The 115343-nt window shown below is 45.3% G+C and carries 110 protein-coding genes and 1 pseudogene (2 of these 111 only partly in view); 61 read left to right on the top strand and 50 right to left on the bottom strand.

From position 1 onward, the window contains the following. The 6 genes in view from H3V12_RS06555 to H3V12_RS06530 are tightly spaced (at most 34 nt apart) and all read right to left on the bottom strand, a layout consistent with a single transcriptional unit that may run on beyond the window. On the bottom strand, positions 1-801 hold the 5' portion of the coding sequence (locus H3V12_RS06555) for a helix-turn-helix domain-containing protein (protein WP_198213649.1). 177 nt of this gene lie to the left of the window's left edge; only the first 801 of its 978 coding nucleotides appear in the window; the start codon lies at positions 799-801; the stop codon falls past the left edge of the window. A 34-nt stretch (positions 802-835) separates the two neighbouring features. Then, positions 836-2032, bottom strand: a complete 1197-nt coding sequence (locus H3V12_RS06550) for an aminotransferase class V-fold PLP-dependent enzyme (RefSeq protein ID WP_198213647.1) — start codon at positions 2030-2032, stop codon at positions 836-838. 2 nt (positions 2033-2034) lie between these two features. Next, the gene (locus H3V12_RS06545) at positions 2035-2430 is read right to left on the bottom strand and encodes an EamA family transporter (protein WP_075870359.1); all 396 of its coding nucleotides are present in this window, start codon (positions 2428-2430) and stop codon (positions 2035-2037) included. Then, positions 2430-2798 (bottom strand): EamA family transporter, encoded by a 369-nt coding sequence (locus H3V12_RS06540; protein ID WP_198213645.1) that lies wholly within the window; start codon positions 2796-2798, stop codon positions 2430-2432. Before H3V12_RS06540 ends, H3V12_RS06545 begins: the two co-directional genes overlap by 1 nt. Positions 2799-2800: 2 nt before the next feature. After that, positions 2801-3667 (bottom strand): alpha/beta fold hydrolase, encoded by an 867-nt coding sequence (locus H3V12_RS06535; RefSeq protein WP_198213643.1) that lies wholly within the window; start codon positions 3665-3667, stop codon positions 2801-2803. After that, the gene (locus H3V12_RS06530; protein WP_198213641.1) at positions 3664-4392 is read right to left on the bottom strand and encodes an MtnX-like HAD-IB family phosphatase; all 729 of its coding nucleotides are present in this window, start codon (positions 4390-4392) and stop codon (positions 3664-3666) included. The genes H3V12_RS06535 and H3V12_RS06530 overlap by 4 nt, the downstream gene beginning before the upstream one ends. A gap of 134 nt (positions 4393-4526) precedes the next feature. On the opposite strand from H3V12_RS06530, the gene H3V12_RS06525 reads away from it, so the two are divergent. Next, a complete protein-coding gene (locus H3V12_RS06525; protein ID WP_198213639.1) occupies positions 4527-5255 on the top strand; it encodes a response regulator in 729 nt (242 codons plus the stop codon). A 189-nt stretch (positions 5256-5444) separates the two neighbouring features. Next, entirely contained in the window at positions 5445-6794 is a 1350-nt protein-coding gene (locus H3V12_RS06520; protein WP_198213637.1) for an ATP-binding protein, read from the top strand. A gap of 45 nt (positions 6795-6839) precedes the next feature. On the opposite strand, the gene H3V12_RS06515 is transcribed toward H3V12_RS06520, so the two are convergent. The 4 genes from H3V12_RS06515 to H3V12_RS06500 form a co-directional block, all read right to left on the bottom strand. Next, on the bottom strand, positions 6840-7715 hold the full coding sequence (locus H3V12_RS06515) for an arginase family protein (protein ID WP_198213635.1): 876 nt from the start codon (positions 7713-7715) through the stop codon (positions 6840-6842). Beyond that, positions 7715-8812, bottom strand: a complete 1098-nt coding sequence (locus H3V12_RS06510) for a GNAT family N-acetyltransferase (RefSeq protein WP_198213633.1) — start codon at positions 8810-8812, stop codon at positions 7715-7717. The genes H3V12_RS06515 and H3V12_RS06510 overlap by 1 nt, the downstream gene beginning before the upstream one ends. A gap of 222 nt (positions 8813-9034) precedes the next feature. Beyond that, positions 9035-10447, bottom strand: coding sequence for an aminotransferase class III-fold pyridoxal phosphate-dependent enzyme (locus H3V12_RS06505; protein WP_198213631.1), 1413 nt, complete (start codon positions 10445-10447; stop codon positions 9035-9037). Between the two features lie 287 nt (positions 10448-10734). Continuing rightward, on the bottom strand, positions 10735-12033 hold the full coding sequence (locus H3V12_RS06500; RefSeq protein WP_198213629.1) for an MFS transporter: 1299 nt from the start codon (positions 12031-12033) through the stop codon (positions 10735-10737). Positions 12034-12630: 597 nt separating this feature from the next. Here H3V12_RS06500 and H3V12_RS06495 point away from each other — a divergent pair. Then, positions 12631-13332: a glutamine amidotransferase gene (locus H3V12_RS06495; protein WP_198213627.1), complete on the top strand. Its 702-nt coding sequence runs from the start codon at positions 12631-12633 to the stop codon at positions 13330-13332. Between the two features lie 430 nt (positions 13333-13762). Here H3V12_RS06495 and H3V12_RS06490 read toward each other — a convergent pair whose 3' ends face one another. The 7 genes from H3V12_RS06490 to H3V12_RS06460 form a co-directional block, all read right to left on the bottom strand. Then, a complete protein-coding gene (locus H3V12_RS06490; protein ID WP_198213625.1) occupies positions 13763-15418 on the bottom strand; it encodes an electron transfer flavoprotein-ubiquinone oxidoreductase in 1656 nt (551 codons plus the stop codon). A gap of 1 nt (position 15419) precedes the next feature. Continuing rightward, positions 15420-16349, bottom strand: coding sequence for an electron transfer flavoprotein subunit alpha/FixB family protein (locus H3V12_RS06485; protein ID WP_198213623.1), 930 nt, complete (start codon positions 16347-16349; stop codon positions 15420-15422). A 22-nt stretch (positions 16350-16371) separates the two neighbouring features. Next, on the bottom strand, positions 16372-17121 hold the full coding sequence (locus H3V12_RS06480; RefSeq protein WP_075870347.1) for an electron transfer flavoprotein subunit beta/FixA family protein: 750 nt from the start codon (positions 17119-17121) through the stop codon (positions 16372-16374). A gap of 139 nt (positions 17122-17260) precedes the next feature. Then, on the bottom strand, positions 17261-18409 hold the full coding sequence (locus tag H3V12_RS06475; RefSeq protein WP_198213621.1) for an acyl-CoA dehydrogenase family protein: 1149 nt from the start codon (positions 18407-18409) through the stop codon (positions 17261-17263). Positions 18410-18416: 7 nt separating this feature from the next. Continuing rightward, positions 18417-19598, bottom strand: coding sequence for an acyl-CoA dehydrogenase family protein (locus H3V12_RS06470; protein WP_198213619.1), 1182 nt, complete (start codon positions 19596-19598; stop codon positions 18417-18419). A 9-nt stretch (positions 19599-19607) separates the two neighbouring features. Further along, a complete protein-coding gene (locus H3V12_RS06465; RefSeq protein WP_198213617.1) occupies positions 19608-20786 on the bottom strand; it encodes an acetyl-CoA C-acyltransferase in 1179 nt (392 codons plus the stop codon). Between the two features lie 130 nt (positions 20787-20916). After that, a complete protein-coding gene (locus tag H3V12_RS06460) occupies positions 20917-22974 on the bottom strand; it encodes a 3-hydroxyacyl-CoA dehydrogenase NAD-binding domain-containing protein (RefSeq protein WP_198213615.1) in 2058 nt (685 codons plus the stop codon). A 649-nt stretch (positions 22975-23623) separates the two neighbouring features. On the opposite strand from H3V12_RS06460, the gene H3V12_RS06455 reads away from it, so the two are divergent. From H3V12_RS06455 to H3V12_RS06415, 9 genes are all read left to right on the top strand, one after another. Next, positions 23624-24793, top strand: coding sequence for an ABC transporter substrate-binding protein (locus tag H3V12_RS06455; RefSeq protein ID WP_198213613.1), 1170 nt, complete (start codon positions 23624-23626; stop codon positions 24791-24793). A gap of 69 nt (positions 24794-24862) precedes the next feature. Then, on the top strand, positions 24863-25738 hold the full coding sequence (locus H3V12_RS06450; protein ID WP_198213611.1) for a branched-chain amino acid ABC transporter permease: 876 nt from the start codon (positions 24863-24865) through the stop codon (positions 25736-25738). 4 nt (positions 25739-25742) lie between these two features. Beyond that, positions 25743-26705 carry a branched-chain amino acid ABC transporter permease gene (locus tag H3V12_RS06445; protein ID WP_198213609.1) on the top strand — a complete coding sequence of 321 codons (963 nt, stop codon included), beginning with the start codon at positions 25743-25745 and terminating at the stop codon, positions 26703-26705. Further along, entirely contained in the window at positions 26698-27417 is a 720-nt protein-coding gene (locus H3V12_RS06440) for an ABC transporter ATP-binding protein (RefSeq protein ID WP_198213607.1), read from the top strand. The genes H3V12_RS06445 and H3V12_RS06440 overlap by 8 nt, the downstream gene beginning before the upstream one ends. Beyond that, positions 27404-28105: an ABC transporter ATP-binding protein gene (locus H3V12_RS06435; RefSeq protein WP_198213605.1), complete on the top strand. Its 702-nt coding sequence runs from the start codon at positions 27404-27406 to the stop codon at positions 28103-28105. The genes H3V12_RS06440 and H3V12_RS06435 overlap by 14 nt, the downstream gene beginning before the upstream one ends. Positions 28106-28108: 3 nt before the next feature. After that, the gene (locus H3V12_RS06430; protein WP_198213603.1) at positions 28109-29074 is read left to right on the top strand and encodes a nitronate monooxygenase family protein; all 966 of its coding nucleotides are present in this window, start codon (positions 28109-28111) and stop codon (positions 29072-29074) included. Further along, complete coding sequence (locus H3V12_RS06425) at positions 29064-29816, top strand: enoyl-CoA hydratase-related protein (protein ID WP_198213601.1); 753 nt, start codon at positions 29064-29066, stop codon at positions 29814-29816. Before H3V12_RS06430 ends, H3V12_RS06425 begins: the two co-directional genes overlap by 11 nt. A gap of 11 nt (positions 29817-29827) precedes the next feature. Next, positions 29828-30691, top strand: a complete 864-nt coding sequence (locus H3V12_RS06420) for an IclR family transcriptional regulator (RefSeq protein ID WP_198213599.1) — start codon at positions 29828-29830, stop codon at positions 30689-30691. Further along, a complete protein-coding gene (locus H3V12_RS06415; RefSeq protein ID WP_246787493.1) occupies positions 30669-31940 on the top strand; it encodes a CoA transferase in 1272 nt (423 codons plus the stop codon). Before H3V12_RS06420 ends, H3V12_RS06415 begins: the two co-directional genes overlap by 23 nt. Before the next feature lie 355 nt (positions 31941-32295). Here H3V12_RS06415 and H3V12_RS06410 read toward each other — a convergent pair whose 3' ends face one another. The 5 genes from H3V12_RS06410 to H3V12_RS06390 all read right to left on the bottom strand — a co-directional run bounded on the left by H3V12_RS06410 (position 32296) and on the right by H3V12_RS06390 (position 37466). Next, complete coding sequence (locus tag H3V12_RS06410; RefSeq protein ID WP_198213597.1) at positions 32296-33276, bottom strand: aldo/keto reductase; 981 nt, start codon at positions 33274-33276, stop codon at positions 32296-32298. A gap of 579 nt (positions 33277-33855) precedes the next feature. Further along, positions 33856-34686 (bottom strand): MaoC family dehydratase N-terminal domain-containing protein, encoded by an 831-nt coding sequence (locus tag H3V12_RS06405; RefSeq protein WP_198213595.1) that lies wholly within the window; start codon positions 34684-34686, stop codon positions 33856-33858. A gap of 89 nt (positions 34687-34775) precedes the next feature. Next, positions 34776-35822, bottom strand: a complete 1047-nt coding sequence (locus tag H3V12_RS06400; RefSeq protein WP_198213593.1) for an ABC transporter substrate-binding protein — start codon at positions 35820-35822, stop codon at positions 34776-34778. A 28-nt stretch (positions 35823-35850) separates the two neighbouring features. Further along, positions 35851-36642 carry an ABC transporter permease gene (locus tag H3V12_RS06395; protein WP_198213591.1) on the bottom strand — a complete coding sequence of 264 codons (792 nt, stop codon included), beginning with the start codon at positions 36640-36642 and terminating at the stop codon, positions 35851-35853. After that, positions 36639-37466: an ABC transporter ATP-binding protein gene (locus H3V12_RS06390; RefSeq protein ID WP_198213589.1), complete on the bottom strand. Its 828-nt coding sequence runs from the start codon at positions 37464-37466 to the stop codon at positions 36639-36641. Before H3V12_RS06390 ends, H3V12_RS06395 begins: the two co-directional genes overlap by 4 nt. Positions 37467-37822: 356 nt before the next feature. Here H3V12_RS06390 and H3V12_RS06385 point away from each other — a divergent pair, with 356 nt between their 5' ends. From H3V12_RS06385 to H3V12_RS06375, 3 genes are all read left to right on the top strand, one after another. Further along, positions 37823-38911, top strand: a complete 1089-nt coding sequence (locus H3V12_RS06385; protein ID WP_198213587.1) for a hypothetical protein — start codon at positions 37823-37825, stop codon at positions 38909-38911. A 204-nt stretch (positions 38912-39115) separates the two neighbouring features. Then, positions 39116-40036 (top strand): sulfite exporter TauE/SafE family protein, encoded by a 921-nt coding sequence (locus H3V12_RS06380; protein ID WP_198213585.1) that lies wholly within the window; start codon positions 39116-39118, stop codon positions 40034-40036. A gap of 1 nt (position 40037) precedes the next feature. Then, the gene (locus H3V12_RS06375; protein WP_198213583.1) at positions 40038-40835 is read left to right on the top strand and encodes a TIGR02186 family protein; all 798 of its coding nucleotides are present in this window, start codon (positions 40038-40040) and stop codon (positions 40833-40835) included. A gap of 142 nt (positions 40836-40977) precedes the next feature. Here the strand turns inward: H3V12_RS06375 and pdeM are convergent, their stop codons facing one another. Beyond that, on the bottom strand, positions 40978-41670 hold the full coding sequence (pdeM, locus tag H3V12_RS06370; protein ID WP_198213895.1) for a ligase-associated DNA damage response endonuclease PdeM: 693 nt from the start codon (positions 41668-41670) through the stop codon (positions 40978-40980). Positions 41671-41689: 19 nt separating this feature from the next. Then, positions 41690-44194, bottom strand: a complete 2505-nt coding sequence (locus H3V12_RS06365) for a ligase-associated DNA damage response DEXH box helicase (protein WP_198213581.1) — start codon at positions 44192-44194, stop codon at positions 41690-41692. Between the two features lie 55 nt (positions 44195-44249). Here H3V12_RS06365 and H3V12_RS06360 point away from each other — a divergent pair, with 55 nt between their 5' ends. Continuing rightward, complete coding sequence (locus tag H3V12_RS06360; RefSeq protein WP_198213579.1) at positions 44250-45035, top strand: glycosyltransferase family 25 protein; 786 nt, start codon at positions 44250-44252, stop codon at positions 45033-45035. A 225-nt stretch (positions 45036-45260) separates the two neighbouring features. Here the strand turns inward: H3V12_RS06360 and H3V12_RS06355 are convergent, their stop codons facing one another. From H3V12_RS06355 to H3V12_RS11265, 3 genes are all read right to left on the bottom strand, one after another. Next, positions 45261-45716 carry a CAP domain-containing protein gene (locus H3V12_RS06355; RefSeq protein ID WP_198213577.1) on the bottom strand — a complete coding sequence of 152 codons (456 nt, stop codon included), beginning with the start codon at positions 45714-45716 and terminating at the stop codon, positions 45261-45263. A gap of 306 nt (positions 45717-46022) precedes the next feature. Beyond that, positions 46023-46289 carry a DUF6460 domain-containing protein gene (locus H3V12_RS06350; protein WP_075870328.1) on the bottom strand — a complete coding sequence of 89 codons (267 nt, stop codon included), beginning with the start codon at positions 46287-46289 and terminating at the stop codon, positions 46023-46025. A gap of 398 nt (positions 46290-46687) precedes the next feature. After that, entirely contained in the window at positions 46688-46810 is a 123-nt protein-coding gene (locus H3V12_RS11265; RefSeq protein WP_255520379.1) for a hypothetical protein, read from the bottom strand. 148 nt (positions 46811-46958) lie between these two features. On the opposite strand from H3V12_RS11265, the gene xseA reads away from it, so the two are divergent. Together xseA and H3V12_RS06340 are read left to right on the top strand one after the other, a co-directional pair. Further along, positions 46959-48530, top strand: a complete 1572-nt coding sequence (xseA, locus tag H3V12_RS06345; RefSeq protein WP_198213575.1) for an exodeoxyribonuclease VII large subunit — start codon at positions 46959-46961, stop codon at positions 48528-48530. Between the two features lie 20 nt (positions 48531-48550). Continuing rightward, positions 48551-49123 carry a DNA-3-methyladenine glycosylase I gene (locus H3V12_RS06340; RefSeq protein WP_198213893.1) on the top strand — a complete coding sequence of 191 codons (573 nt, stop codon included), beginning with the start codon at positions 48551-48553 and terminating at the stop codon, positions 49121-49123. A gap of 53 nt (positions 49124-49176) precedes the next feature. Here the strand turns inward: H3V12_RS06340 and H3V12_RS06335 are convergent, their stop codons facing one another. Continuing rightward, positions 49177-49920 carry a hypothetical protein gene (locus tag H3V12_RS06335; protein ID WP_198213573.1) on the bottom strand — a complete coding sequence of 248 codons (744 nt, stop codon included), beginning with the start codon at positions 49918-49920 and terminating at the stop codon, positions 49177-49179. Between the two features lie 371 nt (positions 49921-50291). On the opposite strand from H3V12_RS06335, the gene hisS reads away from it, so the two are divergent. The 3 genes from hisS to hisG are packed head-to-tail and all read left to right on the top strand — an operon-like array spanning position 50292 to position 53638. Next, entirely contained in the window at positions 50292-51782 is a 1491-nt protein-coding gene (gene hisS, locus H3V12_RS06330) for a histidine--tRNA ligase (protein WP_198213571.1), read from the top strand. 20 nt (positions 51783-51802) lie between these two features. Further along, positions 51803-52921, top strand: coding sequence for an ATP phosphoribosyltransferase regulatory subunit (locus H3V12_RS06325; RefSeq protein WP_198213568.1), 1119 nt, complete (start codon positions 51803-51805; stop codon positions 52919-52921). A 21-nt stretch (positions 52922-52942) separates the two neighbouring features. Then, on the top strand, positions 52943-53638 hold the full coding sequence (gene hisG, locus H3V12_RS06320) for an ATP phosphoribosyltransferase (protein ID WP_198213566.1): 696 nt from the start codon (positions 52943-52945) through the stop codon (positions 53636-53638). Between the two features lie 81 nt (positions 53639-53719). Here the strand turns inward: hisG and H3V12_RS06315 are convergent, their stop codons facing one another. The 3 genes from H3V12_RS06315 to H3V12_RS06305 are packed head-to-tail and all read right to left on the bottom strand — an operon-like array spanning position 53720 to position 54673. Next, a complete protein-coding gene (locus H3V12_RS06315) occupies positions 53720-53881 on the bottom strand; it encodes a hypothetical protein (RefSeq protein ID WP_198213564.1) in 162 nt (53 codons plus the stop codon). A gap of 5 nt (positions 53882-53886) precedes the next feature. Then, complete coding sequence (locus H3V12_RS06310) at positions 53887-54084, bottom strand: hypothetical protein (protein WP_075870322.1); 198 nt, start codon at positions 54082-54084, stop codon at positions 53887-53889. Positions 54085-54142: 58 nt separating this feature from the next. Next, positions 54143-54673 (bottom strand): peroxiredoxin, encoded by a 531-nt coding sequence (locus H3V12_RS06305; RefSeq protein WP_198213562.1) that lies wholly within the window; start codon positions 54671-54673, stop codon positions 54143-54145. Between the two features lie 194 nt (positions 54674-54867). On the opposite strand from H3V12_RS06305, the gene H3V12_RS06300 reads away from it, so the two are divergent. Continuing rightward, a complete protein-coding gene (locus H3V12_RS06300) occupies positions 54868-56499 on the top strand; it encodes an alpha-D-glucose phosphate-specific phosphoglucomutase (protein ID WP_198213560.1) in 1632 nt (543 codons plus the stop codon). Positions 56500-56706: 207 nt separating this feature from the next. Here the strand turns inward: H3V12_RS06300 and fumC are convergent, their stop codons facing one another. The 9 genes from fumC to H3V12_RS06255 all read right to left on the bottom strand — a co-directional run bounded on the left by fumC (position 56707) and on the right by H3V12_RS06255 (position 69057). Then, entirely contained in the window at positions 56707-58095 is a 1389-nt protein-coding gene (fumC, locus tag H3V12_RS06295) for a class II fumarate hydratase (RefSeq protein WP_198213558.1), read from the bottom strand. Between the two features lie 464 nt (positions 58096-58559). Beyond that, positions 58560-60194: a chaperonin GroEL gene (gene groL, locus H3V12_RS06290; protein ID WP_075870319.1), complete on the bottom strand. Its 1635-nt coding sequence runs from the start codon at positions 60192-60194 to the stop codon at positions 58560-58562. A 60-nt stretch (positions 60195-60254) separates the two neighbouring features. Continuing rightward, the gene (gene groES, locus H3V12_RS06285) at positions 60255-60551 is read right to left on the bottom strand and encodes a co-chaperone GroES (RefSeq protein WP_075870318.1); all 297 of its coding nucleotides are present in this window, start codon (positions 60549-60551) and stop codon (positions 60255-60257) included. Between the two features lie 563 nt (positions 60552-61114). Beyond that, positions 61115-61690 (bottom strand): NifU family protein, encoded by a 576-nt coding sequence (locus H3V12_RS06280; RefSeq protein WP_198213556.1) that lies wholly within the window; start codon positions 61688-61690, stop codon positions 61115-61117. Positions 61691-61861: 171 nt separating this feature from the next. Further along, the gene (locus H3V12_RS06275) at positions 61862-62353 is read right to left on the bottom strand and encodes a universal stress protein (protein ID WP_075870316.1); all 492 of its coding nucleotides are present in this window, start codon (positions 62351-62353) and stop codon (positions 61862-61864) included. A 6-nt stretch (positions 62354-62359) separates the two neighbouring features. After that, the gene (locus H3V12_RS06270) at positions 62360-63436 is read right to left on the bottom strand and encodes an HWE histidine kinase domain-containing protein (RefSeq protein WP_343211548.1); all 1077 of its coding nucleotides are present in this window, start codon (positions 63434-63436) and stop codon (positions 62360-62362) included. A 136-nt stretch (positions 63437-63572) separates the two neighbouring features. Continuing rightward, entirely contained in the window at positions 63573-64640 is a 1068-nt protein-coding gene (gene trpS, locus H3V12_RS06265; protein ID WP_075870315.1) for a tryptophan--tRNA ligase, read from the bottom strand. Between the two features lie 74 nt (positions 64641-64714). After that, positions 64715-66277 carry a murein biosynthesis integral membrane protein MurJ gene (gene murJ / locus H3V12_RS06260; protein ID WP_198213554.1) on the bottom strand — a complete coding sequence of 521 codons (1563 nt, stop codon included), beginning with the start codon at positions 66275-66277 and terminating at the stop codon, positions 64715-64717. Continuing rightward, positions 66274-69057 carry a [protein-PII] uridylyltransferase gene (locus H3V12_RS06255; RefSeq protein ID WP_198213552.1) on the bottom strand — a complete coding sequence of 928 codons (2784 nt, stop codon included), beginning with the start codon at positions 69055-69057 and terminating at the stop codon, positions 66274-66276. The genes murJ and H3V12_RS06255 overlap by 4 nt, the downstream gene beginning before the upstream one ends. Before the next feature lie 204 nt (positions 69058-69261). Between H3V12_RS06255 and H3V12_RS06250 the strand changes: the two genes are divergently transcribed. From H3V12_RS06250 to H3V12_RS06240, 3 genes are all read left to right on the top strand, one after another. Then, a complete protein-coding gene (locus tag H3V12_RS06250; protein WP_075870312.1) occupies positions 69262-70107 on the top strand; it encodes a TIGR01459 family HAD-type hydrolase in 846 nt (281 codons plus the stop codon). After that, the gene (locus H3V12_RS06245; protein WP_198213550.1) at positions 70104-71096 is read left to right on the top strand and encodes a bifunctional riboflavin kinase/FAD synthetase; all 993 of its coding nucleotides are present in this window, start codon (positions 70104-70106) and stop codon (positions 71094-71096) included. The genes H3V12_RS06250 and H3V12_RS06245 overlap by 4 nt, the downstream gene beginning before the upstream one ends. Before the next feature lie 196 nt (positions 71097-71292). Beyond that, the gene (locus tag H3V12_RS06240) at positions 71293-72153 is read left to right on the top strand and encodes a MipA/OmpV family protein (RefSeq protein WP_198213882.1); all 861 of its coding nucleotides are present in this window, start codon (positions 71293-71295) and stop codon (positions 72151-72153) included. Between the two features lie 124 nt (positions 72154-72277). Here the strand turns inward: H3V12_RS06240 and H3V12_RS06235 are convergent, their stop codons facing one another. Then, positions 72278-72487 (bottom strand): hypothetical protein, encoded by a 210-nt coding sequence (locus tag H3V12_RS06235; protein WP_198213548.1) that lies wholly within the window; start codon positions 72485-72487, stop codon positions 72278-72280. A gap of 232 nt (positions 72488-72719) precedes the next feature. On the opposite strand from H3V12_RS06235, the gene H3V12_RS06230 reads away from it, so the two are divergent. Together H3V12_RS06230 and H3V12_RS06225 are read left to right on the top strand one after the other, a co-directional pair. Beyond that, the gene (locus H3V12_RS06230) at positions 72720-73280 is read left to right on the top strand and encodes an NAD(P)H-dependent oxidoreductase (protein ID WP_075916336.1); all 561 of its coding nucleotides are present in this window, start codon (positions 72720-72722) and stop codon (positions 73278-73280) included. 194 nt (positions 73281-73474) lie between these two features. Next, positions 73475-73813: a hypothetical protein gene (locus tag H3V12_RS06225; protein WP_075870308.1), complete on the top strand. Its 339-nt coding sequence runs from the start codon at positions 73475-73477 to the stop codon at positions 73811-73813. A 120-nt stretch (positions 73814-73933) separates the two neighbouring features. Here H3V12_RS06225 and H3V12_RS06220 read toward each other — a convergent pair whose 3' ends face one another. Further along, on the bottom strand, positions 73934-74263 hold the full coding sequence (locus H3V12_RS06220; RefSeq protein ID WP_198213546.1) for a TIGR01244 family sulfur transferase: 330 nt from the start codon (positions 74261-74263) through the stop codon (positions 73934-73936). A 209-nt stretch (positions 74264-74472) separates the two neighbouring features. Here H3V12_RS06220 and fdhD point away from each other — a divergent pair, with 209 nt between their 5' ends. From fdhD to H3V12_RS06185, 7 genes are all read left to right on the top strand, one after another. Then, entirely contained in the window at positions 74473-75324 is an 852-nt protein-coding gene (gene fdhD / locus H3V12_RS06215; RefSeq protein ID WP_198213545.1) for a formate dehydrogenase accessory sulfurtransferase FdhD, read from the top strand. Between the two features lie 558 nt (positions 75325-75882). Next, on the top strand, positions 75883-77976 hold the full coding sequence (gene flhA / locus H3V12_RS06210) for a flagellar biosynthesis protein FlhA (RefSeq protein ID WP_075913420.1): 2094 nt from the start codon (positions 75883-75885) through the stop codon (positions 77974-77976). Positions 77977-77988: 12 nt separating this feature from the next. After that, positions 77989-78756 carry a flagellar biosynthetic protein FliR gene (gene fliR, locus H3V12_RS06205; protein ID WP_075870304.1) on the top strand — a complete coding sequence of 256 codons (768 nt, stop codon included), beginning with the start codon at positions 77989-77991 and terminating at the stop codon, positions 78754-78756. Then, on the top strand, positions 78753-79151 hold the full coding sequence (locus H3V12_RS06200; RefSeq protein ID WP_075870303.1) for a hypothetical protein: 399 nt from the start codon (positions 78753-78755) through the stop codon (positions 79149-79151). Before fliR ends, H3V12_RS06200 begins: the two co-directional genes overlap by 4 nt. Before the next feature lie 124 nt (positions 79152-79275). Continuing rightward, a complete protein-coding gene (locus H3V12_RS06195) occupies positions 79276-79878 on the top strand; it encodes a rod-binding protein (protein ID WP_075870302.1) in 603 nt (200 codons plus the stop codon). Between the two features lie 48 nt (positions 79879-79926). Continuing rightward, positions 79927-80376, top strand: a complete 450-nt coding sequence (locus tag H3V12_RS06190) for a flagellar protein FlgN (protein WP_198213543.1) — start codon at positions 79927-79929, stop codon at positions 80374-80376. Continuing rightward, the gene (locus H3V12_RS06185) at positions 80373-80837 is read left to right on the top strand and encodes a hypothetical protein (RefSeq protein ID WP_075870300.1); all 465 of its coding nucleotides are present in this window, start codon (positions 80373-80375) and stop codon (positions 80835-80837) included. Before H3V12_RS06190 ends, H3V12_RS06185 begins: the two co-directional genes overlap by 4 nt. A 727-nt stretch (positions 80838-81564) precedes the next feature. Here the strand turns inward: H3V12_RS06185 and H3V12_RS06180 are convergent. The 7 genes and pseudogenes from H3V12_RS06180 to motA all read right to left on the bottom strand — a co-directional run bounded on the left by H3V12_RS06180 (position 81565) and on the right by motA (position 87226). Further along, a complete protein-coding gene (locus H3V12_RS06180; protein ID WP_198213541.1) occupies positions 81565-81987 on the bottom strand; it encodes a hypothetical protein in 423 nt (140 codons plus the stop codon). 63 nt (positions 81988-82050) lie between these two features. After that, a complete protein-coding gene (flhB, locus tag H3V12_RS06175) occupies positions 82051-83121 on the bottom strand; it encodes a flagellar biosynthesis protein FlhB (protein WP_198213539.1) in 1071 nt (356 codons plus the stop codon). 6 nt (positions 83122-83127) lie between these two features. Continuing rightward, the gene (locus H3V12_RS06170) at positions 83128-84288 is read right to left on the bottom strand and encodes a flagellar motor switch protein FliG (protein ID WP_198213537.1); all 1161 of its coding nucleotides are present in this window, start codon (positions 84286-84288) and stop codon (positions 83128-83130) included. Between the two features lie 28 nt (positions 84289-84316). Continuing rightward, positions 84317-84550: pseudogene (gene fliN / locus H3V12_RS06165) on the bottom strand (flagellar motor switch protein FliN); the annotation flags it as partial. A gap of 326 nt (positions 84551-84876) precedes the next feature. Beyond that, positions 84877-85347 carry a hypothetical protein gene (locus H3V12_RS06160; protein WP_246713064.1) on the bottom strand — a complete coding sequence of 157 codons (471 nt, stop codon included), beginning with the start codon at positions 85345-85347 and terminating at the stop codon, positions 84877-84879. Further along, positions 85325-86347, bottom strand: a complete 1023-nt coding sequence (locus H3V12_RS06155) for a FliM/FliN family flagellar motor switch protein (RefSeq protein ID WP_198213536.1) — start codon at positions 86345-86347, stop codon at positions 85325-85327. Before H3V12_RS06155 ends, H3V12_RS06160 begins: the two co-directional genes overlap by 23 nt. A 3-nt stretch (positions 86348-86350) precedes the next feature. Next, entirely contained in the window at positions 86351-87226 is an 876-nt protein-coding gene (motA, locus tag H3V12_RS06150) for a flagellar motor stator protein MotA (RefSeq protein WP_075870295.1), read from the bottom strand. Between the two features lie 286 nt (positions 87227-87512). On the opposite strand from motA, the gene H3V12_RS06145 reads away from it, so the two are divergent. The 18 genes from H3V12_RS06145 to H3V12_RS06060 all read left to right on the top strand — a co-directional run bounded on the left by H3V12_RS06145 (position 87513) and on the right by H3V12_RS06060 (position 102952). Continuing rightward, positions 87513-88313: a DUF1217 domain-containing protein gene (locus tag H3V12_RS06145; RefSeq protein WP_198213534.1), complete on the top strand. Its 801-nt coding sequence runs from the start codon at positions 87513-87515 to the stop codon at positions 88311-88313. Positions 88314-88397: 84 nt separating this feature from the next. Continuing rightward, positions 88398-89138: a flagellar basal-body rod protein FlgF gene (gene flgF / locus H3V12_RS06140; protein ID WP_178391793.1), complete on the top strand. Its 741-nt coding sequence runs from the start codon at positions 88398-88400 to the stop codon at positions 89136-89138. A gap of 59 nt (positions 89139-89197) precedes the next feature. Next, positions 89198-90577: a flagellar protein export ATPase FliI gene (gene fliI, locus H3V12_RS06135; RefSeq protein ID WP_075870292.1), complete on the top strand. Its 1380-nt coding sequence runs from the start codon at positions 89198-89200 to the stop codon at positions 90575-90577. 24 nt (positions 90578-90601) lie between these two features. Continuing rightward, the gene (locus H3V12_RS06130; protein WP_198213531.1) at positions 90602-91516 is read left to right on the top strand and encodes a hypothetical protein; all 915 of its coding nucleotides are present in this window, start codon (positions 90602-90604) and stop codon (positions 91514-91516) included. A gap of 392 nt (positions 91517-91908) precedes the next feature. After that, a complete protein-coding gene (flgB, locus tag H3V12_RS06125; protein ID WP_075870291.1) occupies positions 91909-92295 on the top strand; it encodes a flagellar basal body rod protein FlgB in 387 nt (128 codons plus the stop codon). Continuing rightward, positions 92295-92714 carry a flagellar basal body rod protein FlgC gene (gene flgC / locus H3V12_RS06120; RefSeq protein WP_178391797.1) on the top strand — a complete coding sequence of 140 codons (420 nt, stop codon included), beginning with the start codon at positions 92295-92297 and terminating at the stop codon, positions 92712-92714. Before flgB ends, flgC begins: the two co-directional genes overlap by 1 nt. Before the next feature lie 4 nt (positions 92715-92718). Continuing rightward, the gene (locus H3V12_RS06115) at positions 92719-92907 is read left to right on the top strand and encodes a hypothetical protein (RefSeq protein ID WP_075870290.1); all 189 of its coding nucleotides are present in this window, start codon (positions 92719-92721) and stop codon (positions 92905-92907) included. A 2-nt stretch (positions 92908-92909) separates the two neighbouring features. Continuing rightward, a complete protein-coding gene (locus H3V12_RS06110) occupies positions 92910-93260 on the top strand; it encodes a flagellar hook-basal body complex protein FliE (protein WP_075870289.1) in 351 nt (116 codons plus the stop codon). Positions 93261-93320: 60 nt separating this feature from the next. After that, positions 93321-94118, top strand: coding sequence for a flagellar basal-body rod protein FlgG (gene flgG, locus H3V12_RS06105; RefSeq protein WP_075870457.1), 798 nt, complete (start codon positions 93321-93323; stop codon positions 94116-94118). 6 nt (positions 94119-94124) lie between these two features. Further along, positions 94125-94586: a flagellar basal body P-ring formation chaperone FlgA gene (gene flgA, locus H3V12_RS06100; protein WP_075870288.1), complete on the top strand. Its 462-nt coding sequence runs from the start codon at positions 94125-94127 to the stop codon at positions 94584-94586. 62 nt (positions 94587-94648) lie between these two features. After that, a complete protein-coding gene (locus H3V12_RS06095) occupies positions 94649-95827 on the top strand; it encodes a flagellar basal body P-ring protein FlgI (protein WP_246787520.1) in 1179 nt (392 codons plus the stop codon). Continuing rightward, positions 95824-96429, top strand: a complete 606-nt coding sequence (locus H3V12_RS11325) for a MotE family protein (protein ID WP_198213527.1) — start codon at positions 95824-95826, stop codon at positions 96427-96429. Before H3V12_RS06095 ends, H3V12_RS11325 begins: the two co-directional genes overlap by 4 nt. A gap of 14 nt (positions 96430-96443) precedes the next feature. Then, positions 96444-97166: a flagellar basal body L-ring protein FlgH gene (flgH, locus tag H3V12_RS06085; protein ID WP_075870455.1), complete on the top strand. Its 723-nt coding sequence runs from the start codon at positions 96444-96446 to the stop codon at positions 97164-97166. Positions 97167-97343: 177 nt separating this feature from the next. Next, positions 97344-97838 carry a flagellar basal body-associated FliL family protein gene (locus tag H3V12_RS06080; RefSeq protein ID WP_198213525.1) on the top strand — a complete coding sequence of 165 codons (495 nt, stop codon included), beginning with the start codon at positions 97344-97346 and terminating at the stop codon, positions 97836-97838. Continuing rightward, positions 97835-98602, top strand: coding sequence for a flagellar type III secretion system pore protein FliP (gene fliP, locus H3V12_RS06075; RefSeq protein ID WP_198213523.1), 768 nt, complete (start codon positions 97835-97837; stop codon positions 98600-98602). The genes H3V12_RS06080 and fliP overlap by 4 nt, the downstream gene beginning before the upstream one ends. A gap of 204 nt (positions 98603-98806) precedes the next feature. After that, a complete protein-coding gene (locus tag H3V12_RS11260; RefSeq protein WP_198213514.1) occupies positions 98807-100021 on the top strand; it encodes a flagellin in 1215 nt (404 codons plus the stop codon). Between the two features lie 397 nt (positions 100022-100418). Then, complete coding sequence (locus H3V12_RS06065) at positions 100419-101486, top strand: flagellin (RefSeq protein WP_198213512.1); 1068 nt, start codon at positions 100419-100421, stop codon at positions 101484-101486. Positions 101487-101884: 398 nt separating this feature from the next. Further along, positions 101885-102952 carry a flagellin gene (locus H3V12_RS06060; RefSeq protein WP_198213510.1) on the top strand — a complete coding sequence of 356 codons (1068 nt, stop codon included), beginning with the start codon at positions 101885-101887 and terminating at the stop codon, positions 102950-102952. 257 nt (positions 102953-103209) lie between these two features. Here H3V12_RS06060 and H3V12_RS06055 read toward each other — a convergent pair whose 3' ends face one another. Then, complete coding sequence (locus tag H3V12_RS06055) at positions 103210-103575, bottom strand: hypothetical protein (protein ID WP_075870283.1); 366 nt, start codon at positions 103573-103575, stop codon at positions 103210-103212. A gap of 339 nt (positions 103576-103914) precedes the next feature. Here H3V12_RS06055 and fliF point away from each other — a divergent pair, with 339 nt between their 5' ends. The 9 genes from fliF to flgK all read left to right on the top strand — a co-directional run. Further along, entirely contained in the window at positions 103915-105591 is a 1677-nt protein-coding gene (gene fliF / locus H3V12_RS06050; protein WP_198213508.1) for a flagellar basal-body MS-ring/collar protein FliF, read from the top strand. A 40-nt stretch (positions 105592-105631) separates the two neighbouring features. Then, a complete protein-coding gene (locus H3V12_RS06045; RefSeq protein ID WP_198213507.1) occupies positions 105632-106378 on the top strand; it encodes a hypothetical protein in 747 nt (248 codons plus the stop codon). Next, positions 106375-107826 carry a MotB family protein gene (locus H3V12_RS06040; protein ID WP_198213505.1) on the top strand — a complete coding sequence of 484 codons (1452 nt, stop codon included), beginning with the start codon at positions 106375-106377 and terminating at the stop codon, positions 107824-107826. The genes H3V12_RS06045 and H3V12_RS06040 overlap by 4 nt, the downstream gene beginning before the upstream one ends. After that, positions 107823-109118: a chemotaxis protein gene (locus tag H3V12_RS06035; protein ID WP_198213503.1), complete on the top strand. Its 1296-nt coding sequence runs from the start codon at positions 107823-107825 to the stop codon at positions 109116-109118. The genes H3V12_RS06040 and H3V12_RS06035 overlap by 4 nt, the downstream gene beginning before the upstream one ends. After that, positions 109115-110929, top strand: coding sequence for a flagellar hook-length control protein FliK (locus H3V12_RS06030; protein ID WP_198213501.1), 1815 nt, complete (start codon positions 109115-109117; stop codon positions 110927-110929). The genes H3V12_RS06035 and H3V12_RS06030 overlap by 4 nt, the downstream gene beginning before the upstream one ends. Before the next feature lie 49 nt (positions 110930-110978). After that, the gene (locus H3V12_RS06025) at positions 110979-111455 is read left to right on the top strand and encodes a transglycosylase SLT domain-containing protein (protein ID WP_225868535.1); all 477 of its coding nucleotides are present in this window, start codon (positions 110979-110981) and stop codon (positions 111453-111455) included. Positions 111456-111733: 278 nt separating this feature from the next. Continuing rightward, a complete protein-coding gene (locus H3V12_RS06020; protein WP_075870277.1) occupies positions 111734-112417 on the top strand; it encodes a response regulator transcription factor in 684 nt (227 codons plus the stop codon). A gap of 254 nt (positions 112418-112671) precedes the next feature. Next, entirely contained in the window at positions 112672-114042 is a 1371-nt protein-coding gene (locus tag H3V12_RS06015) for a flagellar hook protein FlgE (RefSeq protein ID WP_246787492.1), read from the top strand. A 59-nt stretch (positions 114043-114101) separates the two neighbouring features. Further along, positions 114102-115343: the 5' portion of a flagellar hook-associated protein FlgK gene (gene flgK / locus H3V12_RS06010; RefSeq protein ID WP_198213499.1), read on the top strand. 114 nt of this gene lie beyond the right edge of the window; the window shows 1242 of its 1356 coding nt (coding positions 1-1242); its start codon is at positions 114102-114104; its stop codon lies beyond the right edge, outside the window.

Below are 115343 nucleotides of genomic sequence, written 5' to 3'. Positions count from 1 at the left end.
CATTGGTGAACGGCCGGTTGCCTGATGAAAACGGCGGGTGAATGTGCGCCGGCTCATACCGACATTCTTGGCCATAGTGTCGAGAGAATAGGGAGAGGCGAGGTTCTTTCTGATTGTTTCAAGCAGTGAATTTATGCGCTGGTCGCTTGTCGATATTGGAACAGGTGTGGCAAGATATTGAGCTTGACCACCTTCGCGGTGCGGCGGTGTCACAATCATACGTGCAGCATGATTGGCAACAGCGCCACCGTAATTTTTGCGAATAAGGTGGAGACAACAATCAATACCTGCCGCAGTACCAGCGGATGTGATGATGTTACCATCTTCGACATAAAGGGCATTAAAATCGACTTCCGTATCAGGAAACTGTTCGGCAAACTGTTTTTCATAGGCCCAGTGCGTTGCAGCTTTTTTCCCCTTCAAAAGCCCGCTATAGGCCAGAACATAAGTGCCAAGACAAAGCCCCATAATGGTTTTATTTTTTCGCGCTCCATTGTTAAGACTTGTCTTCAAGACAGCAGAGATCGGTTGTTGCGGATCCGGCCAATAGGGAATGACGATTATATCGGCGTCATCAAGGCTTTTTAGATCGTGGTCGACTTTGATTGAAAAAGCATCCTGACCTTCAACAATTCCGGTTTTTTCTGAAAACAGGATTGGCTTGTAATAGGTTTTGTCCGGCATAGCCGCACCGAACGCCATAACCGGAACAGAAATGTGAAACGGGCTGAAATTTGCCATGACATAAATGGCAACAGTTTTCGGTGTCCGGTTCAAAGTTGCATTTTGACCGGCATTCATGTTGTGCAAGCCTTGTGATAACCGGTCCATTTTTTCAAACAGACCTTGCAATGGTTGTTACAATCTTGTCAAACGTCTCATCATCAAGCCATGGACTATTCGATATGGTCAACATTCTCGCCGCAAAATCTCTGGCATTAGGCGTTGAAAAATGCGTGTTGAAATGCGGTTCAAGATAGGAATAATCGGGTAAAGCATGAACGAACAGGCGGGTGACGCCATAGGGTGAAGGCCACAAGGTTTCAAGTGCTTTGTCTCTTGCTTCTTTGGTTTTAAAAAGCACCATAATAAATGGCCAAATAGCCCCTTCATCATCAAGGCCTTTAACAACCGTGATCGACGGAATTTTTGCAAGCTTGTCGACGCGAAGTTGCGCCTGTTTTTTTATGTCCTCTAAAAAAGGTTTGAGCCTTGAAGCTGCGTTAGCACCTCTTTTCATTCTGAAACGGCTTACAAGATGGACAGGAATATTGTCATCAAAAACATCACCGACCGCTTCTTCTATATTGCCGGCTGCAAGCTCCTTGCGCCTCGGCATACCGTAGGCGAGTGACAAAAGCTGCGGACGATAGGCGATAGAATATCCCAACAATTCGCTTATGCGTTTAAGTTCAAAGAAAATGCGGGGTTTTACTATTTTTTGGTGGGTTTCCTTTAATGCCAGACGGATTTCATCATTCGATGAAGTTAAAAGGCCGCCTTCATAAAGGGTAAGCCCCTTTCCGACGGCAAGACTGAAAAAAGCAATATCCCCCGTTTTGCCGGCTGTCGAACCGAGCGCCTGTGCCCCGTCTTCAATGACATAAGCGCCTTTTTTGTGAGCCATTTCAACGCATTGTTCAACATCTGCCAATTGGCCGCCAATATGGGTCGGAATAACAGCCAGTGTGTTTTCGTCGATAAGTTTGTCGAGGCAATCAAAATCGAAATCGAAACTGTTTTTTGCTGTATCGCAGACTTTTACTGTCAAATTGCAATGGGCAATGGCAAGCACAACGAGCGGGCAATTATAAGCCGGTATGATAACGTCTCTTCGCCCTTCGTTCTTGGGCATATTTGCCAGAGTTTGAAGGGCGACAATGAGTGAAGCCGTGCCTGAACATTCCAGAATGAGCGGCGGCAAATCGAATAATTCGCTTAAATTAGGGCAGAGTTCTTTTTTTGTTGGCAACCAATCATGCCAAACCATAGGGAGACCGGCGGTTGGTGGAATTTCGCCTTGTCTCTTCATTCTTATGATTTCTCGTTTTCTTTTTTGATGACATCACGTTCGGCAAATGCAAGGCACACAATGCCCGCAACAATAAACAGTGCACCGGCAAAATGTGCCAATGAAATCGTTTCGCCGAATATCAGAACGGAAGCAATCATGACAGTAACCACTTCAAGATGCGACGCCGCAAATGCTGGACCGACAGGTGCGCGTCTTAAAAGCGTCATCCATGTGAAGAATGCTCCGACATAGCCGAGAATAGCAAAATACACAAAAGGATGGGAAAAAATACGATACAACCAGCCGAGGCTTGCTTCCAAGGGCAGGGCGGCGGTTGCCGAAAGCTTGAAGCTGATCTGGCCGAGCGTGTCAAACATCATCAAAAAGAAAAAGCCCAGAATATAGAAGCGACGCATTAAAAAGCTCCCACAATAGCAACACCTATGGCAACAAAGCTGATGCCGAGAACCCGCATAGAGGTGAGTTTTTCATCAAAAAACAGCCGCCCCAATACCATGATGACAATGATATTGATTGATCCGAGCAATATGCCTTCCGAAAGCGGAACCAATGTCAAAAATGCCATCCATAGCAAAAATTCGGCGACATAGGATATGATGCCGAGCCATAATAACGGTTGGCGGAAAAGCGCTATCCAATATTGAAAAAGCGATTGCGGTTTGTTTTCCTCGTCCGGTTCTGTGGCTGCACCTTTGAAGGCAAGCTGGCCGATAGTGTCACAAACAATATTTCCAAACCACACCAGAAAAATCAGCCAACTCATTGTCAAGCAATCTCGCGAATAAACGGGTTTACAGCAGGGGGTACCAATTGATCTTTTGTGCATAAGGCACCAAAGAAATCGGCACTTTCCTGAATGACTTTTTTACGGTCACGGTCAATTGTTATCATATGGTAGCTGTTCTCCAATGGTATCATCTTGACGGGGCCTGAAACCGAACGGGCAACACGTCCCGAATTTGTTTCCATATTGGCAATATCATCATGGTTTGAATGCATGATAAGGCAGGGAGCTTTTATATCATGCAATTGTGTCTCGGTTTGTTTCGCAAGTTCCTGCATCTCGGCAAGTGAACCGAGCGGATTTCCGGCAAGTCCACCTTTGGCACTGTCACCTGAAAGCATACTTTCGGAAATGGTTTTGCGTATCCGTTCGTCTTTCAAACCATAAGGCGGCCGTTCGATAAACACACTTTTCTGAAAAATGCCGAGTGCTTTGAACCATTTCAACAAAAATACAGACCGCTGGATATAGCGTGGTATCGACCAGCCATCATAAATGAATGTCGGACCATATACGCCGACACCTTTTACATTTTCAGGATGATCGGCCGTATATTTGAGTGCCAGAACTGCACCCATAGAAAGTCCGCCGACAAACATTGTGTCAACATGTTCCAAAAGCCGATCTGCTGCACGTATGACGCTATCATACCAGTCATGCCAGCTGGTTGCCAAAAGATCATTTTCATCACCGCAATGGCCTGCAAGTTGCATACCGTAAACAGTAAAACCGTGCTTATGCAAACCTTTGCCCAGAATTTGCATTTCGGCCGGTGTGCCTGTCAAACCATGAATGAGAAGAACGCCAGCCCGACCACCTTTATAGAAAAAGCTGACATCGGTAATCATGAAGCCACCCTTTCGCGGGCTTTTTCCGGCCGTTGCAGTTTGTGCCAGATTTGCATGATTTCGGCGAAGTTATCGACCTTGATGTGGTCAATGCTGTTTGCTGCACAATAATCGGCAAGTTTTCCTTTGGCGAGTACAAGGTCGGCTTTTCCGGCCGCACAGAAATCAGATGTTCCATCGCCGATATAGAGGGTAAATCCATTATCCGCATTGGCAAAATGGCGACATTTGCAATTGCCAGCCGGGCAAGCAACATTTTTGTAGGGAAATTGTAACTGCCAATTATTATTGCCGGCATAAAGAAGACGGTTTGCAAAAACCTTGACGTTTTCGAGCCCATAACGTTTCAAAATCGTGTGGATACTATAATCGAGTCCGTCGCTTAAAATGGCAATATCGACACCTTGCCGGTCAAGCAAGCGGACAAAATCCGGGAAAGCGGGGTCGATTTTCATTTCATCAAGACATTTTTTGAGCTCGGCGGGCGAGGCCTTGATAAGCGCGATTTGTCTCATCATGCATTCGCGTGCACCGATTTTGCCCGAAAGCCAATCCTGTTCGATTGATTCCCAGTTTGGAGATGCAAATCTTTCCAAAAGAACATCTGTCACGTCATTATCGGCAATTGTGCCGTCGAAATCGACAAAGACGCGGGAAAATATGGGCCCTTGTGAGAATACGGGAGCGCTCAAAGCTTGAAAAGCATTCGGGAACGTTCTTGTCATATTCGTCTTAATCTCCAATAGAAGCCATAACTGGAATTTGGTCAGCTTGATACATAGCGACCTTTTACCTATAAACAATAAAGACGAATATGCGTTCTTTGTTGCATTTCTGTAACCGGAAAAGAAAGACCTGCATGAACAAGAAAATTCTTATAATAGAAGATGATACACGGCTTGCCGAACTTGTTGCCAATTATCTGAAGCGACAAAATTATGATGTAGAGGTGCATCCTCGCGGCGATACAGCCGAAGAGGTCATCAAGCAATTGCTGCCTGATCTCGTCATTCTTGATGTCATGCTGCCTGGAAAATCCGGTTTCGATGTCTGCCGTGATGTGCGTCCGTTCTATAAAGGCCCGATATTGATTATGACGGCAAGCGAAGATGACATTGATGAAATTATCGGATTGGAACTTGGTGCCGACGATTATATGTCCAAGCCGGTCGAACCACGCCGTTTGCTTGCCCATATACGCGCACTTTTAAGAAGAAAAGAAAGCGAAACGGTCGACGAAAATCATACTGAAAACGAAGCATTACCTTCGTCGCGCACCAAACTTGTTTTTGGCAATCTCGTCATCGACAAGGATAACCGCGCAGTTCTGATTGATAATAAACCGGTTGATTTAACCACGGCCGAATTTGATCTCTTGTGGCTTCTTGCAAGCCACGCCGGACAGATATTATCACGCGACGATATATTAAATGCTTTGCGTGGTATCGAGTTTGACGGGCTTGATCGGTCGATTGATGCGCGTATTTCAAGGCTTCGCCGCCGACTGGGTGATGACCTTGAAAACCCGCGTTTTATCAAAACAGTGCGTGCCAAAGGGTATCTTTTTCTGCAATGGGAAGGAGAATAAGAAAATAGGCTGAAGCCGTAATCAAAACAGGGCAGCCAAGCCTTACAAGAAAGATAGCGGAAAGAAGCAAACAAAATGGCATAAAATCTGCCAATGATTTAAAAAGTGGATAATCGGGCTATAATCTCCGGGAAAGATAAGCCGAATTACGAGAAACATGCGAATGGCGGCAATGATTGGTGAAATGCTATGACGGACGAAGAACATGATGGGCTACAAAAAAGCCGTCGCCGCATGGTCATTTTACGCTCGATCAGTGTGCTTGTCATTTTGTTCTTCTTGCAAGGAGGCGTTGCTTACGGAACATTGCAATTGTTTCTTGCTTTGCCTGCCAACTGGACCGGCATTATTGACGACGCGGATATTGAACGCGATGCCCATCAGGGCACCGTCTACATGATTGATCAGGCAATTGCGAACGAGCCGTTGAAAAAGCCGTCTGATGTGCTTCAAGAATTGCAGCCGCATTTTCATTTCCGCCTCGCTTATATCGAAAAGCCCGACCATTTTTCGGATGATGTGAAAGAGCAATTGAAATCCTATGACCTCGCTTATGATGATGAAGATGATCATATCTATGCAAAACTCAATTCAGGCGGCTATCTGAAACTGGGGCCGTTGGTTACGACCGACATCAATGATGCCAATGCCAGCGCAATTTTTATCCTTCTGGCATTGCTCACAATCGTCAATGCTCTGCTGTTTTTTGCTATTTTATATTTTGCTTTTTCCACATTGTGGCGTGAAGCGCGAGCCATCAGATTGACAGCCAACGCATTGGGCGAAGGGAATTTGACGGCACGTGTTCCGAAAATTCGTAGCGAACCGTTAAAAATGATCGGCCATGTTATCAATGATATGGCAACCCGTCTTGAGCTTCTCGTCGGTCATAGCCGTACCATGATGCATGCTATGGCGCATGAATTCCGCACACCTCTCGCCCGATTGCGCTTTGGTTTGAGCATGTTGGAAGATTCCGATCCGGAAGAAAAAAAGAAGCTTTATGCAGGAATTGACAAGGATATAGACGAGCTTGAGCAATTGATAAAAATATCGCTCGATTATTTCCGCATGAACAACAAAAACATGCCGACAAAGCTTGAAAATGTCCATATCAAGCGTTGGGCAGAAAACATCATTGATGATTTGTCATTGTTGAAGCCGAAAGGATTTGAAGTCAGCTATAATATTGCCAATGTGGATAGTTTTATTGATCCGAAATTGGCTGCAATGGCGTTTCGCAATATCATTCTGAACGCTTTCAAATATGCCCGTTCAAAGGTTTATATCCATGTTTATAAACAGGATGATGCGCTGATTTTCGAATTCGATGATGATGGGCCGGGGGTAGCAGAAAGTGCCAGAGAGGAAATATTCTCGCCTTTTTTCCGGCTTGATAATGATAAATCCGGCTCACATGAGGGATATGGGGTCGGCCTTTCTTTCGTGCGTGCTATTGCAGAGCTCCACCATGGTTCAGCTTTTGTCCTTTCAAGCCGCTTGGGAGGCGCACGTTTTGTCATGCGCTTCGGGCTTTAGAGAGAGCGCTTGAAAAATACGCGCTTTCTTGAAAAAATATGCTTGTTAAAGATAAGCGGAAAGCGTTTTGATGAGCTTGCTATTCAACTCATGCTGTTCTTTTTGCCACTTTGTAACCAGTTCGTTGGAAACGGTTGTCTGCCCGTCAAGTTTACTTAAAAGACTTTTCCAGAAACTGTGATAAGTGTAATTGGAAACCTCTCCGGTAATATCACAGGCTTCGAGCCGGGAACCGATATTGGTGATAAGATCGGTCAAATGCCGCGGTTCCATCTCGCCCTGATCCCAATTGGTATGGATAAATTGCGGCGAGAGTGCATCCTTGTCAATTGACAAATAGATGGGAAGATTTTCCTTATAAATGCTGCTGATAAAGGCCGACATCATGTCATCGACATTGGCAAATGTCTGAAAAGCATTTTTCAAGCCCAGAATATTTGCCCAGCTCACATCCACTTTTGTCGACCAATATGTCAATTTGTTGGACATAAGCGGTTTCAAGCGGTTTTCGACAGCGTGTTTCACCCCGATATCGCCGGAGGTAATGCCGACGACGTGAACATGGTCGACGAACGGCAATGACGCAGCATGACTGATCCATGAACCACAATGGATGCCGAAAGGATAACGCATATTGTCTGGATGGTTATCAATCACAATGAGCGTTAAAGAGTCTTTTTTAATATGTTTGTAACAATGTTTTATCAATAATTGGCTGACATGGTGATAATCGCCACTTCCAAGGAAAACCGGTCCATAAGTTTCCGGCATCTGATTTTCAAGCTCCAGTTCCAGCTGACGAAAATTGGCAAAAGTCGTAGCGTAACGGATACGGTCTTGCCACCCGCTTAAATCGATATTGATGGAACTGTCGAATGTTCCCACACTATTGTCAAAATCGAGGATAACCGGATTTTTCATCAGTTTTGGTCTCCTTGAAGTTCAAGATGGGCATCACTTTCGAAATGATGCCGGAAGTGCTTCAATATCCCTCGCAACAAAGGATTGCGGATATAGACAGCATGGCGTGTATAAACGAATTTTGCGCCAAGATAAGCTTTGATTTCAGGGTCGGTCCAACCGGCAACATAATATTTGAAACCGTTGAGTCGGGCATATTCAAGATTGAAAAACCAGCTTATGAAATAAAGATTATTGTCGGTTGCAAGCGGGTAATCAAAGCCGATATATTTGTCGACAAGCATGTCTTTATAGGCAAAACAGATATTGTAACCGATGAGCTTGCCACTTTTTTTATAGACAACAACCCGCAGGCTTTCGTCGCCCGTATGTAACAAATCGTAGAAAAACTCTTCGCTCAAAAGATCGAAATGGATTTCGCTCTGTTGAAAGACCTGCAAATAAAGCCGGTAGAAGTGTTTTATCACCTCGTCACTTTGAAGATAAGGCGAGTTGGCGGTTAAAACCTCAATCTCCAGATTTTCCATCGCACGCAATTTCCGACGAAAATCCTTGCGGCGATTTTTCGAAAAACGGCAAAGAAAATCATCCCGTGATGAATAATCGACCGGCACATAAGCAAGAGCTTGTCCGGCAACAGAAATAAAACCCGCCTGTTCCAATTGTGCCAGAAAATCCGCAGTTTTTTTGGCGTCTTCATCAGATATTAAAGGCGAAGGAGATGGCAAATCTTTAACGATGACAAGCGGATAATTTTTGCCTTCTTTTTCTTTCAAGGAAAGCGCCACTTGAGTTGCATTAAAAGGTGTGGGCAGCGGCGAAAATTCCGATACAGTTGTGCCGACAAACAATGTTTTATATTTCAACAGCCGTGACCAGAATTTATAGAACGGTATTTTTTTTAATCGCTTTTGATCTTCATTATCCATTGTCGTTGTGAGATCAAAGAGAGCTGAAAAAACCGGAAGTCCGACTTCGGAAATGGTCGCCTTGAAATCGACAGGCGGGTGGCGCAGAAAATCGCTTAAAAGATAATCGGGTTCGAGCTTGTTTGACCAAGCTTTAATGGGGTTGTCTGTCTCTTTTCGATTTTCCATATTTCGCCGGTTTACCCATCAAATGTTTTGAAAGAAGCGGATTGAAATTCGTTTACGCGTCTTCACCTCGTACGGAAATGACTGTCAGCACGCTTTATAAAAAGCTTGGAATTTCAAAAAAATGCGAAGCAAGTATTTCACCAAATGACGTGAAGGGGAGAGCGTTTCCCCTTCACACAAAAGGTTTTCCAGACCGGAATTGTAACCGGTCCAGCATCAATTTTATTGTTCCTTCTTTGCACGCGTAATCAATTGATCAAGCAGTGAAATTGCTTTGTCAATTTCTTCTGTTGTGATGAGAAGTGACGGTGCAAGCGTGATGACGTTTTTATAATAGCCACCGACATCAAGAACGAGGCCGGTTTTTTTGCCCTGCCAGTCAAGATCGCCTGAAAGGCCGATGTCAACCATGCGATCAAGAAGCGCTTTGTTTGGTGTGAAGCCATCTTCGGTGCAAATTTCGGCCCGCAAGGCCAAGCCCAGGCCGTCAACATCACCAATTTCCGGATGACGTTTCTGAAGATCTTGCAATCCTTCCAGAAAATGTTTGCCCTTTTCCATAACCATGGTTTCATAATCGGTTTCACCAAGCATATGGAAAACTTCAACACCGAGCGCAGTTCCAAGCGGATTCGAAGCGAATGTTGAATGGGTTGACCCCGGAGGAAACATTTTCGGATTGATCAATTCTTCGCGTGCCCAAAGACCACCCAAAGGATTAAGCCCATTGGTGAGCGATTTGGCGAAAACAAGAACATCAGGGGTAACGCCGAAATGTTCAATCGACCATAATTTGCCTGTGCGATAAAATCCCATCTGGATTTCGTCGACCACAAGAAGAATGCCATGCTCGTCGAGAACTTTCTTGATGCCTTTAAAGAAGTTTCTCGGTGGAATAACGTAACCGCCAGTGCCCTGAAGAGGTTCGATATAGAAGGCAGCGTATTCGGTTTCATTAGCTTTCGGATCCCATACGCCATTATATTCTGTTTCAAACAGGCGGGCGAATTCGTTGACACAATGTTCGCCATATTCTTCAACAGTCATTCCTTTAGGACGACGGAACGGATAAGGGAAGGGCAGGAACATGGCGCGTTCGCCAAAATGGCCGTAACGACGACGATAGCGATAGCTTGATGTAATGGAAGAAGCACCCAATGTGCGGCCGTGATAGCCACCTTCAAAGGCAAACATCAGGCTCTTTCCGGCCTTGGCATTACGCACGACTTTCAGAGAATCTTCAATACATTGCGAGCCGCCAACATTGAAATGGATACGTCCATCAAGGCCGAATTTTTTCTTCATATCTTCGGCAATGATTTTGGCCAATTCGATTTTTGTCGGATGCAAATATTGGCTGGCAACCTGTGGTAAAGTGTCGATCTGCTTTTTCAGAACATTATCAAGGCGGGGATTTGCGTAGCCAAAGTTACAGGCGGAATACCACATTTGCAGATCAAGGTAAGGGACACCTTCGAGATCATACATATAGGAGCCTTCACAACCGGCAAATACTTTTGGCGGATTTACGTAGTGGACAGTATCACCGAAGGAGCAATATTTTGCTTCATCGGCGAGTAGCCGAGACTCGAAAGCCTTGGCATCAGATTTTGTCATTTTTTCTGGTTTTGCCATATTTGCACTCCAAACTAAAAGATAGTCGGAATTTTAGAGCCCGAAAAAGTTAGGGCTGTTGTGTTTGTGTTTTGCTTTAGTAACAAAACTTATCTTTGGCTGAAAACCTCTGAAGAATGCGGTTACAAAGTCTGAAAAATTGGTGGCTGATGTCATAAACGGATAGATTTTCATTTTGTAATCGTCTGCTTACAATATTCAGTTGTAACTAATCATGACAATGAAAATGATTGGCAAATTCATTAAATTTGCCAATCGGATTTTTCAACAATTCTAAAAAATCGCTTTTACACTTCATCTCTTTCATTAGAAATTTTTGCGTAGACAATTAAGGCAACAGCGCAGATTAATGTAATGACCACCTGTGCAATGGCAAAAGCCATAGCCGACAAAATTGTCCCCGTTTCATTGAGTAAATATTGCGCAATCATCGGTGTGGAGCCGGCAAATATCATCGAGCAAACCTGATAGGTTATCGAAATTGCGGTATAACGGACTTGAGTAGGAAATGCTTTCACGAGGATACCCGCAAGAGCTGCATAATAGAGCGAGTGTGGGAGAGTCGCCAACGCCATGCCAATCATCGCTAACGGCATGGACTTCGTCTCGATGAGTGAGAACATAAGTGGCAACATGAAAATTTCGGGAATAAGCATCCATGTCACAGTTTTTCGCAGATCGAATTTCGAAGCCAGAATCGCACCAAAAGGCTGAACCAGAAGTTGAACAAAGATAGCGACACTGACAATGGATAGAAATTCGGTTCGGGTAAAGAGCTTTTCATGAACCGCCCATGCAAGAGCAAAAGTTGTTTTGAAATAGGTTGCGGTGACCGTTATGATGGTCGCACCAATTCCCAGCAAAACTATTGCCTTATATTTTTTTAATACCTCTGCAATAGGGAGGCGAGCAACAGCTTTTTCCTTCTGTATTTTTTCCATCTCGGGTGACTCATCCACACTGATGCGGATGATAAGACCTATTATAACCAGAATGGCGGAGAACATGAAAGGCAAACGCCATCCCCAACTCAGGAATTTTTCATCAGGCAACATCGAGAAAAATAGAAAAACCAATGTTGCAAGCATATTTCCGGCAGGAGAGCCCTGTTGAGCAAAAGCAGCGTAAAAAATGGATTTTCCCTTCGGTGCATGTTCGGCTGAAAGAACCACGGCGCCACCCCATTCACCTCCCATTGCCAAACCTTGGATCAATCGCAAGACAACAAGGAGTATAGGCGCAACAATACCGACATTTTCATATACCGGTAAAAATCCTATCAAAGTTGTACAACATCCCATTAACAGAAGTGTCGCTACCAGTGTCTTTTTGCGGCCGATACGGTCGCCCAGATGGCCAAAGAAAATCCCTCCGACAGGTCTGGCAAAAAACCCCACCCAAAAAGTTGCAAAAGCCGCTAGGGTTGCTGTTCCCGGATCAGTCGCCGGAAAAAACAATTTCCCCAATACCAATGCGGCAGCTGTACTATATGCATAAAAATCATACCATTCGATTGTCGTTCCGATAAAAGAGGCAATGCCTGCTTTACGTGCGCGACGTGTCCGTTCACTTATATTTTGTTCCATAGTTGTTGTGTCCAATAAAAATTATAATGACTGTTAACCAGGGACATTCAAACTTGGGACGTATTTGAAGTTCCTCCCTTCCGAAATCAGACCGCCTTTCAAAATCCTCCTGACGGTCATTATGCAAAACGACAGAACATCTATTGCTGCAAGCTGTAAAACAGCTTCCAACGATTGGTCAAAATTAGATTGTCGTTAATCCTCCCAATAGGTCCCACGAAAGGAAACCTGTTAATATAATGAATATTTTTATTTGTATCGCAAGGCGAAAATAAATGTTTTCATAAAAATAAATTGAATAAGTCATTAAATTTTATTTTCAGAAATACTTTGGAATAATTTGAACTGAAAAGGTCGTACTTATGGAAATATGGATCGTTCAAAATCAATTATTCGGTAGATAAAAACTTCGCTTAAAAAATTGATTGTAAAATTCCGTCTCTGGATAATTTTCAGGATCGTTGTTGATATTATCTAATGCAGTCTTTTGATAAAACGACTTGGCATTCACTGCTTTTCATGCTTTCAATACTGCTTTTTGGACTTAAGTCTTTTGCATTCGTTCACTTGCTGCGAGAGATTTTAACGGAGAAGAAAATGAAAACAGCGCTTGTTTTACAACATCTAGAATTTGAAAATGCCGGTTTGATCGGGAATGTTCTTGCCAAACGCGGATATGAACTAAAAAATCTTGATGCAACGCGCGATGACATTTCTGCGTTCCCGGTTAATAAAGCAGATATCGTCATTATTCTAGGCGGTCCTATCGGTGTTTATGATGGTGAACGCTATCCTTTTATCAATCAGGAATTGAAACTGATAGAAAAGTCCTTGAAAAGCGAAAAACCGACGGTCGGTGTGTGTCTCGGAGCACAATTGATTGCAAGCGTTCTTGGCGCAAAAGTACAACCGATGGGTAAAAAAGAAATCGGCTTTTCAAGCCTACAATTAACCGAAGAGGGGCAGAAAAGCCCACTTGCATTGATCGGCACAACGCCGGTTCTTCATTGGCATGGTGATGATTTCGAGATTCCGGAAGGGGCGAAGCGTTTGGCAGAAACCGGTATTTGTCCCAATCAGGCGTTTTCATATGAAAACATTTTGGCGTTACAATTTCATCTTGAAGCCGATCTTGATTATTTTGAACATTGGTTGGTCGGCCATGCCGCCGAGCTTTCGCAAGCCGGAATTGATCCGGTTAATCTTCGCAATGAGGCAAAAAAATACCAGGGAGGTTTGAGAACAAAAGCTGAAAAGATTTTCAATCTCTGGTGTGATGACTTTTTGAAAAATATCTGATTGTTGCAACATTCCTTCCGTCAATAAGACAATCCCTTTAACGGAAATCTGTTTTGTGAACCTCAGCCGAATATGACTGTCACGCCTCATGCATTGATATTGCTATTGTTGAAGATTGTGATTTGTAAAATTTTACACGAATTTCATTCCGGTTTTTAGCGTAAAGCAAGACGTACTCATTTTAAAACCGGTTGTGAAATTTTACCCCCGCCCTTGCGGAAATTCGTTTTGTTGTCACTTTGGATTAAAATGAAAAAATAAGGAAATAACTGTTCAGGCTTTTCTGTTAATCGTAACACAGCAGTCAAGTTATTCTGCCTGCTGTTATCAAGGCAGAATAACCAAATGAGGCGCTGCCTTCGTTTTGGTTAGCCCAGAGGCCAAATGTTTCGCAAAAATATTCACGCTGTCCCCTATATCGGGAAATAAATCACATATTCGGATAAACGGGACCTTCACCACCCTGCGGACATGTCCATGTGATATTCTGGTTCGGGTCTTTGATATCACATGTTTTACAATGGATACAGTTTTGCGCATTAATGACATAGGTTTCTCTGCCATCCTTTTCTATCCATTCGTAAACGCCGGCAGGGCAATAGCGTGTAGAAGGACCGGCATAAACGGTCAACTCCGATTTTTCCTGAACATCAAGTGAGGTTACTTTCAAATGGCAAGGCTCGTTTTCTTCATGATTGGTATTGGAAAGAAAAACGCTCGAAAGCCTGTCAAAACTGACAATGCCATCAGGCTTCGGATAGTCGATAGGTTTGTGTTTTTCTGCCGGCTCAAGATAAAGATAATCCGGTAGACCATGCGACATTGTACCAAATATTGAAAAGTGGAAGAGTGTTTGACACCACATGTCGAAGCCGCCGAGTTGGACACCTTTTTTCGTGCCATATTTTGACAATAACGGCTTGACATTGCGTACCGGATAAAGATCTTTTCCGATTGCACTGTCACGCCAGCCATTTTCAATTTCAGCAATTTCATCATGACTGCGGCCGGATTTTATGGCTCCCGCAACGGCATTGGCAGCGTAAACACCGGATAACACAGCATTATGCGAGCCCTTGATGCGGGGAACATTCATGAAACCGGCAGAACACCCGATCAAGGCACCCCCCGGAAAACTTAATTTCGGAACAGATTGCCAGCCGCCTTCGGTCAGAGAACGGGCGCCATAGGCAATACGTTTGCCACCTTCAAATATCGGGCGTATAGCCGGATGTGTTTTGAAGCGCTGGAATTCCTCGAATGGCGAAAGATAAGGGTTTTTATAATTGAGGTGGATAACAAATCCGACAGCAATCTGGTTGTTTTCCATGTGATAGAGGAAAGAACCGCCACCTGTCGCGTCATCAAGAGGCCAGCCCAATGTATGCTGGACAAGGCCCGCGTGATGTTTCGAAGGGTCAATCTCCCACAGCTCTTTTATGCCTATGCCATATTTCTGTGGTGAGCGCCCTTTATCAAGCTCGAATTTGTTGATGAGAGTTTTCGCAAGTGAACCACGCGCACCTTCACCAATCATAACATATTTGCCGAGAAGCTCCATGCCCCGCATATAATTGGGGCCATGGCTACCATCTTTTTCGACGCCCATGTCACCGGTTGCAATGCCTGTAACAGCACCGTCTTTATTATAAAGAACTTCAGTGGCAGCAAAACCGGGATAAATTTCAACGCCGAGTGCTTCCGCTTTTGTTGCAAGCCACCGGCAAACATTTCCCAAAGAGACGATGTATTTACCATGGTTGGAGAGAATTTTTGGCATAATCCGGTTGGAAAGCTGCTTGGCTCTGGTCTCGTCCAACATGAAAATATGGTCTTCTTTTACCTCCGTTGTGAAAGGATGGTTTTGTTCGTTGCGCCAGTCAGGCAAAAGAGTGTCAATCCCGATTGGATCAACAACGGCACCCGATAGAATATGGGCACCGACTTCGACACCTTTTTCTACAATAACAACCGAAAGATCGGGATTGATCTGTTTCAGTCTTATAGCAGCCGAAAGGCCTGCCGGACCGGCACCAACGATAACCACATCAAATTCCATGCTTTCGCGCGGAGGTAATTCATTCATTTCAAAGTGCCTTTTCAAGCTCCGGAATAATGTCGAAAAGATCACCGACCAATGCGTAATCGGCAATATGCATCATGGGGGCATCTTCATCCTTGTTGATTGCAACGATGACACGCGAATCTTTCATGCCGGCAAGGTGCTGGATAGCACCTGAAATGGCAACCGCAATATAAAGATCCGGTGCAACAACTTTTCCGGTCTGTCCGACTTGCCAATCATTGGGAGCATAACCGGCGTCAACGGCTGCACGGCTTGCGCCCACCGCAGCGCCAAGCTTATCGGCGAGCGGTAGCAGAATGGACATGAAATTTTCTTCCGAGCCAAGGCCACGGCCACCCGAAACAATGATTTTTGCCGAAGTGAGTTCAGGCCGGTCACTCTTCTTCACCTCTTCACTGACATAGCGAGACAGGGATGGATCTGCTGCCGGCGTGATTTTCTCAATTGGCGCTGTACCATTTCCTGCCTTTGCCTTGAATGAAGCGGTACGCACAGTAATAACCTTTTTCCCGTCCGTTGACTGCACGGTTTCGATAGCATTGCCGGCATAAATCGGACGTTTGAATGTGTCGGGCGAGACAACCTCGATAATGTCGGAAATTTGCATGACATCAAGTGATGCGGCAACCCGTGGCATGATGTTTTTGCCATTGCTGGTCGATGCGGCCATGATGACATCATAATCTTTGCTTTGTGCAACAATTGTTGCAGCTACCGGTTCGGCCAATTGCTGTTCGAGATAATCGGCTTCTGCCAGAAGTACTTTATGGACATTGTCGAGTTTTGCGGCCTGTTCGGCAACCGTTTGTGTATTTTTTCCGCAAACGAGGATATCGACATCGCCACCGATTGTGTGGGCTGCGGTTAAAGCTTTTGCTGTTTGTTCCGACAAGGCAACATTATTATGTTCGGCCAATAAAAGAATGGTCATATTGAAATCCTTCCCTTGATGCTCAGAGCACGCCCGCGTCTTGTTTCAATTTTTCGACAAGTTCGGCAACATTTTTAACCTTTACGCCTGCCTTGCGGGCCTGTGGTTCTTCCACTTTCAGGATTTTTAGTCTGGGTTTGTTGGTTACACCAAGTTCAGCCAGAGTTTTCTGTTCGATCGGCTTTTTGCGCGCACGCATAATGTTTGGAAGAGAGGCATAACGTGGTTCGTTGAGACGTAGATCAACGGTGAGAACAGCCGGAAGTTTTACTGCAATTGTTTGTAAACCGCCATCGACTTCACGTGTTACAACGGCTTCACCATCTTTAAGCTCAAGTTTGGAGGCAAAAGTGGCCTGTCCCCAACCAAGCAAAGCCGCAAGCATTTGTCCTGTCTGGTTGGAATCGTCATCAATAGCCTGTTTTCCGAGGAAAACCATATCCGGTTTTTCGCTGTCAACGACCGCTTTTAGAACTTTTGCAACTGAAAGTGGTTCTATTTCATCATCTGTTGTAACCAGAATAGCCCGATCAGCGCCAACAGCAAGAGCGGTTCGTAATGTTTCCTGTGCAGCCTGTGGCCCGACACTTACAGCAACAACTTCACTTGCGTGACCGGCTTCTTTTTCACGAACAGCCTGTTCAAGCGCTATTTCGTCAAACGGGTTCATGGACATTTTGACATTAGCAAGTTCGACGCCTGTTCCGTCACTTTTTACGCGCGGCTTGACGTTGTAATCTATCACACGTTTTACAGCTACCAATATTTTCATAGGCCTATCCCTTTGCTAGAACCGCTGATCGTTTCCATCCTGCATGCGATGTTATTCGGTTGGAAAGACAATGTATAGGAGTAACATCACTTGAATCCAACCATTTTTGTTGCCTTTCGGGTTTGAAATTCCCCGTCAATCAAGCAACAAGTTTGCCATAATGAATGACGTTCTCGATATGCACATCGTTTGAACCAAAAAGCATTTCAATCATTGTTAAACGACGGAAATAATGCGCGCCGATATATTCCATTGTCATGCCGATACCACCGTGAAGTTGTACCGACATTTGACCTACAAAACGGGCAGATTTATTGATTTGTGCTTTGGCCGCGGAGAGAGTGGCAAGGCGTTCTTGTGTATCCTGTGTATTCAACATCATCATCGCATAATAGCTCATGGAGCGGGCTTGCTCGGATGCAATCATCATATCAACGGCTTTGTGTTGAAGTGCTTGAAAAGTGGAAATAGCGACGCCAAATTGCACACGCTGTTTCAAATATTCGACCGTGAGATGCAATAATTCATCCATAATGCCGGCAGCTTCGGCCATCATTGCAACCATACCTTCTTGCAAAGCACGTTCGATAACGGGAAAAGCTCCGTTTTCCTTGCCGATGCGGTTTTCTTCGTCAATCATGACATTTTTGAATGTAATGTTGGACGCTCGCCCGCCGTCGGCACTCCTGTAATGAACAGCTTCAACGCCTTTTGTGTCTGCTGGCACGATAAACAAACCAAGACCTTCTTCAGGTGCTTTGTTTTCGTCGGTTCTCGCACTGACAATATAATAATCGGCACCTTCTGCATAAGGAACGATCACTTTGGTACCATTCAGCGCGTATTGATTTCCATTTTTTTTAGCGGACAATTCGATATTGAAAGGATCATTGAAAGTTTTTGCCTCATTATGGGCAAATGCAAAACGTTTCTGACCTTCGATCATAATAGAAAGCAATTTACTCTTCCGGCTGTCATTTGCAGCTTTCGACAATATGACTCCGGGAATGACAATATTGTTAAGATAGGGAGCGGCGACCAAACCTCTTCCCAAAGCAGACATGACAATGCCGGTTTCTTCAACACCATAGCCCAGGCCACCATCTGCTTCTGAAAAAGGCATCATTGTGAGGCCCATTTCAACCAGTTGTTGCCAATCGGCATCGCTAAAACCGCAAGTATTTTTCCGGGCGTTGTCAATAGCTTCCAATGTCGAGAATTTTTCGCGAACAAAACGGCCAATGCTGTTTTCCAACATGGATTGTTCTTCATTAAGTTGAAAGTCCATTTTAGCCTCACATTCCCAAAATTGCTTTTGCAATTACATTATGCTGAATTTCGTTTGAACCACCATAGATCGAAACCTTGCGTGTGTTCATATAAAGTCCGGGAACACCGCGCGCCCAATCGACCCCGTCGGGCAGAGCTGCTGCATCACTTCCCGCCAATGATAACGGGCCGGCAAGTTCAAGTAATAATTCAGTTGATGCTTGCTGAAGCTCCGATCCCTTGATTTTTAAAATAGATGATGCCGGATCAGGTGCTTTATCGCCTGCAACTTGTTTTGACAAAACGCGCATTTGCGTTATTTCCAAAGCTTTCAATTCGATTTCAAGCCAGGATAGCCGTTCCCTGAAGCCGGTGTTTTCCCACATGGTTTGCTCGTGATAAGGAACTGTTTTTGCAAGTCGTTTGATCCGCGATACGCGTTCTTTGGTAAGCCCCAACCGTGCAATTCCGGAACGTTCATTGGCCAAAAGAAATTTGGCATATGACCAGCCTTTATTTTCCTCACCTACAAGGTTTTCTGCCGGTACTTTGACGTCGGAAAAGAAAATTTCGTTGACTTCATGTCTTCCGTCAATGGTAATAATGGGGCGGATGGTAATGCCGGGGGTTTTCATATCAATAAGGATGAATGATATACCGGCCTGCTTTTTTACATTGGGATCTGTTCTGACGAGACAGAATATCCAGTCTGCATATTGGCCGAGTGTTGTCCATGTTTTTTGACCATTGACAATGTAATGGTCGCCTTCACGAACAGCTCTTGTCGTCAATGATGCGAGATCCGATCCCGCGCCAGGTTCGGAAAATCCCTGACACCACCAGTCGTCAAGATTGGCAGCACGTTTCAGAAAACGTTCTTTTTGCTTTTGGTTTCCGAATGTAGCAATCACCGGACCAACCATAAAGCAGTTGAACTGGAGCGGAAGGGGAACGGCATTGTAGAGAACTTCTTCGGTAAAAATATAGCGCTGGATAGGCGTCCAGTTTTTTCCTCCCCATTCAATCGGCCAATGCGGTACAGCAAGCCCTGCAGCGTTGAGAATACGTTGCGAGGTCACCATTTCTTCCTTGCTCAAACTCTCACCGGCGCTTACCTTTTCCCGAATTTTTTCGGGAATTTCTGTCTGGAAAAAATGCCGCAACTTATCACGGAATTTCAGCTCTTCATCAGTAAAACGCAAATCCATAATGACACCTCAATTAATTTCAAAAAGTCCGGCACATCCCATGCCACCGGCTACGCACATTGTAACAACCGCATAACGCACACCGCGTCGTTTGCCTTCTATCAAAGCGTGGCCAACCAATCGCGCACCGCTCATTCCAAAGGGATGTCCGATGGCGATCGCCCCGCCGTTGACATTGACAATTTCCGGATCAATTCCCAATGTGTCGCGGCAATAGACAGACTGCGATGCAAAAGCTTCATTGAGTTCCCACAATCCTATGTCGGAGATCTTCAAATGATGGCGTTGCAGTAATCGGGGAACCGCGAAAACGGGACCGATACCCATCTCTTCAGGCGAACAGCCGATAGACACAAAGCCACGAAAAATACCGAGTGGTTCGAGATTTTGCTTGCTCGCTTGTGTTTTGGACATCAGCACACAAACCGAAGCCCCGTCCGATAACTGGCTTGCATTACCGGCCGTCACAAAACGTTCTTCTTTAACCGGATTTAATTTTGACAATGCCTCAAGTGTTGTGCCGGGGCGATTTCCTTCATCCTTTGAAAGGGTAACGGTTTCTTGTGTAACCTCGCCAGTCTCTTTATCGGTTTTCGAGCAAATCGTCGTAATAGGCACAATTTCATCATCAAAAAGGCCTTCTTTTTGTGCCTTGGCTACCCGTCTTTGACTTTCTACAGCAAATTCGTCCTGAGCATGTCTCGATATATTGTAACGTTCTGCAACAAGATCGGCAGTGTCAATCATTGACATATAAATTTCCGGAATATGATCTTTAAGCCAGGGATTGACGACAAGGTCACGCCGTACATTCGGCTGGACAAGGGAAATAGATTCCACTCCGCCGGCAACCATGGTTGGAACTTTGTCACACATAATACGATGGGCAGCATCGGCAATTGCCTGTAAGCCGGACGCACAAAAACGAGAAACGGTGACACCCGAAGATTTTACCGGCAATCCCGCAATAAGCGATGCATGGCGGGCAACATTGCCTCCCGTTGCTGCTTCAGGAAAGCCACAACCAAGGACAACATCTTCGACATCGGCCGGCTCAATACCTATTTTAGTTATTGCCGCTTTGATACAATGGGCAGCGAGATCTGCGCCATGTGTCATGTTGAGACTTCCGCGAAATGCCTTGCCAATCGGCGTTCTGGCAGTCGAAACGATAACAGCTTCATCCATTCTCTCACTCCCGAAATAAACGATTTACACGGTGTTATGCCAATCTTCCTCTCTCATGACCGGCAAATGTAAAATCGTATGGACTGGTCTTTGACCGATTGGTTTTAATCCCGTTCAGTCTTTCCTCTGTTCAGTCTTCAAAATGCTTGTTCGATTTCACCAATTGTTCAAGCAATGGTGCAGGCTTAAGACTTTCGTCACCGAATTCTTCGGCATAATGTTCAAGCCTGCCGGCGATGAGCTTCAGTCCCTTATGGTCGGCAAAATAGATGGGGCCGCCACGCCAGATCGGCCAGCCATAACCGTTGCACCATATGACATCAATGTCGCTTGCACGCGCGACAATGCCTTCTTCAATAATGCGGGCGCCTTCATTAATCATCGGATAAATCAGGCGTTCGATAATTTCATCATCCGATATCGGACGACGTTTTATGCCAAGCTTTTTCGATACATCTTCAATAAGCTTTTCAATCTCGGGATCGCGTTCGCCTGTCCTTGAGCCATTTTTATAAATATAATAGCCACGTCCGGTTTTCTGACCGAAATATCCCAATTCGCAGATAGCATCAGCGATAGGAAAGACCTGTCCGGTTGCTTTGCGGTTGCGCCAGCCAATATCAAGTCCGGCAAGGTCGGAAACTGCATAAGGCCCCATTTTGAAACCGAAGTCGGTCATTGCCTTATCAATTTGCCATGGCAGAGCGCCATCTTGTAACAATTTTTCGGAAGCTTCGGTTCTTCTTGCCAACATCCGATTGCCGACAAAGCCGTGACAAACGCCAACAACAACCGGAATTTTGCCTATTTTTCTAGCAAAATTTACCGAACCTACCAAAACCGGTAGCGAAGTTTTTTTGGCTCTAACGACTTCAAGAAGGCGCATAATATTGGCGGGCGAGAAAAAATGAAGTCCGAGTACATTTTCAGCACGGGCTGTAACGCCTGCAATCTCGTTCACATCAAGGTAGGATGTGTTGGTTGCAAGAATAGCAGAAGGCTTTGCAATTTTATCAAGTGCGGTGAATATATCTTTTTTCACCTTCATATCTTCAAAGGCTGCCTCGATAATCAGATCAGCGTGACCTGCATGGTCAAGGCCGATTTCACCTTTGATGGATTCGACGCATTTTTGTCCGGCTTCTTTTGTCATCCTTCCACGGTCAATGAGGCTCTGATACGTATCGGCAATTTTTTTCAATCCACGTTGTAAGGCTTCGGGATTTGTTTCGATAAGCGTAACAGGAAACCCCTTGCTTGCCGCCGCCATAGCAATGCCTGAACCCATTGTTCCGGCTCCTATGACTGCCAGCGAATTTATCGTGACAGGCGTAGCATTGCTTATGTTGATTTTCGCGGCAGCGCGTTCGGCAAAAAAAGCATATCGCATAGCTTTTGAACGATCATCATTTTGCAAATAAGAAAAATGGTCTCGTGTGCGCTTGAGATTGTCTGAAAAATTTTCGCGAAACCCCGCTTGCATCGTGTCAATAAGAGCTGCAATTCCTGGATTTTCAGACTTCTTCGTAAGTTCTTTTTGAACCAGTGCGTCAAAGGCTTGTTTATTATCGCGGCTAACAAAAGCCGCGTCGTCCATATGGTTTTCATAGTGTTCGGCTACAAGCGTATTTGCCAATTTTATTGCTTCTCCAACAAGATCGCCATCGGCAATAAGTGAAATGATTCCACTCGAAAGGGCCGCCTTTGCAGAAAGCGGTTTTCCGCTTTTTGCCAATTCAAAGGTTTTGTCGGCTCCGATGATGGGAGGCAAAAGTTGTAACGCTCCCGCACCGGGAATGAGCCCCAGATTGATTTCCGGCAGGCCGATTTGGGCTTTTGGCCCAGCTATGCGTTTCGAGCAGCTAAGAGCAATTTCGGCACCACCGCCAAAGGCTACACCGTTGATTGCAGCAACCACCGGTTTTTTGAAATGACGGATTTTTTCGATGAGATCGAAAAGAACCGGCGGCTTAGCCGGCTTGCCGAACTCGGTAATATCGGCACCAGCGACGAAGACATTGAGTTTTGAAGCAATGACTGCCGAACCAATGGCTTTGTCAGCAGCGATTTTGTCCAAAGCTATGTCAATTTGCGACCGCAGCGTTTGGGACAAAGCATTCACTGGCGGATTATTAAGCCATATAATTCCCACGCCTTCTCTTACTTCCAATGAAACAATATCCGTCATTAATACCTCCCAGTAATGAATGCCTGCTGCCGTCGACGTCGAAAAACGTTCTTTTTAATTTAATGATAAGCACGAAAGTGATTTTCGACCCGTGCCGGAATTTGGTGTGTTAATCCGTTCCCCCTCCAGAAACTGATTTGTTATTCTGCATAATGGAAAATAAATTGCAATGTCAAAGATCAAGTTTTGTTCACAATTATGTTTGCAAGTTAAATTGGCATCCAATTTTTCGATTAAAAACAAACAGAATTACGAGTATTTTTAGTAAAAACGTTTTTATCGTCGATATTTTAGAAAATTCACGTCAACAAAAAGTCTATTTTTATCGAAAATAACCTTCAAATGAGGTGAGGCTTATATCCGGAGAAATTGAACATTGCATTGCCTCTGCAATGAACGGAAAATTTGGGAAAGGCCCATTTTTATCCTATTATTCCACTATGCAGAAAAATATTGACGGGTTTTCTTGAATTGGTTATTGTCACAAACTGGGAGATTATACGGGAGGAGTAGAACAATCTTTTTTCACAAAAATTATAGTGTTTAATAGTAATAAATATAATATTATACGATTAATAGCATGTTTTTATTTAAATATAAATACCTATAGAATAATGATAAATAGAAACATAGAGCGGGAGGAAAATATATGTTTCGTAATTTATTTGTATATCTATTTATATCGGTCAGCGGTATATTCGGTTTTTCGGCTGTTTCATTTGCTGAAGACTATGTCGTTGGTGCTCATTTGCCATTAACAGGAGCTTTTGCACGGGCGGGGCAGGCTTATCGTGAAGGTATGTTGGTTGCCGAACATCTTCATAACCTCAATAACGAAACAAAAGTAAGATTCGATATTGTCGATGATGAAAGTACTGCGACCAAAGCAGTGACTGCTGTTGAAAAATTTGCAAGTAGTGGCGATGTTGCCGTTATCGGCGGTTATGCTTCAAGCATTATCGGGCCGGCCTCCGAAGTGTCCAATCGTTATGGCGTTACTTATATGACGGCGGGTGCCGTGTCGGAAGAACTGACAAGACGGGGATTGAAAACATTTTTCCGCGTCAATAACAATGGCGGTTATGCGGTTGCAGTCAATGGAATGCTTGACGAGCTAAAACCTACGAAAGTTGCGATTTTTGTAAACACACGTAGCGATGCTCCCAGTCTTCTTGCAAAATCGGTAGGAGCCCATCTCAAACAGCAAAACATCGAATTTGTTGAATATCCTTTTGACGCTTCAACCACCAATTTCCAGCCGCTGGTCAATAGGATGCGTTTGCGTGACAAACCGGATGTCATCCTGATGATCGTTTATGAAAATGATTACATCGGAATTTTGCGTGCGGCTAAACTTATCAAGCCCGATGTTAAGGCTATGGTTGGAACATGGAGTGTTGCAACAGTCAAAATGCAGGAAGATTTTCCCGATCTTATGGAGAAAGTTATAGGCTGCGCTCTGATTTCCTTTCCGGCTGCATTCAACGACGAGGAAGGCAAAACCTTCCAAGCAACCTATAAAGAACTTTACGGCAAGGATGTCGATTATCAGGCAGTTTACGGTTATGTTCAGGCAAAACTTGTTTTCGACGCAATTGATCGCCTGGCCAAAAAGGGTTCATTCGACCGGACAAAACTTGCTGATGAATTACGTGCCGAGGAAGTTGACAGCCTGATTGGCAAAATCAAGTTTGATGATACCGGCGAGAACATACATTTTTCGCTGCGTATGGCCCAACATCAAGGCAAAGAACTGCCAATTGTTGCACCATCAGATAAAGCCACAAAACCGCTTCTGTTGCCGGCTCGCCCTTGGTGAAGGGTGTTAAACCGCGTTGTTTCGTATGCAATACGGAATGAAATTTTTTCCCTAAAACTCAAGAGTTCTATGATGGATTTATTGCTACCGGCAATTTTTACAGCACTTACAATAGGAGCAGTCTATGCATTGATTGCTTTAGGCCTTGCTCTTGTTTTCGGTGCGATGAAGATTATTAATCTTGCCCATGGTGAACTGGTACTATTGGCAGCCTATATCGGCTACATGTTTGAAAGCCAGTGGGGGTATAACCCTTATCTTGCAATTCCGGTAGCGTTTTTAGTGGTCGGGCTCATTGCATGTCTCATTTTTATTTTGCTCAACCGGATCACCAGACAACGCGAACTGAATTCGCTGATATTCACCTATTCCTTCGGCATTATTATTACCAATGCAATTCTCATCATAGCGCGAAATGAGCCACGTATGAGCGCCGAGATGCAGGAAACGGTCGAACCGCTTCTCGCAATTGATATTTTTGCCACTTATAGTCAGCTTATTGCGCTTGTTCTTGCCATTCTTCTCATGTTGGTCTTGTGGCTGTGGCTCAAAAACAGCTGGTATGGGAGGGCGGTGCGCGCAGTAACTTCAAACCGTAATGCCGCCAAACTGATGGGTATCAACCCCGTTCGTACCGAACTTGTTTCATTTGTTATTGGTGCTTTGCTTGCGACTGTCGCGGGAATAGCACTTTATACTTTTCAGCCGATCACTCCCGGTCTTGGACATATGCTGACGATCAAAGCCTTCATTATCACAGTGCTTGCCGGCATCGGTTCGATTCCGGGGGTGTTGTTAGGTGCGATTTTGCTGGCTCTCGCCCAGACCATGACTGAAAGTTATTTCAATGCGTCATTTGCCAATATGGTTTCGATGCTGCTGTTCCTCGCTGTACTGATTTTCCTTCCGAATGGTCTTTTCGGCAAAACACAGCGGAGAGGATAGAAAAATGGCAAAGCTTCAATCTTCTATTTTGTTTGTCTTGCTCATCATTATCGCAGGTGTTTTGCCATTCTTCCTGAATGATTATTATTTGATGACGATTATCTCGTCATTGGTCATCGCGGGGCTTGCTTTGTCATGGGCTATGCTTTCCAATCTTGGTGGTATGACGAGTTTTGGTCATGCGGCATTTTTCGGAATAGCATCTTATGCGAGTGCAATTGTTACCATGCGCTGTGGCGTTCCGGTTTTAATTGCTATTCCATTTGCCGCAATTATCGCTGCTCTTTCAGCCGTTTTGATGTTGCCGATTATAAGATTGTCAGGGTCCTATTTTGCTTTGGCTATTCTCGGTTATGCGCAAATTTTCTATGGACTGGCAGTCGAAATGCCGCAATGGACAAATGGTCCTGCAGGCATAAGCTCCATCCCGCCGCTTCCGGAAGTTCTGGGTATCGATTTTTCACAACGCCTTAGTGCCTATTTCCTGATGCTTGTCATCATTCTGATTATTGCATTTATTTATGGTTTCATTCTCCGGTCCAGAACCGGTTTGGCATTGAAAGCAATAGCCGGAAGCGAGGACGCAAGTCTGGTTGTCGGTGTCAATGCTGTGAGGCTCAAATTTCTAATTCTCTTATTATCGGCTTTCATTGCCGGACTTATCGGCGCTTTTAATACGCATCTCATCGGCTCACTCAACCCGGATGATGCATTTTCTGCCAATTGGAGCCTTTTGCCGATCATTGCCGCTATTTTCGGTGGTGCACGAACATTGTGGGGGCCGGCTATCGGTGCTGTCGTGATCTATCTGTTCGACCAGATTGTTGCAAAAGAATTTTTTGCAATTGTTTTCCATACTTCGGTCGGGCACCAGATCATTCTGGGAATTATTCTGGCATTACTTATTCTCCTTGCACCTGATGGACTTTTATCGCTCTTTTTCAGGAATAGGAAAGCTCATGCTTGAGATCAAAAATATTACAGTCCGGTTTGGCGGCCTTGTTGCTGTAAACAATGTGTCTTTTAATGTTGGCAGCCATGAAATTTTAGGGCTTATCGGTCCAAACGGTGCTGGTAAAACGACGCTCTTCAATGCGGTTTCGGGACTTGTTCGCCCGACATTCGGCCATGTCATTATGGACAAAAGCGATATAACGCGATTGGCACTTTATAAGCGTGCCCGTCTGGGATTAGGGCGCACCTTCCAGATTCCGAAGCCCATGCACCATCTCACAGTACGGGAAAATCTGATTGTTGCCCAAACCTTCGGAGCTCGCGAGAATAATTCCAAAAAAATAGATGATATTCTTGAATTGTTGGAAATTCACCATAAAGCTGATAGCGATGCGGCAAGCGAACTTGCCATGCAAGAACTCAAGCGGCTGGAAATTGCCAAAGCGCTTGCAACGAGACCGAAATTGTTACTGCTTGACGAAGTGCTGGCCGGCCTTGAAAGTCAAGCAAAACGTCTGTTTATGGAAAAGTTGAAACAGATCAATTCGGCGCTCGGTATCGGAATTATTATTGTCGAACATGATATAGAGACAATTTCCAAGCTTTGTTCGCGGGTTATCGCATTGAATTTCGGCGAATTGATTGCCGACGGGACGCCACGTGAAGTCTTTACCAACCCGAAAGTCATAGAAAGTTACACAGGTGCAAGTCATGTTGAAGATTGAAGATTTGCATACCGGTTATGGCGCGATCACGATATTGCGCGGTGTGTCGCTTGAATTTCCCGAAAAGCAATTGACGACAATTGTTGGTCCGAACGGCGCGGGCAAAACCACTTTGTTACGAGCAATTACCGGATTGTTACCATACGAGGGAACGGTCGAAATAAAAGGCAAAAACGTTGCGGGAAAAAAGACTTGGGACTTTGTCGGTGTCAAACTTGCAATGGTTCCGGAAGGTCGCATGATTTTTCCGGATATGACAGTCGAGGAAAATCTCGCTTTGGGTGCTTTTGATAAACGATGCCGTGCAACTTTTTCTTCCAAAGCGGAAGAAATGTATGTTTTGTTTCCCAAATTGAAGGAGCGCCGTCTGCAGTTGGCGGGATCACTGTCAGGCGGCGAAGCGCAAATGCTTGCAATGGCGCGTGCATTGATGTCGGATCCTGAAATTCTTCTGATCGATGAACCTTCGTTAGGGCTCTCACCGGTCATGGTGAAAGAAGTCTTCAATATTATCGGCCGCATGAAAGAGCATGGCGTAACAATCGTTCTGGTCGAACAAAATACCCGCATGGCCATCGCCATTGCCGATTTGGTCTACCTCATGCGGGATGGCAAGATTTTGCTAAAGCAACCGGCCGCCGACGTCGATCTTCATGCATTACACGAACTTTATCTGGCACAGGAATAGACCATGTCACTTCAAGATATCATTGAACATCTTGCACTTCCGGCAATTGCTTCGCCGCTCTTTATCGTTTCCAATCCGCAATTGGTTATCGCTGAATGCTGTAATGGAATTATCGGTTCCATTCCTTCCCTCAATGCGCGTCAAAAGGAAGATTTTCCCCTTATGCTTGCAACAATTGAGGAGGGCATCCAAAAAGCTGTCTCGACGGGAAAATGTAGAAAAGCGGCTCCCTATGCGGTCAATCTGATTGTCCACTCTTCCAATGACCGGCTTGACCATGATCTTGGTGTTTGTGCCGAACATAAAGTTCCGGTGGTTATCACTTCCCTTCATGCACCGGGAAAAGTGGTTGAAGCCGTTCATAATTACGGTGGAGTGGTGCTTCATGATGTCATCAGTATAAGGCACGCGAAAAAAGCATTGAACGAGGGAGTTGATGGTCTTATCGCGGTTTGCGCAGGCGCAGGCGGGCATGGTGGCTCGCTCAGTCCTTTTGCGCTGATCGGCGAAATACGCCGATTTTACGACGGTGTAATTGTTCTTTCAGGAGCAATATCACGGGGCGATGATATTCTTGCCGCTCAGGCAATGGGTGCCAATGCGGCTTATATCGGTACGCGTTTTATCGCAACTCCGGAAGCAAATGCGGTCGATGAATATAAAGAAATGATTATCCAATCGGATGCGAGCGGGATTGTTTACACACCTTTTTTCACCGGTGTAAATGGCAATTACCTGAGAGAGAGTATCGTTCGTTCGGGTCTTGATCCGGATGATTTGAAAAATGGTCTGTCAGCAAATTTCGGTTCGACGCGGGTCAAGCCCTGGAAAAATATTTGGGGTGCAGGGCAGGGCGTCGGTAATATTGACGAGATACTGCCTGCATCCGAAGTTATTGCCAAATTGAAAAGAGAATATCGGGCCGCTTTTCACCGTCTGCAGAATAAGGGGGCAATCTATGTCCGATAAAATACTGGTTGAAATACCAATTCCTGAAGTCTGTCATATCATTATGAACAGACCCGAGAAACATAATGCACTTGATCGGGAAACATATCGGTTGTTGACTAATGCGCTCCGGAATGCCGACGAGAACGAAAATGTCAGGGTCATTGTGCTTTCCGGAGCAGGTAACTCTTTTACCGCCGGCAATGACCTTCATGATTTCACCGGAGAGAGTTTGCTTGATGGGGAAGGCCATTCTCCGGGTTTGAAATTGCTGCTCACACTTCATGGCGTGAAAAAACCGATCATTGCGGCTGTGGAAGGTTATGCAGTCGGGATAGGAGCCACAATGCTTAACCATTGCGACCTTGCTTATAGTGGAACGAGCGCCCGTTTCAGATTTCCCTTTGCAACTTTGGGACTCTCTCCGGAAGGTGGATCGACATTCTATCTCCCGCTTGCGGCAGGCTACAAAAAGGCAGCCGAATTGCTGTTTTTCGGAGATTTTTTCAGTGCACAGGATGCCTTACAGTTCCATCTTTTGAACGCTATTGTTGAAGACAATAATGCCGTTCCTCATGCACTTCAAAAAGCGGAAAAACTTGCAAAAATGCCGTTTCAATCCATATTGGCAACCAAAAAAATGCTGAAAAAACGGAATAGGGCAAAAATAGTGTCAGTCCTTGAAGAAGAAGCAAAAACATTTCACAACTTGCGAATGAGTGCAGAAACCCAGAAAATTATCAAAGGATTTTTCGGTAAATAGCAGGAATCATAATGGCGCGTAAAAGAACATCTATTCCATCCACTGATATTCCGTTGACCGACAGCAACAAGGTTGACAGAAATACCGAACGCCATTTTGTGACAGCTCTCGGGCGCGGGCTGAAAGTGCTTGCCTGTTTCCGCCATGGAGACATTCTGCTTTCTAACAATGAAATCTCCGAACGCTGTAATCTGCCGCGTTCCACCGTTTCAAGACTAACCTACACACTGATGCGCTTGGGCTATCTCTATTATGTTGAAAGTAAAGGGAAATACCGGTTGGGAGCGGCTGTGATCACACTTGGTACGACAATGCTTTCAAGCCTTACTATAAGGTCTATCGCCAAACCTTACATGCAGGAATTGTCGGATATGAGCGGGGCATCTGTCGGGCTTGGCATTGCCGACCACCGAAGCGCACTTTACCTCGAATATTGTACACCGGCCAAAGGTTCCGTTTTGCCGACCGAGTTGGGAACGCGTATTTCCATTATCAACAGTGCAATGGGACGTGCATTGCTCGCTGCCAGCACCGAACGTGATCGCGAAGCAATTTTTTATGATATTCGCCGACGCGATGAAATTGAATGGCCGCAGATATATGACGAAATTAAAAAAGCAATCCATGAACATGAAATGACGGGGTGTTGCACCTCTTTTCAGGATTGGCAACAGGATATCAATGCGATAGCTGCCGGCTTCAATCCGGGTGAGGGGCTACCTGTTATGTCGATTAATGTGGCAGGACCCGCTGGAATGATTGGGAAAGACTTACTGCTTGGAGAGGTGAGGGAGAAATTATTGGGAATCGTTCAGCTGTTGAAAAACAGCCAGACGATAGAAGGAGGAGATCATGAAAGGAAATATAAGCACTAGGAAAAAGACCAAGGGCGATGGAGGTAGAACGCCGGCAAACAGGAAAGCAATACCTGGTGAACCATTGGCAGGTTTGAAAGTGATTGATGCTTCAAGAGTTCTTGCCGGGCCGTTGTCTGCGCAATGTCTGGGAGATATGGGAGCGGACGTTATCAAGATAGAACATCCCGAACGTGGCGATGATACACGTGATTGGGGGGTGCGTATTGGCGAGCGCGATACAACCTATTTTTATTCTATGAACCGCAATAAGCGATCTATAAGTCTGGATTACACCAATCGGAAAGATCTTGATGTTGTATTGAAACTTGTCAAAGATGCCGATGTATTTATTCAAAATTTCAAATATGGTGGAGCGGAAAAACTCGGTATCGGTTATGAACAATTGTCCAAAATAAACCCGAGGCTTATTTATTGTTCGATTTCCGGCTATGACCGCCATAGTTCGGAAAAAGACCGTCTGGGTTATGACATCGTTTTACAAGGTGAAACGGGGCTCATGGGAATGAATGGCGATCTCGGCCAATCACCATTGAAATTCGGTGTCGCGGTGGTGGATTTGTTTGCCGGACTATACAGTGCACAGGCTATCCTTGCCGCGCTTTATGAGCGGGATCGAACAGGGCTTGGCAGCCATGTCGAAATATCACTTTACCATACAGCTGTTCAGCTTACGGCTTATTACGGTCTGGAAGCGCTAGCAATTGGAAAAGATCCTCAAAAATGGGGTAACAATCACCCCGCTATTGTTCCTTATGGCGTTTATGAAGCCGCAGATGGTCCGGTTGTTATAGCTGTCGGTAATTTCAGGCAGTTTACTGCTTTTTGCACCAAAGTCATTGACCGACCGGATATTATGGAAGACCCGCGTTTCAAGACCAATCTGGACAGAATAAAAAACAGGGATATTATTGGCCCCCTTTTCAAGGAGGAAGTAAAAAAGTTTCCGCGCGCCGAGTTGATCCGTCGTATGAACGAGGTCGATATTCCCTGTGGCGAAGTGGACGGGCTTTATGCGGCGATGACTTCAAAACGCGCACAAGAAAATCAAATGGTGTGCGAGGTTGACCACCCGAGTGCGGGCAAGGCTAAAGTCCTAAACCCGCCTTACCGTTTTCATGGTACGCGTTCGCCTTTGCAACGTCGCCCGCCAATGCTTGGCGAACACAATATCGAAATTCTTAAAGATGTGCTCGGTCTAGGCGATGAAGAAGTAGATGATTTCATGCACCGGCATCATCCGGATTGAAATAACGAAATTCAAACGTGTTTTGGCAATAAAAGCACAGCATCTGATGATTGATGCTGTGCTTTTTTGTGTCTCTCCATACGACAGTCATAAAATGGGTAGTAACGGGGAAGCATAACACTCTATCAATCAACGTGCGACCAAATGCTTTGTTGGATTTGACAAAGTGTTCCTCCTGCAATACGCAAAGTGTGACTCCTGCAGTTTATGGGGATTATTAACGAAATTCGCCTCTAAAAACCGGAGATTTGGCCGGAGATCGTTGGTTGTCGCGGAATGACCGGTTTACATTCCGAGAGCCGGATGTATCCCCCTAAATAATTGTTGTTTCAACGTTATTTTAAGTTGCATCGCTTTACCATGCATAAGCTTCGGGCGCTTCGCCTTTCGGGCCTGGCCAGATTTTGTCGAGTTTATCCAGTGTTTCTTTTGACAAAGAAATATCAACAGCTTTCAAATTTGCTTCCAATTGGGCTTTTGTTCTAGGTCCGATAATCGGAGCGCTAACAACGGGATTATTGAGGCACCAGGCAAGCGCAACATCTGCCGGTTTTTCATTCAATTCTTTGCATAAAGTTTCATAGGCAACGAGCTGATCGTGGTGTTCAGCAACAACATTTTCAAGATCGGCGCGACGGCCACTCTCGAATTTGTCGAGTGCTCCTGCAAGTAATCCGCCGTCAAGCGGACTCCACAAAATCAATCCCAGACCATGATAGCGGCAGGCGGGAATGACTTCGGTTTCGATGGCACGATTTCTCAGATTATAGATGTCCTGTTCACTGACAAGGCCGAGCATATGCCGTTCAACGGCTTTGCCTTGCGCTGTTGCAATGTGCCAGCCCGCAAAATTCGACGAACCGACATAGGAAATCTTTCCTTGCGTGATGAGAACCTCCATTGCTTCCCAAATTTCATCCCACGGAGTTCCGCGGTCGATATGGTGCATTTGGTAAAGGTCGATATGATCGGTTTTAAGCCGTTTGAGACTGGCTTCACAAGCACGACGTATATGGTAGGCGGAAAGGTGCCTGTCATTTACACCATAATCCATCGGTTGATAAAGCTTGGTGGCAAGAACAATCCGGTCACGTTTGCCGCTATTTTTGATCCAGTTGCCGATAAATTCTTCTGAAATTCCGCTTCCTTTCGGAATTTCGGGATATTGGCGCGTTCCATAAATATCGGCCGTGTCAAACAGATTAATTCCATTATCAACGGCTGCATCCATAATATTGAATGCTTCTTTTTCGTCCGTTAGATAGCCGAAATTCATCGACCCCAATGCCAACCGACTAACTTTAAGACCGGTGCGACCAAGATGGGTATATTTCATTTTATTTTCCTCTTTTAGAACAGATCGCGCGAAAATTGAGTGTGATTGATTGGATGGGCTAACTTCCGGAAAGTTCCTGATGAAACCGGTCCTTAAACTTTCACGTGGTTTTCCTAACGCTTGTTCTTGTTACTTTTATAACCTTACGGAAAAATCGATTGGTAAAGCGGCTTTGTCATTTGACAAATTTGCCTATCTAATCGGGTGCTCGAATGAGTTTTTGAACCGAAACGAGCTAGATGACATTCAAGCCTCGCCAATGAAATTCCATAGGCTGTTCTTAAAGAACTTAACATAATTGATTGCGCTGTTTAGACAGGAAAAGCCGCATGTTATTATGAATGTTATTCATATATCTGACGGTAAGTCGAGTAACCGAAGACCATGCGATAAACGGATAATCTCGACCCGATAATTTTAAAATTCTTTGCAGCAATGGATATCAGGGGCAAGAAAATGATAAGACTTGTTCAACACCATAAAATAGGTATGAAGTTAAAAAATAGCCTTTAAGAGGCCGGAAAATTGGCAATCTTCAGAGAACCGATCTCTTGAAAGGCGTTATTTTGGAGAAGAATTTTAGTGATCAAGCATGAATTCGATGCTGCTTGATTGTGCAATGCCGTTTTTATTCCCCACCCAAAGTTCGGCTTTGCCAGAGCTTGTTTTTTGACCGGCCGTTATAAATTTATCCGGACAAAAAATAGGCCTTTGGCTGCGGAAGGAAAAGCTTGATAGTCTCGCATCCGGATTGGCATTTTTGAATGCCTGAAGCGCTAAAGTTGCCAATAATTGGCCTTGTACCAGCAAGCCAGGATAGCCTTCTTTATCGGTGACGTAAGGATAATCATAATGGATGCGGTGGGCATTGAAAGTCACTGCCGAATAACGGAATAGAGTGACACTATTGGCTTCATGTGTCTCTGACCATTGACCGTGAGGACAAGGTGTCGATTTTGTATTCACAAATTTTGTCGGTTCGCGATAAACGATATCTTGCTCTTCGAGAAGCGCGGTTTCACTGTTTTGAATATGGTTATGTTCGACCGTCACAAAGAGAAGTTTTCCGGTTCTACCTTGCTTTTCGGTAATCTCACGAATAGTCGATATACGTTTTGCAGTCTCTCCGATAATCAGAGGGTGGAAAAATTTCAGCCTTCCGCCAGCCCACATTCGATTGAGGTTTTCTGCCGGAGGCAAGAATTCTCCTCGTGAGGGGTGCCCGTCTTCGCCTAATGAATGAAAGGAAAGCGTTGGCTGAAAATACATCCAATGCCATAAATGTGGTAAAGGTCCTGTTCTTTCCGGCAGCTTTGTTCCCAGTGTGGCGGCCATGCGAGCCACCAGCACATAATCAAGCACATCCTCGATAGTTTCTGTTTTTCCTACCCAATCGGTAAAATTTGCCAATTTATCTCCTCCGCCAGTTTCCCGATATTTTTATTTAAAAATCAATTCAACAGCAAGCCGGATAATAAATCATATCCGGCTTTAAAATATTAATGACTTTCAAGTGCTTTTTTGACAAAACGATCATCGAAAGTTTGCGACAAATCGATTTTACTTCCGTCTATTGTTTTGTCATAGGAAAGAAGTTTCAATGTTGCTTCCTGACTTCCTCTGGAAATCAAGCCGTCATGTGAATAGGAAGGAAGCGAATTTTTGACCGCTTCCAGATAAACTTCGCGATTATTACCGATATATTCTGGCGGAACAGCATTGGCGACATCATCCGGTGTTGCTGTTTGTAACCATTTCAAGGCTTTGACGAAAGCGTTGGTGATATGTTGGACAGTGTTCGGATAATTGTCGATAAATTCCTTTTTTGTATAAAGAACTCCGGAAGACATTGTGCGTGTGCCAAATATTTTTTCCATATCCGTTTCGGTTCTTGTGTCGACAAGAATGAAAACCGAATTGTCATGCATCAAGGTCGAGATCACAGGGTCAAGATTGACAATGGCATCAATTTCGCCGCGTTTCATAGCTGCTATCGCTGTTGCACCGGCTCCGGTTCCTATCACTGAAACTTCGTCCGGTTTGACGCCATCTTTATCGAGCAAATAATTGAGAAAATTGTTTGTTGAAGAGCCGGGTGCCGTAACGCCGATTTTCATTCCTTTGAGATCACCAGGCTTTTTGACTTTGTCTTTCAGATCAGCGCGGACGGCAAGCACAATTGCCGGATAACGGTCGAGCTCCAGCACGGCACGGACATCCTGACCTTTCGAATGCATACGAATGACCTGATCGTAAGCGCCGGTCGTCACGTCCGCCGACCCTCCCAGAAGTGCTTGAAGCGATTGTGAACCACCTTTCAAGTCCACAACTTTGACATCCAGTCCTTCCTCTTTGAAAAAGCCTTTTTGCGAGGCAATAGCCAAAGGCAAATAATAGAAAAGCGGTGCACCGCCCACACTCAAAGTGATGTCTTTCTTTTCCGGCTCGTCATTGGCAAAAGCGTTTCCCGTGAGCGTGACGGACAAAACGGCGAATATTAGACCCAATCGAAAGATGAATTTTCTGAAATGGGAACTGAATTTCATAAGCTTTCTCCTCAAGATTGCTTTCTTCTCAAGATTGTTTGCCACGCGGGTCTGCCCGCCAGATCAGAAGCCGTTTTTCGATCATACTGACGAGAATATCAATCAGAATAACAAAAATGGTCAGAATTAACATACCGGAAAACACGCCGGTAACGTCAAAAACACCTTCTGCTTGCGAAATGAGATAGCCAAGGCCAGCTGATGCGCCGAGATATTCGCCGACAACAGCACCCACCATAGCAAATCCGACGGATGTATGAAGCGAAGAGAACACCCATGTCATGGCAGAGGGGAGATAAACGTGGCGCAATAATTGCCGCTCGTTCATGCCGATCATGCGGGCATTTGCGAGAATGGTCGGATTGACTTCTCTTACCCCTTGGTAAACGTTGAAAAACACAACGAAAAACACAAGTGTAAAGCCGAGTGCAACTTTGGACCATATGCCAAGCCCGAACCAGAGTGCGAAAATCGGAGCAAGAACGACACGTGGCAAAGCATTTGCGGCTTTGATATAGGGGTCGAAAACCGCAGCCAAAATTTTCTTTTGCGCAAACCAGAAGCCCAACAGAATGCCGCCACCTGCACCGATAGCGAAAGCGAGAATTGTTTCAAGCAACGTAATCCATAAATGGTACCAGACTTTACCGCTCTGGAAATCAAGACCAATGCGTTTAAAAATATCAATCGGTGTTGAAAAGAAGAACGGCGGCAGAATCGGTTTTTCGTTAAAAAGCGGGACAGTCGTTCCTATTTCCCACAGAAAGAAGAAGATAATAGCAACTGAAAGCTGTAACAGAAAAATCTTCAGGCGCTTCATGATTTATCTCCTTGTTCATAGGCTTTGAGCACCTCTTCTTTAAGATCGTTCCATAATGTCCGGTGGATCTCGGCAAATTCGGTTGTGAGCCGGATTTCCTGCAAATTGCGCGGGCGCGGCAAATTGATGAGATAATCACCTTTGACATGTGAAGCCGGCCCTGCCGAAATAATAATAACGCGATCGGCAAGTGTAATTGCTTCTTCCAGATCATGTGTCACAAACATAACGGCCTTGCGGTCTCTCGACCATAATTTCAAAAGGAGATCGCCCATCAGAACCCGTGTTTGTGCGTCAAGTGGTCCGAACGGCTCATCCATTAAAATAAGCTTGGGATTAAGGATTAGAACTTGTGCAAGCCCGATGCGCTTTCTTTGCCCGCCCGATAATTGGTGCGGATAGCGATTGCCGAATGATTGGAGGCCGACACGGGCAAGCCATTCCCGCGACTGGTTTAATGCATCCTGTCTTTTGACACCACGGATTTCCAAACCGATTGCAATATTGTCTACGGCCGTTTTCCAGGGCATCAATGAATCAGACTGGAAAAGGTAACCGGCTTCGTGATTGATGCCTGAAAGAGGATGACCGAATATCTCGCATGTGCCACGGGCAGGCGGCAAAAGACCCGCTGCCACATTGAGCAAAGTCGATTTTCCGCAACCTGTCGGACCGACAATTGCTAGAAATTGTCCTGCCGGTACTTCAAGATCAGCTTTTTTTACAGCTGTAAAATTGTTAAAAATCACGCTTACATTATCGAGTTTGACCGCTGGCGGCAGAGCTCCATAGCCGGATCTATCTTGTTTTATTGCTTCAGGCATTCTTATATTCCATAATTTCATTGTGATGCGGCAGATTGCATTTCAATCGATTTTTCGTTCGCCACATCGTCTATCAGGATAAAAGAAAAATTACAAAAAACATATCTTTTTAGTATTAAATAACGATTGTTTTATCATAGTTTGAAATAATGTTGCGGAAAATTTCCAAAGCAATCAAAGCCGTGAGAAATTTTTGTGATGGAAGAGCGAAGGTTTTGATCGGGTAGTGCCATTGTTTTTATAGTTAAGGCTAAATTTACCAAACTTGGGCTATGACTAACAAGGGCTTGACCACTATTAGCGCTCTCAAGCCTGTAATGCTCCCGTTTATCGAGTTTTGAGTAAAAGGCCGTGCAATGAATATGAACCGTTTATCGCTTATTCCGAATGAAGCGGATGACAAGAATTTTGCGCGATTTCAGCCACAAAAAAATGAGCAGCAGCAACTTACTCTGTCGGATATTGCCGCACGGTTGCGGTCGGTTCATGAACAAATGAAAACAAAAGCACCGACAAGAGAAACAGAAAATGTTATGCCTTTCCCGCAAAACAAAGATGACGGTGTAAAAGCTTATCTTGATGATATAGCACGCGCTTTGCTTAAAGAGTATGAGGCAAGAAAGACTGCACAGAACGAACTAGTTCATCATTTCCAGCGGCTTGAGCAACTTCTCGTCGAAAATAGACAGGGAATGAAAACAACAGCGGCTAGCGATAGGCAAATATTGATGAAAGAGGTTGCCGAAGAAGTGCAATCGCGGTTGAAGCGGGAACTTTCCGAGCAGACAAAAAGTTTGGCGGCTGAAGGCCAGAAAGCCAATCAGGAAATCTCGCGCCAATTGCGCGAAGCAGTAGCAGCGTCACGGTTTTCGGTGCAACTTGTTTCCCTCCAACGGCAAATTACAAATCTTCAGGCAACTCTTGATGCCCATGATAAATCACTCACAAAAGGTTCATCCGAAGACAGCGTAAAAGTTGAAAAAGAAAATTTTGCCTCCCTCTTGAACTCGACGCAAATCCCCACGCCGACGATTGGACAAAACCATAAAGATGCGCAAAAAGTTTTCGACAAGTCTGTTATTCGCATATTGGCTGAAAAAAAAACGCCGGAGTTGACCGGAGAAATAAATAACGCAACGACAGACACTGATAAAATCGGACTTGAAGATAAAGCTCGAATTCAAATACCAGAAACGGGTAACACCAAGTCAAAAAGTTGCATGCAAAAATTTGACGCCGAAACAAGTGGGCACCTGATTTGTTGTGCACGTGCGGTCAACAAAGGAATTAAAACAAACTTATTCGGAAAGCTGCAAAATAGGGATAAAGCCGGAAGAACTTTGACACGGGTGAGTGCACTTTTTTTGATGGCTGTTTTGGCCTACGGTTTAAGCGGTCATTTTAATATATCAGACCATGCGTCCGTCTTCTCTTTCCTTCGTTGAGTGGAGATCATGACAGCTTTCCGGCGTAAATTGTCAGGTATTTCATGTATTTATTTTGCTTGTGAGGGTAGCAATCCGTGTTTGACTTATGTGATATAGTACTTGCGAACCTGTTGCCACCTTGCCGGTAGACTGTGTGAAAGATAAAAATTGATAACAGTATCGGTAAGAAACAATCGATGCAGTTTCCTTTAGGTGAGAGATGTGAGTATTTATTTACCGATAGCAGAAATGTCGCTCAATATGCTGATCCTTATCGGCATGGGTGGGGTTGTCGGTTTTCTTTCCGGAATGTTTGGCGTTGGCGGCGGGTTTTTGATTACGCCGCTTCTGATTTTTTATAACGTACCACCTGCTATTGCCGTCGGTACAGGCGCAAATCAGGTTATTGCATCATCTGTCACCGGCGCGCTTACGCATTTCAAACGCGGAACACTCGATATCAAGCTTGGCATTCTTCTTGTCATCGGCGGTATATTGGGGTCTTGTCTCGGTGTCGGGCTATTCAGTTATTTACGCAAGCTTGGTCAGCTCGATCTCATCATTTCTTTACTTTACGTCATCCTTCTAGGCGGTGTTGGAAGCCTTATGGCCATTGAAAGCTGGCGGGCTATTGTCAATGCAAGACGGGGCAAAGCTGTTGTTATTCACCGCCCGGGACACCACAGTCTGGCACAACGCTTACCATTGAAAATGCGGTTTCGTGCGTCAAAAATCTATGTGAGCATTATTCCGGTTCTTGGAATCGGACTTGTTATCGGTTTGCTTTCTTCTGTTATGGGGGTAGGCGGCGGTTTTATTATGGTTCCCGCACTCATTTACATGTTACGCGTGCCTACCAATGTTGTTGTCGGTACATCTCTTTTCCAGATTACTTTTGTTACCGCCTTCACAACTGTTCTACAGAGTATAACAAACCAGTCGGTTGATATTGTGCTTGCATTTTTGCTGATGGTTGGCGGCGTTATTGGCGCAACCTATGGAACGCGGATAGGCCGTAAGCTCAAAGCCGAACAATTGCGCATGTTGCTTGCTATTCTGGTTTTACTGGTTTGTGCCCGTCTTGCTTTTGAACTTTTTGTTCGTCCTGACGATCTGTTTTCTCTCACCTTCATTGGCGGTTAAAATGAAAACAGTTTATGCCGCACTTCTGTTTTGTCTTACACTTTTGCTAGCACCCGGCCTTGCCAAGGCTGATGCGCCCGTTGAAAATGCAGGACCTAAAGAAAATATCCAGATTATCGTGACGACCAATGCCATTACACTTGATACCAATTTTGCCGGTCGTAACGTCTATATTGCCGGTGTCCTCGAAAATGCCGATCCTCAACTAAGACGCCAAGGGCGCTATGACATTATTGTGGTCATGGAAGGACCTGTAAGACCAATGATAATGCGCGAGAAAAAGCGCAAGCTCGGCGTATGGGTAAACGCGGATGCATTGGCATTCACCGCGGTTCCACAATCCTATGCGATGGCAACCACCCGCGAAATCAGGGATATCACCAGCCCGATCAATTATAAAAGATTGGGGTTGGGGCTTGAATATTTGCCACTTCGTGCAGAGTCGGATGATGAAGAAAAAGCAAAGCTATTTCGTCAGGAGCTTATCAAGCTCAAGCTTCATCAACATCTTTATAGCGAGAATATCGGGGCAGTCACGTTCGGCTCGGCTTCGCTTTTTTCAGCAAATTTCAAATTGCCTGCCAATATCCCTGTCGGTCATCATACAATTCACGCTTATCTTTTTCGCGATGGAGAGTTTGTCGAGACAGTCACCACAGAGCTCGAGATTGTGAAAGCACACACCGCTTATGCAATCTACCGTTTTGCGCAGGATAACCCCGTTTATTACGGCTTCGTCGCGGTCTTCGTAGCAATTTTCACCGGCATTCTCGGGCGGCTGATTTTCCGTAAAGATTGATTGTTCAATCAAGATCGTGTCGCTATTTTTTTGACTGAGGCAGTGTGACACTGACACTCCATTTAAGACCGGGTTTAACGACTATTTCATAACGGGAAAAGTGATAGTTTCAAGGCTAACAATCGTAATACATAGGAAGAAATTACTGCGAAAAGAAAGATTTTTTTTGAATAGGGTAAATAGTGTTCTTGCCTAAGAGACAAGCAATCAACGCCGATTTATCAAAAATGTCGCGAAAAGCCTTGTTTGTCAGATCCAAACCACCGGCATAGGCACCGAATGCCGGCAAAATCATCCGCCTTCCGTCGCTTGCAAAACAAAATCGTCTAACCGACATGCCCCGGCGGGAAATGCGAAGAGCGGGATGTAGGTGACCGGCAATTTCCCCTGTCTGTGCTCCTGCAAGTGGTTCGTGACGGAATAACAACGAGCCTATCCGGATTTCATGTGTCCATTGACCGGCAAATTCTGTTTTTTCATTATCGTGATTTCCGGCAATCCAGATCATCTCGCGATGAGTAATGATGTCTTCAAGCAATTTCCGGTTTTTTTCAGAAAGTTGTGCGGATGCCTGATTGTCATGGAAACTGTCACCCAAGGCGATAATTGTTTGTGGTTGGTATTTTTCGACCACATTTTTCAAACGCTTAAGTGTGCGTTCACTGTCATAGGGAGGCAATAATTGGCCGTGGCGGGCAAAACATGATGATTTTTCAAGGTGAAGATCGGCAACAATCAGCAGTTTTTCGGCGTGCCAGTAGGCTGCGCCACTACAATCACAAGTCATGCGTGCGCCATTGACCTTAACTGTAAAACGATCAAGTCCGATTGTCATATCCACCAAAAAGCCTGTTTCAGTTTTCAAGAACTGTATGGATCAAGTCTTCTGCCGCTTCCATCAATATATTGTCTTCTGCACTTCCCGGAATCATTTCTTTTCCTATTTCAAGCATGACCGGAAGCGCAAGCGGCGACATTTTTTTAATCGGCCGATGAATAATATGATTTTTTATTCGTTTCAACATATCACCCAGCCTCTTGACGTCTAAAAGTCCACGAGCCGCTTCCTGCCTTGTTGCCTGAAGCAGAATATGATGTGGTTCATGTGTTCTCAAAACGTCAAAAATAAGGTCGGTGGAGACAGTCACTTGCCTTCCAGTCTTTTCTTGCCCCGGATGACGCCGGTTAATCAAACCGGCAATCATTGCGCAATTACGGAAAGACCGTTTGAGCAGATAGCTTTCATCAAGCCATGCCTCCAGATCATCGCCCAACATGTCTTCGGAAAAGAGGTCTTTCAACGATAAACTTCCGGCTTTTATTGCCTCGCCAATGTCGTCAAGTGTCCAAAGACCGATCGAATAATCGGTGGCAACAAAACCGACAGGCTTCAAACCGGCCCGTTCGAGCCTGCGTGTCAACAACATTCCAAGTGTTTGATGGGCAAGGCGCCCCTCGAATGGATAGGCAACCAGAAAAGACCGGTTTTTTTCATTGAATGTTTCGATCAATAATTGATTGGTATCAGGCAGAATGGACGAGATTTTTTGTTGGCTCAACCACTTTTGCACCTGCTCGGGCAAAACATGCCATTCTTTCGGATTTGCGAGCATTTTGCGCAACCTGTCAGCAAGATATGTCGAAAGCGGAAAACGCCCACCCATATAGCTTGGAACACGGGCTTCAAGTTTTTTCGACAAGCTCACATAACATTCGTTTTCACGAATACCTTCAAAACAAAGAACATGACCGGCAAAAATGAATGTATCACCTTTTGTCAAGCTTTCGAGAAAACTTTCCTCAATGCGTCCCAACATTCGGCCACCGCGCATTGCATTAATATTGCCGGCTTTGACAAGCCTTACATTGAGTTCGGCAGCTTCGATAATGGTTCCCATATTGAGCCGGTATTGCTGGGCAATTCTGGGGTTGGAAACGCGCCAGCGGCCATCTTTCGTGCGTCTTATTTTTGCATATTGTTCGTAAGCTTTAAGGGCATATCCACCGGTTGCAACGAAGTTTAATGTTTCATCAAATATTTTTCTTTTGAGTGTCGAATAAGGTTCTGCAGTTTTGACTTCCTGATAAAGCTCGTCGACATTGAAAGGTCCTGCACACGCCATACCAAGAATATGTTGGGCAAGAACGTCGATAGCGCCTTCACTTAATGGCGGGCTATCCTGTGCGCCGATATAGTTTGCGTCAAGTGCAGCCTGACATTCGAGAACTTCAAAGCAGTTTGCAGGCACAAGCACTGCTTTACTCGGTTCATCCATGCGGTGGTTGGCGCGGCCGATGCGCTGGGCAAGTCTGCTTGCACCTTTGGGTGCACCGACATGGATGACCAGATCAATGTCTCCCCAATCTATGCCAAGATCAAGTGTCGAAGTGGCAACAACGGCGCGAAGCTTGTTCAGGGACATTGCTTCTTCCACCTTGCGGCGTTGACCGACATCAAGTGAACCATGGTGAAGCGCAATAGGCAAACTGTCTTCATTCATGCGCCATAATTCCTGAAATAGCATTTCGGCTTGCGAACGCGTATTAACAAAAATCAATGTCGTATGCGCCGCTTTGATGAGTTCAAGAATGTCTTTGATCGCATAACGGGCAGAGTGTCCCGCCCAAGGAATATGTTCCTCAGTTTGTAAAATTCTGATTTCAGGTTTTGCACCGCCTTCGACGGTAACAAGACCTGCCATTGCCGATTTTTGTTTCTGGCTTACAAGCCAACGCCGCAAAGAATCGGGATCGGAAACAGTGGCCGAAAGGCCGATTGTTTTTAATTCCGGGCGTAATGTTCTTAAATGGGCAAGTGCAAGAGAAAGTAATTGTCCCCGCTTCGATGTGACAAGCGAATGAAGTTCATCAAAAATGACGGTATCAAGACAACCAAAGAATTTTTCTGCTTCATGCGAGGATAGAAGCAGTGACACTTGCTCGGGCGTTGTCAACAATATATCAGGTGGAATATATTTCTGTCTTTGTCTTTTATGTTGGGGCGTATCACCGGTTCTGGTTTCAATTGCAATATCAAGTCCCATTTCCTGAACGGGCGTTTTCAAATTGCGTTCGATATCTTGAGCCAAGGCTTTAAGCGGCGAAATATAAAGTGTATGAAGCTGGTGGTGATGTTTGGCACTTGAGAGAGCGACCATAGAAGGTAAAAAACCCGCAAGAGTTTTACCAGCACCCGTCGGGGCAATAAGCAAAGTTGATTGTCCACTTTCCGAGCGTTTTAAAAGTTCGGCCTGATGAGGGCGCAAATTCCACCCTTTTTTCTGAAACCAGTTGTTGAATTGGTCAGGTAACAGAGAAAGTTCATCTTGCTGAACCGAATTGCGTTGATCGTTGTTCATAAAATCTATTTAATATGTGCGACTATATTCGCCAAGTTACCGGTTAAGAATCATTATGAAGCTATATGTGATCAATCTTGATCGTTCACCAGACCGATTAGACCGCCTTGAAAAAATATTCAGGAAGTTGAACCTTGGTTTAACGCGTGTTGCTGCAATAGACGGACTTCATCTTGATGAAAAGTTCATTGCCGATGTTAGACGACACCAGCTATGGCCCGACCCGCTTACACGTGGGGAAATCGCCTGTTTCCTAAGTCATAGAGCGGCGCTCGAAAAAGTGGCGGCGGGAGATGATGATTTTGCTGCGATTTTTGAAGATGATGTTACTTTGTCGCAAGAAGCCACCGACTTTTTGAATAATGACGATTGGATTCCGGCAAGTGCAGATATTGTGAAGATTGAAACCCATGGCAAAAAGGCTTGGCTCGGAGAGAAAAGGGACTTGAAAAACGGCTTTAGCGTTGCGCGGCTCAAAAGCCGTCATATTATGGCTGCCGGTTATATCGTTTCAAAAACCGCAGCAAAAAAACTTTGCGCAATGATGCAAAATATAACATTTCCTTTTGACCATTTTTTATTCAATCCGAAATGTCATGTATTCGAACACTTTGAAATGTGGCAACTTGATCCGGCAATTGTCCGGCAGGCAGGCTTGGAAAGCACTCTTTCTGTCGACCGTACACAAATAGACAAAGCCAATAAACAAGGCCGGCGCGCATCAAAAACTTTAAGGCGCGAGCTGAAGCGGTTTTTTTCACGCGCAAAAACCGGCCTTTGGGGCATCTACATCAATTTGTTTACGCGTGAAAAATGGAAACGTGTAAAATATAGGCCTTGAGATTTTTCCCCAATTTGCGCGTAATGATAAGGACAGTCGAATTTAAAAAAGCACGCATTTTAAAAAAGTTAAGCGTTTGAAATCAGGGCAGACTTTAACGCATATACAACAAGTTTTTACTCCCCCGATCAGGAAATCCCTCAAACAAAAAGATCCACAGAAAACGACAGAGTTTTCTCCGATCAATCTATTTTAAATGAAGATTTTTCCGTAAAATTCCGGCCTTTAACGTTTGAATTCCATTGCCCAATAAACATAGTTGGGGCGTTTAGGTGAAGTCGCCTTGGCCAGTCCATAATAATGGAAGCTCGGGTAAAGCATATTGCTTCTGTGACCGGGTGAATTCATCCATACATTATAGGCAGCTGAAACGGTGGAACGCCCTGCACACAGGTTTTCACCCGCAGCGCCATGAATGCCGAATTTGCGCAAACGTGTGACAAAATCATTACCGGAACTGATTGTGTGGGCGACTCGCTGGGCATCAGCCATAAGATTTGCCTGATCCTGAGCCATTTTTTCAAGCTGGCTGTCAGGTGCGAGAGGGCCACGATTGTTTTGAGCCCGCAATGCATTGATGAGGCTTGTCGGGTCTTCATTATCGGCAAAAGCCGGAATTATACCGGCTGTACCAACAATAAAAGCACCGGAAAGGACAAAAAAATTTCTACGTGTCAGCACGATATCACCCAACAATTCAACAGTCTCAAAAAACAACGGGTCTTTTAAAATTCGTGACTATCAAAAACAATACTAGCCACCACACCACTCGCATTAATGCACCGAAAATTATAAACTGGCTGGAGTTCCTATCAGGCTTTTATGGAATTTCTTGGGCAATCTATCAATTTTTCAGGCTTTTATATCTTTAGTATTGCCGAAATGCGATTTCACGCCTTGCTGAAAGACATAATTTCATAATCAAATCAATGATATACTATCATACAACCGCAAGCCAGTTGTTAAATGTATTGAGAGCCGAAGCCATTAACGTATCAAGCTCAGGATACGCATAATGATAAATATCGGGATCACAATTGCAGCGCCCACAACCACCACATTGAAGAGTTTTTCGAACGCTTCAAAACCCATTGACCATAACGAGGTGAAGAAATGGCTGATCTTCCACACGACATCCATCGGTGTCCAGCCCAGAAGTGTCATGACAATGCCGACCAGAATCGAAAAAACGAGTAGCTTTATGACAACGCGTCCTGGTGTATCCCCAAGAAATGAATTGACCGGCTTCGACATTGACTATCCTTCAATAATGATAAAATGGAACCCTAGATAGGTTTCAATGGTTTAAAGTTCAATCCTCGTCATTTTGGTTTCAAGACTATAGCAGCCCCCCCGACATTGGCAACTTGTCTAATGCATTTTACAGTCTAATGCATTTTACATAAGTGCGGCTTTGTATACAAAGTCCGATTATCGAAAGCTAACGATCTATGGTCGTTATAAAACCAGAGTAAACCAGCCTTGGACGCCTCAAGGCAGTGGAACCGGCATAAAAGAGTAGCAAAACGCGAAAAGCCGCGGGCGATAGTGATTTTTCACCCTTTTGCCAATTTACCTATTTGTCCAACAGGCAAGCCTATCTATTTGCGTGATAGGCAAGATAAATTTGTTGTCACAGCTTTTGATAATGCCTAGCTTTTTTGGGTTTGTTTTTCTTTTTTTACTTGCTTTTCAAGTTTTCCACCTTTCAAAGGTGGTGTTACTTCCTTTGCAACGTCACTTGCACGCTCATGATTTACAGGTAATTTTCCCATTTTTTACTCCCGAAGTTCATTCAAGTTAAACGAACAACGCAAATAATTGTTCCCGTTTATCGCATGGTGGAGGTTTTTTAAAATTGCTTGAATCTAGCCGAATTTGTGCCTAGTGGATTAACCGGAAAAATTGATATAATGTGCGCATATGAGTGACTTTTTTGCTGAAAATAGTGCTGCAACCAATGCTGTCGAATATACGGTTTCCGAGATATCCGGTGCCTTGAAACGCACGGTCGAGGACCGTTTCGGCCATGTTCGTGTGCGCGGTGAAATTTCCGGATATAGAGGACCGCATGCATCGGGTCACGCCTATTTTGCGCTAAAAGACGATAAAGCGCGCCTTGAAGCGGTTATCTGGCGCGGCGTTATGGGTAAACTCAAATTCCTTCCCGAAGAAGGAATGGAAGTCATTGCGACAGGTAAACTCACAACCTATCCCGGTTCATCGAAATACCAGATTGTGATTGATAATCTGGAGCCGGCGGGCGTGGGTGCCTTGATGGCACTTCTGGAAGCAAGAAAAAAGAAACTTGCTGCCGAAGGGTTGTTTGATGCTGCCACCAAACAATTATTGCCCTTTATGCCCAAGGTTATTGGCGTTGTAACATCGCCGACAGGTGCCGTCATTCGCGATATTATCCATCGCATTTCCGACCGCTTTCCCCTTCATATCATCGTTTGGCCGGTGCGTGTTCAGGGTGAAACTTGTGGGTCCGAGGTTGCAGCTGCAGTTTCAGGCTTTAATACTTTGAAAGCCGGCGGCCCAATCCCGAAGCCTGATCTTATCATTGTTGCGCGCGGCGGCGGCAGTCTTGAAGACTTGTGGGGCTTTAATGATGAAATAGTTGTACGGGCTGTTGCCTCTTCACTTATTCCGGTTATCTCGGCTGTCGGCCACGAGACCGACTGGACATTGGTGGATTATGCAGCCGATGTGCGTGCACCGACGCCAACCGGTGCTGCCGAAATGGCGGTTCCCGTCAAAGCAGAATTGGAGGCAAGTGTTGCTTCTCTTTATGCCAGATTGTTGGGTGGAATTTCTCGCCAATTCGATTTTCGCAAGCAAAAACTTTATAGCGCAGTGCGGGCACTTCCCTCTGTAGACCAATTACTCGCATTACCACGTCGGCGTTTTGACGAAGCCGCAAGCAGGTTGGAACGGTCTCTCTCGGTCAATACAGAAAAGAAAAGACAGGTTTTCAATCTGTTGGCGCGCGGGCTTTCGCCGCATCTGGTTATCAATCTTGTCAATCAGAATCGCCAAAAGACAAACCATTTGGCCTTGCGACTGGAACAGGCATTTATTGCATTAACGATAAGCAAAAGACAAAAACTCTTGTCGGTGACAAGGAGTTTCACCCCGCGACTTGCCGAAACCATTATGGATAAGGCCAAAGAAGCCGGTTTGTTTTATTTTATGCGGCTTCAGAATGCTTTTGTGCTCATCGTTGAAAAACAACGCCAGAAAGTTGATATGGCGGCGCGGCTGTTAAACTCGGTTTCTTACGAAAAGACACTCGAACGCGGTTTTGCACTGGTCCTTGATGCAGAAGGAAAGCTTGTCAAAAATGCTCGTGAAGTTCCTGAAAACGGGTTTTTGAAAATCAGATTTTCTGATGACACGATTGACGCAACCGCAATCGGAAAAGCTCATCAACCGGCAAAAAAACAAAAACGCCATCCGGCTGACGATGACAATCAGGGAGATCTCTTTTGAAAGCTCTGGCAGAAGGGCTAATGCTTGGTGCTGACGGTAAAATCCGTTGTGCATGGGCCGGTAAAGATGCTCTTTATTTAGCCTATCACGATCATGAATGGGGCAAACCTGTTTATGACGACAATCATTTATTCGAGAAAATTTGTCTGGAAGGATTTCAGGCCGGTTTGTCATGGCTGACAATATTGAGAAAACGGGAAAATTTTCGCAATTCATTCGATGGGTTTGATTTTAACAAAATTGCTTTTTATGACGAAGAAAAAATAGATGAACTATTGAAAAATCCCGGTATCGTCCGTCATATCGGAAAAATCCGTTCGGTTGTAAACAATGCCAAGAGCGCTCGTAAACTTGTTGAAGAAAAGGGAAGCCTTGCCGATTATTTCTGGTCTTTTCAGCCGCCCGAATCCGAACGGTTCGAACATGTCGACTATGCAACGCTTAAATTAAATCCGATAACGCCGGCATCAATCCGCCTTTCAAAAGATTTGAAAAAACGTGGATGGACTTTTGTCGGCCCGACGACTTGCTACGCGTTTATGCAATCCATCGGCATTGTCAACGACCATATCGAAGGTTGTTTTTGTCGCTAAAGGCCGCGTGTCTCGGCTTTTTGGAAATAACAGATTTTCTTGTTGAAGCGGACTTATTTTTTCCCCGAATTTTCCTGCGGGGCTGAAATCAAACTTTTTTCGGCTTCAAAATGCGTGAATTTTATTTTTTTGGCAAGATCTGCAAAATGGTTATTCAAATAATCCTGAAAACGGGCAGATGTCACGCTTCCTTCTGCTGTTCCAGTATTGGAGCCGAACAGAAAACTGTGACTGGATTGATGTCTTATGTCGAGAATACCGGCATCAACAAGTTCGTTTTTGTCGATATGGATAAAATTTGCACCGGCCACAGGTAACTTCTCACGGGAAAATAAATCGCTGAAAAAGGTATCGTGCCCGTTTTCGCCCATCGAGACACGAGCATTTGCGTCAATATTACATTCAAGGCCCGTCAATATATAATCGCCCGGAGCAATTGGAGAAAATGCTGTCGCAATTGTTTTATTGGTGAGCTTTTCCGTGATTGTTTCAAAGGTTACTTTACCGAGGAACCATTTATCCGATTTGCCAAGAATCCATTTGGTTTGCGAAATCGCTTTGTCGGGTAAACCGGCAATTGTATAATTATCTCTACCGGAATAAACATTTGTATAATTTTTCTGGTCAAGCCTGTCTCCAACGATTTGCCGCAAGCGTATTGTTGTGCTTTGGCAAAACCGGCCCTCATAAACGACTCTGACAGCAATGGCCGCACCTTTTAGGGAAATCGTATTCTGGAAGACATTAACAGCTTCATCGCTATTAATGTCATTTTTCTTTGAGTTCGTGCAGCTCACGGAAAAAATGCATACAAAAACAAGCAATAAAATACGGTAATTCAACATTTTTGTTCAGCCATGAAGCAACCCTTTAATCAAAGTCAATTGATAGCAACCAACTTGGATAAAAGAAATAATCAACTTCTATTAAAGAGGGCAATTGCCAAAACAATATGTGGACAAGTTGTTTCGCATTGTTGCCATGGTAAAATCCGGCCGGCTGATGTTAATTATTGCAACGGTATTGAAGATTTCTAGAAAGAGATTTTCGAATTCATGCATCAAAATAAACTTTCCCGAGCATAGAACGCATGGCTTGCCGCTTTGTGTCGGATGAGTTACAAACCAGCAATCCTTCAATTCAATAATAGTTTAGCGGCAGGAATAAAATGGCAGATAGACAGGTAAGAACGATAGCGCGCGTTCCTCGTGGTTTTGTTGATCGCACAAGTGCGGAACTCCATGCCGCGGAAAAAATGATGTCGGTCATTCGCAATGTCTACGAGCTTTACGGGTTCGAGGCCGTTGAAACGCCGATTTTTGAATATACGGATGCGCTGGGAAAATTCCTGCCGGATCAGGATCGTCCGAATGCCGGTGTGTTTTCAATTCAGGATGATGACGAGCAATGGATGTCATTGCGATATGATCTGACAGCGCCGCTTGCACGTTATTTTGCTGAAAATTTCGAAAGTTTGCCAAAGCCCTATCGCAGTTATCGTGTCGGCTGGGTATTCCGTAACGAAAAACCGGGGCCGGGGCGTTTCCGGCAATTTATGCAGTTTGATGCCGATACAGTGGGAACACCGACTGTTGCTGCCGATGCCGAAATTTGCATGATGGCAGCTGATACGATGGAACGGCTTGGCATTGATCGTGGTGATTACGTCGTTCGGGTGAACAATCGTAAAATTCTTGACGGTGTGCTGGAACTTGTAGGCCTTCAAGGTGACGATAATGCAGGAAAAAGGCTCACTGTTCTTCGTGCTATCGACAAACTTGACAAGTTCGGTCCTGAAGGTGTGAAACTTCTTCTCGGCAAAGGTCGGCTGGATGATAGTGGAGATTTTACCAAAGGAGCCGAGCTTTCCGACGAGGCAATTGCCAAAGTTCTTTCCTTTATCAATGCCGGTGCTGAAAATGGCCAAGCCACCCTTGATAATCTCTCCAAGGTGGTTGCTGGAAGTAACCGTGGCAAAGAAGGCGTTGACGAGCTTCAGGATATGTTGGCACTTTTTACGGCCGCCGGTTATGAAAAACGGATAAAAATTGACCCATCTGTTGTTCGCGGGCTTGAATATTATACGGGACCGGTTTTCGAGGTCGAATTGTTATTCGATGTTGTCAATGAAGACGGTCAAAAAGTTGTCTTCGGTTCGGTCGGTGGCGGCGGGCGTTATGACGGGTTGGTATCGCGTTTTCGCAGCGAACCGGTACCGGCTACCGGTTTTTCAATCGGTGTTTCGAGATTGATGACAGCCTTGAAAAACCTTGGCAAACTTGACCTTGATGAAAAAACAGGACCGGTTGTCGTTTTGGTGATGGATAAAGACCGGACCTCACTTGAACGCTATCAGAATATGGTTTCACAACTTCGTAATGCCGGTATTCGTTCCGAACTTTATGTTGGTGGTTCGGGCATGAAAGCGCAAATGAAATATGCCGATCGCCGCCATGCCCCATGCGTTATTATTCAAGGTTCGCAAGAGCGGGCAGAAAATCAGGTGCAGATCAAGGACCTTGTTGAAGGTGCAAGATTGTCGGCTGAAATTGAAGATAATAAAACGTGGCGTGAAAGCCGTCCGGCACAGATTACTGTAGACGAAAACAAAATGGTTGACGCGGTTAAAGAAATTCTCGCCGCGCAAGAACAAAATTAATAGTGTCGAGCGGGAAAAACATGACCGGATCCGAGTTAAAAGCCAACGCCATCAAAGATTTTTTTGGCGATAACCATTTGCAAACCGTTTCAATTCCGATTTTACAACCGGCCGAGCCTTTTCTCGACATGGCGGGAGAGGATTTACGCCGTCGTATTTTTATGACCGAAAATGAAAATGGCGACAGTTTGTGTTTACGGCCGGAATTTACAATTCCCGTTTGTATCAAGCACATTAAAACAGGTGCAACAACACCACGCCGCTACGCCTATATTGGTGAAGTTTTCAGGCAAAGCCGCTCGGGAGAAAACGGTTTTTATCAGGCAGGCATTGAAGATTTAGGGGATGTTGACGAAGCCGCGGCTGATGCACGTTCACTAGGAGAAGCCTTGGCGTTGTTGGAACGTGTTTCGAAGAGTTCCGGTTACGCGGTTCATTTGGGCGACCAAAGTGTGTTTGCTTCTGTTCTTCAAGAACTTGGTATTGTCCCGACATGGCAAAAAAGGCTGCTGCGCAGTTTTGGTAACGCCAAGCAATTGCGTGATCTTTTACATATTCTTGCTGAACCGAAAAGCGAACAGAGTTTGCCTGACAATCTGATGAAATTGGTTGAGGCGCAAGATGAAGCAGCATTGACGAATTATATTGAGGAAGAGATGCTTGATGCGGGGATTTCACCATCTGCCGGCCGCAGTCCGACAGAAATTGCAAGGCGGCTTTTGGAAAAACAGCTTTTATCTTCTGTAAGGCTTACCAAACCGGTCCTCGAAGCTTTGGAAGAGTTTTTGGCAATTCGCTTGCCCCTTGATGACGCCGAAGATGCACTTTTCGATTTCGGGAAAAAATATGAATTGGTGAGCGACCAGTTTCTAATGCCGCTCAAGGCGCGAAATCTGGCTTTTGAGACTCAAGGGATCAAGCTTGAGGATGTTGAATATGATGCAGCTTTCGGTCGCCCGCTCGATTACTATACCGGTTTTGTTTTTGAAATTCGCAAAGATGATAATGTTATTATCGGTGGCGGACGTTATAACCGTCTGATGACAATGCTCGGGGCTGATAGACCGATACCGGCTGTCGGTTTTTCGGTTTGGCTTGACAGACTTTCGAATGGCGACGAAAGCACAGTCGGGATTTAAAAAGGGGCAAGGGAAATAATCATGACAGTTACACTCGCACTTCCCTCGAAAGGCCGTCTTAAAGATAAGACATTGGACACCTTGAAAGCTGCCGGTTACGAGATCGTTCTTGCCGACAATGACCGTAACTATCGGGCGGCCGTTGCCAATGACAAGAATATCGATATTCTTTTTCTATCTGCTTCCGAAATTGCCCGTGAACTGGGTTATGGCAATGTTGATCTCGGTGTAACAGGGCAGGATTTAATCCACGAAACGCTTGCCCATCCCGAGACAAAAGTGAAAGTTGAAGTTCCGCTCGGTTTCGGTTTTGCCGATGTGGTGGTTGCTGTTCCGGCTGTTTGGCATGATGTCGTGACAATGGCCGATCTTGACGACGTTGCAGCCGAATTCCGTCAGCGTCATGGACGTAGAATTCGTATTGCAACAAAATTCTGGCGTCTGACGCAACAATTCTTTTCACAAAAGCATGGAATACAAGTCTATCGTATTGTTGAAAGTCTAGGTGCAACCGAAGGAGCTCCTGCGGCCGGTTCGGCCGATATGATTGTCGATATCACCTCTACCGGCGAAACGTTAAGGGCAAACAAGCTAAAAATATTGGATGATGGAGTAATTTTAAAATCACAAGCGTCACTTGTTTCAGCGTTGAGAAGCCGCGAAAAAAGCGGAGTTCAAGAAATTATAGAAAAATTGGGTAAAGTAGCAAAAAAATAAAAGCCGAGATACAAATTGAAACTGAATGGCTTTGATATATTTGAAACGGAATGTTTCCGTTATACTTAGGCCATGTCGCATTTAGGCCAAGCTGTTAAGCGCCTCAATTCCTGTTATATCAAAAAATACAAATGTCACGGCGACAAGCAGCATCACAAGGATGATTGCTACAATCAACAGACCAAGGAAGCGCGATTTTATGCGTCGTTTTTCAACTGAAGCGGGATCGGATCGATCAGACATCGAACTCAATCATCATTGCTGGAATTTAAACGATCAGGGCTTGTAGCCGCTCCCGGTTCTCTTCCCAAATATCCCAGTTCCTGAAGTGATTTCTTTAAAAAAAGCTCGACAGCTTCAGCCTCGCTTTTGATCTTATGATTGTCGTGCAGAAAGTTTTGCAATGCAGTCAATGTTTGCGCGTCAAGATTGAATGAAATACCCATATTGACCTCTTGAATATAAAAGGCCCCTGCGAAACATACGCAGGAGCCTTGATTGATATTATTTCTCGCCCTTAAGGACTTTCAAAATGTTCTGAGGTGAAGATTCACCATAAGGATCAGTCTCGCAGTTATCCGAGAAACCTTTTTCCTCAAACCATTTTTCAACAACGCCATCATTGACGACAGCAGCATAACGCCATGAACGCATGCCGAAACCCAAGTTGGATTTGTTGACGAGCATACCCATTTTACGGGTGAATTCGCCATTGCCATCAGGAATAAGCTTGATGTGCTGCAATTTGTTGTGTCTGCCCCAGGCATTCATAACGAAGGCATCATTGACAGCAAGGCAATAGACTTCTTCAATGCCAAGCTTCTTGAATTCCGGATAAAGTTTTTCAAAATCCGGCAACTGATAAGTCGAGCATGTTGGGGTAAATGCGCCCGGCAAGGAGAACAATACTACGCGCTTGCCCTTGAAATATTCGTCTGTGTTGACATCTTGCCAACGGAACGGGTTTGAACCCCCAATAGATTCATCACGTACACGCGTATGAAATGTTACATTTGGAACTTTTTGTCCGATCATTAATTTGCTCCTGTATTTTTATATCCTTCGGCCTGTCCGATAAGGCAGGCAGTGTGAGCCGGAATTCACATAAGAAAGGTAAGAGATCGGTCGTTAACTTGCAAGCTCGCCCCCGAAAGATTGATAATTTTACACTCGATATTTTTGGTTAATCGCTTTAAATTGATCACAGTAAAGAACATATGGTGATGAATATGGCGATTTTGACAATTTCTACGACTGCCTTCGATGACCAAAATCCTGGAACTTCCGGATTGCGGAAGAAGGTAAAAGTTTTCCAAAAGCCGAATTACGTCGAAAATTTCATCCAATCTATTTTCAATAGCGTTGGTGATGTTTCCGGGAAACTGTTTATTCTTGGAGGCGACGGGCGTTTTTTTAATAAAGAAGTTATCCAGAAAATTTTAAAGATGGCTGCGGCCAATAAAATTGGCCATATCAAAGTTGGTCTGAACGGTATTTTGTCAACACCGGCGGCTTCCCATCTTATCCGCAAATACAAAGCATTTGGTGGCATCATTCTGTCGGCAAGTCATAATCCGGGTGGCCCATCCGGTGACTTCGGTATCAAATACAATATTTCCAATGGCGGTCCCGCACCTGAAAAAGTAACAAAAGCTATTTTCGAATCTTCAAAAAAAATTACTTCGTATAAAATAGAAGATTGTGGCGATATCGACATTGCGAAATTGGGAAAAACGCAAGTCGGTTCAATGGTTGTCGAAGTCATTGACCCGGTTGTCGATTATGCAAATCTGATGGAAGAACTATTCGATTTCGATCTTATTCGCAAAGCAATTGCCGGTGGTTTAACATTCCGCTTTGATGCATTGAATGCTGTGACCGGTCCATACGCTCATGAAATTTTCGAGAAACGTCTCGGCATGAAAAAAGGCACAGTTGTCAATGGTACACCGCTTCCCGATTTCGGCGGGCGCCATCCCGACCCCAATCTCGTTCATGCCCATGATCTTTATGAATTGATGATGTCTGAAGACGGGCCTGATCTTGGTGCTGCGTCCGATGGTGATGGCGACCGCAACATGATTGTCGGCTGGAAACGGTTTGTCACACCATCCGATTCCCTTGCTATTCTCGCTGCCAACGCAAAGCTCGTTAAGGGCTATCGCAATGGTATTGCCGGCATCGCGCGCTCTATGCCGACGAGTGCCGCAGCCGATTATGTGGCCAAAAAACTAGGTCTCAATATTTATGAAACACCAACAGGCTGGAAATTTTTCGGCAATTTGCTGGATGCCGGAAAGGTAACATTTTGCGGTGAGGAAAGCTTTGGCACGGGTTCCAATCACGTGCGTGAAAAAGACGGTTTGTGGGCAATATTGTTCTGGCTCAATCTGCTTGCCGCAACCGGTAAAAGTGTAAGTGAAATTGTCGAGCAACATTGGCAACAATTCGGGCGTTCCTATTATACACGTCATGATTACGAGGAAGTCGACCAGACCGCGGCCAAGGCTCTTATGGAAGATTTGCGCTCACGTCTTGGAAAACTTGCCGGAACCGACGTTGCAGGGCTAACGATTGCCAAGGCAGATGATTTTTCATATCATGATCCGATTGATGGCTCGGTCAGCGAGCATCAAGGAATCCGTATTTTCTTTGAAGGCGGCGGACGTATCGTCTATCGTTTGTCAGGGACCGGAACATCGGGCGCAACGGTTCGCGTTTATATGGAACATTATGTTGCCGATCCGCTAAAGCAGGATGACAACACACAAGAAGCACTTGCTGCCTTGATTGTTGCCGCTGACGAACTTGTGGATTTGAAGAAAAAACTCGGCCGTGATGCACCGAGTGTTATTACTTGAGAATAAAAGGCGAGGGGTGAGGCAGGAATGTTCCTTTGATGCAAAGGATAGACCATTGCCTTTTCAGGTATCGCTTACCGCTCGCCCTTAAGCCTTTTTTAAAACGGAAAATCAAATATAACAAAAAGCCCTGTAAAATTTTACAGGGCTTTTTGAATTGAAGAAGTGACAATCAAACCGGAACGATAAACGTTTGTTTGATTTTTTTCATTTCGGATGGATCATATTTTCCGGCTTGACCAGACGATTATAATCTTCCTCGGAAACACCGGCCTTTAAAGCTTCTTCGCGCAGTGTTGTGCCGTTTTTATGGGCGGTTTTGGCAATTTTTGCAGCTTTATCATAACCGATTGCAGGTGCAAGTGCAGTTACCAGCATCAAGGATTTCTCAAGGAGATCATGAATGCGTGCTTCATTGGCTTTGATGCCTTTGACGCAATTATCTGCGAAAGAAACCATGCATTCCGACAAAATCTTGATCGATTGCAAAACATTGAATGCGATAACCGGTTTGTAGACATTGAGCTCGAAATGTCCCTGACTTGCAGCAACAGTAATCGTGGTTTCATTGCCAAAAACCTGACAAGCAACCATAGTCATCGCTTCGCACTGGGTCGGGTTGACTTTACCAGGCATAATCGAAGAGCCGGGCTCGTTTTCCGGCAAGCTCAATTCACCAAGTCCACAGCGCGGGCCGGAGCCCAAAAGGCGAATATCATTGGCAATTTTGAAAAGATCGGTCGCCAAAGCGTTGAGACTGCCGTGGAAATTGGTAATTGCGCCGTGGCTTGCCAGAGCTTCGAATTTGTTATCGGCGGTTTCGAATGCAACGCCTGTAATGTCGGTCACTGCTTCGACGAAATCCTTGTCGAAACCGATCGGAGCATTCAAACCGGTACCAACAGCCGTACCACCTTGAGCAAGTTTGAGAACATCTTGGAGTGCCGCTTCGATGCGTTTTCTATTATGTTCGAGCGCTGCACGGTAACCGGAAAATTCCTGTCCCAGCGTGATCGGGGTGGCATCCTGTGTGTGGGTACGACCGATTTTGATAATTTTTGAAAATTCTTTTTCCTTGTCCTTCAACGCAATCGTAAGATGGTCAATTGCCGGGAAAAGTTTATTGATAGTCTCTAAAGCTGACGAGATATGAATGGCTGTCGGAAATGAGTCGTTTGATGATTGGCTCATATTAACGTGGTCATTGGGGTGAACAGGCTTTTTTGATCCCATTTCTCCCCCAAGCATCTCGATAGCACGGTTTGCAATGACTTCGTTGACGTTCATATTGGTTTGCGTGCCCGAACCGGTCTGCCAGACGACAAGTGGAAAATTGTCGTCGAGTTTTCCGTCAATGACTTCATCTGCAGCAGCAATAATTGCTTTTCCCAACTCCGGCGAAAGCTTTTTGGCTTTCATATTGGCCATGGCTGCGGCTTTTTTGATAAGTCCCAAGGCATGAATAAGCGGCAATGGCTGCTTTTCGCCGCCAATTTTGAAATTGTGCAAAGAGCGTTCTGTTTGTGCCCCCCAATAGTGGTCTGCGGGAACCTCGATCGGACCGAATGTATCCGTTTCTGTACGGGTTTGTACCATGATAAAACTCCTCTGTGGTTGAGGAGACGATAGACCAAGAAAAGCAATGAGAAAAGGCCTTAAACAGGATCGAAACTATTTCTTGAACCTGTTTTTATACATATTTTGGTGAGAAAAAGTCGCCCGCAAAACCGAATAATAAAACAATAAGACTGAAGCGAAAAAATGAGCGGCATATTATTACATATTTCTGATGAAACAGCCCAAAACTGGCTGAAGAAATAATACGCTACCAATTAAAAGTGGCTTAAAAATTTTAAAAGACAACAAAAACACCAACTCGACCGTTTTTTAGTGACGGAAATAATCTATTTTTTAAATATTGGCTCCATGCTGTTTGTATTGACGATAAACTGATTGATTGGCGAATTTATGCCACGCGCAAACCGAGGATGTGATGACGAACCTGGTATAAAAAAACGGGCCCGAAGGCCCGTTCATTAACGTTGTCGTGAACTTCTTTATTAGAAGTCCATACCGCCCATGCCGCCGCCCGGCATTGCAGGCATTGGAGCCTCTTTCTTCGGCAGCTCGGCAATCATGGCTTCGGTTGTGATCAACAATCCGGCAACGGAAGCAGCGTTTTGAAGAGCAGAGCGGACAACCTTTACAGGGTCAACAATGCCCAGAGCAATCAAATCGCCATATTGGCCATTGGCTGTGTTGTAACCGAATGTTTCGCTCTTGTTTTCAAGAATTTTACCAACAACGATAGAAGCTTCATCGCCAGCGTTGGTTGCAATTTGACGGGCCGGAGCCTGCAAAGCGCGACGAACGATGTTGATACCGGCTTCCTGATCCGAATTGGCACCTTTTACTTTAAGGTCTGCGGCTGCGCGCAACAGGGCAGTACCACCACCAGCAACGATACCTTCTTCAACAGCGGCGCGTGTTGCATTCAAAGCATCGTCAACGCGGTCTTTTTTCTCTTTAACTTCAACTTCTGTTGCACCGCCAACGCGGATAACAGCAACACCGCCTGCCAATTTGGCAAGACGTTCCTGAAGTTTTTCACGGTCATAATCGGATGTTGTTTCTTCGATCTGGGCCTTGATCTGGTTAACACGTGCATTGATTTCAGGCTTCTTGCCAGCACCGTCAACAATCGTAGTGTTTTCTTTCGAAACGGTAACTTTCTTTGCGCGGCCGAGCATGTCGAGTGTGACATTTTCGAGCTTGATGCCGAGGTCATCGGAAATAACCTGACCGGATGTCAAAATGGCAATATCTTCCAACATTGCTTTACGACGGTCACCGAAGCCCGGAGCCTTGACAGCCGCAATCTTCAAGCCGCCACGCAATTTGTTGACAACGAGAGTTGCCAAAGCTTCACCTTCAACATCTTCTGCAATGATAAGCAAAGGCTTGCTTGACTGGACAACAGCTTCAAGAACCGGAAGCAGAGCCTGCAAGTTAGAAAGTTTCTTTTCGTGGATCAGGATGTAAGGGTCATCGAGATCGGCAACCATTTTTTCTGTATTGGTTACGAAGTAAGGAGAAAGGTAACCGCGGTCGAACTGCATACCTTCAACAACTTCAAGCTCCGTATCGGCAGTCTTTGCTTCTTCGACTGTGATAACGCCTTCATTGCCGACTTTCTGCATCGCTTCGGAAATCATTTTACCGATTTCGGTTTCGCCATTTGCTGAAATAGTACCAACCTGTGCAACTTCCGCAGAAGTTTTAATCTTCTTTGCTTTTTTCAGAAGATTGTCGACAACTTCATTAACAGCAGCATCAATGCCGCGCTTCAAATCCATCGGGTTCATTCCGGCAGCAACAGCTTTTGCACCTTCCTGAACAATTGCCTGACCCAGAACAGTTGCTGTTGTGGTGCCATCACCGGCAATATCATTGGTCTTGGAAGCAACTTCGCGCAACATCTGTGCGCCCATATTTTCAAACTTGTCTTCAAGTTCGATTTCCTTGGCAACCGAAACACCATCTTTGGTAATTCGTGGAGCACCGAAAGACTTGTCGATGACAACATTACGGCCTTTAGGGCCCAGTGTTACTTTCACGGCATTGGCGAGGATATCGACGCCACGCAACATACGTTCACGCGCATCGCGGCCAAATTTGACTTCTTTTGCAGCCATTTAATATCTCCTTGGGAATTATCCCGGAATTGTTTTTTAAAATTTATGGGAAAATGGCTATCAGCCAAGAATACCCATAATATCGGATTCTTTCATAATCAGGACGTCTTCGCCATCCAGCTTGACTTCGGTTCCTGACCATTTGCCAAAGAGAACGCGGTCGCCTGCTTTTACGTCAAGAGCAACGAGCTTGCCGCTTTCATCACGTGCACCCGGACCAACAGCGAGAACTTCGCCTTCCTGCGGCTTTTCTTTGGCTGTATCTGGGATGATGATCCCACCTGCGGTTTTTTCTTCTGATTCAACCCGACGAACGACTACGCGATCGTGTAATGGGCGGAATTTGGTTTTTGCCATGTCTTGAACCCTTAAAATGTTTAACTTTAATTAAACTCGATTTCGTTGAGGTTTTTCCTCGATTAGCACTCTCGATGAGAGAGTGCTAATTCATGAGAACAGATAAAAATTGCCCCTTATAATGTCAAGAAGCTGGTTTTAATTTTTTAGTGAACAGGCTTGGGAAAACGTTATTCTTTAGGTAAAAAATGCCGCTCGTAAAAAACCGTATTTTGTGGAACATTGATGAAAAGAGATCGGACAGCGCTTATAAAATGCAGCCCGATCGAGTTTGTCCAAAGCAGCAAAAATTCAAACAAATATATAAGCTTCAATGGGTTAAACAAATAAGGCTAGAGATATTTTCCTAAGGTTTGGATGTCTTATCGCAAAGTTAAAAAGGAAACTTACTTTAACGCCAAAAGTCGGAATAGCCACCCAAATGAGGAGAATAAAGATCGTAACAAGATTCATCCGCTCCTTGTGCAAAAGGTTAAAAAAGAATGAATTATTCACAAGCATAGCTACTCGGATTGTTAAACTTTAAAGTTTCTACAGTCCGGATTCGCTCTATTCGGGATCCGTCACGTGGGGTATTCCTCAACGCCTGCGACTTCCGGAACGAAATGACGCAAAAGATTTTCGATTCCATGTTTGAGGGTTGCTGTTGAAGCCGGACAACCCGAGCAAGAGCCACGCATGTTCAAATAGACAACGCCGTGCTCGAAACCGCGGAACGTGATATCACCACCATCATTGGCTACAGCGGGACGAACCCGTGTTTCGATAAGCTCCTTGATCGTGTCAACGATATCTTTATCTTCTTCCGAGAAAAATTCTTCTCCAGCCGGTACATCAGGAACATCATTGACATGCGCTGCCATTATCGGACTATTGGACATGAAATGTTCCATAATAGTTCCCAATATTGCAGGTTTCAGATGCTGCCATTCCGAGTTGTCTTTAGTGACAGTGATGAAATCATAGCCGAAGAAAACGCCGGTAACACCAGGAATGGTGAAAAGTTTGGAAGCGAGAGGAGAACGTTCGGATGCGTCTTCTTTATCGCGGAATTCGGCAACGCCTTCTTCCAATACTACCCTGCCGGGCAGGAATTTTAGTGTTGCGGGATTAGGCGTGGTTTCTGTCTGGATGAACATATAATTTCCTTTTCATGGTCAAGGCATGCAAGGTGCATTATTCGATTGCCTTTTATATGCTGCTTTACGGAACAAAAATTCAAGAGGCAAGTCATCCATCAGGAATGACATTGCAGTGAAGAGTTTCTTTTTTCGAAATGTTTTTGTTTTAAATAGGGTGGGAAAAGTTGGTCAGGCAACTGAATCAATATCTTCCACACTTAAACCATCAGGAATAATTGTAACAGGAATTGGAAAAGCGCTTCCCTTTGCAGCAATGGACTGCACAAGAGGCCCCGGACCTTCAGCCCCCGAGCCGGCCGCGAGCACAAGAACCGCAATATCCTGATCGCTTTCGATAAGCTTTACTATTTCAGCAGCCTTTTGCCCTTCGCAAATTTTGGTTTCCGTTTCTATTCCCAGATTTTCCCGAACTTCATCAGAAATTGCTGATAAAGTCTGGCGAGCCTGCTCATGGGACTCGGCGCGCATGATATCGCCCACGCCAAGGAAATGTTGGAATTCCGAACTGTCGATCACATAAAGCAGGATCAATCTTCCACCGGTGTTTTTTGCCCGCCTTGATGCATAGGCAACAGCACGGCGGCATTCCGGTGTCTCGTCGATAATTGCCAGAAACTTTCGCTTATGTCCGTATTGACGGCTTAACCGTTTTGATAACATTTCTGTTCACCTGCTGGCAGTATTGTCGGGCGCGAGCTGAATATGGCATGTCAGCCCCTTAGGCGCATAATCAATTTTCACTTCATTATGTGGATTATAGCTCAAACTCCGTTCGATCAGCGTCGATCCAAATCCCTTTTTATGATGAGAAGAAATTTCAGGCCCGTTACTTTCGCTCCATTTCAGATTGATAACTCCCTCCTTTGTGCGAGACCAGGTAACAGAAACGTGGCCGGAGGTAACCGAAAGCGCGCCATATTTAATCGCATTTGTCATGAGCTCGTGAAGTGTTAAGGCAAGCGCCAGCGCTGCCTTTTCCGATACATTGACCTTGGGGCCATTGATTTTGATATTGCGATAAGTTTCGGTGGCAATTGCCATAGTATTTTCAATAAGTACCTTAAGGTCACTGTTTTTCCCGCTCTCATCTTTTAAAGTACTCTGTGCTTCTGCAATTGCTCTGAGCCTTGCACCGACTTTCTCACTGGCGCTTTTTAGATCGGTGCTGCTTTTGAGCGTTTGGGAAACCACCGCATTGACCATGGCGAGAATATTTTTTACACGGTGAGCCGATTCTCCGGCGAGAATATGGAGCTGGTTTTCGAAATTGATGCGTTCGGTGATGTCGATACCCTGAACATAGATACCGATAACGTCACCTTCTGCATTTTTAATGGGTTGGTGGATAAAATCGACATAATGCAAAACCGGTTCTTCGCTGCCCGGCCGTTCAATCAAAAGCGGGACACTTGCTCCACGGAACGGCTCTTTGGTTTCCCAAACCTGATCAAGCAGAGCAATGAAACCTTGTCGGGGGATTTCCGGCATGGCTTCGGCAACAGTGTGTCCGATCAATTCCCGTGTGCCGACAAGTTCCATAAAGGCATTATTGACAAGATAAAAACGGTGATCGCGATTGAGTAACACAATGACGAAACCGGGCGCCTGTTGGACAAGATCGCGTAAGAAATCTATTTCCGCAATGAAGCGTGACCGTTCGCTCTCCGGATTGTCGTTCAATCCGCGTTTGGTATTGGTTGTCTTATCTTCTTTTTTGACTTCTGTTTCTGAAGTATACGCCACACAATATTCCAATCGAAAATTCACACCTGATTTTAAATTTAGTGCAATTTGGCTATTGTGCAAATTATTTTTGGCGGCAGTCTTCAAGAAGAAGGTGCTTTTATTTAAAGCACCTTTATCATCATTGTTTTGAAAGTCATCCCTGAAGGAAGCCCACTATGTCGCGCACGTGCTTCATTGTGTCTTCGGCAAGAACGCTTGCGCGTTCTGCTCCTTCTCTTAAAACCTGATCGATATAGGAAGGCTCGTTATTGAGACGACGTAATTCTTCTGTGACCGGAGACAATTTGCTGACAGCCAAATCGGCAAGTGCCGGCTTAAATTCGGAAAACTGTTTACCTGCAAATTCTGCTATAACGGCTTTTTTATCGGTTCCGGAAAGAGCTGCATAAATGCCTACGAGATTATCGGCCTCCGGACGGTCATTCAAACCGTCAACAGTTTCAGGCAATGGCTCTGAATCGGTTTTTGCCTTTTTGATTTTTTTGGAAATATCATCAGCTGTGTCAATCAAATTGATGCGCGATAAATCGGACGGGTCGGATTTCGACATTTTTTTCGTTCCGTCACGCAGTGACATGACACGTGTGGCAGAGCCGCCAATCAACCCCTCTGTGAGCGGGAAGAAGCCGTTGACCGTTTCGTCACCGACTTGCATTTCGACACCTACGCCAAGTTCGGCAATACGTTCGGAATAGTCATTATTGAATTTCTGCGCAATGTCGCGTGTCAATTCGATGTGCTGTTTCTGGTCTTCGCCAACAGGAACTTTTGTTGCACGGTAGACAAGAATGTCGGCAGCCATCAAACTTGGATAGGCAAAGAGGCCGAGAGACGCATTTTCGCGATCTTTCCCCGCTTTGTCTTTAAACTGGGTCATGCGGTTCATCCAGCCGATACGGGCAACGCAATTGAAAATCCAAGCGAGTTCGGCATGTTGATGAACGCGTGACTGGTTGAACACAATGTGACGTTTCGGGTCAATTCCGGCTGCCAGAAATGCCGCTGTCACTTCGCGTGTCGACCTCATCAGATCATGTGGGGCGGGGTTGACAGTGAGTGCATGCATATCAACCACGCAATAGATACATTCATAGTCTTTTTGCAATTCAACCCAACGCTTGATCGCACCGAGATAATTTCCCAGATGAAGATTTCCGGTCGCTTGAACTCCAGAAAAAACACGTTGTTTGAATGTGCTCATAATAGACAATCCGATCTTTAAAAAAATTATAACTGTTTTTGTCAAAGCTTTCTGTTGAAAGCAATTGAAAACCTTTACCGCTTGTGCAGCAACCCTCTTTTAATCAACGATATATTTGTTGCACCGAAAAGAAATGCAGAACCGAAATAAACGATGATCGCGCCGAATACCAGAGCAAGTACGCTGCTTGCACGATAAGTCAATGGAGCTCTTGCCGATAGCGGATAGTCGAGATAGCCGACAGCATAATGAAGGGCGACCGCCATGACCAATGTTGCGAGCAATATTCTTGGAATACGCTTTAGAAGAATTTTATCGCGTCCCCATTGGCGTCTTTTGACAAGAGTGATGAACAGTAAAATGGCATTGACCCAGCCAGCCGATATTTCGGCTATGGCTATTCCACGTGCCGATAAGACCGGAAAGAGCGTCAAAGCAAGCGATATATTAACGACGACCGAAATTCCGGCGAAAATCATTGGCGTTTTTGTGTCTTCGCGGGCAAAGAAGCCCGGAATGAATGCTTTTATCAACACAAAAGCAGGAAGTCCCAAACCGTAGATGCCCAAAATTCCTGCGACAATTGTTGTCGACTGGGCAGAAAAATGCCCGCGCTCGAATAAGAGGCGCACAATCGGTTCTGCCATAACAAGAAATGCGGCAGCCGCAGGTAACGTCAAAAGAAGAGTGAACTCAACGGACCGGTTTTGCAAGTTATCGGCTTCTTTCAGATTGCCACTTCTGAGTGCACGGGAAAGTTCGGGTAAAAGGACTGTGGCAACGGCGATTCCGACAACGCCCAATGGAAGTTGATAAAGCCGGTCGGCATAAACAAGTGACGAGACGGCGCCGGATTCTGCAGAAGCAATATTGGTGTTGATGAGCAGATTAATTTGTGTGATGCCGCCGGTAATGGCGGCAGGTAATGCAAGCCAAAGGAGCCGACGAACATTTTCGGTGAATTTGGGAAGGCGAAAACCGATTTTCATACCGGCATTGGCAACAGCAATCCACACAATAACGAGTTGCACAATACCGGAGGCCATAACACCCCATGAAAGATCAACGCCAACATGCCAGGGGTCGAGCTTATAGACCCATGCGTAAAAAAGAACGCCGATAAGAATAATGTTGAGAAAAACCGGTGCAATCGCCGCAGCAAAATAGCGGTGAAGCGAATTGAGCATTCCGCCCATCATTGCCGCGAGTGACATGCAGGCAAGATAGGGAAACATGATAGTTGCAAAACGGACGGTTGCATTGAATTTTGTTGCATCGTCAGTGAAGCCCGGTGCAATGACATAGCGCACCAGAAATGGCATGGATAGCTCCATGATGATAGTGAGGATCAATAATATCGAAAACAGCACGCCGAAAACTTCTTCTGAAAAACGCCGTGCACTATCGAAGCCGTCTTCTTCAATCTGTTTGGCAAATAAGGGCACAAAGGCTGAATTGAACGCACCTTCGGCAAAAAGGCGACGGAATGTATTGGGAAAACGAAATGCGGCATTGAATGCGTCGGCCACCGGCCCTGTACCAACAGCGGCAGCCATAAGCATTTCTCTGACAAAACCGAACAGGCGACTCATCAACGTGCCGGATGCAACGGTCGCGAATTGTTTGATGAGGCTCATGGTCTTTTTATATTTTCCATTTGTTCTGCTGCGATGAGAGCCAATAATTTGCGGCGTATAGTGGCCTGTTTTTGCGGGTTGATAATTTTGTGACGGAAAAGATCATTGACGTAAAAATTGTCGATAACCTTTTCTCCGAAGGTCGTAATATGTGCAGAAGCAATGTCAAGCGAAAGATCGGAAAGTGTTTTTGTAATTTCGAAAAGCAATCCCGGTCTGTCGAGGCCTTCGATTTCAATCACACTGAATTTGTCTGACAATGTATTGTTGATTTCCACACTTGGTGTGACGTCAAAGGCTTTGGCAGCGCGGCGTGGTTTTGCACGTTGTGCAATCACTTCCGGCAAACGGATTGTTCCAGTCAAAGCATCCTCTATCATTTTACCGACGCGGTTTGCCCGCCGTGTTTCATCGTCATCAAGTTTGAACTCGCGGCTGATGAGAATGATATCGAGGGCACGGCCATCTGTGGTGGTAAAAATCTGGGCGTCAACAATATTGCCGCCAGCTGCAGCGCAGGCACCAGTGACAATCGAGAGAACCCGCGGATGATCAGGCGCAAGAATTGTAAGTTCTGTGACACCGTCGAACCGGTGTGGATCCGACATTGTCGCAAGCGGGGCTTTGCGCTTATCGGCATCACGGATAAAATTGGCCTGCCTGATCTGGTCTTCCGGTGAAACCGTTAACCAGTAGTTCGGGTATTGCAGGCCGATATAATGTTGTTTTTCATCTTCGCTCCAATTTTCAAGCGCATCATGAAGGCGCTCTTTCGAGGCGTTGATACGATCGGTCCGTGGAACTTGCGAAAAACCGCCGGTTAGGACGATTTCAGTCTCATGATAAAGTGTACGCAGCAATTGCCCCTTCCAGCCATTCCAGACGCCGGGGCCAACAGCTTTGATATCACATATAGTAAGCACGAGCAGCAATTTGAGCCTGTCGGTTGTCTGAACAATATTGGCAAAGTCTTCGATTGTCTTGCGGTCATTAAGATCGCGTGACTGGGCAACCATGCTCATGGTGAGATGTTCTTTGATGAGCCAGGCGACAAGTTCTGTATCGCCCCGCGACAGCCCGAAACGCGGGCAAAGCTTGCGGGCAATTTTGGCACCTGCAATCGAGTGGTCTTCCGGTCTTCCTTTTGCAATATCGTGTAAAAATAAAGCTACAAAAAGAATCGTCCGCTCTTTTTTGAAAGTCGGCACAATTGCGGATGCAAGCGGATGATCCTGATAAACTTCGCCATGATCAATCTCGCTAAGGCAGGCGATGCAGCGTAACAAATGTTCATCAACAGTATAATGATGATACATATTGAACTGCATCATTGCGACAATCTTGCCGAAATCGGGGATGAATTTTCCCAAGACTCCTGATTCATTCATCCGCCGCAAAATAAGTGACGGATTACGGGGCGAAGTCAGAATAGCAATAAAAAGCCGGTTTGCTTCCTTATCTTCACGAACCTTCTGGGTAATAAGCTTGAGAGAACGGGATGCTTCCTGTACAGCATGGGGATGGCATTCCAGCCCGTGAATATCGGATAGGTAAAAAAGCCGGATGAGATTTACCGGATCGCGGACGAAAACATCATCATCGTCTATATTGATGCGTTGTGTATCTACGACAAAGCCTGGATAGTCGGCAATTTTTTTCTTGCGACGGGAAAATGTCAAAAATACCCGATTTAAACCCGGAACCGGTTTTGCATATTCTTCTTCCAATGCAGCCGAAACAATTCGGGTGAGATCACCGACCTGTTTGGCAACGAGAAAATAGTGCTTCATAAAGCGCTCGACATCTTCCATACCGGGGTGGGCGGTATAGCCCAGACGATGGGCGATATCGCGCTGGATATCAAAAGACAAACGTTCCTGTGCTTTGCCTGTTAGAAAATGCATATGGCAACGCACGGCCCATAAAAAGTCATCAGCTTTTTTGAAAACGCGAAGTTCCGATTTCGATAATACGCCGAGTGTCACAAGTTTATCAGTCGAAGTGATGCGGTAATGATATTTGGCAATCCACAACAGGGTTTGCAAATCGCGTTGGCCGCCTTTGCTTTCTTTGACATTGGGCTCGACGAGATAACGTGTTTCACCCGCTTTTTTATGGCGAAGGTCGCGCTCGAGTAATTTTGCCCGAATAAAAGCAGGAGAAGTGCCTTTGACAACCTGATCTTCAAAACGCCGCATCAATTCATCGAAAAGTCCGCGATTGCCAATCAGAAAGCGCGCTTCAAGGAGGGCGGTTCTAGCCGTCATATCCTCCTTCGCCATGCGGATTGAATCATCAATGTTTCTTGTTGCATGTCCAACTTTAAGGCCAACATCCCAAAGCATGTAGAGGATATATTCCATAACCTGTTCGCCCCATGGGGTCTGTTTCCACGGCAGCAAAAAATGAAGGTCGATATCGGAATGCGGTGCCAAGGTTCCCCGCCCATAACCACCAACCGCCACAAGAGCGATGCGTTCACCGCTTGAAGGGTTGGGGAGGGGATAAATTCTTTCGGTAACAAAGTTATAAAGTGTTGTGATAACTGTATCAATGAGCAGGCTTAACCGGCGGGCGCATTGGCGACCTTTGCCATTCTGTTGCAGAATAATTTCAGCTTCTTTTTGTCCGTCAGCAATAATATTTTTTAGAAGTGAAACAATTTTCGGTTTAATTTTCAAACCTATGTCTGCGCCTTCTTCATTTTTGATGAGTTCTTCCATCTTCTGGCGAAGATCTTTTTCTTCAATCAGAACAAGATTTTTTTGTGAAGCGCCCATTATTGACCAATCTGTTGGTGACACATTTTTGTAACTGGCAACGAATCTAGACTATATTTGAATTTCTTGGAATAGCCTATATAGACAGTAAGCGAGAAAGAGGATGACATCTTGTTTTTCTTGCGCTAGGTGTCTTGGCAATATCTTATGACAGGATTGAAATGCCAATAGACCATAAATTCTCTGACAAGGTGTGATAAGGCGATGGAAGAACCCGAAAGGCTACAAACAATTATCGACCGCTACGACGCTGTTTTTTGCGATGTATGGGGGGTTATTCATAATGGTATCCATGCTTTCAAAGAAGCTGTTGCGGCTTTAATCAAAGTCAGGCAATCGGGAAAAACGGTTATATTGCTCACCAATTCGCCCCGTCCCCACGACGGAGTGGCTGAACAACTGGCTTCACTAAAAATCGGCCCTGATGTTTATGATGACATTGTTACTTCTGGTGACGCGACACGTCACCTCATCAAGGAAGCACCGAGGAAAGTTTTTCACATCGGGCCAGAGCGTGATCTTGCCTTGTTTGACGGGCTTGATGTCGAGCTTGTTGAAGAATTCGAGGCGACATCGATAGTCTGCACAGGACTTTTTGATGACGAGCATGAAGAACCTGATGATTATCATGAGCTTCTGCTAAAATTAAGGTCGAAGAATCTGCCGTTTATATGTGCAAATCCCGACATTACGGTTCATCACGGCGATAAGATATTATGGTGCGCCGGTGCACTTGCACGCCTTTATGAACAAATGGGCGGGCGCACATTGATCGCCGGTAAGCCGCATCGGCCGATTTATGATTTGGCTATGGAAAAACTCGCCGAACGAAAAGGCCGGATAACCAAGGATCGTATTCTTGCAATTGGTGACGGCATATTGACAGATATAAAAGGTGGACAACAATTCGGTCTTGATACGCTTTATATCTCTGGTGGTATCCATCAGAATGAATACGCCAAAGATGGCAATATCAACCACTCATTGCTCATCGAATTTTTAAACAAATATGGCAGCCACCCTATTGCCACCATGTGGACGCTTAAATGACCAATAAATTTTTGCGGTTGGAAAATCTCGCTACATTACCGGAAAGTTATAAAAATGCGGTTGTAGCAATTGGTAATTTTGATGGTGTTCATAGGGGGCATCAGGCAGTTTTAGAAAAGGCTCTGGATATTGCCCGTTCTGCCGGCCGGCCGGCAATTGTTTATACATTCGAACCGCACCCTAAAAGCTTTTTCAAGCCGGAAACTCCGGTTGATCGGCTTACACCGGCAGCAGAAAAAGCCAGAATACTGGAATTGTTAGGCTTTGATGGCGTTGTTGAACAACACTTTGACAAAAATTTTGCGCACCTTACTGCCGAAGAATTTGTCAAACATATTTTGTGCGAGAATTTTCACGCTTCGGCAGTTGTTACCGGAAGTGATTTCCATTTTGGCAGCAAACGGTCCGGTACGCCCGAATATTTGGAAGATTGTGGAAAAAGATTTGGCTTTGCCGTCATTAAAGTTCCACCATTTTGTGACGAAAATGGTAAAATTATTTCGTCAAGCCGCATCCGTGAACTTTTAAAAATCGGACATGTGGAAGAAGCGGCAAACCTTCTCGGATACCACTATACCGTTTGTTCAAAAGTCATTCATGGCGCAAAGCTCGGCCGGACATTGGGGTTTCCGACGGCCAATATGGCGCTTGCCGGAGAGACCGTCCTTTCTTTCGGAATTTATGCCGTACGTTTCAGGCGCTTTGACGGAACACTTTATGACGGCGTTGCAAGCTTCGGAAAAAGACCGACAGTGGAGGGCGATGGTGTGCCATTGCTTGAAACTTTTCTATTTTCGTTCAACGGTGAGTTGTATGATGAAACGGCATCTGTCAGTTTCTACTCATATTTACGTGGAGAAAAAAAGTTTGACGGGCTTCAACCATTGATTGACCAGATGAACAAAGATAAAGACGAGGCACAAGCAGCACTAAAATCTGTTCGACCATTATCTGTGCTCGATAGAAACTTTACGTTTACCAATGAGTAAGGATAGGCCGACAAGGTTTAGGAGAAGGCAGAGTTTTAATACATTCTTAAAAACTTGATTGAATATTTATTGTTGGCCAGTTTGCAAAGAGTTGGTGTCTAGAAATTTTATAAATCAGCTGCTTTGGCAAAGCGTCTGGAGTGTATAGGTGTCGAATTATTTATTGAAATTAGTTTTGGCAAGCATGACCGGCTTGATGACGATTTCATGTTTCAAGGTCAATGCAGAAGAGCTTTACGACTACCAGACAGGTAAAGTTACCAATGTTTCGGCTGAACAGCGTTATTCCGACGATAGAAATTATCAGTCCACCCAACCTGAAAAACGTCATTTTTATAGCGGGAACTGGTCGGTAACTGTTGGTGCTTCGGTCTATGAGGCACCAAAATTCGAAGGTGATGATACCTATGACATTGCCGTCGATCCGATTTTTTCCATTGGTAAAACCGGCGGGGATGACCGCTTTTCTTCACGCAATGACAATATGTCTTTTGCCCTTCTGGAAAAACGTTTTTTCCGTCTTGGCGTTGTCGGCAAGCTGCTGCAAGACCGCGACAGCGATACTTCAGGCGATCTTAAAGGTCTAAAGAGAGTAAAATGGGGCGGTGAAGTCGGCGGCTTTGCCGAGGTCTACCCGCTCGATTGGCTGCGGGCGAGAGCGGAAGTCCGTAAAGGACTGCGCAGCCATAACGGTGTCACATCCGATATTGCAATTGATGCTTACAAAAATTTGACGCCGTCCGTTCAGGTTTCTGGGGGACCGCGCGCTTTTTATGCAACGAAAGACTACTTCAAAACCTATTATGGAGTTGATGCAGAAGAATCGCTACGCTCGGGTTTGAAAGAGTTCCACCCTGATAGTGGTTGGGGCTCATTTGGCGCTGGTGGTGCAATTACCTGGAAAGCAACAAACAAAATCACAACCAGTGTGTTCAGTGAGTATAAGCGGCTGACCGGGGACGCAGGAGATTCATCTCTGGTTTTTCAACGCGGTGACAAAAACCAGTTTACGATGGGTATTTCCGCGTCTTACCGTTTCGATTTGAAATTAAGATAAAAACACAAACGTTTGCCAATCAGGATCGTAAAAGCGTCGTTGATTGTCCGGTTAATCCAGCCAATTTACTGATGATATCGGGCAATAGACATCAACCGATCGCTCTTTTTAATGGCTGCTCATTTTACCGGTTGCTTAAGCTCGAATTAACAATCGGTTGAGTGTAGCTTTTTCCCATAAGGTCTGAAAATTCGTCAACGAGGATGGTCGACAGCAAAAAAATTGCCGCAAGTGTCACCACGATAACCAGCAAATATTCGAATACGCCGTAAACAAAATGCGACCTTCTCGTATAAGTCGATAGTTGCAACGCATCCGAACTATGTTTGAGCACCGTTTTTTTTACCTTTCAAGTGGGGGGAGGACGGATAGCTATTTTGCCCCAAATAACCGTGGCAACGAAATTAAAAATCGTTTTTCCGGTTGCATTTTACAAACTTGGTAAACAAACAATGAATTTGATTGTCAATGAAATGGAGACAGCTTGTCGAAGGATCTCTATTTTGAATCCTGACAAAAAAGAATTATCTAAATGATGAAGCTATTAAATAATGACAGAGGAAAAAATGACCAAACAATTTAAAGTCGGAATATTCATTGGCAGCTTACGCAAGCAATCCTATAGCCGCAAGCTCGGCAAGGCGTTTATCGGTCTCGCACCGAAGAATCTGTCACTCGAATTTATCGAAATTGGCGATTTGCCACTTTATAACGAAGATCTGGAAACCGATACGCCGCCTCTCGCCTGGCAGAATTTCAGAAATGCATTGAAAAAGGTTGATGCTGTCCTCTTTATCACGCCTGAATATAATCGTTCGATACCGGCTGTATTAAAAAACGCGATTGATGTCGGCTCGCGCCCATATGGCAAGGGCTTGTGGAACGGAAAGCCGGGCGCGGTTGTTTCCATTTCCCAAGGTGCATTGGGCGGCTTTGGTGGCAATCAACAGGTTCGGCAGGCATTGGTGTTTAACGACGTTCCGACGATGCAGCAACCTGAAGCCTATATTGGCAAGATTCAGGAAGTCGTGACGGACGATGGAAAACCTGCAAATGAGAATGCTTCAAAGTTTTTATCAACTATAATTAATTCATTTGGTAAATGGATTGAACAGCTTTTGAAATAAAAATAATACTCCTGAAACAGTTTTTAAATTATAAATTGTTTCAGGATTTTTTATATTTAAAATTATTATAATATAATTTTATCGTAATTAAATTATAATACACTGTTTCATAAAATGTGAACGCTAAATTTTGAAATGCCTTTATATTTCTCATTTGAATCCCCATATATTATTTAGACATTGGGGAGTGAAAAATGGATAATATAAATACTTTAATTGAATGGCAGCCTTACCAGTTGATGAATGCAGCGCTATTGGTTGTTATAATCAATCTTTCTTTAGGCTTCTCTTTGTGGAAGTCTTTATCGGATAGTGGTTGGGCAAGATTCTTTGACATCTCGTCCATATTGACGGCTGTGGGGGCTGTTTCGCTCGCAATAACAGCGACCCGTGTAGAGGTCGTCGATTATCTTGTCAACATTTCCACTTTATTACTGGCAGCAGGCATTCTGATGACCGTTTTTGGTGCTATTTGTGATGTTGCCCATAGGCTTAGCCTTTATCGCGACATGCATCACAATAAAGAAGCATAATGCTTTGCATGCCCAAGGACAAAATGGGCATCAAAGGCATTTTACCGCCCATTATGGTTTCATTGGTATTTTTGTAAGCTGACGGAGATTCCCGAAAAGAGTTGCAAAAACAATGTTGGCTCAACTTTTTGCAAGGTGATAAAGCGTTTCAGCCCTGTGTCCGGATTTGCAATAAGCAAGGAGCGGATATTCAGATGCCTTTAAAGCCTCTCTCATAGAGGCAATGCTTTCCTCTTCAATATTCGGCAGTGTGACAGGAATATAGTAGCATTTCAGACCGTGAGCTTTGGCAACTTTTTCGATAGAAGTGTAAGTTGGCTGATTTTGCTGTTCGTTGTCGGGGCGGTTGCAAATGATTGTCTTGAAACCGGCTTTGGCAAGTTCGTCGACAAAGTCTTCCGTGATCTGCCCGCAAACGAAAACGCCATCATCAATCTCGGTCAAGTTCATCAGAATTCACTCTCTAAAATATATCGGTTATTATTTGTTCACAAAAATATTCTGATGCAGGAACCTTGGCAAGCGTGTCCCTAACTTATAAAACATCAAAATTGGTAGCGGGCCTCCGGTTTTGGCAATAGGTGAATATGGCCCAAAAAACTGACGAAAATCGTGTTATATAGCCGGTAAGCAATTTTATTCGGAATGAATGACGTTAAATGACTATTTTAAAAAAGGCGTGCCCTGTCGAAAAAAAAGCGGAGTCAACATTCAGTGATACGGTGCTTGTTGATGCGGATGTTGTTTCAAAAGGTGACCGGAAGAGACAGCAAATCCGGAAAACTGTTGCCGAAGAAGTGCCAATTGCTCTTTCTTACGATGGTACGACGCAAGCTGTTTTGATGGCTTCTCCTGATGATCTTATAGATTTTGCTTACGGGTTCAGTCTAACAGAAGAATTTATCAGCGACCCTGACGAGATTGAAAATATCGATATTGTTCCTTTGTCACGGGGAATAGATGTGCAGATTGCTTTGCGGGTTGATCGGCGTGAGGCGTTTCGTAAGCGTCGTCGTTCTATGGCGGGCCCTGTCGGTTGTGGTCTTTGCGGCATAGAATCAATTGACGCGGCAATGCGCGATATCAGCGAAGTAAAACGGACAGACGTTCATTTTGATCAGGATGATATTTTTGCCGCAGCACGTGAAATTTGCGGCAAACAGATTCTGAACAATGCAACAAGAGCAGTTCATGCCGCCGCTTTTTATGAAAAAAATAAAGGGATAATTGCAATTCGTGAAGACGTCGGCAGGCACAATGCGCTCGACAAACTTTGCGGTTATCTATTTTACAATCGCAAGGATGTCAGTTCCGGTTTTATTGTAGTAACCAGCCGTTTGTCTGTTGAAATGGTACAAAAAGCTGCGGTTTCAGGCGTTTCTACGCTGGTAGCAGTGTCTGCAGCAACTGCGGAAGCCATTCGAATAGGTCAAAAGTGCAATATGACATTAATTGGTCGCACCAGAGAGAAGGACTTCGAAATTTATTGCGGCAAAGAATGGATTATCTGATCCATCTCAAGTCGCAACTCAACACGCATGGGCACAAACTGGCCGCATGGGAAAAACATAAGCGCGCATATCCTTCATGCACGCCAAAATCCTTAAACCTCAGTTCAATCCCATTACAGCAAAGGCGATTGCAACATTTGTGCTAACAATCATCATTGAATAGAACACTGCGATTTTCATCATATCAGCCATGATCTCACCTCTATATCTCTCGTATCACAATATGTTACAACACGTAATATAACAATGTGTTATAAATCGGGCAATCGAAGAAAGTTCCATAAATTTTTTGAAAATCCCGTAATTTCACGGTTTTTTTCACAATTTCAGGGCAAGCTCTTAATGCTTGACTAGGGTGATTGCCTGTTTTCTATCACTTTTAGGCCACGTTGGTTACTTTTCTGTAAAATTTCGTGAGCATGTTTTTAAAACGTTACGGGGTGGTACGATTTTTTCATCACCTTCGCGCAAGCTTCGTTTTCTATTTTTGTAAAGAACTTGAAGGTAAGGACAAATGTAAACGCATTGTCGTGCCTTTTTCGCGTTAAGGAGAATAACGTGCAGCAAAGTGCCGTAAACTCGATTGGCAAAAGCAGTAAATTTTCCGGAAGTGATATCGGTTTCGCTGCCGGCATTGTCATTATTCTGACGGTTTTGTTTTTGCCTGTTCCATCATTCGTTCTGGATATGGGGCTATCTTTTTCGATAGCATTCTCGGTTCTGATTTTGATGGTGGCGTTGTGGATCCAACGTCCGCTCGACTTTTCCGCCTTTCCGACGGTGCTGCTTATCGCAACGATGCTGCGTCTGTCGCTCAATATTGCAACGACACGTGTTATTCTCACCCATGGTGATGAAGGCTATACCGCTGCCGGTCATGTCATTCACGGTTTTTCACAATTCGTGATGGGCGGTGACTTTGTTATCGGTCTTGTCGTCTTTGCCATTCTCGTTATTGTAAATTTTCTGGTTATTACCAAAGGTGCAACGCGTATTGCGGAAGTTGGCGCACGTTTTACCTTGGACGCTATTCCTGGCAAACAGATGGCGATTGACGCCGACCTTTCATCCGGTTTGATTGATGAAAAACAGGCCCAAGTTCGTCGGCGCGAGCTTGAAGAGGAAAGTTCCTTTTTCGGTTCTATGGATGGTGCTTCCAAATTCGTTCGTGGTGACGCGGTCGCCGGTCTTATTATTACAGCCGTCAATATTTTTGGCGGTATTGTTATCGGTGTTACCCGCCATGGCATGGATGTCTCGCAGGCAGCCGATGTTTTCACAAAACTTTCGGTTGGTGATGGTCTGGTAACCCAGATACCGGCTTTGATTGTTTCTCTTGCTGCCGGTCTTCTGGTTTCAAAAGGTGGTACACGCGGCTCAACTGAAAAAGCGGTGTTCGGCCAGTTGGGTGGTTACCCGAAAGCTTTGTTTGTTGCTTCGATCCTGCTTGCAGTCTTGGGGCTTATGCCGGGATTGCCTGCATTTCCGTTTTTGACAATTGCCGCTCTTCTTGCCGGTATCGGTTTTTCAATTCCGCGGCGCCTACAGCGTCAGGCAGCCGAAGAACAGGCTTTGAAGGCTCAAGAAGATGCCATAGCCCAAAAAGAACAGAGCCAATCTGTCAAAGCTTCGCTTGAAAAACCGGCTATCGAGCTTGTATTGGGTAAACAATTGGCCACGCGTTTGTTGCCCCATCAGACAGAGCTAGCAAACCGCGTTGCCAAAATGCGCCGCAAATTCGCAACCGATTTTGGCTTTGTTATTCCGGAAATCGAAGTCACAGACGATTACAAAACACCGCCAAAATCCTATCAGATTAAATTGCATGGTACGGTTGTTGCCTCTTATGAAATGCGTATTGGTGATGTTCTGGTTATGCTCGGCGATAAACCGGCTCCCAAACTCCCCGGTGAGGAAGTGCGTGAACCGGCATTCGGAATGCGTGCTTTTGCGACTTCCGAAACATTCCGTTCCGAACTTGCACGTGAAGGATATATGGCCGTTGATAATCTTTCGGTTCTGCTTACCCATTTGAGCGAGGTTCTGCGCAATAATCTGGCCCAATTGTTATCTTACAAGGATATGCGTATACTGCTTGAGCGTTTAGGACCTGAATATCGTAAACTTCTTGAAGAAATCTGCCCGGCACATCTTTCCTATTCAGGTTTGCAATCGGTTTTGAAATTGTTGTTGGCAGAACGTGTTTCAATCAGCAATCTCGACCAGATTCTTGAAGCAATTGCCGAAATTGCACCGCATGTCCGCCGCGCAGAATTGATTGTCGAACATGTTCGTATGCGTATGTCTCAACAGATATGTGGCGATTTGTCCGATAATGGTGTATTGAATGTCTTGCGGCTTGGCAGTCATTGGGATCTGGTCTTCCATCAGGCATTGAAACGTGACGCCAAAGGCGAGATTGTCGAATTCGATATTGATCCGAGAGAACTTGAAAAATTCGGTGCGCAGGCTACAACTGCTATTCGCAAACATATGGAAAAAGGCGAGAGATTTGTTCTCATTACCTCTCCGGAAGCACGGCCTTATGTTCGTATGATTATTGAGCGGTTGTTTGCAACTCTTCCGGTTCTCTCTCACGCGGAAATTGCCCGTGGTGTCGAGGTCAAGACTTTGGGGACAATTGCCGATTAGAAGGAATAGGACATGTCCTTTGCACTTTTGCCTATAGATCAGCTGGTGATCATCGCCATGCTGATCTTTGCGCGTGTAGGGGCCTGTCTTATGTTGATGCCGGGGATATCAAGCGCGCGTATCCCGATGAATTTCAGACTTTTTCTGGCAATAGCATTTTCGTTGATCATGGTGCCACTTTCGGGGTCCAATTTTACCACCATTGCTCAAAACCCGACTTTGGCAACACTGGTATCCGGAATTGTCAGTGAATCGCTTGTCGGCGCAACATTCGGTGTTATTGCGCAAGCTTATATGTGGGCGCTCCAATTCATGGCCAATATTATTGGCATGTCGATCGGTTATTCCGGTCAACCTGGAACAAGTGTCATCGAATCCATGCCGGAAACACAAGTTGCCAATATGATAACCATTGGTGCTTTGATGCTATTTTTTGCTGGCGATCTTCATATGATTGTTATCCGCGGACTTATGACATCCTATCAAGTTGTACCGGTTTCTCTCACTCCGGCGCCCCAATCGGCTTTGATCGATTTTCAGGACGCCCTGTCACAAACGTTTTTGACAACTTTACGCATTGCTTCGCCATTTATTATTTATTCAATATTGGTGAATATTGCTGTCGGTCTTATCAATAAACTGACGCCGACAATTCCGGTCTATTTCATTTCCATGCCGTTTGTGATGTTCGGTGGGCTTTTGCTTATCTATTATCTATTGCCGGAAATTTTGACATTTTTCGGGGCTGAATATGCCTCGTGGTTGAATAGGGGGCCATGATGCCGACATCAAGCCAACGATATGCCAGGCTTTTAAAAGCGCAAAAACTGGTAAAAGCACGTGATGAAGCGGAACTTGAAGGCACGCAGACTCAACGCTCGGCATTAACGGATGAAGACCAATTCCTGTTTTCAATAATGGAACATGGTTCGGCTTCCAGTTTGTTCGATCCGATGATGGTTTCTAAGCGGCTCGACAAAAACGCTCGTAAAGAGGCAATCCTTGACAATATCATTGCCCAACAGAGAAAAACGCTGCTGCAATCGACCCGTCGGTGTGACGTTATCGACGAAAAACGTAAAGCTGCAGAGGATGCGGAAGAGCGTAAAGAAATGGCACAAATGCTTGAAGAATATGTTGCAGCAAAAATCGTCAAAGACACCAGTTTGGGATAAGCTTTGTCATTTATGGTGAGAAAATCGAGGAAAAACTGTCTTGAACGTTTTAGCGTGAAAAGACTTTCCTTGAAAATTCCAATGTCCGGCTTTTTACCGGAACAGGCTTACAAGAGGACGAATAATGGCCATTCAACCACCTTCAGACTTGGTACTTGATGTGTCAAGAGCGGCTGATCCTCTAGAATATAGAGCTTCTGTCGAGAAATTGCGTAACGCGCAAAGTGCTGTGCGGGCGGCAAATCTGGAAATGTCAGGCAACGGTTTTTCGAATATGGCGAAAACCGGTGATAGTGCATCAACATCATCGCTTCCGGGACAATATGCCAATCAGGTAAAAATAAAAGAAAAATCTGCTAACGCCGATCACACGGAAGCTTATAAAAAGTTTGAAGCCTTTATGTTGCAATCCTTCATCCAGAATATGTTCACCACCGATACTCCTTCGGTCTTCGGTAAAGGCCAAGCGGGGGAATATTGGAAATCCATGATGGCCGAATCCATGGCCAAAGAAGTGGCTGATCGCGGGGGCATCGGCGTTGCAAAAATGCTTGAACGCGATGAACAGATGAAACAGGGCCAAGTTCCCGACGGTGGCATAGAAGGAGTAGGTACAGCTTTTGGCAATCTTGCGCGGTCAGATCAGAATACTCAGGCAACCGTCGACAATATTGTCCATAGCCACGATATCAACTTCGTGCGCAAACAAATGACCGAAAATACTTGATAGTTTTATTATAAATTGTGGTAATATGCTCAATCAAAGGAGATTCAAATGTCTTTAGCTGAGCAATCAGGCGAACAAAATACAGCTTTGGCTTCGGCAAAGGCTCATATCAATGATCCGGCGGCAAGAGATGTTGCTTTGGCGCGTTTTGCGGCTGTCGTCAATTCACTTGAAGAGGTTGTTGACTATGAAACCGGTGCTCTTGAAAAGCACGAGAATCCCGATTTTAACGATATCAACACCCGCAAAGCCCGTGGCTTGCGCGATCTGAACCTGTCAATGGCCGACGTTGGCCGTTATTTTGACGATGTTGTCGAAAGCAAGGTTGAAGCTTTGCTCGGCGGTTTGCAAAAGAAGCTCGAACGCAACAGTGAATTGTTGAAGATGCATCTTGAAGCTGTGACCGAACTGTCGCAAATGATGCAGGAAGCAGCGCGCGAGCAAGAGACCGATGGCACATATGATCCATTCACAGTCAATACCGGCCAGCATAAATGATTAAAACTGTCGTCATAGGTTTGTGGGTTTGTATCATTGCTTTGGGGTCGCTCATGGCGGCGATCAAAATAGGCTCGACACCCAAACCTGCGGCAGCAGAGGAACAAGCAGCACCCACTGTCGATTTTGACCGCACTGATGTTATGAGTGTTCCAATTCTGGCTGATGGCAAGGTTGACGGATATATTATTTCGCAACTTGTCTACACTGTCGATTCCAACGTCAAACAAAAGGTTAATGTTCCGTTGGGATTGTTCGTCAATGATGCGGTTTTTAGTGCGTTGTTCGGCTCTTATTCGGATACCAAGCAAATTGAACGTATAAAATTCGATGATGTGAAACAGAAAATTATTGACGGTGTCAACCAGCGTTTTCCGGAACCTGTGATCAAGGATATAATGGTCGAGCAGTTCAATTATATTCCGGCCGATCAAGTCAGAGATATGAACAAGGTTAAATAAAATCTGCTTTTTAAAATATACGATGGGGTGAACATGTGTTGCACCCGATTTTTTTAATCCCGATTGCAATTTATTCTTACAGCAATTCCAATTTTTAACGTTCGACATTTGTTATAGAAATATTTTTAAGTCTTTTCGAGGTGTTAGAGATAGCTTTGGAAATTCGAGCTGCTTTTATATCAACAACTCACATATTCCATGTAAAACTCTGAGCTCAAAGGTCTTGTTTCTCGGCTGTTTTTAATCGCTGAAGTCGAATAAAAATCAACTTCATCAAGCACCTGAACGGATGCCCGGGATATTAATTGAATATTTCGGTTGGTTCACTTTTCATTACCAATTTGAATATAGCCGGCCTTCCGGGATGAATTACATTCCGTAAGACGAATTGTTGCAATTGTTGCAAAAGTCATCCAATCTTTTTCAATATCAGCGCTTGGCCGGATGGAACTTAAAAATCAGGCCCGGAATGACAACCGATAATCAAAAACAGCACGAACTGATCAAAGTTATCAGTCAGTACCTTAAAATTGTGAACGCAAACCTTGCTTGTCTCGCTTGAGGTTGCAGCCCGTGTAGCTATCTATCAGATAGTGATAGGTAATATACTTCGAGAGCACCGAAAAGGATAATTCGGCGCCGCTCGGGTTCAACGAACGATGTGGCCTTATTTTGAACCCGAACTCATGAACCACAAGTTTTGAACCTGAATTCTGTTCGAGCTCTATTAGTTTCCAGCTTTTTTGAGGCGTGCATTATTCAACGCGTCTATCAATTGGCGCGTATCAGCTTCATCATCCTCGGGTTTTTCGAACACAACACTTTCAAGCTCTACGCCAAAACCTTCGGGAGACATGACAAGCTTGAAATTGGCAGTAACGCCATCGTTCGAAAATTCCATATCCAGTGTGATTGTTGGAGGCGTATCCCAGTCGAGTTCGAAACTGCCACCATTGGCAAACCGTACGGTATGCGGATAGAAGTGCAGTTCGGTGGCCGCATCAATGATATCGCTGATATTGGCATAATGCTCATCGTGGAGATAGACGATGAAATCGGCTGGATCGACGAGTTTCAGTTCCGGTACAATTCGCGCGACCTGTTTTCCGATCATCATTTCACGCATTTCATGTATATCATCTTGTTTCATTTTGTTTCATAACGCTTATGTAAAAAGATTAAGGGTGAAAGTATATCTGTCAAAACAACTTCATTAATGTATCTTCTGACTATTGATGTATCTGATCAATTCCGCCACAGCTTGATAGAATTCCTGAGGTATAACCTGATCGACTTCTACCTGTTTATAGAGCGCCCGGGCAAGAGGTATATTCTCGATAACCGGAATATCATGCTCGACCGCAATTTCTCTGATGCGCAAGGCGAGAATATCTTGCCCTTTGGCCACGACGACAGGCGCATAATCCGCCGGCGGTTTATAGCGTAATGCGACGGAAAAGTGGGTAGGGTTGGCAACGACAACAGTGGCTTTCGGCACGTTGTTCATCATCTGGCGGCGAATGCGATCACGGGCGAGTGAACGCATGCGCGCTTTAACCATCGGATTACCTTCGATTTCTTTTTGCTCATCTTTGAGCTCCTGTTTACTCATGCGTAATTGCCGGCGCCAACTGAAACGTGACCAGGCAAAGTCGAAAGCAGCTATGGCTACAACGGCGACAGAAAACGAAATGAGAAGTTTTGCAACCTCGGAACGTATATATTCGGGCAGTGCCGAAGCGTCTGTTCCCAACGCATCGGTGAAGACAGTGTTTCCTTTGAAAAACGATAGATACACAATAAAACTGACACCGATAAGCTTCGCTACCGATTTCAAGAATTCTACAAATCCGGCTTTGCCGAAAATACGGCTGAAACCGGCAGCCGGAGAAATACGAGAAAATTGCGGGCGTATTCGTTCGCCAATAATACGCGGTGCATTCTGAACCATCGATGCTGCAATGCCGATAACAGGGATGATGACAAGAATAGGAACCAATGCAAGTCCTACATGACCACCGACGAGAAGAAGAAGATGTTTGGCATCTTCCGCACCATTCAATCGCCAACTTTCAGGTCGTTCAATCCATTGCATCAGAAAATTGGATAGTTTCGACATAGCGGGAAAGGCAATAAAAATGGCAATCATGCTGTAGCCGACAAGACCGGCAAAGGTTGGCAATTCCCGCGAGAACGGTAGGTTACCTTTCTCTTCAGCTTTACTTATCTTGTGTTCGGTCGGCTCTTCGGTCTGGCTTTCCTTGTCCGGTTTGTCTTCAGCCATTTATTGTCATTCTTTAGGTTTTTCAGCTTCTTTTGCGTCGCCTTCAGGTGCGTTTTTGTCGCTATCAGGTGTGCTCCCTTCGGCTCCATTTTGAGTTTCATCTGCTGCGAGACTGATTTTTCCTTCACCAGCAAGCTTGATTGCCTGCTGCGCGATAGTACGACGCGCATTGGTTATATCGGCTTGCGTAATCATGTCGTTCGGAGATTTCAGTTCCGCTTCCACCATGCGCCGGCTGCGTTGCGACAACGAGCTCAAAATAGTCTCGGTCGTATCCTTGTCAGCATTCCGCAAGGCAGTGATAATAACGTCGGAAGGTATATCGTCGAAAAGCAACAGGCGTGCCCTTGCAGACAAACGTGGAATATCTTCGAAAACAAACAGTTTGGATTTGATTTTTGCAAGATCTTCCGGATCAAGCCCGTCAAGGCTTGCAAGCATTTCGTCAATCTCGCTCTTATCCAGCTGGTTCAAAATGTTTGCAACTTCGCCGTAATGGGATTGCTCGGCAGTTTCGTTTTTCTGCATCAAAACCGGCCGCAATGCCTTATCCAGCAGTTCATCGACAACTGGCAAAACGGCCCGCAAATGTAATGTCCGATAAATAATATCTCCGCGTTCGGCCATGGTTTGGAGAAGAAGCAGTTTTGCCGAAAGGTCGGAGGGTAGTTTTGAAACGATATAGGCAATCACTTGCGGATGTTCTTGCGAGATATGGTCTTGCAGTTCTTCAGCCGACATTTTGCCCATGATTTCCCACAGGCTTTCCTCCGGAATAGCCGGCGTGGCATTCGGATCAAGCACTGCTGCGGCTTCATCTTCCGGCAAAGTTTCCTGAACAAGATTGTCGAAACGCTCGCCTGCTTGCGAAAAAGATACACCTTCGGCAAAGGCATCCTCGAACTGGTGCACCAGAACATCAAAATCGGCAAGGCTAATATTCGGTAAAGTGTGTGCTTGCCCGCTCAAGCGGCGGAGATCATCCGGTGAAAAATGTTTGAGGATTTTTGCCGCCGCAGGTTTACCCATCGCAACAAGAAGCGCCGCAACCTTCTGTTGTCCGGTCAGTCCGTCAATCACAGAAGAGGAAGTTTTATGTGCCATTGCCGCTGCCGGTGCAGCAGGTTCTACATTTTCTGACGGTTTTTCCTGTTCTGATGACGCCATAACTGTCTTTCAAACATATTCAAATATTTTATTTGCCGATAATTTCGGTCAAACTTACGCCGAAACGCGATGAGTCGTCTTCCATAACAATGACTTCGCCACGAGCGATCACACGACCGTTTACAACAATGTCAACCGGATCACCGATTTGCTTGTCCAGTGTAATAACAGCGCCACGCCCGAGATTCATCAAAGTTGCAACCGGCATTGTTGTGCCCCCGAGGACAACCTGTACTTCGACCGGAATGCTCATAATGAGATCGGCATTGCCTGCTGGTTCACTCTGTTGGGCTTGCGTATTGTTTTTAGCGCCTGCTGCCGCGTTTGCGCCAAAACCACCACCAGCACCGAAACCGGCAGGATTCGGTCTTGAAGCACCAAAGCCACCTGTAGCCCCTCCGGGACGAGCGCCTGCAAACGGAGCTGCTCCGCCCGCTGACGGGTTCGGTTTAAAACCTCCCGGTTCGGCTGCACCTGCCGGACGCGGAGGCATTGTCGGCTTTGCGCCCATGGGGGGGGGAGTCGTTGTCGGTTTTTTTTCGTCTGCCATATTCTCACCGTTTCATTGCAGTTTGACGCCGGTCGTAGTTAGAATTGAACCCTCTTGCCGAGATCTGCTTTATGCACTACCCGTTGAACAAAAACCGGCAAGCCGTTGTTACGCATTGTCTGCGGATTTGCAGAATGAGCCGGAGCGGAATTTGCTGTTGGCCCATGTGATTGGGCTGTCAATATACCGCGCAGACGGTTAAAATCTCCTTGCAACTGGTTGCGGATCGTTTCCATATGCGCAACAGAGCGGTCGACTTCACGGCGGATACGCGAAGATTCTGTAATGCGTGCATCAAGTTTTTTATTTTCATCACGAAAATCCTGATGTTCTTCACGCAAAGCTTTGACGGCCCGATCAAGACTTGATGTTGCAGCGTGAACCTGCTCTGCTAGTTGGCGCCCCAAGCGGATTGTACTGGCAAGTTTGCGCGAGGTAACGACAAATACACCAACTGATGTCATCGCCAAAGCAGCGCCTATAATATTAACTATGAACCAGTTCATCATACATTTCCTCTTCTTCATCAATCGGGTCTGTAACCCGTACAGAAAAATTTGACCCAACTTTGCCCAAGGAGCATTTATAAAGCGGCTTATCGCCACTACGTAATCTTACCTGCTTTACAGCATTGGCCGGTAGTGGCAACACTTGCCCGATTTTTATATTCATCAAGTCTTCCAAAGTCATGGAACCTTGAATGATATAGGCTTCGATACCAACATGCGCGCGGCTAACTTCCTGACGCAACCGTTTCGCCCATAGGGGATCTGTGCGTGTTGAAGGAGCGCGCAAAACGCGTGTAACAGCTTCCTGTATCGGACGATGACAACTCCGCGGAAGAAGCAGATTGAGCGTTGTTTCAACCTCGCCCGATTTTACCGACAATACACACGAAAACATCCGTAATTGTTCGAATTCTTCAATATCGAAATCTTGAGCATTCGTTGTCTGTTTGAAATTAAACAGCGTGCCATCACCGTTTCCGAATACATCGTCCATTGAAGCAGACAACACTTCGGCCAATGTTTCGCCGGTTTTTGTTTCGACCGGACTGAAAGGCCGTCCATTACGGTTGAGGATTGCCGGTTCAGCCGCCCCGAAAAAGGCATCTGTTGCAATGCTCACGAGATTTGCGTCCAGAACAAACAATACGTCACCACCCCAATGGTCTGCTTCGAACCTTACAACGAGTGTATCCCCGGTAATAATCTTCGGGAGTGCATCCGCTTTCAGTGTGTCAAGCGATTTAACTTCTATGGTGAAAGTAGCAGACGTATATTGCGCCAACCTTGCGCATAAATTTGTTGCGGCATCGCCGAAGACATGTTGGAACGATTGAAGATCGTCACTCGATATGCCAGCCGCACGTAAAATATGCTCGGCAAGAACATCTTTTTTCTTTTCTTCTGCCGATTCAGGTGCTGCCTCCGGTTTGGCTGCGTCGGAAGAAGTTTGTCCTGCCGCTCCGGTTGTTGCCTTGGCTTTATCTGGGGTTGCTTCCGACATATTTTATGCAGCCTCTTTCGTTGCCGGTTGACCGGAGATTGCTTCTTGTTCAACGACATCAATTGTCGGACGATCTTTTGCAGAAATTGTTTTGCGCCCGTATTCAAGGGCAATTTGTGGCATTGCGCCATTCATATAGGCCAACAATGTTTGTTTGATCACAGTATAAATGCGGGTTTTCTTGCCACGTACAAGTTTGATCTTCGAGGCAATCGGAGCGAAAACTGCATAAGCAAAGAAAATACCACCAAAAGTACCAACCAGAGCTGCACCAATGTAGTGGCCTAAAACTTCAGGCGATTCATTAAGGTGCCCCATCGCCTTGACGACACCAAGAACAGCGGCAACAATACCTAAAGCAGGCAATGCATCAGCCACGGTTTGCAAAGCCGAAGCCGACTTTAATGCGTCTTGTGAAATCGTGTGGATTTCTTCATCCATCAAAGCTTCAATTTCAAATGGACGAGCGTTGCCGACAAGAATAAGCCGACAATAATCGCAAATAAAATTGGTGATGGAGTCATCTTTCAATATTGTCGGATATTGCTGGAAAATGGAAGACTCTTTCGGATTGTCGAAGTGGCCTTCAACTTCCGAACGTGATTTTGAACGCATTTCCCGCATCAAGGCATATAAAAGTCCGAGCAACGAAAGATAGTCCTTTTGCTTGGGAACGGCTTCCTTCATTGCTTCCAATGTTGCTCTTATTGTATCTTTAATGACGGAAAACGGATTGGCAATGATGAATGTTCCGAATGCAGCGCCCAAGATAATGACAAACTCCCAAGGCTGCATAAGAACCGATACATGCCCCCCCATCGCCATGAAGCTTCCGAGGATACAGCCAAGTGCAATTGCTAGTCCTAGAATAACACCCAACGCAAACGCTCCTATCTCTTAATTCAACGAATGTATAGAATAGCGGCCTTGTGTGAAGCTTGCCATATGAAAATCTATCATTCGTAAGTGACAATAACGCATGATTCTTGCCAGAACGCTAAAAAACAGGCATTCTTGATATTATATATAATAATAAAGACTATTATGGTATATTCATTTACGTCTGAAAGTTGCGATAAAAACAGAGCAGCTTTGTTGTAACAGTGAGTTCAGCTTCGGGCAAGCTTCATCCGTTACACAAGATTTACTGAGGAAAGGTAATCCTATGATTGGCACTTATGTCAGCTATAGAAGTACAATTGATAATATGTCCAAGACGCTTAACCGGGTTATGAGCGAACCCAATGTCAAGCGCGAAACAGACTATTACACTCAGAACATAAAAAGTGTAAAAACAGTTGACGATTTTCTTGGTGATACGCGCCTTTTTAACTATGCGATGAAGGCTTATGGCCTTGAGGATATGACCTATGCAAAAGGCATGATGCGCAAGGTTTTAACCGATGCCGATTATGCCACAGCTCTTACAGACAAGCGCTACCAACAATTCGCCGCAGCTTTCAACTTCAACAAATATGGAGATAAGGCCACTTCACAGGACAGTGCAACAAAAGCTGCAGTGAATAAATATATGCAGCAGACACTGGAAACAGAAGTCGGTGACCAGAATGAAGGTACACGTCTTGCGCTTTATTTTACGCGTACTGTTGGTGGCATGGCTCAAAACGGTACCTTGTCAAAAGAGGATTGGGCTTATCAGATTATTTCGGATAAAGCACTTTCCGAGGTTGTCTTTACGGCTCTTGGTATTCCCGACAGCGTGCGCGGTTCCGATGTCGAAGCGCAAAAACGTCTTCTCGAACAGAAAATGAGCTTTGATGATTTGGCTGATTCAACCAAATTGGAAAAATTCATCGGCCGGTTTTCGGCAATGTATGATGCCAAAAACCAACCGCAGGTAAGTCCTGCATTAACTCTTCTGCAAAGCACAAATACGGGGAGCACATTCGGTTTTTCGAATGCCTCGATGATTGCAATGCAGTCGCTTAAACCGGGTGGCAATTGATCATAGCGCTTTTGCGTTGATCTTTTGTTCACCCATTCACAAAGCCGGACGGCTTAAAACTGTCCGGGCAGGAAAGGACAAAGATTGATGCAAAATCCGATCTATGTCGGTGTTTCGGGGCAAATCAGTTTAGAAAAGCGCATGGAAACCATTGCGCGCAATATGGCCAATGTAAACACAACAGGTTATCGCTCGGAGGAGATGAAATTTGCTTCTCTTGTTTCGCCTGTCGCCCGTGACAATAACCAGAATGTAAATTTTAGCAGTGCCGGCCAAACCTATATTTCAACCAATCGCGGTCCGGTAACACAAACCGGTAATCCGCTGGATGTAGCGGTGAACGGCGATTCCTATTTTTCATTACAAACGCCTACAGGTCAGGTTTATACCCGTGACGGGCGCATGATTATGACACCCGAAGGTGGCCTTGTTTCGGTGCAAGGTTATCCATTTCTGGATAATGGCGGCGCACCGATACAGATAGATCCTGCAAACGGAACGCCAAGAATTGCCGCTGACGGCGCAATTTATCAGAACAACTTGCAGGTCGCTGCCATCGGGCTCTATCAATTCCAGCCTGATAGCAAGTTAAGCTACGGTCCGAATGCTTCGGTTGTGCCTGACAAAGCCCCGATACCCATGCAGGGGGACGCTGCAAACGGCGTCGTACAAGGTTTTCTCGAAAATTCCAATGTGAATGGCGTTGTTGAAATGACACGTCTGATCGAAGTCTCAAGAGCTTTCGAGCGCGTTGAAGCGATGATGCGCCAACAAGAAGAAAGAAGCACTCAGGCAATCCAGACACTGGGCGGTAAAAGTCAATAACGGCTAGCTCGTCGGCAAATTTATAAGTTTGGGCTATCAGATTCACAGAAAGCACTGTCATGGAAAATATCGGACAAAAAAGCGAAGATTTGAGCATTTCCCGTAAAAATGCACTCTCTTTACTTGTTGCATTTGCCGAGCAGGAAAAACGCCAACAGTCACCTTTGGTCAGTAAAGGCGGAATGGTCAGTGATGTCTCGCGTGTTGCTGTTGCTGCCCGTGGTCTTTCCGATTCTGTAGCTCTTGGTGATAATGTTTTGATCGATTGCGGGCATAATATGGCTCGCGGTGAAATTATCCGTGTCAACGAAGATCATGTGTTGATCAAGCCGTTTGATGAAACTGTTGTTCCGGCACTCAATGCCTCGGTATTTCCGAATGGTCCTCTGTTGGCTTCGCCCGACAAATCATGGAAAGGACGGGTCGTCAATGCTTTGGGGGAAGCAATTGACGATCTTGGTCCGATTGTTACAGGTGAAAACAAAATGCCGGTTGAAACCCATGCCGTGCCGGCTTTGAAAAGAGCACGTGTCGGCAAAGGATTACGCACAGGCGTCAAGGTTATCGATATTTTCACGCCTCTTTGTTTTGGTCAACGTATCGGTATTTTTGCCGGTTCCGGCGTCGGAAAATCGACATTATTGGCCATGATGACCGCGACCGATGATTTTGATACGGTCGTTCTGGCATTGACGGGCGAACGTGGCCGTGAAGTTCGCGACATGCTTGATGACACGATGAAAGGAAAACTTTCCAAAGTTGTCACAGTCGTTGCAACTGGTGATGAAAGCCCGATGATGCGCCGCCTTGCGCCTGCAATGGCGACAACCATAGCCGAATATTTTTGTTCTCTGGGTGATAACGTCTTATTGATGGTCGATTCCATTACCCGTTATGCACTGGCTGCCCGCGAGGTGGCAATTGCAGCAGGTGAGCCACCGGTTTCGCGCGGTTTTCCGCCAAGTGTGTTCAGTGATTTGCCTCGTTTGTTGGAACGCGCTGGTCCGGGGCCCGAAGGAAAAGGGTCAATTACCGGCGTTTACGCAGTTCTGGTTGATGGCGATGACCATAACGACCCGATTGCCGATGCCATTCGTGGTATTTTGGATGGTCACATTGTGCTTGACAGGGCCATTGCCGCCCAAGGCCGTTATCCGGCAATCGATATCCCCGGTTCGATTTCGCGTCTTGCCCCCCATAGCTGGACTGCCGAACAGAAAAAGCTCGTAAGAAGTTTGAAAGAAATGATTTCGCGTTATGAAGAAACACGCGATTTACGTGCCATGGGCGCCTATCATCCGGGGTCTGATCCGGTGCTTGATCAGGCCGTTGTTCTGGTGCCACGAATTTATGAGGCAATGAACCAGTCTCCGGATACGCCGGTTTCCCGTGATCCTTATGATGATCTTGCCAAAGCCCTGAAAAATCAGGCGGCTTAAACGACGCGCAGGAGAATGCCACTTATGACTGATATCACAAATTTTGGTTCATCTTTTCCGAACTTTGGTAATGCCGATCATCAAAGTTTTGGCGGTTTCAGGATGAAAAGTCGTGCGAATAGAAAACGCAGTGACGACACAGAACGGGAATTATCAAAGCTTCTACAGGATCTCGAACATATCGAAACCGATAGAATAAATTCTGATGAACTCCGTAAAAATCGGAACCAGCATTGGTTGTTCTGGCGTAACCCCAATGAAATTGACTCGCCGGAAGCGATTGATCGTGTGGACTCATATACGGAAAAACATTCCGGTATTTTTAAAAGAGCAATCGGCGTCATTTCTGCGGGTTTTGCAGGGCTCCAGTCATTGACGATTGCAAATTCTGCTGCCGGCTCGTCGACCGGTACACTCTTCGGCATTTTCAATTCGGTCGATTCAATGTTGCGAGCTTTCGGCGTTGCCGTAGCCATTGGGTGCGGAAGCTTGCCATTTGTCGTTTATGCTTTCCAGATTGGCGGGCAAGGTGGAGCTGCAACACCTGATAGCCAAACGGTTGCGGTCAGCACGTTCAGGCCACATGAAGGTTGGTATAAACGCGAGCGGTTCGAAGGCATTGACCGTGTTGATCCTTATGCACCACGTGATTACGATTCACAAAAAGCAATTATGTCGAACGGGAAGGGGCTTCCCAAGGCTGCAAATCCGGACGCGACAGATGGAAGTTTGAAACCGACGGCGCCAAAATCCAAAGATTATGTGGTAAAGGATGTTATCGACGGGATGGCAATGATCGAATATGATCAGGGCTACTGGTTTGCAAGACCGGGCAGCAAACTTCCCGACGGAAGCTATTATATAAGGGTTACGAAAGATAGCGAGAACGGGAAAGTTGCATTGAAGACCTCGAGAGGAATTGTTCCTGTTCATCACTGAACCAAGAAATCATGACGCTTCAATCTGTCGTAACAATATCAATACTGATGAATACAGATAATAAACATCTTTTGTTTTCGAAAAGGATATCTCGAATAAACAGAAAAGATTAATTTTTAAACAAACTATATTCAGCCTAAAAATTGCACGTCTATTGGAATGATTATTAGAGAAATTGACGTAAGCTCTATGTCTTTAAAGCTCAATTCGGTTAAAAAAGATACAAGTCGGGTTTGATTTTCGAGGATTCGAAGTTCCAAAAATTTCATTAGCTGTTCTATAACATATTGAATTTATTGTAATATTTTTTATTTCTATAAAAATATCGCGAACGCAAGTCTCGCGCAAGTTTAACCGTCTATTGTTCAAACTGTTCAAGAGAGTATGTGACAATGGATCCGGTAAATCTTTTCAATTTAGCAAATAAACAAGCCGACTGGTTGGCAGCACGCCAGAAAACCGTGGCAAGTAACGTTGCGAACGTGAATACGCCCGGATACAAGGCGCGCGAAGTTAAAGATTTTGCTGCCATTCTCAACAATGACACCATGGCGATGGCCGTGACAAACAGCAAACACATGGATGTCACGGATAATGGCATGGAATCTCATGCAATCCGGCCGGAAGAGACGATTGAAACCACGCATTCGGGAAATAACGTCAATCTCGAAGAAGAGATGCGTAAAGGTGGTGAAATCGGCCAACAAATGTCACTCAATACCGTTATTGTAAAAGCTTTTCATCGAATGATGATGGCTACAGTTAAAGGAGGATCGTGATCATGTCTGATCCACTTGTTGCCGCTGGACGTGTCGCAACAACGGGCCTTGCAGCCCAATCTACACGCCTTCGTATTATTGCGGAAAATATGGCCAATGCCAATTCGACAGGCGATACTGCCGCCGCAAACCCTTATCAGCGCAAGACTGTCAGCTTTGAAGCAGCTCTCAATCCTTATGAAGATGCGCAAGGCGTCGAAATTGCACGGATTTCTACCGATAAATCACCTTATATTGTCAAATATGAGCCGGGACATCCGGCGGCCGATGCAAACGGTTATGTAAAATATCCGAATGTGAATGCAATTGTTGAAATGGCAGATATGCGTGAAGCCAACCGGTCTTATGAAGCAAATCTACAAGTTATTCGTCAGGCCCGGGATCTTGTATCCCAGACAATTGACCTGCTGAGAGGTTAATAAGTTGAATACCATATCGATAAATAAAGATAAAAATCTTTCCAAGCTCGAAGAACAATTGAGTAATAATGAGATCAATATCAAAGGCCAGATTATAAAGATTAGCGATAAGAGTAACTATAAAGCCAATCTCGAAGTTATCTGCCGGTCTGCACATCTGCTTGCAAATGCACTGAAAATGACGGGGATTTGATAATGATACAGTCGTTAACATCAGCAACAACACGTGCCGCTCTTGAAAGGTTGGGGCAATCATATGGCGCAAATGCCAGCCAGACAACTTCTTCAGACACGCAAGCTTCAGGTCAGGCTCAGGGTGTAAAAAGTCCTAGTTTCGATCAGGTACTCGCTGAAGTTAGCGGAGCGGTCGGAAATAATCTTGAAAAGGCCGAAAGCCTTTCAATGCAAAAAATGGAAGGTGGAGACGTGTCGGTTCGTGAAGTTGTCAATTCGGTTATGGATGCCGAACGTTCATTGAATACGGCAATCGCCATCAGAGACAAGATTGTTCAGGCTTATCTCGAAGTCAGCCGTATGCAAATCTGACGGAATGGCTCGGGTAACAGGTGAACAGGAAAATAAAATAAAGGGAAAAGTCCAATGGTTATGAGATCTTTATCAATTGCGGCCACCGGTATGAACGCCCAGCAGACCAATCTTGATGTGATTGCAAACAACATCGCAAACATCAACACCACTGGTTACAAACGTTCCCGCGCCGAATTCAGCGATCTTATGTACACGACAGATCGTGCCGTTGGCGTTCCCAATATGATGAATGAAGCAACCATTCCGGAAGGTGCCATTGTCGGTCTTGGTGTTCGTACCGCTGCAGTTCGTAAAAACAACATGCAAGGTTCGTTTGTCCAGACAAACAATTCACTTGATTTGGCAATCCGTGGGCGAGGTTATTTTGAAATTCAGGATCCGAATGGCAACACATTTTATACCCGTTCCGGCGCGTTCAACCTGAATGAAAATGGACAGGTTGTTACCCTTGATGGTAACCTTGTCCAGCCGGTTATTACGGTTCCGAATGAAATCGGTAAAAACGGCGTTATTACAGTGAGTGCCGATGGTCGCGTGACCTATCAGCCGGATGCGGATGCTGCACCGGTTGAAGCCGGTCGTCTCAACATGATCAATTTTACCAATGAAGCAGGTCTCGAGCCGGTTGGCGATAACCTGTTTCGTGAAACACAGGCTTCGGGGGCACCGATTGCAGGTAATCCTGGTGAAGAAAACTACGGGTCGATCATGCAGGGCTATCTTGAAGCTTCCAACGTTGATCCGGTCAAAGAAATTACCGAATTGATAGCGGCTCAACGTGCTTATGAAATGAATTCGAAAGTTATACAGGCCGCTGATGAAATGTCGGCCGTTGTTTCGAAGAATTTAAGGTAATCTAAAATGAAAAAGCTTTCTCTCCTTCTTGCCGGTTTATTGTTGTCGACTGCGTCGATAACGCAAGCCTATGCGGATAGGATAGGCTTTCTCGTTCCGACCACGACAGTCTATGCAGGCCAGCCTGTAAGCAATGTCGGTCTCAGCGAAAGGATGTTTTACATCAAGGTTGATGCAGCTCCTTTATATGTAACCGATGTCAAGCAGGCCTTGAACAAAGTTGCAAAAAGGACATTGCCGGCAGGCCGCCCGATCTCGCTATCATCTTTGGGTGATCCTGTTCTGGTTGAGCGTGGTCAAACTACAAAACTTGTCTTCAGTGCCGGTGATCTTGTTATCACCGCTTCAGGTGTTTCGATGGAGCCCGGCAGTGCAGGCGATTATATCAAGGTTCGCAATGTAGACTCCGGTCGCATTGTGAGCGGTACAATCTTGTCTGACGGCAGTGTCAGGGTAGGTGGACAATGATTGGTTGTTCGTTAAAGATTGGTCGTTCGTTAGGAATTGTTGCGGCTTTGCTGATGGGCATTATGCCCGCATTTGCCGATGAAGGTGGCCGCAATGTTCGCCATTTCAATTCTGAAGCGGCATCGGATGCCTCATGGCTCGGTTCGGGTGGTGATCCGGCAAAGATGCGCTATTCCGACCTTTCTCGCCCCGGCGTTGTTGCAAGATTGAAAGATATTGCTGAAATTCAGGGTGTTCGTGAAAACCAGCTTGTCGGTTACGGCTTGGTTATCGGTCTTAATGGTACCGGCGACTCTTTGCGTAATTCGCCTTTTACCGAACAATCCTTGCGCGCCATGCTTGACAATCTTGGAATTAGTCCGCCGGCCGGTGCATCGCGTGCAAATAATATTGCTGCGGTTATCGTAACCGCCGACATTCCGCCTTTTGCGACCCCTGGTTCAAGAATTGATGTCAGTGTTTCGTCACTGGGCGACGCAAAGTCATTACAAGGTGGTACACTGGTTATGACACCGCTTCTTGGTGCTGATGGCGAGACTTACGCTGTCGCGCAAGGCAATATGATCATTTCGGGTTTTGCGGCAAAAGGTAATGCAGAAACTGTAACGCAAGGCGTTCCGACGTCAGGTCGTATTCCGAATGGCGCGCTGGTCGAGCGCAAGGTTGAAGGCAATTTCAATCGCGATGCCGATATAGTTCTTGAATTGCATAATCCCGATTTTTCAACAGCTATCCGCGTTGCAGATCTGGTCAATGTTTTTGCCAACAAACGCTATCATCAAAGCGTTGCAAAAGAACGCGATGCCAAAACAATTGTTTTGAAAAAACCGGCAAGTATTACTGCCGCCCGTTTTATTGCAGAAATCGAGGGACTGCCTATCCCGACAGACGAAGTTGCCCGTGTTGTTGTCGATGAACGTACAGGCACCGTTGTCATCGGTGAGAAGGTTCGTGTATCGCGCGTTGCCATTTCTCACGGCAGCTTGACAGTCCGTGTTACTGAAACGCCTTACGCTTCACAGCCCGAGCCGTTCAGTGAAACAGGCGACACAGTCGTTTTGCCGCAAACAGCTGTCGATGCGAATGAACAGACCTCCAATATCGGCATTCTGGGCGGTACCAATCTCGATAATCTGGTTAAAGGTTTGAACCAGATCGGTGTCAAGCCCACCGGCATCATCGCCATCTTGCAGGCGATTAAAACTTCCGGTGCACTTCATGCGGAGCTTGTAGTTCAATGATCGGATCGCGGCGTAAAGTTCTTGCAGTTCTGGGGCTGGTTCCTTTTTTAGGGCTAATGAACAATGCTTTGGCTCAAAAGGGCGGGGCATCGGGCGCCAATAAAGCATCAACAGTTCCGCCAGCTCCTGCTGCACCTTCTGCACAACGCGGACTTCCTTCTGCCAATGCATCGCAGGATGAAATTGAAAAATTCTGCGGCAATATCGACAGTCAGGCAGCCGATGCCCGTTTTGAATTGCAGAGCCAGCAATTACAACAATTGCGCATGCAGATTGATGATCGCATCAAGGTTCTGGAAGAAAAACGCGAGGAATATGAGAATTGGCTGAACAAGAGAAACGAATTTCTGGCAAAAGCTCAGGATTCATTGGTCAATATCATTTCAAAAATGCGTCCGGATGCAGCAGCTGCCCAATTGGCACTGGTGGATGATTTTGCAGCTGCCGCCATTATGTTGAAACTGACGCCGCGTGTCTCGAGTGCCATTATGAATGAATTGCCACCGGAAAAGTCGGCAAATCTGACCAAAGTTCTGGTCAGCGCACAAAAACTTCCGCCGGAAAACAAGCCGGCACCAAAGGCTGTAAAAGCAGGCCAATGAAGAAAGTTGAACAAATGAAAAACGTTTTAGACATCCGTAAATCAAGAGTCGCGCTTATCAGTGTCGTTCTGGCAACGGTTGCGCTTTCTGGCTGTTCTTACAATACAAAGGACTTCAACTCGGTGCCTGACTTTTCGCCGGTTCGGGCAGATCTTGGTTATGCACCGTCGATGAACCCCGACATTTATCCGACAAAACCGAAAGAAAGCAAATATTCACTCTATCGGTCTTCATCAAACAGCTTTTACCGCGATCCGCGCGCGATGAAACCGGGGGATGTGCTTACTGTCCAGATTTTGATCAATGACCGTGCCAATTTGAATAACAAGAGCGATTTGAAACGCGATGCCAATGGCAAATATACATTGGGTGCAACCTATCCATTGATCGGCAAAAATGGTGGTAGTGTGAATGGCGATTCAACAGCGCACTCGAAGGGCGATGCGAAGGTTGAACGTAAGGAAGATATCAAATTGTCGGTTGCCGCAGTCGTTACCGATGTATTGCCGAACGGTAATCTGGTTATCAATGGTTCGCAGGAAGTTCGTGTCAATTACGAATTGCGTGTTCTCAATGTTGCCGGTGTTGTTCGTCCGCGTGATATTACCGGTAACAACACCATCGAATACGATAAAATCGCTGAAGCCCGTATTTCTTACGGCGGCCGTGGTCGCATGAGCGAAATTCAGCAGCCACCTTATGGTCAGCAGATTATGAACCAGATATCACCGTTCTGATGGAATTGGCGAATGTGATGATAAAGGGAGCTTCGTCTTCAACCGGCTCCCTTTATTTTTAAGTCTTGGATAAAGGCTTGAAAGCTTGGCACTTTAAGGTTTATTCATCTATTTTTCGATAGAATAATAAGCTATGATTGGGCGCAAATGCCTTTAATGTTAACCTAAGAGGTTTTTATGGCTGGCGAGCCTGAAAAAGGTGATGGAAAAGCAAAAAAAGACAGTGGCATCAAGGCACTGCTTCTTGCCGGTATTATTTTGACCTTGGTTGCCGCTGGTGGCGGCTGGTTTTTGGGAACGCAGATCGGCAAGGAAATTGCGCCCCCTCCGGTTGAACCAAAAAATCAGGCCCAAAAAACAGCCGATACAATTGCTTCCAATAGCAGTGTTACGGTTTTGACGCCAATTCTCACCAATATGGCAGCGCCCAACAATGCATGGATTCGTGTGGAATGTTCGCTTGTATCCCAACCGGGAGAGGTGCTTGCACCTTCTGTTGCAGCTGAAATATCCAATGATTTTCTGGCGTTTTTGCGAAACAGTACGATTGCCCAGATCAAGGGTGCATCCGGCCTCATGAATCTTCGCGAGGATCTGGTTGATAGGGCCCGTACCCGTTCAAAGGGTAAAGTAACCAATGTGTTGATTTCCAGTCTGGTGATCGAGCAATGAAACGGCTCTTCCTGTTTTGTCTGGTTATTTTACTTTTTGGCGTTGGCAGTGCCTTTGCACAGGAAACCAATGCCGCTGCACAGGCAACTTCCGGAAATTCGTTGTCAAACCTGTTGCCTCAGGCAGGCGGGTCGATAAGCGGGCGCATTGTTCAACTCTTCGGTTTGTTGACGGTTCTTTCCGTTGCACCGGGATTGCTCATAATGGTAACAAGCTTTACCCGCTTCGCCATAGCGTTTTCGCTCTTGCGTTCCGGCCTTGGTTTGCAAACGGCTCCTTCCAATCTTGTCATGATATCGCTTGCTTTGTTCATGACTTTTTATGTTATGGCGCCAACCTTCAATCAGGCTTGGACCGGTGGTGTTCAACCGCTTATGAATAACGAAATTACCGAGCAACAGGCGGCAGAGCGCATCGGCCAGCCATTTCGTGAATTCATGCTCAGTCAGGTGCGGGAAAAGGATCTTGATCTTTTTGTCGACCTTGCAGACCCCTCGTTTCATGTGGGGGCGGGAGAACAGGTTGATTACCGTGTTCTTGTACCGGCTTTTATGATTTCCGAATTGCGGCGCGGTTTTGAAATCGGTTTTCTCATTGTTTTGCCATTTCTGGTTATCGACCTTGTCGTTGCAACTTTGACAATGTCTATGGGCATGATGATGTTGCCGCCGACTGTTATATCACTTCCCTTTAAAATTCTGTTTTTCGTTTTGATTGACGGGTGGAATTTGCTTGTGGGCAGCCTTATCCGCTCTTTTAGCTGAGTAAAACTGCTTGGTCGGAAGATTTTAAAAAATTTTTCAAAAAGGCCTTTATTTTTATTGTTAAGCCGACTAAATATAAGGCGTGACAGGTTAGTGAGGTGTTTTAAAAGAACACCGAAAAAACTGATAGGCATGAAGCCGCTCTGTCACCCGCTGGTTGGCCAGCATGTCCCTGTTAAATTCTAATCCGAAGGGACAATTATTATGGGTACAAGTCTACTTACCAACCAATCCGCTATGAATGCTTTGCAAACTCTGCGTTCAATTGGTGATAATATGGACACAACGCAGCGCCGTGTTTCAACGGGCTTGCGCATTAACGAAGCATCCGACAACACCGCTTATTGGTCAATTTCATCCATGATGAAATCCGACCGTAATGCATTAAGTTCTGTTTCCGATGCGATGGCTTTGGGTAAAAGCCAGATTGATGTTGCTAACGCAACCATTGATAAATCGAAAGATTACCTTGATAACATCCAGAAATCTTTGACCACTGCCTATGAAAAAGGTTCGGGCGATGTTGCAAAGATTCAGGCTGATATCAAAGCCAATATGAATGATATTCAGTCATCTGTTTATTCTGCATCTTTGGCTGAAAAGAACATTCTTGGTAATAGTGGTGAGTCTGTCCGTATCGCCGGTTCTTACCGTCGTGAAGGCTCGAATGTTTATGTCGATATGATCGACGTTGGCGGTGCCGACCTTAACTTTGCAACAAAAAAAGCTGATGGCACCTTTGATTTGTCAAAGGGTGTTTTGCAATCTGTTTTTGGCACTGGCTTTGCAGCAAGTGCTCCCACCAATCCGGGTGCTCAGGAAGAAAATCCTGCTCCTGCTACTCCTGCTGCCGATGATCCCGCTGGTCTTAAAGCCTTGGATAAAACATTGGTTGGTGCTCAGGCTAAGTATGCTCAAGCCCAGTCAGACCTGACTGCTGCTAAAGCAGCTGCAGCTGCAAATCCGAGTGATACCAGCCTTCAAGATGCCGTTACGACTGCGCAAGGTAAAGTGACATCGGCAAAAGGCGAAGTAGACACGGCTTTGAAACCTATTGTTGAAGCTGCTGGAAAAATGACTGTTATGGACTTCGTGAACACGAATTTTTCCGGTATTTCTTCGTCGACAATGGAACAGGTCTTAAAGGCTGTTCAGAGTAAAGTCACGACTGCAACGTCTAATGTTGTTACTGCCGGTGCAACACTTGGTGCTGCGAAAGCGCAGGTTACAGGCCAGATCGACTATGTCAGCAAGTTGATGGATGCCGTTGATAAAGGTGTCGGTTCACTGGTTGATGCCGATATGAATGCAGAATCTGCCCGCCTTGCTTCTTTACAGGTTCAACAGCAATTGGGCATTCAGGCTTTGTCAATTGCTAACCAGAACAGCCAGAACATCTTGTCGCTGTTCCGTCAGTAATGGCAATCATGCTCTTCCGGTTGCATCTGCAACCGGAGTTGCTTCATTAATGTAAAAGGCCGCGTTTCCGACGCGGCTTTTTTTATTGCCATTTTATATTTATTGCAGCATGTAGCGAAAATAAAAACATAAGCCGACTAACTAAAACATTATCATTTTTCTAAAAAATATAATAAAATCATAATGATAAATTTAAAATATAAATAAAAGTAAAATATATATTGTTTTTTATAAAGTATATTTACATTTAAACCATTATAACATATATATAAGGTGTGACAGGTTAGTGAGGTGTTTTAAAAGAATACCGGTAAAACTGATAGGCATGAAGCCGCTCTGTCACCCGCTGGTTGGCCAGCATGTCCCTGTTAAATTCTAATCCGAAGGGACAATTATTATGGGTACAAGTCTACTTACCAACCAATCCGCTATGAATGCTTTGCAAACTCTGCGTTCTATTGGTGATAGTATGGATACAACGCAGCGCCGTGTTTCAACGGGCTTGCGCATTAACGAAGCATCAGACAACACCGCTTATTGGTCAATTTCATCTATGATGAAGTCCGACCGTAATGCATTAAGTTCTGTTTCCGATGCGATGGCCTTGGGTAAAAGCCAGATTGATGTTGCTAACGCAACCATTGATAAATCGAAAGATTATCTTGATAACATCCAGAAATCTTTGACCACTGCCTATGAAAAAGGGCCAGGCGATATCAAGAAAATTCAGGCTGATATCCAAGCCAATATGAATGATATCCAGTCCGCTGTTTATTCTGCATCTTTGGCTGAAAAGAACATTCTTGGTAATAGTGGCGAGTCAGTTCGTATTGCCGGTTCTTATCGTCGTGAAGGTTCGGCTGTTTATGTCGATATGATCGACGTTGGCGGTGCTGATCTTAACTTTGCAACCAAGGGCGCTGATGGCACATTTGATTTAACCAAAGGCCAACTGAAGGATATTTTTGGGCAAGCAACAACCAAACCGGATTTTGCGGATTTGGACGATAAACTTCAACAGGCTCAGAAAGCTCTTACAGATGCAGGTGAGAGTGCCACTGATCAGCAGAAGAGCGCGGTAACGGAAGCTCAAAACAAGTTGGATGATGCTGTCAAGAATATGACAGTCAAGGATTTTGTTGATGCCGATTTCAGTAAAGTTTCGTCGGCAACGATGGAACGGATTTTGAAATCTGTTCAGGGCAAAGTCACGAGTGCAACGTCTAATGTTGTTACTGCCGGTGCAACACTTGGTGCTGCGAAAGCACAGGTTACAGGCCAGATCGACTATGTCAGCAAGTTGATGGATGCCGTTGATAAAGGTGTCGGTTCACTGGTTGATGCCGATATGAATGCAGAATCTGCCCGCCTTGCTTCTTTACAGGTTCAACAGCAATTGGGCATTCAGGCTTTGTCAATTGCTAACCAGAACAGCCAGAACATCTTGTCGCTGTTCCGTCAGTAATGGCAATCATGCTCTTCCGGTTGCATCTGCAACCGGAGTTGCTCTATCAATTAAAAAGGCCGCGTTTCCGACGCGGCCTTTTTTATTGCCATTTTATATTTATTGCAGCATGTAGCGAAAATAAAAACATAAGTCGGCTAACTAAAACATTATAATTTTCTTAAAAAAACGTAATAAAAACATAATGATAAATGTAAAACATAAATAAAAATAAAATCGATATTATTTTTTATAAAGTATATTTACATTTAAACCATTATAACATATATATAAGGCGTGACAGGTTAGTGAGGTGTTTTGAAAGAATACCGATAAAACTGATAGGCATGAAGCCGCTCTGTCACCCGCTGGTTGGCCAGCATGTCCCTGTTAAATTCTAATCCGAAGGGACAATTATTATGGGTACAAGTCTACTTACCAACCAATCCGCTATGAATGCTTTGCAAACTCTGCGTTCTATTGGTGATAGTATGGATACAACGCAGCGCCGTGTTTCAACGGGTCTGCGTATTAACGAAGCATCAGACAACACCGCTTATTGGTCAATTTCATCCATGATGAAATCCGATCGTAACGCATTAAGTTCTGTTTCCGATGCAATGGCTTTGGGTAAAAGCCAGATTGATGTTGCTAACGCAACCATTGATAAATCGAAAGATTATCTTGATAACATCCAGAAATCTTTGACCACTGCCTATGAAAAAGGGCCAGGCGATATCAAGAAAATTCAGGCTGATATCCAAGCCAATATGAATGATATCCAGTCAGCTGTTTATTCGGCATCTTTGGCTGAAAAGAACATTCTTGGTAACGATGGCCAGTCAGTCCGTATTGCCGGTTCCTATCGTCGTGAAGGTTCGGCTGTTTATGTCGATATGATCGACGTTGGCGGTGCTGATCTTAACTTTGCAACCAAAGGCACAGACGGTACGTTCGATTTGACCAAGGGCGTCTTGAAAGATGTTTTCGGGAAAGCAGCAACTGCACCGGATTTTGCGTCTTTGGACAGTGCTCTTCAAGAAGCTCAGACTGCTCTTGCTGCAAAAGGTGATACTGCCACTCAAGATGACAAGGACAAAGTAACAAAGGCTCAAAAGGACATTACTGAAGCTGCTGCGACAATGACAGTTCAGGATTTTGTTGATACCGATTTCAGTAAAGTTTCCTCGTCGACAATGGAACAGGTCTTAAAGGCTGTTCAGGGCAAAGTCACGACTGCAACGTCTAATGTTGTTACTGCCGGTGCAACACTTGGTGCTGCGAAAGCACAGGTTACAGGCCAGATCGACTATGTCAGCAAGTTGATGGATGCCGTTGATAAAGGTGTCGGTTCACTGGTTGATGCCGATATGAATGCAGAATCTGCTCGCCTTGCTTCTTTGCAGGTTCAACAGCAATTGGGCATTCAGGCTTTGTCGATTGCCAACCAGAACAGCCAGAACATCTTGTCGCTGTTCCGTCAATAATAGCAATAGTGCTCTTCCGGTTGCAAATGCAACCGGAGTTGCTTTATCAATTAAAAAGGCCGCGTAAAACGCGGCCTTTTTCTTTATCTCTATTCTTTGCCTATTCGAAATGTTTTTTGTTCCATGTGTGTTTCAAGCATTTATCTTCATAGGCTTATTCAGGCTCCACCAGATTTTCCGGTAGATTATTCCTTGTGCCGGATTTTTCACGCAAATGGTGAAAAGTTGAAGGGATTGCCCGAAAAATCGCGCAACACTTATTGTGCAACCCTGATTTCGGTAATCATCGCATCAACATCTTTGAAGCTGAAAGGCATTGGAACAGTTTTTTCCAAAGGCTTCGGGTAGCGTTCGTTTGTTTTCGGGTCGACATAGTGGGTCAATTTCATAGCTACGGAACAACGCATAAAATCACCGCTTGGACCAATTGTCCGAGGGTCGGTCAAAGTAATTTTTGCCTTTTGGCCGTCGTAATAGCCATCAACTCCAGCTTGGTAGTTCATCCCGATAACGAGCTTGTCATGAAGAGCATCCAGCACCTCTCGCGAGCTACAGGTTTTTTTCGACCCGCCACAGGCAACAAGCGGCAAACACAAAATAGCTGTGAAAAATAAACGGTACATCGATTATCCTTTTAATTTATCCCAATTGGTACCCCCGCAATAAAACAACATGAAAACATGTTGCGCCGCAGCTCACCCCGATTGTCGAGTGGTTGATTTTCCAACAGAGGCTAGGCGGTTTTGGGTACCACGTCCATTCGAGAGTGACAATAGTTTCCATTGCCTATTAACCATAAGGTGAAGAGCACCAGATGTCGCACCATGCCCAACCGGTTGTTCACCTTCGCGCAAGCTTCAGCCACTATGGTGCAAAGTAAAGTTAGGGATATGTCAGCTTTTAAAGCCTATATTTCTAACAAGAAACAACGGGTTTCTGCCCAATTAATACGGTAAAGATAGATGGATAGAATACTGGCTCTGTTTTCTTCGATTGGCTCGGCACTTGGCAAATTGGGCGCCAAACGCCTGATTGCTCTGGGTCTGGTCGGGGTTGCATTATTCGGAACGATTCTGTTTTCAAGCTTTTATCTCACCCGACCGACTTACGAGACGCTTTATGTCGGGCTTACCCGTGACGATGTCAATCGTATGGGCATGGCATTGGGTGAAGCAGGCATTGCTTTTGATGTCTCTTCCGATGGTACATCTGTTCAAGTTCCCGTTGGACAGGCTGAAAAAGCACGTATGTTTCTTGCCGAAAAAGGCCTGCCGACATCCAACAATGCCGGCTATGAACTTTTTGACAATATGGGTTCTCTAGGCCTTACCTCCTTCATGCAGGAAATTACACGTCAACGTGCACTGGAAGGCGAAATTGCCCGTACGATTCAGGCAGTGCAGGGGGTTAAAGCTGCACGTGTTCACATTGTTTTGCCGGATAAAGGCTCTTTCCGTCGTGCAAATCAGAAACCGTCTGCTTCCGTTGTTATCCGTACGGACGGCAATTTTGCTACCGAGTCGGCACAATCCATTCGCCAGTTGGTAGCAGCCGCCATTCCATCTCTCGAAGCAAGTTCGGTTACAGTGCTTGATACAAGCGGCAAGCTTTTAGCTTCCGGTACCGACGCGATGAACGGTGCACCTGTCATGATGGCATCTCTTGAACGGCAGGTTGCTGCGCAGATTGATGAAAACATCCGCAAACAATTGGCTCCGTACCTCGGCATGGATCATTTCCAGACCAGCGTTCAGGTTGCATTGGATACCGACCGCCGCCAGACAAATGAAACCATTTATAATCCGGATTCACAGGTTGCGCGTTCTGTTCGCACGGTCCGTGATCAGGGCGACGCCCAGAATAACCGTAATAACGGCGCTGTCGGTGTTGAACAAAACATTCCGCAAGAAGAAATTGCAGGCGGTGCGGGCGAAAACTCTTCCGATAAAAAGGACCGCCGTGAAGAAACGACTAATTACGAAATCAACTCGAAAACAATTTCCACAGTCAGCGACGGTTTCAATGTCAAGAAACTTGCTGTTGCCGTTGTTATCGACCGGTCACGCTTGAAACCCAGTGATAAGGAAGCACCGGCACCGGCCAACTATGTTGATGATCAGGTCAACCGCATCCGTCAAATGGTCGCAACAGCGTCCGGACTTGATCCCGACCGTGGTGATATTATCAACGTAACGGCTGTCGATTTTGTCTCTAACGACGATGAAAATATGCAGCCTGTCTCGACACCGATCTGGCAGTCTCTGTCAAAATATACGTCAGGTCTTGTAAATGGTGCAGCCCTTGTCATTGCAGTATTGCTCATCATGTTCTTAGGTGTACGTCCGCTGATGCGCGAAATGCATGGTAACCAGCTTGCACTGTCGGGAGCCAATGAAAGTGCCTTGGCAGGACCGGAGAACATGCCGGCTCTACCGAATGAGGCTAGCAAGAATGAAGGGTTTGATGGTAATATGATACCGGATGAGGATGGACTACAAGATTTGCGTTCTCGTATGCGTGTTCCGCCGCAGAACCGCCTTGATCAGATGATTTCGATGGATGAAGACCGTTTTGCAAATGTCCTGCGCGAGTGGGTACAGGAAGACGACAACAAAGGAACGCCGGCACAAGCAGCTTGACAACAGCCGTAAACCCCCGGGGTGAAAGATGATAAGCGCAATGGATAACAGCAACACAGAAATGGAAAACAAGAAAGCCGCTTCGCTTTCCCATTTTTTGAGCGATTTTGCGCCTCGTAAAATCCCCGATACCGAGGTTGAAGTGTTGCCGATGGATGCGGAAATTCCCGTTCACGACGAGGAGCCCGTTGTTGAAGCCGACGAAATGGTCGACTTCAACCATAAAGAAGATAAACCTGAAGACAGCTTTGACGAAGCTTCTCTCGTAATGGAGACGAAAGCCAATGCTGAAGAGCTGAGAAAACAGGCTGTTGATGAAGCTGTTGCTCAAACAAAAGCTGAAATGGAGGCAAAGTTTGCACAAGAAAAGCAAACTCTCATAGCCGAACATGAGAAAGCTTTGAGCGAGTTGAAGACAAAAACCATTGCGGAAGTCGCCGGAAATTTGGATGAAAGTCTGAAAGTAGACTTTGACAAAATGCTCGAAGACATCAGCACCGATGTTGCAAAAATACTTGGCGCGTTTATTGGCGACAAAATGCACGACGATGCTTTAAACGATTTTGCAAAACGCATTGCCCAAGAAGCAGTTTCTGCCAAGCAACCGTTGGTTGTCGAAGGCAATGAAGAACTGTTGAAAGCTTTGGAACAGCGGCCGGATTTTGACAAAGACAAGTTTGTTTTGCGGCCAACCGATTCAGCCGACATAAGGCTGGAACTCGGCAACGAGGTCATCGCAACGCGACTTGAACCGATTATGAAAGAATTGAAGGGGCTGGTAGAATGAGTTCAGACGAGCCCGAAAAACCTCATGATGAAATAATCATCGTCCGTCGTGGAGGCCAGGATGAAGGTGAACATCACGGCGGCGCATGGGAAGTTGCTTATGCGGATTTTATGACGTCCATGATGGCCTTCTTCCTTGTTATGTGGCTCATCAATGCTGCAAACGAAGAAACCAAAGCCGCTGTTGCAAGCTATTTCAATCCTATCAAATTGGTTGACCGGCGTACCAATCCGAAAGGTATTCAAGAAAATGATGCTGTTGGTGACAACGACAAAAAGTCCGGTAATGAAGCTCATGGTGAACCGGGTTCGAAAGAAGGTGGCGATAAACAAAGTAGTGCCGAACAGCAAAAAATGATGAGCGAGCCTTACGAAGAGCTTGATAAAATTGCTCAAAAATCTGCTGTCGATCAAGAAAGTGAAAGCGGTGCAGGTGGCAATGCCGAAGGCGGTTCACAAAAAGGGGCAAGCGAAGGAACAGCGTATCGGGATCCTTTTTCACCCGATTACTGGACAAAAAATGCTTCCCACGAAATAGCCGAAACAGATGGCGGACCAAGCCAGAATTCCGGCGGGCGTGATGCCAAATTGCCAAGTCAGCCGGGGGTTGCAATTCCTGAACATGCAAGCGAGACGGCAACTCCTGGAAATGAGGGCAAGCCGGTGCAGGCTGCCGAACAGTCCGCTCAACAGCAAAATGCGACGGCTGGCGAAGAGAAAAAGGCTGAAAACGCTTTAAATAACGAAGCAGAGAAAGCAGGCGAGCAGACGCCGCAAAGTGAAAAAGAAAAACAAACAGGCGCGGCAGCCGGAACTTCGGCGCAAACAATCGAGCAACAGATCAGTGTGACCAAAGCAGAAACACCACAAGAAGCAGCAAAAGACAAATCTTTGCCAGCCGTAGTCCGCGAAATCTCGAGCGAGCTCAGCAAACTTATCAAAGATGCGAAAAGTACCCAACAACCGATGGTTCGGGTTGTATCGGTCAAAGATGGTGTGGCGATAGAGCTGATGGACCAGGCTCATTATGGCATGTTTTCTGTCGGTTCGGCCAAGCCGGATAAAAAAGTGGTTGATCTGTTAGCCGGTGTCGCAAAAATTCTGCAAAACAAAAAGGGTGATGTTGTCATTGCCGGTCACACCGATTCACGCCCCTATAAAAGTGCAACTTACGATAACTGGCAATTATCAAGCTCTCGCGCACAAATGGCTTATTACATGCTGGTTCGTGGGGGGCTTGACGAAAAACGGATTCTCCGCGTTGAAGGCTATGCCGATCATCAGTTAAAAAACAAAGCTGATCCTTATGCAGCCGAAAACCGCCGGATCGAAATCTTCATGCGGTTGCCACAGGGTGAAACGGAAGAAAAAAGCAGTAACGGCAATAAAGAAAATGCGGCTGATAAAGCCAAGGCTGGCGGCGAGACAAAAGTGGAGAAGAAACAATGATAAATCGTTTTTTCAAAATGATATGTCTTGCCGGTGTCGCTCTGCCACTTATCGTTTCAACACCGCTTGAAGCACAGATGACCGAATCCGCATTGGGGCCGGTTCAGCTTGTCCGCTCGCTGGAAAGCTTGCAGGATGATATTGCTAGCGGCCAGCCCGGTGCATTGCAGATGCAGCCACGCGTGCTTGCCGATATCGGCCAGAAGTTTCTGACGGAAGATCCATCGACTTGGGAAAATGCGCAAAATCTTTTTGCAGCACTCACTTATCTGTTCAATGGTGGAAATCCCAGTGTTGTTGAGACTATTCTCAAAAACGCGCCGGATGGAATTATTCCCAAAAACTACATTGATGGTGCGCTGGCATATAGCCACCACAAAAAGGATAGGTTTTTAAGGGCTTTTGATAACTTGCCCGAAGATGATTCCGAAATTCCGGCAGCATTATTGCTTTCCATCACTTTGAGCACGGTTGCCGATTTGACGGAAGCCAGCCCGGAAAAAGCATCAGCTCGTTTGAATTGGGTAAGGCTTGCAGCACCGGGCTCGCTTTTCGAGGAAGCGGCTATTCGCCGTCAGGTGAGAGTTGCTACCATGATGGGTGATGTCAAGCTTTTGCGTTTGCTTACGAGAAATTATGTAACACGTTTTTCCAAATCACCCTATGCAAACGAATTCTGGCGGGATTTTGCCACTTCACTGCCAATGATGGATAGCCGTTTCAATGATCAGGAATTAAGCGAATTTGTTGGTTATGCACCAAAACAGATACAGCTCGTCATCTATTTGAAAATCAGTCGGGCAGCATTGATTGAAGCGCGTATGCCGCGCGCCCACTTTGGTGCGGAAAAAGCTCTCGGTCTTACACAGGCTCTCAATGTAGATGACTCGTCGGCGCGTCTTTATTATGCGGCAAGTTCGGTGGGGTCAACGGCAGCGGAAGATGCTGGCGAGATGCTGAAGACAATTTCTGTCGACAATCTGCCAGAAAAAGACCGGCCGTTGCTAATGGCGGCCAAAGCGGTCGCCAAGGGGGTTGTTCTTGATACAAATATTTTGCCGAAACAACAGAATGAAGATGAAGACCCGGACGAGGAACAGCCGGCGTTGAAAGAAGCTGTCGGAGTGCCGCTTGATCAGGTCGGGAAAAAGACGACCGAACCGTTACCAATGCCAACAGAAAATGCTTCGGGCAAGGTTGATGTGAAAAAAACATCTAGTGAAATTGATCAATTCATGCAGCAGACACAAAAGAAAATCAGTGACGTAGACAAACTACTGGAGAAAAAATGATGGTAATTTCGGGGGATTTTACGAACATTATTGCAAGCAACACCCAACCCAAAGCCGAGAATAAAAGAGCAGCACAATCCAATCAATCTTCTGACACAAGTTTTGATGATATCTTGCATAAAGATCAGGGTGATAGATCTGCAACGTTGAAAGAAAACGACAGGCAATCGGCAAAGGTTGCATCTGATAAATCCTATTCGGACAAAGCATACTCCGACAAAGCATATTCGGATAAATTCTATGCCGATAAAGTTGCAAATGATAAAGCTTCGGCCGACAAGATTGCTAATGATAAAGGTGCAACTGACAAAGCAACCAATGATAAGGTTCGTTTAAACGAAGTTACCAAACAAAACGCTTCACAAACGAAAGACAGCGTATCCGGTCAACCGCAAAAACAACAAGAAAATACGAAAACTTCTGTACACCATGATCAGGATAGCGCGGACGATCAATCGTCTTCGACTATTCACGATATTCTTAAACATCTTGATGAACAAAAAGCCGGTTCATCAATGGAAAAAGACACTGCCGGCTCTAATTCTAAAAGCGATGAAAAGTCCGATCAGTCCGGCTTGAACGGAACTGTTTCCAAAGATAAATTGCATTTGTCCAAGGGCAAAAATGGCAAATCGGCCGACGGCGACGGTAGCCAATCCGAAAACACCGGAAATTCTTCAAGCTTGGATGTTAACCAATTGGCGACTGTCAACCACGTAATTGTCAATCAAAACAATTATACGAAAGTTGCCCATTCTCTCGGCGGAGATAAATCCAAAGGTAATATGCAACAACCGGAAGCAATCGATGCGGCTGTAGCATCTTCTGACGGCGCGGTAGAACAAGCAGCAAAAAACGCAACAGATGCTCGGCTTGCAGCAGTACAGACAAATAGTAACGAAACCCAAGTTCAAGCTGGAACGGCGCGAATTTCTGGAGCAGAAAAAGACGCCAAAAAAGCATTTGGTAAAATTGCAAACGATGACAAAACAGTAGACGAGCCTGCTGCTAAAGCTGCCGGTGAAGACGATCGTGGACAATCGGGCCTTGCCCTTGAAGATAACGATCTTCCTTCAGTTAAAAGCGAAGATGGTGACGCGAAAGTTGCAACTGGTCGAGCAGATCACACGGTATCCGGCCGCAAGCAAAATGGTGATAGACGTACACAGAACAATATCTTTCAGGCGTCTAACAATTCTTCACAGCAGGCAAATTTTGATAATGCTGCCGAAAAAGCTCAGGCTGGCTCGACATTGAATATTGGTGACAGAGTAGCAACGCCAGACTCGCGGGGGGGCGATCAGACACAAGCCGGCCGCATTGTCGGCGTCGAGGTAACAGAAAATCGTCAAGTTGGTGATATGCGTCTTTTGCGTATCAAACTCAATCCGGAAAACCTTGGCATGGTCGAGGCGCGGCTGCGCAAAACAAGCGATGGGCTTCATATCGAAATTCATGCCGAACGTCAGGAAACGGCCCGTCTCCTTGCTGCTGACCACCATGCCTTACATAAGGCACTGGAAAAGTCCGGTTTCAATGATGATGGACATTTGACAATTATGATTGTCGATAGAAGTTCACAAACAGTCCAACAGGGACAATCGAGCAATTCGGGCCAATCACCGTCCCAGCAAGATAATAGTGGCCAGAATTTTAACGGCCAGCGGCAATTTTCCGGACAACAGGGACAAGGTGGGCACAATGGATCAAGGCAAACGTTTACCGAATTTCCAATCACCGGTACGCCCATGCAGGAAGAAGGTGGACGTGAAGAAACTACTGTTCGCGATCCTCGCCATCTGGTTGTCTAGTCTGACGTCTGTCACGACTGCTTTCGCAGGCAATGCTTGCGAGGGCGAGATGATCGAAGCATCGAAACGTTATGATATTCCATTGGGAATTCTCTATGCCGTAGGCCTTACTGAAACCGGTAACAAAGACTCACTTCAACCATATGCGCTTAATATTGATGGAAAAGCGTATTTTGCGCAAAACGAGTCGCAAGCATTGCGTATCTTTTATGAGGCAAAACGTCGCGGTGCAAAACTGATTGATGTCGGCTGTATGCAGATCAACCACTATTATCATGGGGAGCGGTTTCCGTCGGTAGCAGCAATGTTCCAGCCCCATCTCAACGTCGACTATGCTGCGCGTTTCCTTAAGGAATTGAGGCAGAGGGAAGGGAGTTGGACAATGGCAGTCGCCCGCTATCATGCAGGGCCGAATAATAACCCCGCACAAAAACGATATGTCTGTCAGGTCATGGCAAACATGATTGCTTCCGGCTTCGGAAAATGGACGCAAGCTTCGCGCCAGTTTTGTCGTGGAGAACTATAACTGATGTTTTAATAAGCATGGTTAAATTCTATAGTTAACGCGTTTAGGAATAGCTAACTGTTTGAAAATAAACGCATTTTATACGAAAAATAGTTTTTTGAAACGTCAAAATGTTAAAAAAATAGTCTAAATTCGGGAAAGTATGGCAGATTCTTGACGGGAAAAGTTAAAAACGACTTGTAATTTTCGTGGTGAAAGATATCTTAAAGAAAAGTCCTCATTAAGGATAAGTTCTTGAGTTTCAGAATTTGGTGAGGGCGTTTAATAGGAATAGGGACATGATAATAGTTGTAGACGAACGCAAGCTGGTAACGGATGGTTATTCTGCCTTGTTCGCACGGGAAGGCATCTCGGCAACAGGTTTATCATCTGCCGATTTCGATGACTGGGTAGAAACTGCACCAAAATCGGAAATGTCAGCAGTCGAAGCGATTCTTCTTGGTGATTGCAAGGATCGTATCGAATTACCGAAGAAAATTCGCGCTCATTGTGATGCTCCTGTATTGGCTGTCACGGAAAACAATTCACTTGAACAGACATTGGCTTTGTTCCAGGCCGGAATTGATGACGTGCTTCGTAAACCCATTCATGTCCGTGAAATTTTGGCTCGGGTAGCAGCAATCCGCCGCCGTATGGGTGGAGAGATCCGTAAATCCGATGCAGCAGTTGTTTTAGGACCGATCAGTGTATTTAACGATGGACGTGATCCCCAGATCAACGGTGTTGACTTTGTTCTACCTCGTCGTGAACGCCGTATTCTTGAATATCTGGTTGCCAATCATGGCCGGCGTGTTAACAAGACGCAGATTTTCAACGCCATATATGGTGTGTTTGATTCAGATGTGGAAGAAAACGTTGTTGAAAGCCACATCAGCAAACTTCGCAAGAAATTGAAAGCCAAGCTTGGAAGCGATGTTATCGATTCAAAACGTTTTCTTGGCTATAGCTTGAATATTGATTAATTTATCGTAACTCCATACGATTTCTTTAAGCCTGCGGTTCCGCAGGCTTTTTTTTGATCAATTCAAAAGTAAATTTTAAAAAACCTTCATAAAGCTTTTTGCCTTGAAATTCCGCTCTTCCGTATCATTTTTTTGATTGTTCAATCCTTTATTCGGACTAGAGACAAATGAACCATTCTGTTTGTTCGTTTTTTACTTTCGAGTTGTAAGGTTAAATTTGAAACCGGCATGAAGTTTAAAACAGCATTTGAAAAATGAAACGCGGCGCCAATGAACAGTTAATTTTCTTTGAAACTGAAATAACGCCAGCTTCGCACAAGGAAGCGCTTCTATGTTGCAACTATGGTTCTCAACTCAAGGAGATAACAATGGGTATTTACGGTATGATGCGTACCGGCGTTGCAGGAATGAACGCACAGGCAAACAGACTTACAGGTGTTGCAGATAACGTCGCTAACGTTAGTACGGCTGGTTATAAGCGGACGGATACTCAGTTTTCCGATCTGGTTATGCCATCAACGCGTAACGCTTATCAATCGGGTGGGGTCACAACAACTGTTCGCCATGATATTTCCATGCAGGGTGCAGGGCGTGGAACAGGAAAGCCTGGCGATATCATGCTTGAAGGCAACGGTTTCTTCCGTGTTCAAGATGAATCTGGAACCGAATACCTAACCCGTGCCGGTTCTTTCCAGCGAAATGGTGAAGGTTATCTGCAAAATGCAGGTGGATTTTATCTTCTGGATGAAACAGGAAAGCGTGTTGTGATCAAAGGAGGTGCCGGTGAACTTTTGCCAGGCAAGACGACGGATCTGGCATCTATAACGGCAAATCTGCAAGCGGATATGAAGAAAAATACCCACACTACGCTTTTTGGTGATCCCGCCGATCCAAGTGTTGACCCCAATACTATAAATCCAAAAGCTTATGATTTGAAAAAATTTGTGACTGTATATGATCAGCAGGGGACCGCTGTACAACTAGATGTCTATTTTACAAAAACAGATAATAATAAATGGACGATGTATACATGCGTGGGTAATAATCTTAAAATTGATGATCCTACAAATCCCGATTTAAAAAATCCTTTGACAACGACCGAACTTGAGTTTGATAATAATGGTAACTTATTAAATACTGAAAAAACTGTTAAGGCAAAAGCACCGAATGTGAATGGGGGTACTTTTCCCTTTGATCTTGATATTAGCGGATTAACGCAACTTGGCGCGAATTTCAGTTTTGATTCCAAACAAGATGGCTACGCACCAGGAACTTACAAAAATTTCAGTTTTAATGAAAAAGGCGAAATTCAGGTCAGCTATAGTAATAGTCAGGTAAGAACGATCGGCACAGTGGGTCTGTCTACCGTAACGGCTCCGGATTCACTTATTCCGATTACCGGAACAGTGTTCCAGGCAGTACCGGAAGCCGGTGGTCAAACATTCGGACATCCGGGTGAAGGTACATTCGGTGTTTTGAGAAGTGGTATGTTGGAAGAGTCAAACGCCGATATCGGTGATGAATTGACAGACATGATCGAAGCACAGCGCAATTATACTGCGAACTCGAAAGTGTTCCAGACGGGTTCGGAAGTAATGGATGTTATTGTCAATTTGAAACGATAGGACTAACCTTACTTGAAACCGGCTAAACGGCCGATTACATGAAATAAAAGAAGGCTAAAATGACACTAGGTACAGCACTTTCTACAGCAAGAAATTCACTCAAAACATCGTCTGGTCAGATGAGTGTTGTATCACAAAATATTGGTGGTGCGCGGGACACAAATTATACCCATCGCACCACCCATGTCCAATCCGGCGCATATGGAATGGTCAGTTCCAAGGTTATCCGCGATGATAATCCGGAACTTCTTACAAACTATTTGGTCAAATCCAGTCAATCGGCTGCGGCTGCGGCTATAAACAACGGTGCAAATCAACTTTCGAACATTTATAGTACAAACGATTTTGAAAATTCGCCGTCGCGTTTGCTTGATGATTTCAAAAAAGCTTTGCAGTTCTATGCCAATAATCCTAGCCAAAGAACAGCTGGTGACGCTGCCATTGACAAGGCAAAAGATCTTGTCAACAGTTTGAATGCCGGTTCCAAAGCAATTGATAAATTACGTACCGATACCGACAGTGAAATCAAGGATTCTGTCGATCACATCAATGATCTGTTAAAACAGTTCCATGAAGTCGAAGGGCAGATTGCCAATGAAAAAGGTGCTGGTCGTGATGGCTATGCCTATATGGATCAACGCGATGCAATTCTTAAAGAATTGTCTCAGGAAATTGGTATAACCACAGTTACTCACCCCGATGGCTCAATGTCTATCTACGGGATGGATAATAGCACACTTTATGACAAGGTTCCTGGAAAGGTCACCTTTGAGCCAAGTGGACCGTTATCGGCAGGTCGTGTTGGAAATCAAGTTTTGGTTGACGGAGTACCTTTATCTCACAGTGTGTTTACATCTCCTTACGGGTCCGGCAAGCTCGGCGGTTTGTTGAAAGTTCGTGATGAAACTGCTCCGCAATACCAGAAACAACTTGATGAAATAGCCAATGCGCTGACCGATATTTTTAAAGGTCCTCCCGCTCTATTCGAGGGTGGTGACGAAACTCAAGTCACCGGTACGGCAGGAAGGATTAGTGTTAATCCGGAGTTTGATAGCAATACCGTCGATGGTGGTCCGGAGAAGCTCGGTAAAGATATTCAGAAACTGATCGATAATTTGGATAAGCCCCGTAATTTCGGTAACGATACAGGGCTTGATAACACGCAAAGTATCACGTCTTACAGTAAGCAATCCCTTTCGTGGATAGAAGGTGTGCGCCAGTCTGCCACCTCTGACAACGAGTATAAGAGCACAATGTTCAGTCGTGCCGGAGAAGCTCTTTCCAATGAAACGGGGGTCAAT

Origin of the sequence: Bartonella sp. W8167 (assembly GCF_016100335.1) — a bacterium.
GTDB lineage: Bacteria > Pseudomonadota > Alphaproteobacteria > Rhizobiales > Rhizobiaceae > Bartonella > Bartonella apis.
The sequence above is the reverse complement of the archived record's forward strand: the minus strand, read 5'-3'. Positions and strand labels throughout refer to the sequence as shown.

Coding starts and splice junctions, on each gene's coding strand:
- fumC (WP_198213558.1), bottom strand. CDS start 58,095: ATGGTACAAACCCGTACAGAAACGGATACATTCGGTCCGATCGAGGTT.
- H3V12_RS06340 (WP_198213893.1), top strand. CDS start 48,551: ATGCTTGGTGCTGACGGTAAAATCCGTTGTGCATGGGCCGGTAAAGAT.
- flhB (WP_198213539.1), bottom strand. CDS start 83,121: ATGGCTGAAGACAAACCGGACAAGGAAAGCCAGACCGAAGAGCCGACC.
- H3V12_RS06060 (WP_198213510.1), top strand. CDS start 101,885: ATGGGTACAAGTCTACTTACCAACCAATCCGCTATGAATGCTTTGCAA.
- H3V12_RS06465 (WP_198213617.1), bottom strand. CDS start 20,786: ATGGATGAAGCTGTTATCGTTTCGACTGCCAGAACGCCGATTGGCAAG.
- H3V12_RS06525 (WP_198213639.1), top strand. CDS start 4,527: ATGAACAAGAAAATTCTTATAATAGAAGATGATACACGGCTTGCCGAA.
- groL (WP_075870319.1), bottom strand. CDS start 60,194: ATGGCTGCAAAAGAAGTCAAATTTGGCCGCGATGCGCGTGAACGTATG.
- H3V12_RS06535 (WP_198213643.1), bottom strand. CDS start 3,667: ATGATTACCGATGTCAGCTTTTTCTATAAAGGTGGTCGGGCTGGCGTT.
- murJ (WP_198213554.1), bottom strand. CDS start 66,277: ATGAGCCTCATCAAACAATTCGCGACCGTTGCATCCGGCACGTTGATG.
- xseA (WP_198213575.1), top strand. CDS start 46,959: ATGAGTGACTTTTTTGCTGAAAATAGTGCTGCAACCAATGCTGTCGAA.
- H3V12_RS11325 (WP_198213527.1), top strand. CDS start 95,824: ATGATCGGATCGCGGCGTAAAGTTCTTGCAGTTCTGGGGCTGGTTCCT.
- H3V12_RS06375 (WP_198213583.1), top strand. CDS start 40,038: ATGAAAACAGTTTATGCCGCACTTCTGTTTTGTCTTACACTTTTGCTA.
- H3V12_RS06025 (WP_225868535.1), top strand. CDS start 110,979: ATGATCGAAGCATCGAAACGTTATGATATTCCATTGGGAATTCTCTAT.
- hisS (WP_198213571.1), top strand. CDS start 50,292: ATGGCAGATAGACAGGTAAGAACGATAGCGCGCGTTCCTCGTGGTTTT.
- H3V12_RS06110 (WP_075870289.1), top strand. CDS start 92,910: ATGATACAGTCGTTAACATCAGCAACAACACGTGCCGCTCTTGAAAGG.
- H3V12_RS06425 (WP_198213601.1), top strand. CDS start 29,064: ATGTCCGATAAAATACTGGTTGAAATACCAATTCCTGAAGTCTGTCAT.
- flgB (WP_075870291.1), top strand. CDS start 91,909: ATGGATCCGGTAAATCTTTTCAATTTAGCAAATAAACAAGCCGACTGG.
- H3V12_RS11260 (WP_198213514.1), top strand. CDS start 98,807: ATGGGTACAAGTCTACTTACCAACCAATCCGCTATGAATGCTTTGCAA.
- H3V12_RS06495 (WP_198213627.1), top strand. CDS start 12,631: ATGAAAACAGCGCTTGTTTTACAACATCTAGAATTTGAAAATGCCGGT.
- H3V12_RS06300 (WP_198213560.1), top strand. CDS start 54,868: ATGGCGATTTTGACAATTTCTACGACTGCCTTCGATGACCAAAATCCT.
- H3V12_RS06450 (WP_198213611.1), top strand. CDS start 24,863: ATGATGGATTTATTGCTACCGGCAATTTTTACAGCACTTACAATAGGA.
- pdeM (WP_198213895.1), bottom strand. CDS start 41,670: ATGACAATCGGACTTGATCGTTTTACAGTTAAGGTCAATGGCGCACGC.
- H3V12_RS06130 (WP_198213531.1), top strand. CDS start 90,602: ATGACTGATATCACAAATTTTGGTTCATCTTTTCCGAACTTTGGTAAT.
- H3V12_RS06365 (WP_198213581.1), bottom strand. CDS start 44,194: ATGAACAACGATCAACGCAATTCGGTTCAGCAAGATGAACTTTCTCTG.
- H3V12_RS06455 (WP_198213613.1), top strand. CDS start 23,624: ATGTTTCGTAATTTATTTGTATATCTATTTATATCGGTCAGCGGTATA.
- H3V12_RS06095 (WP_246787520.1), top strand. CDS start 94,649: ATGCCCGCATTTGCCGATGAAGGTGGCCGCAATGTTCGCCATTTCAAT.
- H3V12_RS06395 (WP_198213591.1), bottom strand. CDS start 36,642: ATGAAGCGCCTGAAGATTTTTCTGTTACAGCTTTCAGTTGCTATTATC.
- H3V12_RS06240 (WP_198213882.1), top strand. CDS start 71,293: ATGACGATTTCATGTTTCAAGGTCAATGCAGAAGAGCTTTACGACTAC.
- hisG (WP_198213566.1), top strand. CDS start 52,943: ATGACAGTTACACTCGCACTTCCCTCGAAAGGCCGTCTTAAAGATAAG.
- H3V12_RS06245 (WP_198213550.1), top strand. CDS start 70,104: ATGACCAATAAATTTTTGCGGTTGGAAAATCTCGCTACATTACCGGAA.
- H3V12_RS06475 (WP_198213621.1), bottom strand. CDS start 18,409: ATGGACTTTCAACTTAATGAAGAACAATCCATGTTGGAAAACAGCATT.
- H3V12_RS06190 (WP_198213543.1), top strand. CDS start 79,927: ATGTCTTTAGCTGAGCAATCAGGCGAACAAAATACAGCTTTGGCTTCG.
- H3V12_RS06080 (WP_198213525.1), top strand. CDS start 97,344: ATGGCTGGCGAGCCTGAAAAAGGTGATGGAAAAGCAAAAAAAGACAGT.
- H3V12_RS06385 (WP_198213587.1), top strand. CDS start 37,823: ATGAATATGAACCGTTTATCGCTTATTCCGAATGAAGCGGATGACAAG.
- H3V12_RS06410 (WP_198213597.1), bottom strand. CDS start 33,276: ATGAAATATACCCATCTTGGTCGCACCGGTCTTAAAGTTAGTCGGTTG.
- H3V12_RS06230 (WP_075916336.1), top strand. CDS start 72,720: ATGACCAAACAATTTAAAGTCGGAATATTCATTGGCAGCTTACGCAAG.
- H3V12_RS06415 (WP_246787493.1), top strand. CDS start 30,669: ATGAAAGGAAATATAAGCACTAGGAAAAAGACCAAGGGCGATGGAGGT.
- H3V12_RS06485 (WP_198213623.1), bottom strand. CDS start 16,349: ATGACCATTCTTTTATTGGCCGAACATAATAATGTTGCCTTGTCGGAA.
- fliI (WP_075870292.1), top strand. CDS start 89,198: ATGGAAAATATCGGACAAAAAAGCGAAGATTTGAGCATTTCCCGTAAA.
- H3V12_RS06065 (WP_198213512.1), top strand. CDS start 100,419: ATGGGTACAAGTCTACTTACCAACCAATCCGCTATGAATGCTTTGCAA.
- H3V12_RS06160 (WP_246713064.1), bottom strand. CDS start 85,347: ATGATGAACTGGTTCATAGTTAATATTATAGGCGCTGCTTTGGCGATG.
- fliR (WP_075870304.1), top strand. CDS start 77,989: ATGTCCTTTGCACTTTTGCCTATAGATCAGCTGGTGATCATCGCCATG.
- H3V12_RS06400 (WP_198213593.1), bottom strand. CDS start 35,822: ATGAAATTCAGTTCCCATTTCAGAAAATTCATCTTTCGATTGGGTCTA.
- H3V12_RS06430 (WP_198213603.1), top strand. CDS start 28,109: ATGTCACTTCAAGATATCATTGAACATCTTGCACTTCCGGCAATTGCT.
- H3V12_RS06200 (WP_075870303.1), top strand. CDS start 78,753: ATGATGCCGACATCAAGCCAACGATATGCCAGGCTTTTAAAAGCGCAA.
- H3V12_RS06185 (WP_075870300.1), top strand. CDS start 80,373: ATGATTAAAACTGTCGTCATAGGTTTGTGGGTTTGTATCATTGCTTTG.
- H3V12_RS06170 (WP_198213537.1), bottom strand. CDS start 84,288: ATGGCGTCATCAGAACAGGAAAAACCGTCAGAAAATGTAGAACCTGCT.
- H3V12_RS06390 (WP_198213589.1), bottom strand. CDS start 37,466: ATGCCTGAAGCAATAAAACAAGATAGATCCGGCTATGGAGCTCTGCCG.
- H3V12_RS06255 (WP_198213552.1), bottom strand. CDS start 69,057: ATGGGCGCTTCACAAAAAAATCTTGTTCTGATTGAAGAAAAAGATCTT.
- H3V12_RS06145 (WP_198213534.1), top strand. CDS start 87,513: ATGATTGGCACTTATGTCAGCTATAGAAGTACAATTGATAATATGTCC.
- H3V12_RS06220 (WP_198213546.1), bottom strand. CDS start 74,263: ATGAACTTGACCGAGATTGATGATGGCGTTTTCGTTTGCGGGCAGATC.
- H3V12_RS06045 (WP_198213507.1), top strand. CDS start 105,632: ATGGATAACAGCAACACAGAAATGGAAAACAAGAAAGCCGCTTCGCTT.
- H3V12_RS06155 (WP_198213536.1), bottom strand. CDS start 86,347: ATGTCGGAAGCAACCCCAGATAAAGCCAAGGCAACAACCGGAGCGGCA.
- H3V12_RS06515 (WP_198213635.1), bottom strand. CDS start 7,715: ATGAAAAATCCGGTTATCCTCGATTTTGACAATAGTGTGGGAACATTC.
- H3V12_RS06545 (WP_075870359.1), bottom strand. CDS start 2,430: ATGCGTCGCTTCTATATTCTGGGCTTTTTCTTTTTGATGATGTTTGAC.
- fdhD (WP_198213545.1), top strand. CDS start 74,473: ATGACTATTTTAAAAAAGGCGTGCCCTGTCGAAAAAAAAGCGGAGTCA.
- H3V12_RS06180 (WP_198213541.1), bottom strand. CDS start 81,987: ATGAAACAAGATGATATACATGAAATGCGTGAAATGATGATCGGAAAA.
- H3V12_RS06460 (WP_198213615.1), bottom strand. CDS start 22,974: ATGACGGATATTGTTTCATTGGAAGTAAGAGAAGGCGTGGGAATTATA.
- H3V12_RS06470 (WP_198213619.1), bottom strand. CDS start 19,598: ATGGATTTGCGTTTTACTGATGAAGAGCTGAAATTCCGTGATAAGTTG.
- H3V12_RS06055 (WP_075870283.1), bottom strand. CDS start 103,575: ATGTACCGTTTATTTTTCACAGCTATTTTGTGTTTGCCGCTTGTTGCC.
- H3V12_RS06280 (WP_198213556.1), bottom strand. CDS start 61,690: ATGTTCATCCAGACAGAAACCACGCCTAATCCCGCAACACTAAAATTC.
- H3V12_RS06020 (WP_075870277.1), top strand. CDS start 111,734: ATGATAATAGTTGTAGACGAACGCAAGCTGGTAACGGATGGTTATTCT.
- H3V12_RS06275 (WP_075870316.1), bottom strand. CDS start 62,353: ATGTTATCAAAACGGTTAAGCCGTCAATACGGACATAAGCGAAAGTTT.
- H3V12_RS06490 (WP_198213625.1), bottom strand. CDS start 15,418: ATGAATGAATTACCTCCGCGCGAAAGCATGGAATTTGATGTGGTTATC.
- H3V12_RS06350 (WP_075870328.1), bottom strand. CDS start 46,289: ATGTCGAAGCCGGTCAATTCATTTCTTGGGGATACACCAGGACGCGTT.
- H3V12_RS06505 (WP_198213631.1), bottom strand. CDS start 10,447: ATGGCAAAACCAGAAAAAATGACAAAATCTGATGCCAAGGCTTTCGAG.
- H3V12_RS06420 (WP_198213599.1), top strand. CDS start 29,828: ATGGCGCGTAAAAGAACATCTATTCCATCCACTGATATTCCGTTGACC.
- H3V12_RS06530 (WP_198213641.1), bottom strand. CDS start 4,392: ATGACAAGAACGTTCCCGAATGCTTTTCAAGCTTTGAGCGCTCCCGTA.
- H3V12_RS06435 (WP_198213605.1), top strand. CDS start 27,404: ATGTTGAAGATTGAAGATTTGCATACCGGTTATGGCGCGATCACGATA.
- H3V12_RS06500 (WP_198213629.1), bottom strand. CDS start 12,033: ATGGAACAAAATATAAGTGAACGGACACGTCGCGCACGTAAAGCAGGC.
- trpS (WP_075870315.1), bottom strand. CDS start 64,640: ATGAGCACATTCAAACAACGTGTTTTTTCTGGAGTTCAAGCGACCGGA.
- H3V12_RS06480 (WP_075870347.1), bottom strand. CDS start 17,121: ATGAAAATATTGGTAGCTGTAAAACGTGTGATAGATTACAACGTCAAG.
- H3V12_RS06445 (WP_198213609.1), top strand. CDS start 25,743: ATGGCAAAGCTTCAATCTTCTATTTTGTTTGTCTTGCTCATCATTATC.
- flgA (WP_075870288.1), top strand. CDS start 94,125: ATGAAAAAGCTTTCTCTCCTTCTTGCCGGTTTATTGTTGTCGACTGCG.
- H3V12_RS06510 (WP_198213633.1), bottom strand. CDS start 8,812: ATGGAAAATCGAAAAGAGACAGACAACCCCATTAAAGCTTGGTCAAAC.
- H3V12_RS06550 (WP_198213647.1), bottom strand. CDS start 2,032: ATGAAGAGACAAGGCGAAATTCCACCAACCGCCGGTCTCCCTATGGTT.
- H3V12_RS06440 (WP_198213607.1), top strand. CDS start 26,698: ATGCTTGAGATCAAAAATATTACAGTCCGGTTTGGCGGCCTTGTTGCT.
- H3V12_RS06520 (WP_198213637.1), top strand. CDS start 5,445: ATGACGGACGAAGAACATGATGGGCTACAAAAAAGCCGTCGCCGCATG.
- H3V12_RS06540 (WP_198213645.1), bottom strand. CDS start 2,798: ATGAGTTGGCTGATTTTTCTGGTGTGGTTTGGAAATATTGTTTGTGAC.
- fliF (WP_198213508.1), top strand. CDS start 103,915: ATGGATAGAATACTGGCTCTGTTTTCTTCGATTGGCTCGGCACTTGGC.
- H3V12_RS06195 (WP_075870302.1), top strand. CDS start 79,276: ATGGCCATTCAACCACCTTCAGACTTGGTACTTGATGTGTCAAGAGCG.
- H3V12_RS06310 (WP_075870322.1), bottom strand. CDS start 54,084: ATGGGTATTTCATTCAATCTTGACGCGCAAACATTGACTGCATTGCAA.
- H3V12_RS06325 (WP_198213568.1), top strand. CDS start 51,803: ATGACCGGATCCGAGTTAAAAGCCAACGCCATCAAAGATTTTTTTGGC.
- H3V12_RS06315 (WP_198213564.1), bottom strand. CDS start 53,881: ATGTCTGATCGATCCGATCCCGCTTCAGTTGAAAAACGACGCATAAAA.
- H3V12_RS11265 (WP_255520379.1), bottom strand. CDS start 46,810: ATGGGAAAATTACCTGTAAATCATGAGCGTGCAAGTGACGTTGCAAAG.
- H3V12_RS06225 (WP_075870308.1), top strand. CDS start 73,475: ATGGATAATATAAATACTTTAATTGAATGGCAGCCTTACCAGTTGATG.
- H3V12_RS06040 (WP_198213505.1), top strand. CDS start 106,375: ATGAGTTCAGACGAGCCCGAAAAACCTCATGATGAAATAATCATCGTC.
- groES (WP_075870318.1), bottom strand. CDS start 60,551: ATGGCAAAAACCAAATTCCGCCCATTACACGATCGCGTAGTCGTTCGT.
- H3V12_RS06015 (WP_246787492.1), top strand. CDS start 112,672: ATGAAACGCGGCGCCAATGAACAGTTAATTTTCTTTGAAACTGAAATA.
- flgG (WP_075870457.1), top strand. CDS start 93,321: ATGAGATCTTTATCAATTGCGGCCACCGGTATGAACGCCCAGCAGACC.
- flgH (WP_075870455.1), top strand. CDS start 96,444: ATGAAAAACGTTTTAGACATCCGTAAATCAAGAGTCGCGCTTATCAGT.
- H3V12_RS06305 (WP_198213562.1), bottom strand. CDS start 54,673: ATGATCGGACAAAAAGTTCCAAATGTAACATTTCATACGCGTGTACGT.
- fliP (WP_198213523.1), top strand. CDS start 97,835: ATGAAACGGCTCTTCCTGTTTTGTCTGGTTATTTTACTTTTTGGCGTT.
- H3V12_RS06035 (WP_198213503.1), top strand. CDS start 107,823: ATGATAAATCGTTTTTTCAAAATGATATGTCTTGCCGGTGTCGCTCTG.
- H3V12_RS06250 (WP_075870312.1), top strand. CDS start 69,262: ATGGAAGAACCCGAAAGGCTACAAACAATTATCGACCGCTACGACGCT.
- H3V12_RS06360 (WP_198213579.1), top strand. CDS start 44,250: ATGAAGCTATATGTGATCAATCTTGATCGTTCACCAGACCGATTAGAC.
- H3V12_RS06030 (WP_198213501.1), top strand. CDS start 109,115: ATGATGGTAATTTCGGGGGATTTTACGAACATTATTGCAAGCAACACC.